We start from the raw sequence: 109,476 nt of genomic DNA, 5'->3' as shown, positions 1-109,476 counted from the left end.
TGAATTTCTCGGTGCAGGAGACTTTTGGCGACAACGTGTTCTTCTGGGCGGGCGTGCAATGGTTCGAACAGGTGCTGCAGTCGCCCCGCTTCCATGCGGCTCTTGGGCGCCAGCTCCTGTTCACAGCGATCATCCTCCTAATCGAGATCCCCTTGGGTCTCGCCATCGCGCTCGCCATGCCGCGCAAGGGGCCCTGGGTCTCGGTCTGCCTGGTGCTCATGGCCTTGCCGCTCCTCATCCCGTGGAACGTCGTCGGCGCCATGTGGAACATCTTCGCGCTGCCCGATATCGGATTCCTGGGACGCCTGATCAATGGGCTCGGCATCGAATACAACTATACGCGCCAGCCTTTCTCGGCCTGGTTCACCATGGTGCTGATGGATGTCTGGCACTGGACTTCGCTCGTCGTGCTCTTGTGCTATGCCGGCCTCGTCTCGATCCCCGATGCCTATTACCAGGCGGCGAAGGTCGACGGCGCCAGGCCCTGGGCGGTGTTCCGCTATATCCAGCTGCCGAAGCTCAAATATGTGCTGACCATCGCCATCTTGTTGCGCTTCATGGACAGCTTCATGATCTATACCGAAGCCGTCGTGCTGACGGGCGGCGGGCCGGGCAATGCCACGACCTTCCTGTCGATCGACCTGCAGAAGATCGCCCTCGGCCAGTTCGACCTGGGGCCGGCGGGAGCCATGTCGATCATCTACTTCCTGATCATCCTGTTCTTCAGCTGGCTGTTCTACACGCTGATGATGAAAGACGAGGCCCGGTGATGAAACGCGTTCCCTGGCTCATCCCGACGCTCTACATCCTCTTCCTGATGCTGCCGATCTACTGGCTGATCAACATGTCGTTCAAGACGACGAACGAGATCCTGGGCTCCTTCACTTTGTGGCCGCGGGATTTCACCTTCGACAATTACATCAAGATCTTCACTGATCCGACCTGGTACAACGGCTACATCAATTCGATCACCTATGTGGTGATCAACACGGTGCTGTCGGTCGTCGTGGCGTTGCCGGCGGCCTATGCCTTCTCGCGCTACCGCTTCCTTGGCGACAAGCATCTGTTCTTCTGGCTCCTGACCAACCGCATGGCGCCGGCCGCGGTCTTTGCGCTACCGTTCCTGCAGCTCTATTCGGCGGTGGGGCTCTTCGACACGCCGCTCGCGGTGGCGCTCGCCCATACGCTGTTCAACATCCCGCTCGCGGTGTGGATCCTCGAAGGCTTCATGTCGGGCGTGCCGAAGGAGCTCGACGAGACGGCCTATGTCGACGGCTATTCCTTCTGGGGCTTCTTCTTCAAGATCTTCGTGCCGACGATCGCCGCCGGCATCGGTGTTGCCGCCTTCTTCTGCTTCATGTTCTCCTGGGTCGAATTGCTGCTCGCCAAGACGCTCACCTCGGTCGCGGCGAAGCCCATCGCCGCGACCATGACACGCACCGCCAGCACGTCGGGCTATGAGCTGGGACTGCTGGCGGCCGCCGGCACGCTCACCATCGTGCCCGGCGCTTTCGTGATCTATTTCGTGCGCAACTACATCGCCAAGGGCTTTGCCCTTGGCCGCGTGTGACAAAGGAGGGCCCAAATGGAAGCTGCACCATTTCTCTCCTGGATGGCCTGGACCTGGCCGACCGCGGCCTTCTTCCTGTTCATCTTCCTGTGCCTTGTCGGCATGTCGGTGTGGGAATATTACGCGCCGGGCGGCGATCCGCGGCACGGCATACTGGGCCTCGACACGACGCGCGGCGACCGCCTGTTCATTTCGCTGCTGGGCAGCGCCTTCATCTTCCTGGCCTGGCTCGGCCTCGTCGGCACGCCGCTGTGGGGCCCGCTCGTCATCGCGCTTGTTTACGCTTTTGCCGTGTTCAGATGGGTTTAGCGGCTCGGGAGTGCTGCTTATGCGATGTTTTTCCTGAAGAGAATGAGAATCTCCTGCGCTGAGGTTCAATGACCGTCTTCGTCAAAGCCCAATTACCGGGCGATCACCGGGACCATGATCGGGCCGAATTTACTGCCGATACGCTCATTCATGCAGTGGGGTGTTGCCTCGGATTGGCCGGCGCGGCCGCGCTTTTGAGCATTGCTTTCAATTCTGCGACCCAAGCTGAATTGGTCTCTCTCATGATATACCTTTTCGGCTTACTCTCGATGCTTGGCCTTTCTGCAGCCTACAACATATTGTCTTGCACCAACGCGAGTTCGGCGCTCCGTTGCCTCGATCACTCTGCAATCTATCTGATGATCGCTGGAACCTATACAGCGGTCTTGGCGCAGATGAATAATGATGCTGCTCCAGTCGGGCTGCTCATCGCGATTTGGGTCACTGCGGCCGTTGGTATCGCACTCAAGTTGCTATGGCCTGGTCGTTTCGATCGATTGTCTCTGCTTCTCTATCTTCTCCTGGGTTGGTCCGGGGTGCTCGTATTCGACTTAATCGCAGCGGCTCTTCCAAGTGTAAGCCTCTGGCTCCTCGTGGCAGGCGGCATCATTTACACGATCGGTGTCATCTTTCATCGATGGGAGAGCCTGCGATTTCAGAACGCGATCTGGCATGGCTTCGTGCTCGTTGCTGCATGCTGCCACTATTGGGCTATTCTCTACAGCGTCTCGCATGGATCCATTGGAGCCTGATTGAAGAGAGATACCTTTGGCCGTGGCGATGCGTGACCATAGATGTGGGCGTGTCTGGCATCGTGCCGGAGTTCTCACCTGAACGTCAGCAAGGTTTGAAGCTGTCACATGCGCGTGTGCGGTCAGAAGCTGCTTTTCCTGCGCGCGAGCCGGGCTAGGACGACGCGTGGATGGCGCGCGCGGCGCTGGTGACGTCGCTGATGCCGGTGAGCCTTTCGGCATCGATCACGAGCCTTCGGGCAAGCGTCAGCGCCTTGGTCTCGCATTTGGCGCGCATGGCCGGCTTCTCGATGCTTTCGAGATCCTCGGTATGGGCCAGCCCCAAGATGCGGCGGATCATCTTGATGCCGGCGAAGGAGATGGTGTCGACGAACAGATTGCGCATGAAGCGCTGCTTCTCGGCGGCGAAGGCGAGCGCGCCGTCGGGCTCCTGGAAGAGTTCCGGCATATAGGCGTCGCCCGACTTGCTCTTGTCCCAGAGCTCGATGAACCGCTTGCTGAACAGCCGCCAGACCTGCTCGACCTGCATCAGGATCCAGTGGCGATAGGGGCTGCGGGCATAGACCCGGGCCTCGTGGCCGTCCTGCGCATAAAAGGCGAGCAGCAGGTTGCCGATGACCGCGCCGACATCGAAGCCCATGGGGCCGACGAAGGCGAATTCCGGATCGATGACACGCGTGTCCGTGGGCGTCAGCATGATCGAGCCGGTATGGAGGTCGCCATGGATCAGGGCCTCGGCCGAGGTCATGAATTGCAGCTTGCGCCTCTGCACCGCGGCTTTCAGTGGCTCGTCGCGGCGGAACTGTGCCGCGATCTCGTCGAGATCGGGACTGGTCCAGTGGTTGAGCTTCGCTATCCGATAAGGGTCGGTGAAGACCAGGTCCTCGGTGATCTTGCACAATTCGATATTGTCGGCGAAGGCCCAGATCCGGCGCTTGTGGTCGGACGCCGTGGTAGCCAGCGGCGAGGTGTTGAACAGGGTCTGCGCCATGAACTCGGCGATGTGGCTGGCGAAGAGCGGATATTCGATGCCGCGGATGAGGCCCTTGCGCATGATGATATGGGGCGAGAGATACTCCATCACGATCAGCGCCAGATTGCGGTCGAAATGGTAGACCTTGGGCACCAGCTTCGGCGCGTGCTTCCCCTGCTCGACGAGCGCCATATGCTCGTAATAGGAGCGCGACAAGGGTAGCGGCCAGGAATCGCCGACGAGCCGCACATAGGGGAGCGCCTGCTTGACGACGACCGCGGTTTTCGGGCTCCTGACGATAAAGACCAGGTTGAGATTGCCGTCGCCGACCTCCTCGACGGTCCAGCCCGCGGGCTCGCCGCCCAAGAGCTCTTTCACCTGCGGCAAGCTGCCAAGGAACTCCGGGAGGCTGCCATCATTGAGCGCGCGATAAGCCGACATGGCGCCTCAAGGCGACGCCTGGCGCGAGACGCGCAGGCGTTCGGCATAGATGTTGATGATCAGGGCGGCGAGCAGGATGAGGCCGCGGATCAGGATCTTCAGGAAACTGTCGATATTGATGTGGTCGAGGCCGTTATTGAGGACGCCCAGCACGAACAGGCCGATGATCGTATTGGGAATGCCGCCGCGCCCGCCGAACAGGCTGGTGCCGCCGACCACGACGGCGGCGATGGCGTCGAGCAGATAAGTGCCGAATTCATTCTGTTGGGCGCTGCCGAAATAGGCGACGCCCAGCATGCCGGCAAGCCCTGAGCAGAAGGCCGAGATCATCAGCACGGCGGCGATGATGAGCTTGACATTGACGCCCGAATATTCGGCCGCCTCACGATTGCCGCCGACCATATAGATATAGCGGCCGAAACGCGTATAGGTCAGCACCAGGTGGCCGATCAGCAGCGCCAGCGCGGCGACGATGATGAGCCAGGGTATGCCGAGGATCGAGCGCGAGCCGAGCGTCGCGATGAGCGAGGGCACGGCATAGGCGATCTGGCCCCGCACCAGCATGGCGCTGATGCCGTCGCAAATCTGCATCATGGCAAGGGTCATGATGAAGGACGGTATGCCGATCCTGGTCACGCCGAAAGCGGTGATGCCGCCGAGCGCCAGGCAGGTGAAAATCGCCAGGATGATGGCGAAGCCGCCGGCAAGCGGGATATTGGCGATGTTCACGCTCGCATCCTGAAGCGTGAAGAAGGCGACGACGATGCCGGTCGCATTGGCGACGCTGGCGACGCTCAAGTCGATCTCGGCGGTGAGGATGACGAAGGTGAGCCCCACGGCGATGATGCCGGTGATCGATACCTGCTGCAGGATGTTCTGCAGATTGCCGAAGGACAGGAAGGAGGGGCTGGCGATCGAGAAGAAGACGACCAGGAAGAGCAGCGTCAGGAAGGGCGCGATATTGCTGAGCTGGTTGCGGAACCAGTGGCTCGCGGACTGCCTTGGCGCTTTCACTTCCGACGTCGAGGTCATCAATTCTTCCTTATCCCGTCATCCTGCTTCGTCACGCGGCGGCGAGCAGGCGATCCTTGCTGATCGTCTCGTTGGCGAATTCCTGCGAGACCGTGCCTTTGCGCATCACCATGATGCGGTCGGCGAGCGACAGCACCGTCTCGGGCTCGGTCGAGATTACAACGATCCCGACCCCCTGGTCGCGCAGATTCCGCACGATCTTCACCACGTCCTCCTTGGCGCCGACATCCATGCCGCGCGTCGGCTCGCTCAGGATCAGGACCTTGGGCAGGTAAGTCAGCCATTTGGCGACGCCGACCTTCTGCTGGTTGCCGCCGGAGAGATTGCCGAGCAAGGCCTCGGTCCCCGGCGTCTTGATGCTCAGGCTGTCGATGTGCTTAGCCGCGATCGCGCGCTCGGCGTCGGGCTTGAGCCAGAGTTTCGACAGGCGCTCGAGAATGGAAATCGACATGTTCTTGTAGATCGGCTCGTGATGGAACAGCATGCTGCGCCGGCTTTCCGGCACATAGGCGATGCCGGCTTGCGCCGCCTGGGCGGTGTTCCTGAGCCTAAAGGGCTTGCCGTCGACCTTGAGCGAGCCCGTGTCGCATTTCATCTTGCCGAACAAAGCGCGCGCCAGCTCGATCTGGCCGCAGCCCATGAAGCCATAGATGCCGAGGATCTCGCCGCCTTTCACGGTGAGATTGACGTCGGCAAAGGCGCCGTCCTTGCTGAGGCCCTCCGCCTCGAGCACCGTCTTTGCGTCCTTGGGACTGGCGAGCGCGACATTGCCGAGATAGCTCGATTCGAGCTCCTCATGGCCTCGGCCGATCATGCGCTGGATGATCCAGGCCTTGTCGATCTCAGGGGTCACGGCGGCGGCCACCACCTTGCGGCCATTGCGGAAGACGGTGATCTGGTCGGCGATCGTGAGCACGTCCTCGAGGAAATGCGAGATGAAGACCAGGCTGTTGCCCTCGTCGCGCAATTTGCGCAGGGAACGGAACAGGCGCTCGATCTCGGGCGGCGACAAAGCCGAGGTCGGTTCGTCGAGGATGATGATGCTGGCGCCCGAGAACAAGACGCGCGACAGCTCGACCAGTTGCTGAACGCCAATGGGGAGCTCGCCCAGCGTGATCTTGGGGTCGAGGTCGAGACCGAGCTTCTTCAGCTGCTCGCGCGCACCCTTGGCCATGGAAGACCAGTCGACGGCGCCCATCCGGTTGACGGGCTGCACGCCCAGATAGACATTCTCAGCGACGGTCAATTGCGGCACGACGCTCAATTCCTGATGCACCATGCCGATGCCGTGCTTCAGCGCATCGCGGGCCGAATGGAAGTGGACCGGCTTGCCGTCGAGCAGCATCTCGCCCTCGAAGCCCGCATGCACCCCGGCGATGATCTTCATCAAGGTCGACTTGCCGGCGCCGTTCTCACCGACCAGCGCATGGATCTCGCCGCGGCGCAACGTGAAATCCACCCCCCGAAGTGCTTCGACACCGCCGAAGGACTTCGAGATGTGGGACATTTTCAGCCTTATATCGGCGTCGGTCATCTCCGAATCGACTTCACCCTGATTCATGCCGCTCCACGCCAAGACTGGCCCCGGATCGGGTCCGGCGCAAGCCTTGGCGAGAAAGCGTATCGCATCAGATCAGGAACTGCTCCTCCATCCAGGCCATGCCAGGGGCATTGGCCTTGGTGACGACCGGGCCGTCGGTGATGATGTGCTTCGGAATGCCTTCACCGGTCTTAGTGCCATGCACGACGGCGGCGACGCCGGCGATGATGGACCCGCCATGGATGCGGCAGGAGGGATTGCGCACCGTCGCGAACATGCGGCCGTCCTGCACCGCGGCAATGGCCGGCGGCATGGCGTCGACACCGCCGATCAATATGCCTTCGCGGCCCTTGGCCTTCATGACGTTCGCGGCGGCGAGCGCCATGTCGTCATTGTGGAAGAAGGCGGCATCGATCTGCGGATACTTGGTCAGCAAGGTTTCCCAGATGCGCGCGACCTTGGTCACGTCCCAATCGGCCGGCTGCTCGTCGAGCACTTCGATGCCGGGGAATTTTTCGACCACCGACTTGAAGCCCTTGGCGCGGCCTTGCGCGCCGGTATGGCCGAGCGCCCCTTGCGTCATGATGATCTTGCCCTTGCCGCCCAGCTGGTTGACGAGCGCCTGGGTCACCGAAGCGCCCATGAACTCGTTATCGGGCGCGAGGAAGGTGTGCACATTGATCGTATCGAGAGGTGCGATCAGCGTGTCCATGTCCATGACCGGGATGCCGGCATCGATCATCTTGTTGACCGGCGCCGTCAGCGTGCCGATACCGAAAGCCTGGATGGCGACGAAATCCCATTGCTGGGACGCCATGTTGTCGATGGCGGCGCGCTGCTTCACGGCATCGAGCTGGCCGTCGAACCAGGTCACCTCGACATTGAAGAGCTTGCCCCAGTATTCGGCCGCCTGCTTGCCCTGCGCGCACCATGTCGCCTGGAGGCCTGCATTGGAGAAGGCGGCCTTCAGCGGCTTCTCCGATTTGCCGGCTTCCTTGGCGAGAGCCGCAAGACCCGGCGAGAACAAGCCGGCGGCGCCGGCGACCGAGGCGAGCTTCAGAAGATCGCGGCGTGACTGCACTTTATTATCTGACATTGGGGTTCCTCCATTTGGCGTGTCAGGGACTATTTGTCATACTTATTGTTTTGATGATTTTATAAAGTGACTTTTCCGCTTTGCCTAGACGATACTAAGAGCGTACTTGAAAAAGCTGACGCGCTGAGCTATCTCTTCTGTAACATTCATTGTTACAAATTAGGAGAGACCGATGGCTGTGTCAGCATCGGCGCCGATTGCTGCGGGCACGCGTATCGGCCATGTGCATCTGAAGGTCGCCGATATCGACCGCGCCCTCGATTTCTATTGCGACGTGCTCGGCTTCGAGCTTGTCCAAAAATTAGGCAACCAGGCGGCCTTCATCTCGGCCGGCGGCTATCATCATCATATCGGGCTCAACACCTGGGAAAGTGCCGGCGGCCAGCCGCCACCGCCCGGCACGACGGGCCTTTACCATCTTGCCATCCTCTATCCGACCCGCGCCGACCTCGCCGATGCGCTGAAGCGCCTTATCGCCCATGGCATTCCGCTCGATGGCGCTTCCGATCACGGCGTCAGCGAGGCGCTCTATCTGCGCGATCCGGATGACAACGGCGTCGAGCTCTATTGCGATCGGCCACAGGACCAGTGGCCGCGCAACAAGGATGGATCGCTCGGCATGTTCACGCGGCGGCTCGACCTCGAAGATCTGTTGCGCCAAGCCAAATCCTGAAATCTTGAACCTGAAGAAGGGGTAGCCCATGACCAAAGTCCTCGTGCTCTATTACTCGTCCTATGGCCATATCGAGCAGATGGCCTATGCCGCCGCCGAAGGCGCCAAATCGGCGGGCGCTGAAGTCGACGTCAAGCGCGTGCCGGAGCTCGTGCCTGAGGACGTCGCCAAGAAATCGGGCTTCAAGCTCGACCAGAAGGCGCCGATCGCCACGGTGGACGAGCTTCCGAATTACGATGCAATCATCTTCGGGTCGGGCACGCGCTTCGGCAATGTCACGGCGCAATTGCGCAATTTCATGGACCAGACCGGCGGCCTGTGGGCCAAGGGCGCCTTGATCGGCAAGGTGGGATCGGTCTTCACTTCGTCCGCCACTCAGCATGGCGGGCAGGAATCGACGATCCTGACCTTCATCCCGACCCTCCTGCATCAGGGCATGATCGTCGTCGGTCTGCCCTATTCATTTGCGGGCCAGTCGGGCGTCGATGAGATCAAAGGCGGCTCGCCCTACGGCGCCTCGACCATCACGAATACGGATGGCAGCCGGCAGCCTTCACCGGTCGAGCTCGAAGGCGCTCGCTATCAGGGCCGGCGTGTCGCGGAGATCGCAAGCAAGCTCACAAGCAAAGGTTGACCTCAAGGGTCTTCCCCGTGAAACTCCCCTCTTAAAAACAGGGGAGTTTTTCATGCCGTCCTACATACTTGCCGTCGACCAGGGCACGACATCGACGCGCAGCATCCTGTTCCGTCCCGATCTTTCCGTCGCCGCCGTCGCCCAGCAGGAATTCCCGCAGCATTTCCCCTCATCGGGCTGGGTCGAGCACGAGCCCGAAGATCTGTGGCGCACCACCGTCGACACGATCAAAGGCGCACTCGCCAAGGCTTCCGCCACCGCCTCGGACATCGCCGCCATCGGCATCACCAATCAGCGCGAGACGACCCTCGTCTGGGACAAGAAGAGCGGCAAGGCCGTCCACAAGGCCATCGTCTGGCAGGACCGGCGCACCGCCGATCACTGCGCCACGCTCAAGGCGGCGGGGCATGAGGCTGTATTCGCGCGCAAGACCGGGCTTCTGCTCGATCCTTATTTCTCCGGCACCAAGATCACCTGGCTCATCGACAATGTCGACGGCGCCCGCCAGAAAGCCGAGGCGGGCGAGCTCGCTTTCGGCACGGTCGACACGTTTCTCCTCTGGCGCCTGACCCAAGGCAAGGTCCATGCGACGGATGCGACCAATGCGTCGCGCACCTTGCTCTATGATATCCATCGTGGCGACTGGGACGATGAATTGTGCCACCTGTTGCGCGTGCCCAAATCGATGCTGCCCCAAGTGCGCGACTCCTCAGGCGATTTCGGCATGACGGAGGCGGCACTCTTCGGCCGGCCCATCCCGATCATGGGCATCGCCGGCGATCAGCAGGCAGCGACGGTCGGCCAAGCCTGCTTCGCACCTGGCATGATCAAATCGACCTATGGCACGGGATGTTTCGCGGTGCTCAATACCGGGACTTCGCCCGTTCCCTCGCGCAACCGCCTCCTGACGACGATCGCCTATCAGCTCAAGGGCGAGCGGACCTATGCGCTGGAGGGGGCCATCTTCATCGCCGGTGCCGCGGTGCAATGGCTGCGCGACGGCCTCAAGATCATCGACACGGCGCAGCGCACCGGCGAGTTGGCGCAGGCCGCCGACCCCGAGCAGCAGATCTATCTCATTCCGGCCTTCGTAGGACTGGGAGCGCCCTATTGGAGACCTGAGGTGCGGGGCGCACTCTTTGGCCTGACCCGCGCCACGGGGCCCAAAGAACTGGCGCGGGCTGCGCTCGAGGCGGTCTGCTACCAGACGCGCGACCTCCTCGAAGCGATGCGCGGCGATTGGGGCGGCCAAGCGAGCACGATCCTCAGGGTCGATGGCGGCATGGTGGCATCCGATTGGACCATGCAGTGCCTCGCCGACATCCTCGATGCGCCGGTCGACCGCCCGCGGATCCTCGAGACCACGGCGGTGGGGGCCGCCTATCTCGCCGGCCTCGCGCAAGGGCTCTGTCCGGACCCGCAGGAATTCGCCAAAAGCTGGAAGCTTGAGAAGCGCTTCACGCCACAGATGCCGGCTGAGCTCAGGGAACAGAAATATGGCGGCTGGCAAGAGGCGATGCGCAAGCTTTTGAGCTAGCCCCTTGTGTTCTCCGGAATTATATAATATATACTCCTGAATAGGAGTTCGCAATGCTTAGTCAGGCCTATCCGGCAACCGGTTATGAGCCATCGCCGCTTATCGATCTTAGCGCGAAATCAGAACGCGAGCGGCTGAGCCCGTCGGCGGTACGCGCCTTCTTCAACATCATGGACCATTGGGGCGTGCGCGATGAAGATGCCCGACTGCTCCTTGGCGGCATCTCCAATGGGCCATTTTATGAAATGAAGAAGAAACCGGACCGTGTGCTCGACACCGACAGGCTGCAACGGATTTCCTATCTCGTCGGCATTTTCAAAGCGCTCAACGTGCTCTATTCGGAGAAGCTGGCTGATGCCTGGATCAAGCTTGCGAACAGCAATCGAATCTTTGGTGGTCTGACACCGCTTGCCTATATGATCAAAGGCGGCCTTCCGGCGATGCATACCGTTCGCCGCTTACTCGATGCTCGGCGAGGCGGCATGTGAGCCTGCCTAAGGTTTCTCTCCTTCGCCGGTACGACACACACCGCCTGATTCCCTCCAAGTACAGCCAGAGTGGCGACAGCGTGCTGACGCGGATCGCCGATAGTGACGCCCATCTCCGGGACATCTTCGAACTCGATCACGCGACCAACGATCGGCTTTTGGCGGAGAACGATCTCCTCCCTGGCATCGATACGCACGAGCTCGTCTTCGGTGTGCCATACTATCGGATCGTCAACGCCGCTTTCTGCCATGCGCATCCTCTCGGCAGCCGATTCAACGGTCCCGATCGCGGCGCATGGTACGCGGCGTTCGAAGTGGAGACCGCACAGGCGGAAGTCGCGTTTCACAAAGGGGTGGAACTCGCCGAGGTCGGGTGGTTTCATGAAGAAGTGACATATGACGACTATCTCGCGGACATCAGCGCCGAATTCCACGACATACGCGACGACAAGGCGTTCGCAGACTGTTTGGCGCCTGACAGCTACGTTGCCTCGCAAAGGCTTGCGCAGCAACTACTCGCGGCCGGCTCCCTCGGCGTGGTCTATCCCAGCGTTCGAAAGCCGAGCGGAAATTGTCTCGCGTGTTTCCGCCCCACGCTCGTCACAAACGCACGGAAGGACGCTACTTATGTCTTTCGGTGGGAAGGGCAGGCGGAACCAATCGTCTTTGCGAAGAGGTAAAAACGTAGCTCGCCTGTCATATGCCGTTCATGGAAACGCCGCATAGGCGACGCTGAGACGGGTGTATGAGGGAGAGAATCAGCGATGACTGCCATAGCCGCCGACAGTGACCTTTCTTCCGCGGACGCCCTCAAGGCGGCAGTACACCAGCATCGGGCCATAACGCCGAGCGGCGTCCTGGAGCGGCTTTTTACTCTGGCCTTTGGCGGCCTCGTCTATCCGCAGATCTGGGAGGACCCCGTCGTCGATCTGGCGGCGATGGAGCTCGGCAGCGACCATCGCGTGATCACCATCGCGTCGGGTGGCTGCAACGCGCTCTCCTATATGGCGGCATCGCCTGAAAGCCTCATCGCCGTCGACCTCAATCCGGCGCATATCGCGCTGACCAGGCTGAAACTCGCGGCGGCGCGGCACCTGCCGGTCTATGAGCAGTTCCGCCGCTTCTTCGCCGATGCCGACAGCCACGCCAATACGGCCGCCTACCGCGCCTGGCTCAAGCCCCATCTCGATTCCGACACGCAACGCTATTGGGACAAGAAGACGCTCAATGGCCGGCGGCGCATCGACATGTTCGCAAGGCGGTTCTATCGCCATGGCCTCCTCGGCCGCTTCATCGGCCTCGCCCATCTGGTGGCGCGCCTTTATGGCGTGCGGCCCGAGACGATCATCAACATGGCCGATCTCGCCGAGCAGCGGATCTTCTTTGACGACCACATCGCGCCGATCTTCGACAAGCGGCTGGTGCGCTTCATCACCGGGCGCAAGCTCTCGCTCTATGGCCTCGGCATCCCGCCGGCGCAATATGAGAAGCTCGCCGGTGGACGCTCCATGGCGGAAGTGCTCATCGAGCGCCTGCGCAAGCTCGCCTGCGATTTCCCGCTCAACGAGAACTACTTCGCTTGGCAGGCCTTCGCCCGGCGCTATGACACGGGCGAGACGGCAGCACTGCCGCTCTATCTGCAGCGCGAGAATTTCTCCGCGATCAAGCGCGGCGCCGAGCGGATAACGCCCTATCTCGGCTCCTTCACCCAGTGCCTCAAGGCCCATCCGGCGGCGAGCCTCGACCGCTATGTGCTGCTCGATGCGCAGGACTGGATGACGGACGACCAGCTCAGCGAATTGTGGAGCGAGATCACCCGCACCGCGAAGCCGGGGGCCCGGGTCATCTTCCGTACCGCCGGCGAAGCGACGATCCTGCCGGGCCGCGTCAGGCCTGACATTCTCGAACGCTGGACCTACGAGGCGGAGCGCTCGCGCATCCTCGGCTACATGGACCGCTCGGCGATCTATGGCGGCTTCCATCTCTACCAGCTGAAGGCGGCCGACTGAGATGGCGGGCCACGGCGATCTCATGGATCGCATCTATCGCCATCAGCGGCATGTCTATGACCTGACGCGCAAATACTACCTGCTCGGACGTGACCAGTTGATCGCCGAGCTCGACCCGCCGCAGCGGGGCTCGGTGCTCGAGATCGGCTGCGGCACCGGGCGCAATCTTCTCGCGGTGCGCCGGCGCTATCCCCAAGCGCGCCTCTACGGCCTCGATATATCGGAGGCGATGCTGCTCACGGCCAAGGCCCATTCGCAAGGGCAGCACATCGTCTATGCCAAGGCCGATGCCGCCGATTTCGATCCGCGAGCGCTGTTTGGGGAGGCCTCCTTCGACCGCATCTTCATTTCCTATGCGCTGTCGATGATCCCGTCCTGGCAGGCGGTGCTCGCTTCCGCCGTCAAGATGCTGGCCCCGGGGGGTGAGCTCCATATCGTCGATTTCGGTCAGCAGGAGCGCCTGCCGCAGGCCTTCCGTGCGGCGCTCAGGGCCTGGCTCGCCAAATTCCACGTGACCCCCAGGGCCCATTTGCGTGCGGCGATCGAGCAACTGGCGAAGGCGGAAGGTGCCACCGTCGCCTTTCTCCCGATCAAGGGGGGCTATGCCTGGCGGCTCACGCTCAAGAAGCAGATGAGCAGGGTGCCGGCCGCGGCGTGAGACCGCCCTTGTAAAGGCCGGCGAATCCTTTCTATTCTTTCCCGGCATGTGGGATTTCAGCGGCGCGATCCAGAGCTTTCTCATCGCCTTTCCGGCGCTGTTCTCGATCGTCAATCCGCTCGGCATCGCCCTCATCTACCATCAAGTCACGGCCGGCCGCAGCCGGGCCGAACGCACCGTACTCGCCTGGCGGGTCGCCGCCTATTCGCTGGGCGTCATGCTGGTTTCGCTCTGGGTCGGGGCGACGCTCATCGGCTTCTTCGGGGTCACGTTGAGCGCGCTACGAGTCGCCGGAGGCCTGGTGGTCGCGGTCAGGGCCTGGGAAATGCTGTCGGCACCCGAACAGAGCGAGGGCCGCAAGCAGGAACAGGCGGCGACAGCCAGCGGCGCCAGCGATGACGCCTTCTTTCCCTTGACCATGCCGCTCACCACCGGTCCCGGCACCATATCAGTCGCCATCGCGCTCAGCGCCAGCCGGCCCAAGAATATCAGCTGGGTCGATCTCGTCCTGTTCTTCGCCGGCATGTCGGGAGCGGCCATTGCCGTCGCCCTCACCATCGGCTTTCTCTATGCCTCGGCCGACCGCGTGGTCTCGCTTCTGGGGCAGGCGGGCTTGCGCGTGGTGACGCGCATGTCGGCTTTCCTCCTGCTCTGCATCGGGGTGCAGATCTGCCTGACCGGCGTGCAGGAGGCGTTGTTTCCGCTGTTCACCAACCGCATCATGCCGTCGAATGTCTGAGACCTGGAAGAGACCCGAATGATATTCCCCGCCACCACCGACTGGGACGACGCTTATACGAACGGCGCCCACATTGCGGGCGGCGAGGGCTACATCGCGCGCTGGGCGCAGGGGGCGCAAGGCTTTCGCGACCGGATCGGCGATCTCGGCAGCGCCAGGCTCGATCTCGCTTATGGATCTCAGCCGCGCAATCGGCTCGACCTGTTCCTGCCACGCGGCACGCCCGCCGGACTCTTCGTCTTCGTGCATGGCGGCTATTGGATGCGCTTCGACAAAAGCTCGTGGTCGCAGCTCGCCGAAGGCGCGCTCAAGCGCGACTTCGCTGTCGCCATGCCGTCCTACACCTTATGTCCGGATATCCGCATCGGCGGCATTGGGCGTGAGATCGGCACGGCCATCGGCTTTGCGGCGCAAGAGGTCGCGGGGCCGATCCACCTCGCCGGCCATTCGGCCGGAGGCCATCTCGTCTGCCGCATGATGGCCTTGTCTTCGCCGTTGCCCGAGCCGGCACGCCGGCGTGTCGCCCAAGTCGTGTCGATATCGGGCGTGCATGATCTGCGCCCGCTCATGAGCACGCAAATGAATGCGACGCTCAGGCTCGACCGCGACGAGGCGCGCGCCGAAAGCCCGGTCCTGCTCGAGCCGTCGCCGGACGTGCGCCTCATTTGCTGGGCCGGCGCCGGCGAGCGGGCCGAATTCATCCGCCAGAATGCGCTCATGGCCAATATCTGGCGCGGTCTTGGCGCGGCAACGGCCTGCGTGGTGGAGGACAACCGGCATCATTTCAATGTCATCGAGAGCTTGAGCGACCCCGATTCGCCCCTGACGAAGGCCTTATTCGAAACCTGATTGCCGCTTATCCTGAGACGGTCGAGGAGGTGCCCATGACGAGCCATCCCAAGCCGCAAGGAATCCCGCCCGATACGCCGCGGCCCATGCCGAGTCCGGAGCCGCCGCGGCCGGCGCCGATACCGGATGAGGGCCCGAAGCCGCCACCGAGCTGATGCTCAGCCTTCGCGGAACGTGTGAGCGATCTGATCCGTCAGGGGCTGCAGGAAATAGCTGAGCGGCGTGCGCTCGTGCGTTTGTATGAACGCCTCGGCGGGCATGCCGGCCTTGAGCTTGTTGGCCCCGAGCAGCTTGATCTGCGCCGGTCCAAGGCGGACGCGTACCGCGTAGAAGGGCAGCGAATCTTCCGATGTTCGCGTGAGGTCGGCCGCCACTTGAACGACTTCACCGTTGATCTCTGGCGTCGTTCGTTGATCGAAGGCAGGAAAGCGCACTTGCGCCGCCTGGCCAATATTGACCTGATCGATATCCTCCGGGCGCACCTGGGCATCGATTACGAGTTCATCGAGATCGGGAACGATCGCCATCATATCGGCACCCGGGGCGATGACGCCGCCGATCGTATGCAGGCTTAGCTGGTGCACGATGCCGGCGCGGGGCGCGCGAATCTCCATGCGCGCCAACTTGGCCCCTGAGGCGATCTGACGTTCAGTCGCCTCGGCAATTCCCGCTTCCGCCTCGCGCAGCTCGCTGAGCGTACGCGTGCGCGCATCGTCCGCGATCTGGATGACCTGCAATCTGGTCTCGCTGATACGGCCCTTGGCGGCGGCGATGCTTGCGACCAGCTCGCCCTCTTCGCCCTCGAGCCGCGCCCGTTCGCGATCGAGCGCGAAGACCCGATTCGCCTCGACCAGACCTTGCTGCAGCAGCTTCCTGAGATTTGCGAGTTCCTCCCGGACCAGCACCGTCTGTTCTTTTTTCGAAGCGTATTGCGCGGCAAGTCCCGAAATCTCCTGTTCGAGCTGGCCTATTCTCTCGGTCAGCTGCTCGATGCGTCCCGCAAGTGCGGCTTTCTGGACGCTGAACAATTTGCGCTGTCCGGCGAGAAGATCGGTGATTCGCGGATCGGTAGACCGCGAAAGCAGAGCTTCGGAAAATTGGATTTCCTCATCGTCGTCGCGTTCGGCAATGAGGCGAGCCCGCTTGGCGCTCAATTCATCCAGGCTCCCCTGCAGGATCGCCAGTTCGGCGCGCGTATCCGTCTCATCGAGCCTGACCAGAACCTGCCCGGCCTCGACCCGGTCACCTTCCTTTACCGCGATCTCGGCGATGATGCCGCCGTCGCGGTGCTGAATGCGCTTGAGATAGGTCTCGACGACCGTGACCCCTGGCGCAATGACGGCGCCCTGGATCGAGGCCAGCACCGTCCACAGGCCGATGACGCCGAGCAACAGTCCCGACCCGACGAAGCCCGCTATCTGATGGCGACGCAAGGAGCTGATGGCCGAAGAGGTCGTCATCGCGATCAGCCTCTCGCCTCGACAATGGTAAGGCCGCCCGGCCGGCCGGTCCCGTCGACGGGGCGCGCCAGCACCTTGGCGAGCACCTCGTCCTTGGGTCCAAAGGCGAATACCCGACCGTCACGCAGAACCATCAGCCTGTCGAGCGCGGCGATGGCGCTTGGCCGGTGAGCGATGACGATGACGGTGCCGCCGCGGGCGCGAACCGCAGCGATCGCTCTCACAAGGGCGACCTCGCCATCGGCATCGAGATTGGCATTGGGTTCATCGAGCACCAGGAAGCTGGGATTGCCATAGAGGGCCCGCGCCAGGCCGAGGCGCTGGCATTGACCGGCCGAGAGCCGCCTTCCGCCATGACCAATGAGGGTGTTGTAGCCGTCGGGCATCTGCAGGACGAGGTCGTGGATATCGGCCTGTTGTGCCGCAGAGACGATGGCTTCAGGCTCGGGAGCGGGAGCGAAGCGCGAAATATTCTCCGCCACGGTGCCGTCGAACAGCTCACCCTCCTGCGAGAGATAGCCGATCGACTTTCCCAGCACGTCCGGATCCCATTGATCGGGCGTGGCGCCGTCAAACCTGACGGTGCCGCGGGTCAGCGGCCAGGCACCCATGAGCGCCCGCGCCAAGGTGGATTTGCCGGCACCGGTCGGGCCGATGATGCCGAGCCCGTCGCCGCGCTCGAGCGCGAAAGACACCCCGCCGATCAAAGGCATTTCCCCGCCGGGAACATAGGCCGAGAGATTCTCCACCGTCAGCCGGCCCGTCGGCTGAGGCAGCACCATTTTCGGCTTGCGCGCCGGTGTGTCGGCCAGGAAAGCACGCAACCGATGCCACGATCGCACGAAGCCTTGGAATTGCGGCCACTGGCCGACCGCCAACTCGATGGGGGCGAGGGCCCGTGACATGATGATGCTGGCGGCGATCATGACACCCGGCGAGATTTCCCGGCGGATGGCGAGATAGGCGCCAAGGCCAAGGACGGCCGACTGGAACACCAGCCTCAGTGTGCGTGACAGGCTCGTCAGCAGACCGCTCCGGTCACTGGCCAGCATGTGACTGGCCAGTGCATCATCCTGCGCGCCGGCCCAGCGCCGGCGCAGGCGTCCGACCATGCCCAGTATGGTCGCCGCCTCGATGTTGCCGCGGCATTGATCGGCCAGCGAATGCGCCTGCATGAGCGCCTTTTGAGCTGCGAGCGCATGCTTGCGGGTGGTTCGCTCGGTGAGAATGGCGATGACCGTCAGCAAGATGGCGGCGAGAACGGCCACATAGCCGAGCAGGGCATGCATCAGGAAGATGACCGCCAGGTAGATCGGCGCCCAGGGCATGTCGAGGAACGCCAGGGGCCCGTTGCCTTGCAGGAATTGCCGGATCGTCTGGAGGTCGCCAAGCGCCTCGCTGCGTCTTCCTCCGTCGCGCAGGGCCTGCATGGCCACTGCGTCGAACACCCTCTCGCGGAGCGCCTCATCGACGATCCGCCCGACCCTGACCAGAAGGCGCGAGCGGACAAACTCCAGAAAACCGTAGAGGGTAAACAGAATGGCGGCCAACAGGGCGAGCGCCAGCAGCGTGGGAATGCTACCGCTGGTCAGAACACGGTCATAGATCTGCAGCATGAAAAGCGGCCCGGTGAGCATCAGCAAGTTGGCGAACATGCTGAACACCGCAAGCGACACGAAGCCCGACCGGCAGGTCGACAGGGCAACCGCAAGGTCAGAGTTCTGAGCCATTTATGCTGCCCGCCGAAGTCCCTAGGCCAGGATGTCGAAATCCGTTGCCGCGAGTGCGGGCAACGGCCCGGTGAAGGTGGCGATCAGACGGCTGCCGCCGGCCAGGTTGCCATTATCGTCATAATGCAATTGACCCGTCGCGAAGTTGAATATGAACCGGTCATCCGCATCGCCGGCGAGGCCGGTGCCGTTGGAAACGAACTGCGACGCATCGAGCGCGCCGGCTGCCAGACCGCCGCCGAATAGCGAAGCCGAAATCTCCAGCCTGTCGCCGACTTCAAAGTTCTGGATGACATCCCGATCGGCGAAGGCCGGCGTCAACACGAATGTGTCGGCTCCTGCCTCTCCGTTCAGCGTGTCGACGCTGGCGCCGCCAATCAGCCGGTCATCGCCGCCGCCGCCATTGAGCGTGTCGTTCCCGCCGCCGCCCCATAGCGTGTTGGCCGCGTCATTGCCGGTCAAGGTGTCACCTTTGTCCGTTCCGACGACATTCTCGAAATTCGCGATCTTGTCGCCCGCGGCGTCGCCGCCTTTGGCCGTATTCGTGGCCAGGTTCACAGTGACCGCCTTGTCCGAGCCCACATAGGAAAGCGTGTCGCCGGAACCATTGCCGCCATCCAGCCTGTCTGGGCCCTCGCCGCCAACGACCGTGTCGTTGCCATCGCCGCCATCTATCTCGTCGGATCCGTCTTCCCCGAGCAGCGTATCATTGCCGCTGTCGCCGTTGATCGTGTCATTACCCTTGCCGCCACTGATCGTGTCGTCGCCATTGAGCCCTGACAGCGTGTCTTTGCCGGCAAGGCCATTGATCGTGTCGAAGCCCTTGCCGCCGGTAAACGTATCGGCGCCTTTCGTGCCGCCAAAATCCATGGTGGCGAATCGCGCATAGTAGTCATGCGAGATGGCCTCGAAATATGCCGGATCAAGCTGGACTCCTTGCCAGCGAGCGATGATCTCGCCGGTCGTACCGTCCATCACGATGTAGTCGGGAAAAGCAGGAGTGAGCGAACCCCGGACGAAATCCATGAGGATATCGGCGTCCCCATTTGTCGTTATGACGGATGATGTGAGGTCAAATGTGTTGTACCATCGCAGCGCGGTCGTCGTGTTGGCCATTCTGCTGTTGTTGTCCTCGACCAATACTTCGAGGAAACTGAAGTCGGAACCGAGCGCGGCCGCGAGGCCTTCGAGGTTTTCGGAATAGAACCTGCAGGGTCCGCACCACTCGGTGCAGACCGACATGACCACCAACTCGTCTCCATAGCTCAGCAGCGACTGGGCATTTCCGTTCTGGTCGGTGAACACAAGATCGGGAACGAACTCGCCGACTTCATCGAATTGCCCAAGAGTTGTCGTGGCGTTGGGTGAAGGGAGGAAATGCGTGGCGAGGTCGACAGCCGGGCTCCCCGACGCGTTCAATGCGGTTTCGAGCGGAACATCAATGGTCGTGAACTCGATATTCCCCGCCATGGAAGCGCCGACGTCCAGCGACTTGATGACATCGATCGAATCGGTCCCTGGCGGGCGGTGGAAAGCAAATGCCCCCATCGGCCATCCATCGAATTCAAAGGGCGGGAGGAAAGACGCGAGAAGGACATCTCGCGCCTGGTATGCCGACGGGTCGCTATTATCGACATGGAGGACGCTGACCGACGGTGAAACGCCGGGAAGAGGTTCGGAATAACCGTCAAGGCAGATGATGCGGACATCCAATGGCCGACCCGCGGCGCCTGCAGCCGCAGCAACTTCATTGGCTTGCGCGATTTCCGCCAGCGCCAGCGAGGTCAGTTCCCCAGCCGGGGTCAATGTCTGCTTGATCACGAATACGACGGTTTCATCTGGGCCCTCGAAAAGCGAGTCGGCCGTTGACGCATTGCCCGCCGCATCCTTGAACGGCAGTCCATCGAGAGCGGTGAAGAGATCCGTCGGCACGACAGGGTAAACCTCGACGGCGCCAATATCGACCGCAGCTCCGGAAAGACGAGGCGCGCCCCGACCGTCGATCGGTAGGACCTCAGCGGAATTGCCGTCATGGTCCAGGTCATGGATATCGGCGGGGAGTGCCGCAGCACTGCCTGCATCGATCAGGACACTCCCGGGGTTCGTCGCCATGGTGAGCACCGTCCCGCCATTGTCGATTGGGAAAGCAAGGCCGACATCGCCGATATTGTTCAGATTATTCGTCGAACCGGCGCCAAGTGTGACGGCGGTGCTGAAGGCGCTGTTGGTGGCAAGCTGGACCTGGCCCCGCACGTCATTGATAGCGGCGGGCTCGAAGACGTTTGGATCCAGCAGGCCCGAGTAGTTGTTGCCGACCACCGTGTTCGTGGCGGTAATGAACCCTCCCGAGTCCTGCGATATCCCGCCGCCCTCGTCCGTATTCGTGCCGTTTGCACCGGCAAGGTTGCCAGCGATCGTGGCGCTATGCAGAATAAGATTTGTGTTGGAGGCGCTGATGCCGCCACCCTTGCCACCTGAATCATTGATGCCAATGGTTGAGTTGGTTATCGTGATGTTGCTGTCGCTGGCGTAGATGCCGCCCCCCTCTGCAGCGGCGATATTGAACATCAACAGCGAATTGGCGATCGTCACGTCAGTCTGATCGGCTGCGATACCGCCACCATTGGTCGCGGCGCCGCTGTTGCGTATGGTGGTATCCAGAATATCGAGTGTGCCGGCATCGGAAGCGAGAATGGCTCCGCCTGCACCGGAACTACTGGCGTTGGCGAGCGTCAGACTGGCGAGCGCGACATCCGTCGATGAACCGGTTATGTTGAAGATGCGATGGGCAGAGTTGCCCGAAATCGTCACGTCCGCCTTGTTGTCGCCGTTGATGTCGCCATCGATCGTCACATCGCTCGTGAGAACCAGTTCGTCGGTCAGGCTTATGGTCTTGCCGGCGAGCGCCGGTGCGAAAGTGATGGTATCCGCATCCGGATTGGCATTGGCCAGCGCGATGGCCTCTCTCAGCGACAGATCGCCGGCCGAAATATTGCCGTCATCCTCGTCGGCGAGAACGGTTACTACGAAATTTGTCATGACGGATCCTTGTGCTCTGCGGTGGGCATGCAGTGAATGCTCCCGGCGTTCGCGACAGAGTCAGTGGTCGCGGGTAGTGCGGGAATGACGTGCTTCGTTCGCGGACCTTCAGCGAAGTTCAACGCCTGAGATCGAGCGGCCGCGTTCGCTGTGGCCAGGTCCCAGATCGCGCGCATGAAGTGATGCTCTGCCATAAACGACTCCCATCTCGGCGAGGTGCCGTTCTCCCATGCAACACTGTCCGTTAGGACTGCGCTTGGTGAGCCCGATCAAGACAATGACCTAGCGTCAAAATTGCGTTAGACAAACGTTATGAGCGAGGTTGGTCAGCTATCCGGAAGACCGGCGCGCGCGAGCATCGCGATGAAGCGGCGCTGATGTGCATCATTCACATAGCGCGGCACATAGACGGGTGAGATATTGCCCAGGTTGAGCTCGGGTATTTGGGACAGGCAATAATGAATTGCCCGTGAAGCCTCTTCGCCATTGCCGGTTGCCATGGCGGCGGCGGCCCAATAGAGGGCGCCGCGCACAAAATCCGGCCTTGTGCGCACCACCTGGCGCGCGATCTCCAGGGCTTCCAGATCGTCGCCACTGGCGAATTTGGCGACGGCGATGCTGTGATACCGCCAGAATTCGGTCGAGTCCAAGGGACCCAGCCTGATCGCCTCGTTGGCCTCGTGCAAAGCCTGCTCGGTCTGTCCCTTGAGCGCATAGAGCGCGGCGAGGTCGCCATGGGCATTTGCATAATTGGGATTGAGACTGATCGATTGGCACAGTTCTGCAATGGCCTCCTCGATGCGGCCCGCGGTTGAGAGGGCGAAAGCCAGAAAGCAACGCGCGATCTCGTCGTCCGGCACCGCCTTAACGGCAGCTTTGGCAAGTGACAAAGCTCTGTCGACATGCTCTTGCCGGTTGGGCAGCGCGCCGAAGACTGCCAGGCCGACGGAAATGGTGATCGACAAGGTCCGCATCGCGCGGGGATTGTCGGGGTCGATCGCCAGGGCCTGTTCGGCCAGGCCCATGGCGGCCTGTAGCGATGACTTCGTCATCTCGTAGTATTTCGTCAGCGCCTGATTGACCAGGCGCCGTACCTCGGGACCGCCGGGCGGACTCTTGTCGCGCACTTTCCAGCTGCTGGTTTGCAATTCTATGCCGAGAGCGACCATGACCAATTGCGCGATCCGGTCCTGGAACTCAAGTCCTTCCTGCGCCCGGCCGTCGAATCGCTGTGCCCAGACGTTATGGCCGTTGCCGGTGTCGATGAGCTGGACATTGACCCTGAGATCGTCGGCGACTCTCTGGACGCTGCCATTCAACAAATACTGGACGTTATAGGTCGCCGCTATCCGGCGGACATCGAGGCTTCCCGTCTCAGTCGTGAGCGTCGGGAGCTCCGCGACGATGATATAATCACGCCGTTGCGCGAGTGCGGTCGTGATGTCCTGAACCAGGCCCCTGGCGAAATAGTCCTCGCCGCGCTTGCCAGTGAGATTCACGAAGCTGAGCACACCGACCGACGGCTTCTTCCGGCTGCCGGCCTCAGCCGAACTGGTCATCTGCCTCGGCAGGGGCGTGAAAATTTCCGGATCCGGTCCAACCAACAGGGATTGCCACAGCGTCCTTGTTTCGGGACTTACATCGACGCCGAACTCCTTCTGCAGCATGGCTCGGCAGGCCTCGAAGGTGCGGATCGCCCGGTCGCGCTGGCCGGCCAGAGCGAGCAGCTCCATTTCCAGCCGATAGGATGCCTCGCGCGTCGGCTCCATGGCGACAAGGCGCCGGGCGATGGCAAGCCCTTTTTCCATATCCACCAATCGCGCCAGCTTTTCGAGAGAGCCTATGGCGAGGTTAAGAAATTTCTCGCGCTCGCCGGCCGCCCACTCCTCGAAGACACTGCTGCCCGAGAAGAAGCCATCGAGGAACGGTCCGGTGTAAACGGAGATCGCCTCTTCAAGCTGGCTTCCTGAACGCGCCGATTGCGCCGCTTCGAGGACCGCGGCATCGCTGTCGATCGATCCGGCGTTCAGGCCAATCGTGTCCTTGTTGCTGTGCAGGATATTTGCGCCAGTGGGCGACAGATCTTGGCGGAGCACGCTCAAGGCCTGCCGCAGGCTGTTTCTCGAATGTTCGCTGTCGCTGTCGCTCCACAGAAGATCGGCCAGCTTCTCCCGCGTCGCCGTCATTCCCGGGCAGCGCGAGAGATAGGCAATGATGGCCGAACCTTTCTTCCCGGTCAGCTCAAGCGGTCTGTCCAAGGCGTCATGGATCCGGAAGCCCCCGAAAAAATACAACTTTAATTTTGGCTGGCAGCCGTCGCGCGGCATCGCGTGCTCAGATTCTTTTTTCCTAACGTAACTTTAATTCAAAACTCACGCTTGGCAAGGAGGTCGACTCCTCCGCGCAAGCGAAACTCTGACGCTGGAGGGCCTAAGATCACCCACGATTGCAGGCATTTGGGCCCTCAATCGCGTGCATTGAGGGTGAACATGCGTCTTAGCCGGGGCCGCTTGCGCCAAACAGAGAGAAGTGACACCTGATGGGAACGGATGGCAGACCATCGCTTGATCCCGTTGCGTTGCAAAAGCTGGTCGACGATCAGGGTACCCTTCTGCGCAATATCGGGAAGCTCGCCAAGATCGGCTTCTTCATCTGGGACGAAGTGGAAGACAAGCCCATCCACATCTCGGAGGAAGCGGCCCTGATCCATGGGCCGACGGTCGGCGAGTTCCTCGTTCAATTGAACAGCAATGAGAAGATCGCCGCTCGCCTGCTCGGCGACGACAGGCAACATTATCTCGATACCAAGGCGAGATGCCGTGCAATGGGTGAGCCCTATACGGTAGATTTCACGGTCCGTGCCAAGGATGGAACGCTGCGGCACGGCCGCGAGGCCGGCGAATATGCAAAGGACGCCGAGGGGCGGGTCGTGCGCAACATCGGCGCGCTGATCGACCTCACGGACCAGAAGGAAGCCGAAATTTCGCTCAAGGCGACAGAGACGGTGTTGCGCGACCAGGAGAATCGCGTTCGGGACGTTCTGGCCGAGTCCGACCGCTTGATGAAGGCCAAGGACAAGCGCGCCCAGGAACTCGCTACTCTGGTCAGCCTCAGCGAGGCGATGACAAAATCACTGACCGTGCAATCGCTCACGCGCATCGTCGGCGACAAGGTGCGCGAGATTTTCCGAGCCGAGATTACCGAAATCCTCCTCTATGACGACAAGTCGGGAATCATCACCGTCCCATATTCCCACTATCGCGACTACCAGGATGTCGAACCCTATCCCTACGGTGAGGGGCTGACATCGCATATCATCCGAACCGGCCAGCCGTTGCTTCTGGGGTCGGACGCGGAGCAGACCGCACTTGGCGGCCTTGTCTTTACCGAGGACGACACGACCGAAGCCTATCTGGGGGTGCCGCTGATCGCGAGCGAGAAGATACTGGGCGTGATCAGCGTGCAATCCTATCAGAAGAATGAGTTCAATGATCACCATCTGCGTCTGTTGCAGATACTGAGCGCCAATATCGGAGTCGCTGTCGAGAATGCCCGGCTGTTCGACGAAGCTCAGCGGCTGGTGCGGGAAACGAGAGCGCGGAACGCCGAGCTTGCCTATGTCAATGGGCTCCAGGAAGCGCTGGCTTCAGGCCTTGAAGCCCAGGAGATCTACAACGTCATGGGCGGGAAGATCCATGAGGTCTTCGACACTCACGTATTGGACATTGGCCTCCTGGACGAAGGGGACCAGCTCCTGCATTTCCCCTACACGATCGAGCGCGGTGTCCGGTTTCCCGACAACCCCATGCCCTTGGTCGGCTATCGAAAACATGTCATGGAGACAGGCCAGCCTTTGCTTCTGTCCGGCGACATGGAGGCCGCCCGACAAAAATACGGGAATCCCAAGGCACGTCAGGGCGAGCCGCCGAAATGCTGCCTCTTCGTTCCCCTGATCTTCGAAGGCAAATGCCGCGGCGTGATTTCCTTGCAGAATCTCGACCGCGAAAACGCCTTCGTCGAAACCGACATCACGCTCATGACCACCATCGTCAATGCGGCAAGCGTGGCGCTGGAAAGATCACGCCTGTTCGACGAAACGCAACGCCTGCTCAAGATCACCACCGGCGACGTAAAGAAGCTGCGCGAGCAGGAGAAGCGCCTCAGCGCGGTGCTCGCGGAATCCGACCGTCTGATGAAAGCCAAGGATAAGCGCGCCCAGGAACTCGCCATTCTGGTCGGCCTCAGCGAGGCGATGACAAAGTCGCTGAACGAACAATCGCTGACACGCATCGCCGGCGACAAGGTACGGGAGATCTTCAATCACGAAATCACTGAAATTCTCCTCTATGACGACAAGTCCGGGATGATCCATGTCCCTTATTCCTGTCACCGGGATTATCAGACCATCGAGTCGTTTCCGTTCGGCCAGGGGTTGACATCCAGAATCATCCGGTCACGCCAGCCGTTGCTTCTGGGATCCTGGGCGCAGCAGAACGAGCTTGGGACCGTAGTCTCAGCGGACGAGCGGACCGAATCCTATCTGGGCGTGCCGCTGGTCGCAAGCGAGAGGACGCTTGGCGTGATCAGTGTGCGCTCCTATCAGCCGAATGCCTTCAACGAGCACCATCTGCGCCTTCTGCAAATACTGAGCACGAGCATCGGCGTCGCTCTCGAGAATGCCAGGCTCTTCGATGAAACGCAGCGCCTGCTCAAGATCACCACCGATGACGTGGAGAAGCTGCGCGAGCTCGAGAAATCGCTCATCGCCGCGAAGGAATTCGCCGAAGCGGCGAATGCAACGAAGAGCACCTTCCTCGCAACCGTGAGCCACGAGATCCGCACGCCGATGAACGGCGTCATCGGCATGACGCATCTGCTCTCCGCCACGAAGCTCGACGCGGAGCAGGCGGAATATTGCGATACGATCGCGCGCAGCGCCCAAGGCCTTCTCTCGATCATCAACGACATTCTCGATTTTTCCAAGATCGAGGCCGGGAGGCTCGATATCGAGGCCATTCCGTTCCATCTCGACCAATGCGTCGAGGAGTCCCTCGATCTCGTCTCATCGCGGGCGGCTGAAAAGAACCTCGAGCTCATCTATTGGATGGACCCGGAACTGCCGCGTCACGTCGTCTCGGACCCGACGCGCCTGCGCCAGGTCCTGCTCAATCTCCTCAACAACGCGGTCAAGTTTACGGAAAAAGGCGAAGTCTTCCTGAAGGTGATGCGCGACAGCGCGAATAGCGATCTTATCCGTCTCACCGTCGCCGATACGGGGATAGGCATCCCCGAAGACCGCCTCGGGACGCTGTTCCGGTCCTTCAGCCAGGTCGACACCTCGACCTCGCGCCGCTATGGGGGAACCGGCCTCGGTCTCGCTATATGCAAGCGGCTTGTCGAGATGCTGGGCGGCGACATCAGCGTGCGCTCCGAGCCTGGCCGCGGGACCGAATTCGAATTCACCATCAAGGTGGATTGGGCGGATGGAAGCGGCGCCCCCCTCGATACCGAAAGCCTGAAAGGCAAACGTGTTCTCGTCGTCGACGACAACGCCACCAACCGCCGGGTCCTCGAGCTCCATGCAAAATCGTTCGGCATGGTGCCGACCCTGGTGACCGGCGGGGAGGAGGCGCTATCCGCCCTGCGAAACACCCCGCCTCCGGATGTTGTTATCCTCGACATGCAAATGCCGCATCTTCACGGGATCGATGTCGCGAAGCGCATCCACGATCTGCCGCATTGCCGGTCGCTGCCGCTCATCCTGTTCAGCTCGCTGCATATGAGCCGCGCCCAGATCATACAGATGGCGGGCGCCAAGCTCTTCGCCGATGTCCTGAACAAGCCGATCAAGCCCTCGGCCCTGCTGCATGCCATCACGGCGGCGATCCTGTCCGTGCCCAAGGTAGCGGCGCCGGCGGCCGCCAAGCCGGCCGTCGACCTCGACGGCAAGCTCGCGGAAGAATGCCCGCTCAGCATCCTCGTGGTCGACGACCATCCAACGAACCGCAAGTTCTGCTCGGCATTGCTCAAGAAGCTCGGCTATGCGCCGCAATTGGCGGCGAGCGGCCGGGAAGCCGTCGACATGACCGCTGCGGCGTCCTTCGACACGATCCTCATGGATATCGAGATGCCGGAAATGGACGGCATCGAGGCGATGAAGATCATCCGCAGCCTCCGCTCGGAAGTGGCGCAACCCTATTTCGTCGCCCTCACCGCGAATGCCATTGCCGGAGACCGGGAGGCCTATCTCAAGGCGGGCATGGATAACTATGTGAGCAAACCCATCGAGCTTTCTGAGCTCGTCGGTGCCCTGCGCACGAGCTGGCGGGCGAGCGTCGCCAGGCGGCAAAGGGGGAAAGCACCGTGAGCATCTCACTTCAGGCGCTGGAGCGCATGCGAGAAATCATCGGCGGCGACAGGGACCTCCTGGCCGAGATTCTGCAGAGCTTCATCGATGAGGCCGAGCCGCTGGCGCAGTCGGTCCTTGCCGCCGCGAGAGAGGGCAGGCTCGACACGCTGGGTCGCGCCGCCCATACGATCAAATCGAGCGCACGGGATTTCGGGGACAGCGCGCTTGCTGCACTCTGCGCCGATGTCGAGCTCAGGAGCAAGCGAGGGACGGTGGCCAATGCCGTTGCCTGTTCCGAGCAGATCGCCCAGGGCTGTATCGCGCTCAAAGAGGAACTCGTGGCCTATATCGGCACGGAATTGAACGGGGGGATGCCATGAGCAGAACGGGAAGAATACTCGTCGTCGACGATACGCGGGCCATGCGGCTCAAGCTCGCGGGTGCGGCAACCTCCCTCGGCCATCAATGCCATGCGGTGGGAAGCGGCAGCGAGGCGCTCGACCATATGCGTGGCCATCCGGTCGATGCGGTGCTCCTCGACATCGTGATGCCGGAGATGGATGGCTTCGACGTGCTCAAGGCCATGAAATCCGACCCGGCGCTCAGGGACATACCCGTCATCGTGATCTCCTCGCTCGATGACACCGAGAGCGCCGTCACGGCGATCGAGCTCGGCGCGGAAGACTTTCTCCCCAAAAACTTCGATCCGGTGATTTTCCGGGCCCGCGTCAATACGCTGCTTCAGAAGAAATATGTCCGCGACGCCGAGGTCGACTATCTGAACCAGGTCGAGAAACTGGCGCGCGCTGCCCAGATCCTGAAGGTCGGCAACTACAATCCCTCCAAGCTTGGCCTCGGCGAGATCTCCGAGCGCGATGATGCGCTGGGCGACCTGGCGCGGGTTTTCGCCGATGCCGCGCAGAAGGTCTATGAGCGCGAGCGGCGTCTCCGGCAGTCCATAAAGACCCTGCGCGGCGGCTTCGGGCTCATCGTGCTCGGACTCATCTGGGGCCTGGTCGCGCCGCTCTCGCGCATGGCCTCCGGACTCGAGGCCCATCCCTTCGGAATGGCCTTCTGGGTCAGCCTGCTGAGCGGCCTTTGCTGCATAGGCTGGTCGGTGGCCAAGGGAACCGTGCCGAAGGCGCGTGAGATACCATGGGGCTATTTCCTGGCCTATGCGCTCCTCGGCGCCGTGGTCAGCGAATCGCTCCTGTTCATCGTTGCCGGCAAGGTCGAGGCGAGCATCATTTCCATCATCATCGTGCTGGAAGGCTTCCTCGCCTTCGCTTTCGCCGCCTTCACGCGGATCGAGCAGCCGAGCCTGTCGCGGTTTGCAGGCCTGCTCCTTGGCCTCCTTGGGGTCCTGGTCATCCTCTATGACAAATTCACGGGTGCGGTGCCAGGCGGCCTGCTGTGGACGGTCATAGCGCTAGCGATCCCGGCCTGTTATGCGGCGGAAGGCATCATGCTGGCGGCAAAACGGCCGGAGCATATTCCGACCGTCACGACGGTCGGGCTCATGCAACTCACCGCTGCCGCCATTCTCCTGCCGATCGCGCTTTCGACCGGCGAGATGATCTATCCGAGCGCCATCCCCGGCGCCTTGGAGCTGACCGTCGTGCTCATCGCCGCGGCCTCGCTCTCCGCCAATGTTCTGTTCCTCTATCTCATCAACAATCTGGGCGCCGTCTTCACCGGCCAGGCTGCCTATTTCACGACCATCGCCGGCATCGGCTGGAGCATGCTGCTGCTGGGCGAGAGCCTCAACGCATGGATTTGGGCGGCATTGGCGCTGACCGCCGCCGGCCTGTTCCTGGTGGGGCCGAAACGGGAAGCTGAGCTTGAACCCCCGCCGGCAATGGCTATGACGCCCAGCATGTTGGACACCGCCGCTGGTTGAGGCATACTTCCCCAGGGGCATTAACGCGGGGGACAGTCCCATGAGAAGAGCATTCTGGGCATTCATGCTGATGGGCATGCTGCCGGCGGTGGCCGCAGCGCAGGACATCGGCGGACTTTACAACGTCAACGGCACGAATTTCGACGGCTCGCCCTATCAGGGCCAGGCCCTGATCAAGATCACCTCCAACACGACCTGCGAGATCGTCTGGAAGACCGGCTCGACGAGCTCGAACGGTTTCTGCATGCGCAATGACGATGCTTTTGCCGCGGGCTACGTGATGGGCAAGGATATCGGCCTCATCATCTACAAGGCCTCGCCCGACGGGACCCTCAAGGGACTGTGGACCATCGCCGGCAAGAACGGCGCCGGCACGGAAATCCTGACGCCGGCCAAGTAAAACAATGGCCGCTGTAGCAAGCAGCGGCCATTGCTTTTGCCCAATTCCTTGTTGTACATTCGTTCAACAAGGAATTGGGCATGTTCAACCCTCGCTATGCCAGGCTGTTCGATGAGGTGCGGATCGGGCCGAAAACGGCGCCGAACCGCTTCTATCAGACGCCGCATGCGAGCGGCATGGGCTGGCGGGCGCCCAAGGCCACTGCCGCCTTGCGTGGTATCAAGGCGGAAGGCGGCTGGGGGGTCGTTGCGACCGAATATTGCTCGATCCATCCCTCATCCGACGACTTCCCCTTCGGCTACCTGTCGCTGTGGGACGAGGACGATGTCAGGGCGCTGGCCAAGACCGCCGAGGCCATCCACGCTCATGGCAGCCTGGCCGCGGTCGAGCTCTGGCATGGCGGCTTCCATGCCAATAACCGGCTGACACGCGAGCCCTTGCTGTCGCCTTCCGGGCAGCGGGCGAAGTTCATCCAGCCGATGTCGGCAAGAGCCATGGACAAGGCCGACATCAAGGCGTTTCGCCAGTGGCAAGCTACCGCGGCCGAGCGCGCCAGGCGCGCCGGCTTCGACATCGTCTATGTCTATGCCGGGCACGATTATCTGCCCCTGCAGTTCCTCTCCCGGCGCACCAACCGGCGCATCGACGAATATGGCGGCAGCCTCGAAAATCGTACCCGGCTCATCGCCGAGATGATCGAGGACACGCGCGAGGCCGTCAAAGGCGACTGCGCCGTGGCCCTGCGCCTGGCGGTCGATGAACTGCACGGTCCCAAGGGCATCACTCATGACGGCGAGGCACGGGACATCGTCGCGAGGCTCGCCGAGCTTCCCGATCTCTGGGATGTGAATGTGGCGGGGGCGCTGGGCAATGATTCCAAGAGCGCCCGCTTCTCCGATGAGGGCTTTCAGGAAAACTATGTCGCCTTCGTCAAGAAGCTGACGACGAAGCCCGTCGTGGGTGTCGGCCGCTTCACTTCGCCCGACATGATGATGTTGCAGTTGCGCCGCGGCATCCTCGATCTCATCGGCGCGGCGAGGCCCTCGATCGCCGATCCCTTCCTGCCGCAGAAGATCAGGGAAGGACGCGAGGACGAGATCCGCGAATGCATCGGCTGCAATATCTGCCGGGCGGCCAACAACGAGTCGGTGCCGATCCGCTGCACCCAGAACCCGACCATGGGCGAGGAATGGCGGCGGGGATGGCATCCCGAAACGATCGCGGCCAAGCGCTCGGAGAAGACCGTGCTGGTCGTGGGCGGCGGGCCCGCCGGCCTCGAATGCGCGCTGGCGCTGGGCCGGCGCGGTTATCAGGTGTCGCTGGCCGAAGCGGCGCGTGACTTGGGGGGCAGGGTGCTCGCTGAATCGCGCCTGCCCGGCCTCAAGAGCTGGATCCGGGTGCGCGACTACCGCCAGCATATGATCGGCAAACTCTCGAATGTCGCCGTCTACCGAGAAAGCCCGATGACGGCCGATGACATTGTGAGCTTCGGCGCCGATCATGTCGTTCTCGCCACCGGCAGCTTCTGGCGGCGCGATGCGGTGGGTGGTGTGGTCGAGGAGCCGGTGAACCTTCCGGCAAGTGCTGCGGTCTTCACACCGGACGATATCGACCGGCTGCCCAAGGGCGCTTCCGTCACCGTCTATGACGATGACCACTATGCCGTCGGCAGCGCCTTGGCCGAGATGCTGAAAACCAAGGGCCATGACGTGACCTATGTCACGGCTCTGCCGGTTGTCTCGTCGTGGACACAATTGACGGACGAGCAGGGTTTCATCCAGGCGCGGCTGATGGCGATGGATGTGCGTCTCGTCCTGTCGCATCAGCTCACGGGCTTTGCAGGCGATGCGCCGCAATTCGCCTGCGTCTATACCGGCCGCATCCGCGCCGTACCGGGCGATGCGCTGGTGCTGGTGACGGGCAGGGTGCCTCATGACACGCTTTATCATGAGCTCTTGGGGCGGCTGCCGGCCGAAGCGATGAGCCTGATCGGCGACTGCCGGGCGCCGTCCCATATCGCCGATGCGGTCTTCTCCGGGCATCGCTTCGCGCGCGAATTCGACGAACCGAAATCATCCCTTATTCGACGGGAAAGGCCAGAGCCATGATCACGCCCGTATCGCCGCGCCGACGTGCCCGCCCGCAGCGCATACCGGGAGCGCTGCAGCAGCGGCCGTGGAAGCAGTTCACGCTGCCCTATCGCCCGATCGAGGTCTTGAGCGCCGATCAGGTTGGAGCGATCCACGATACGGCCCTTACCATTCTCGAAGAGATCGGCATGAAGGTGCTGGAGCCCAGGGCCCGCGCCCATTTTGCATCGGCCGGAGCTTCGGTCGATGAAAGTGATCTGCGTGTGCGTTTCGATCGCGCGATGATCGCCGGCCTCATCGCCAAGGCGCCCGCCGAATTCGCGCTCAAGGCGCGCAATCCGGCCAAGACGGTCAAGGTCGGTAACCGCCACGCGATCTTCTCCTCGGTCGGTGGGCCCGCTTATGTGAGCGATCTCGAAAAAGGCCGGCGCGCCGGCACCTATGCCGAGATGTGCGACTATCTCAGGCTCATCCAGTCGCTCGACATCTTGCATCAGGAGGGCGGTGGGCCCTTCGAGCCACTGGACCTTCCGGCCGAGACGCGCCATCTCGACCTCTATTATGCCGAGATCACGCTGCTCGACAAAAACTGGCAGCCGCAGGGCTTGGGCAGCGAGCGCGCCTTGGACGCGCTCGAAATGGCGGCGATCTCGCTCGGCACAACGCGCGAAGGGCTGATCGACGATCCGGTCTTCACTTGCGTGATCAACACCAATTCCCCCTTGCAGCTCGACATCCCGATGGCGGAAGGCCTCATGACCTTCGCCGAGCATGGCCAATGCGTGATCGTGACACCCTTCACGCTGGCCGGCGCCATGTCGCCGGTGACGCTCGCGGGCGCCCTCGCCCAGCAGCATGCCGAAGCGCTCGCCGGCATCGCCCTCACCCAGATCGTGCGCCCGGGGGCGCCCGTCATGTATGGCGGCTTCACTTCGAATGTCGACATGAAGTCAGGCGCGCCGGCTTTCGGCACGCCCGAATATGCGCAAGCCGCACAGGCCTCGGGCCAGCTCGCGCGCCTCATCGGCGTGCCCTTCCGCTCGAGCAACGTGACGGCCGCCAATGACGTCGATGCGCAAGCGGCTTACGAGAGCATGATGGCGCTCTGGGGCTCGATCATGGGCGGCGCCCATCTGGTGCTCCATGCCGCGGGCTGGCTCGGCGGCGGGCTCACCGCCTCCTTCGAGAAGCTGATCCTCGACGCCGATCTCCTGCAGATGATGGCGGCCTATTGCGAGCCCTTCGAGGTGACGCCTGAGACGCTGGCGCTCGATGCGGTGCGCGAAGTGGGGCCGGCCGGCCATTATTTCGGAACAGCTCATACGCTTCAGCGCTATGAAACCGCCTTCTATCAGCCGCTCATCTCCAATTGGGACAATCACGACAGCTGGGTCGAGCGTGGCCGCGAGACGGCGCCTCTCAAGGCCAATCGCATCTGGAAGCAGATGCTGAAAGAGTATGAGCAGCCGCCGATCGACCCCGCGATCGATGAGGCGCTGCGCGATTACGTCGAGCGCAGGAAGCGCGAGGCGTGAAGCAAATGCTTCCCTTCTCCCGTTGCGAAGCAATGGGAGAAGGTGGCCGAAGGCCGGATGAGGGCTCTTTCGTGCAACGCACTCCGATCTCAACGAGTATTCCTTGCGGAGACAAAGAGCCCTCACCCGCCCTTCGGGCACCCTCTCCCATCCTTCGGACGGGAGAGGGGAAAAGTTGGGGACTACCGCATCAGTGGCCCCAGTCTTGCCTCGAGCACGTCATAGACGGCGGCGCGCGCCGTGTCGCGATTGACGACGGATGAATCGAGGCACCATTCGATCCACAGGCCGTCAATGAGCGCGATCACGGTCATGGCGAGCGCCTCGCCATTGGTCTTAACCTTGCGCGCGACGGCGATCTCGCCCAGCGCATCGCCGATCGCCTTGCGATAGGCGTCATAGGATTTGCGGTGCGAGGCTTTCAGCCGCGGATTGGTGGCGACCTCGCCCCAGAGCGCCAGCCATGCCCTGAGTGATGACTTCGAGAACATGGGCGGGCGGAACATCGTCTCGATCACCTGGGCGAGCCGCTCCTCGGCTGAGCCTTCGAAGAACAGCGTCTCGCGCCCGGCGGCGATCATCGACTGGGTCATCGCTTCATAGACCTCGATCAGGAGACCGGAAATGCCGTTGAAGTGATGATTGATGAGCCCGCGCGAGACATTCGCCTCGCGCGAGATGCGGTCCACGGTGAAGGCCGCGATCCCGCCCTCGGCCAGGCAGCGGATCGCGGCATCGATGAGCATCTGCCGGCGCAGATCGGCTTCGACGCGGGCGAAGCGTGGTTTGCTCTTCTGGGCGGCAGTCGGCATATCACCTCACAGTTTCTTGAAGCCGACGGGATTGGGATAGCCGTCGGCCAGGATCTCGGGCTCGAATGTGGTCTTGTGGATCGCGACGAAGGGCTCATGGCAGACGAAGATGAAGCCGCCCGATTCCTCCATCAGATCCTCCATGCGGTTATACATGGTCTTGCGCTTCGCCTGATCGCCTTCAGACAGCGCCTTGGTGTAGAGTTCCTCGAATTCCGGGCTGTTGAAGGCGGACCAGTTCCACACGCCGATCTGGTCGGGCCGGAACCAGACCAGGTTCTCCGACGGATCGATGCCGCCGGCGAAGGGCATCAGCACCAGCTCGAGGTTCTTGTAGCCGTCGCCTTGCGTCTTGTCGCCCAAGACCCAATAGGCGCCTTCGTCATAGGGTTGGATCTCGATGGTGATGCCGGCCTGAGCCATGGTCGCCTGGATGATCTGGCAGGCGGTCATGTAGCGCGAGTCGTTCAAGGTGGCGAGATTGAGCTTGAGATCGCTGACGCCCGCCTCGGCGAGGAGCGCCTTCGCCTTTTCGTAATCGGGCTTGTCGATGATGTTCTTGGCCCGGGTGAAGGCGGTGCCGGGCTGCACCACGCCGGTCGAGCGCGGAACGAGCCCCTCATAGGTCCCGGCGATCAGCTGCTCGCCGTCGAAGGCATATTGCACCGCCTGGCGCACCTTCGGGTCCTTGAGCTTGGGATTGTCCATGTTGATGGTGAGCCAGACATAGCGCGTCGACTGCGCCTCGATGAGCTTGGTGTCGGGCAGGGGCTTCTCCTTGAGGCCCTTGGCGGACGAGGCCGAGACGCGGCAATAGTCGAAGGCCTTCGCCTCATAAGCGAGCTGGGCCGCCTGGTCGTCCTCGACGATCGAAATCTCGACCTGGCCGAAATCGGGCTTGGGTCCCGGCCAGTCGGGATTGGCCTTGAACGTCATCTTCTGCTTGGGCTCCCATTTGTCGAGCAGATAGGGGCCGCATTGCGCCGGGATCTCGGTCGTGTATTTGCCGCCTGCTTTCTCGACCGCCGCCTTGCACACGATGTGACCGCCATAATAAGGCAGCGACGTCACCCAGATCGGCTGGAACGGCTCCTTCAGCCGGATGATGCCGGTGCGCTCGTCCTTGACCTCGACCTTATCGAGCTTCTCGAACTGGTATTTCCAGGCCGATTCATTCTTCGGATCGGCGATGCGCTCGAAGGAGTATTTCACGTCCTCAGGCGTGACCGGTCCATAGCCCCCGGTCCATTTGAGGCCGGGCAGCAAAGTGAAAGTGATCGAGGTCGGATCGGTCTGCTCGATCTTCTCGGCTCCCCAGGGCGCGATCGTGTTGCCCTTGCGCATGTCGGAGAGGCGCACCAGGGTCACCAGCACGCAGCGATTGGTGATGTCTTCGAGATTGCCGATCTCGAAGGCAGGGTCGAGCCGGTTGATGTCGCTGTCGCTCCTGATGCGCAGGAGATCGCCTTCGGCGGCGAAGCTCAGGCGCTGCGGCAGAACCATGCCGGCGCTCAAGAATGCCGAGAGCTGCAGGAACCCACGGCGGTCGAAATGTCCTTTGATTTTCATTCTTACCTCCCTAGTTGAGTGGAAAATGGCAGCGCACGCTATGACTGCCCGTGACGGTGAGAGACGGCGCTTCGATGCGGCAGCGCTCTTGGGCATAGGGGCAGCGGGTGTGGAACTCGCAGCCCTTCGGCCGGTTCTGGATGCTCGGCACTTCGCCGGTGATGGCGAGCGCATGGCGCTTGCGGCGCGGATCGGGGATGGGCTCGGAGGCGATCAGCGAGGCCGTGTAGGGATGACGGGCTTTGCTGAAGACCTCGGGCGTCGGTCCTTCCTCGACGATGCGGCCCAGATACATGATGGCGATCCGGTCGGAGACGTGACGGATCATCGCGAGATTGTGGGTGACGATGACATAAGAGAGCGCGAGCTCGGCCTTGAGCCGGGTCATCAGATTGAGGATCTCGCCCTGGATGGAGACATCGAGCCCGGCGGTCGGCTCATCGGCGATGACGAGATCGGGCCGCAGCGCCAAAGCGCGGGCGACACCGGCGCGGCGCGCCTGGCCGCCCGAAAGCTCATGCGGATAGCGGCCGATGAAATCCGCAGGAAGGCCGACGAGCCTCAGAAGCTCTTCCGCCATGACGCGGCGCGAAGCCATGCCTACGCCATGGATGACGAAGGGCTCGGTGATGGCGGAGCCGATGGCGAGCCGGGGACTGAGAGACCCGACCGGATCCTGGAACATCATCGCAGTGCGGCGCCTGAGATGCGCGAAGCTCGTCACGGCTGAGCCATCGAAGCGGATCGTGCCGCGGGCAGCCGGCACCAGCCCCAGGAGCGTGCGCGCCAGTGTCGTCTTGCCCGATCCCGATTCGCCGACGAGGCCCAGCGTCTCGCCCTTGTGGAGCTTGATCGACACGTCCTCGAGAATGGCGAGCCGGCGGGAGTTGAGCCCCATGAAGCCGCCGGGGCTCCGGAAATTGACCGCCAGACCTTCCGCCTCGATGATGGGTGTCATCGCCAGGACGCCCTCGTGAAGGTCGCGCGCTCGGCATCGCTGATCACCGGCAGATAATCGGTGCGCTCAGGGATACGGGCCGGATCGCAGGCGAGGAGGGCGCGGGTATAGGGATGGCGGGGCTTGTGGAAGATGTCGTCCACCGGACCTTCCTCGACCACATCGCCCCGATACATCACATAGACGCGGTCGCAGAGCTCGGCGACGACGCCCAGATGATGGGTGACGATGAGGATGCCGCCGCCATAGTCGCGGCGCAATTCGCGGAAGAGATGGATGATCTGCGCTTCCATGGTGACGTCGAGCGCCGTCGTCGGCTCATCGGCGATGAGCAGGCTCGGATTGACGAGCAAAGCGGCGGCGATGGCGGCGCGCTGGCGCATGCCGCCCGACAATTCATGCGGATAGCTCTCGGCGCGCATGGCGGCGTCGGGAATGCCGACGCGCCCCAGCATGGCGATGGCACGCCGGTATTTCTCCTTGGCCGATCCCGCAATGCGGCTCTGGAAGTCGACCAGCTGCTCGCCAATGGTGAGCACCGGATTGAACGAGGTCATCGGGTCCTGGAACACCATGGCGATCTCATCGCCGCGCAAAGCGCTCTGGTTGCCGGCGACGCTCTTGTCCTTGAAGGCGATGTCGCCCTGGATGCGCGCGCTGGCGGGCAATAGGCCCGGAATGGCGGAAGCGAGCGTCGACTTGCCGGAGCCCGATTCACCCACGAGGCCCACGGCCTCGCCCAGCCGGATCTCGAGATTGGCTTTGCGCACCGCCTGGACATGGCCCGCATAGTCGATGGTCAGATCGCGAATGGCGAGGAGCGGCGAGGTCATGGCGATTGCCTGTGCTTGAGCTTGGGATCGAGCGCATCGCGCAGAGATTCGCCCAGGAAGGTGAAACCCAATGTCGCGATGACGAGCGGGATGCCGGCGGCGATCACCAAAGACGGATTGGCGCGGAGCGACGTGTAGCCGTCATTGAGGATGGTGCCCCAGCTCGGCGTCGGCGGCCGGACGCCGAGGCCCAGATAGCTCAATGCCGCCTCGAGAGCGACGACCGTCGGGATATCCATGCTGACCAGGATCACCAGCGGCCCCAGCACATTGGGCAAGAGATGAATGCCGATGATGCGCGCCGTGCCGGCGCCCATGGACTGCTCGGCCAGGATGAATTCGCTGCGCCGCAAGGCCAGCGTCTGGGCGCGTACCAGCCGGCCATAGATCGGAACGGAAATGACGGCGATGACGAAGATCAGCGTTCCGGTGCCGGGCCCCAGGATGACGATGACGGTCAAGGCGAAGAGAATGAGCGGGATGGCGCTCAAGGAATCGAAGAAGAAGATGAGAAGGCTGTCGAGCCAGCGCGGTCCATAGCCCGCCAGCATGCCGAGGATCAGGCCGATGAAGGCGCCGATGCCGATGGAGAAGACGGCGATGCCCATGGCGACGCGAGCGCCATAGATGATGCGCGACAACGTATCGCGGCCGAGCTGGTCGGTGCCGAGCCAATGCGCCGCCGATGGGTCCTGCAGCTTGTTGAGCACATCGATCTTGGCCGGATCGTAAGGCGAAATCACATCGGCGAAGAGCGCTGCCCCGATCACGATGATGACGAGGATGAGGCCCAAAAGGCCCAGCGGATCGCGCATCACGCGCTTCAGGATCTCATGCACCCCGGAAGGCATCTCTGATCCTCGGATCGAGCCGCGCGATCAGGAGATCGACGGCGATGGTGAGTGCGACATAAATGGCGGTCATGACCAGGACAGCGCCCATGACCACCGGATAGTTGCGCAGATTCACGGCGGCGGTGACGAGCTTGCCGATGCCGGGCCGCGAGAAGATGACCTCGACGAAGACGGCCGAGGAGATGAGCCCGCCGAGGCTGACGGCAAGCAGCGACAAAGTGGGGATGAGCGCGATGCGCAGGCCGTATTTGGTGACGATCTTCCATTCCGGCACGCCGAAGGCACGGGCCGTGCGGATATGCGGCTCGCCCATGACGTCGAGCATCGAGGCGCGGACGAGGCGGGCGAGATAGCCGACCCAGGTGAAGCCGATGGCGAAAGCAGGCAAGATGAGCGCCCGGATCTGGCTGCCGATATCGCCCGGCTCGCCATCGCCAATGGCCGGCAGCCAATTGAGCCCGACCGCAAAGATTAGCAGCGCATAGATGGCGATCACATAATAGGGGAGCGAGATGACGCTGACCGACAAGAGGCTCGTGGCGCGGTCGATCCAGGTGCCGCGCTTCAGTACCGCGAGGCAGCCGAGCGGTATCGCGAGCAGTGTGGCCCAGCCGAGGCCAACGACGCAGAGGATCAGCGTGTTGGGCAGCACTTCCCAGATCTCCGTCGCGACGGGACGGTTGGAGATGACGTCGAGCCCGAGATTGCCTGACAGCACATTGACGAAGAAATTGTAGACCTGGACCAGATAGGGCTGGTCGAGACCCATCTCGCGGGTGAGCCTGTCGATCATCTCCTGTGTCGCGCGGGGGCCAAGTGCTGCCCGTGCGGGATTGCCCGGCACGATGAAGACCGCCGCATACATGGCGAACATCACACCGATCAGGATCAGGAGACCGAGGCCGATGCGTTTGATCGTGTAAGCGAGCATGGCCGGTTCCGGTCCTTCAACAGAAATCGCGCTTGATGGCGCGGGTCGCGCCCTTGCTGTGCACGATGCGGCCCTGTTCGCGGGACTCGATCTGCCAGGTCAGATAGAAATTCTCGGCATCGGCGGTGAGCTCGGTGCGGCTCTTCGCTTCCATGTCGGAGGGCCCGCTCTTGACCGCCCAGGCATATTCGGTGACGAGCTTCGCGGTCAGGGGATCGTCGGGATGGATGATGAAGGTGTCGGCGTTCCAGGACGAGGTGACGATCGCGCGATCGTCGATCCTGTGGGTGCCATGGTCGGTCTTGAGCCTGATGGTGCGTAAACCCGTGGCGATGTCGTCCTCGACCGTCTTGGTCGAGCTGCCGGCTGAGAGTTGGGTCGCGGCGGCCGGGGTTGAGATTTCGGCCGTCTCGAAGATCACATGACTGTCCTTGTTGCTCGGCCGGCGCAACGGCAGCCTGATGGTCGACTTGCCGCTCGCAATGGTCGCAGTGGCGAGCGTCGGCTGCGGCCACAAGATGAACCAATGCTGGGTGGCGAGGCTGAGCCTGATACGGTGGCCTTTGGGAACGAGGCGGGCGAAGTCATTGAGCCGGAGCGTGACGGTGAAGGGTGTGCCGACCGGACAGTTTTCCGGAAATTCATGGCTGTCGCGATGGGTGAGATTGAGCACGCCATAGGTCATCAGCGCCGACGTGCCGTCCGGATAGACATCGCACAGGCGCACAGCGAGATTGACCTTCGGCGCATCGACCATGAGCTCGAGTGTGATCTCGGGCGCGCCGAGAAGCGTCGTGTCCTCGGCCAAGGGCTCGGTGTCGAAGCACAAGGCCTGGCCGTCCTCGCGGCGCTGATCGATGGCGAGATCGGGCGAGGTGCCGCCATAGCCGCCCCAGCGGCCGCAATCGGTGCCGGCGGTGGCGGGCGAGCGCACCGCGAGCGTCGCTCCCGTCTCGGGTGCCGGCGCCAGCGCCCGGGCGTTGAGATAGCGCGTCTGCCAGTCGATGCGCGGGCTCGGCCAGGCGTCTTCCGCGATCCAATGCCCGGCATGGCTCTTGTACCAAGGCCGCGGACGCTCCTCGCCGATCGCATAGATGCGGTATTGCGGCTCGTCCATGATCCCGGTCGCTTCGCCGGCGAGCCAGTATTTCCACCAGCGCAAGGCCTCTTGCAGATAGCCGATCTGCGGGCCCGGATCGCCGCGGCAGGGGAAGGCGTGCGTCCACGGGCCCATGATCGCCATCTTGGGTGCTACGAGGCCCTCGAGCAGGCGCGGCACGGAATTGGAATAGCTGTCCTCCCAGCCGCACACGGCCAGAACGGCGCAGCGAATCTTGGTCAAATCCTCCGAGACCGAGCCCTGCTTCCAATAGGCGTCGCGGCGCTGATGCTTCAGCCAATGCTCCGACCAGGAATGATTGGCCTCGAGGCGCTTCTCCCACATGGCGCGCCAGGCATCGCCCACGATCTGCGGATCGGGCGGCATGGCGTTCTTCACCAGCATGAAGTTCGACCACATCTCGTTCTCGGTGAGGAGGGCGCCGCCCATGTAATGCACGTCGTCGGCATAGCGGTCGTCGGTCGAGCACAGAGTGATGATCGCCTTCAGAGCAGGGGGCCCAAGCGCCGCGACCTGGAGGGAGTTGAAGCCGCCCCAGGAAATACCGGTCATGCCGACATTGCCGTTCGACCAGGGCTCGACGGCAAGGGCGGCGATGATCTCGCAAGCGTCCTCCTGCTCGCGCGGCAGATATTCATCGGCGAGGATGCCGTCCGAATCGCCCGATCCCCTTATGTCGACGCGGCAGCAGGCGATGCCGGAGCCCGCCAGGTAAGGATGCATTTCGAGGTCGCGGAACACCGTGCCGTCGCGGCGGCGATAGGGGATCATCTCGACGACCACCGGCACTGGGGCTGCGGTCTTCGGCCGCCACAAGGTCGCGGCAATGCGCGTACCGTCCTTGAGGCCGATCCAGAAGGGATCGACGACCTCCACCGCGAAGGGAAATGCGCTGCGCACGACCGTCATGACGTTTCCTTGTTGAACAATCGTACAACAAGGAATAAGACAGATTCAACGGTCTTGTGGGATTAAATTTTTCCGCCCAGGCGTGCGTCCCCCATATATTGGACGGCGAGCGTCGGCAGGCGGCCGAAGACCGGATCGAGGCGCCAGTTGACGCGACGGGGGCCGAAGCCCGCGAAGCGGCCGACGGTAAAGCCGGCCGCCGTCAGCTTGCGGTGAAGCTCGTCGGGCGTGATGAAGCGGGCCGGGTCATGCGTTCCAGGCGGCAGCAGTTTCAGGATATTTTCCCCGAAAGTGATCATCACCAGCGTGGCGAGCCCGTTGCGGTTGATCGTGTCGAAGAGGAAGAGGCCGCCCGGCTTGAGGACGCGACCGATCTCGGCGATGACGCGGTCGAGATCCTCGACATGTTCGAGCACATCCACGCACAGGACGATGTCGAAGGAGCGATCCGCGAGATTCAAGCTTTCGCCCGTTCCGACGGCGTAGGCGATGGCCAGTCCGCTCGTTTCGGCATGCTTCCAGGCGATGTCGATGGCGCCGGGCGACGGATCGATGCCGGAGACGAGCGCGCCGCGCCGGGCCAGCGCCTCCGCCATGAAGCCGCCGCCGCAGCCGAGATCGAGCACCCGCTTGCCGGTCCAGTCGCCGACGATGGGATCGAAACCGGCGAGCCGGGCCGGGACCATGTTGTGAAGCGCTCGCAGCCAGCGAACCCGCCCGCTCCACCAGTCATCGGCATAGGTGTCGTAGATCGACAGATCATTGCGCGGCACGGGACGTGAAACTCCGGGTCGTGGCCAGGGGAGCCAATAAGGCACATGCGCCTGATAGGCGCGGAACTCGGCGCCGAAGCGCTTGGCGAAGCGCGCCTCCTTGAACAAAGGTCCGATCAGGCAATAGGCGGTCAGCGTCAGGGACAAGGCAAGCTGATCGGGAGTCCAGGTCGGCACCGTCCACAAGGTCAAGGCGAAGGCGACATAGATCGGCTGGCGGATGAGGCGAAAGAGACCGGTCTTCGGCATGGGCGGAAAGCGTGGCGCCCGATTGCGCGCCACGGCCCACCAGCCGAGAAGGCCGGTCTGCAAGGCGAAACCCGCATCCACAATGGCCTTCAACAGCAGCAGCCAAGCCACGGCATAGAGGCATGACAGCACGATGAGGACCGCGCCCTCGGCACGCCACCAGATGACGCCGCTCGGCGACCAAAAAGTGAAGAGCAGGAGGACCTGGATCGAGGCGATCGTGGCATAGGTCGTTGTCGTGAGACGAGAGCCGATCCGCCGTGGCGCCAGGTGGCCGAGCCATGACAGGCCCTTCGCCGAGAGCAGGAAAGTGTGGGCGAGCGGGAACTGGATCAGCAGGAGCGCATTGGCAACGAAGCTCCAAGGCGCGGGCACGCGCCCCAGCGACTGGCTCATGCCGAAATACATGGCGGCGATCATCGCCCCCACGCCGGTGATGAAGAGCACATGGCAGGCAAGGCCATAGGCTACGGCCAGCCCGCGCAGCCTGACCGGGGTATGGGATGCCGGGGTCGTCACGACAGAAACAGCTCCGCTTCACCGCCCCGTTTACCCAAAACTACGGCACGGAATCGATCACTATTCCGGGACTCTGACCGTATATGGGCGGAATGTCACGTCCATAGCCTTGACGGAAGTCCGTTGCGGGCTGCAGCGAAGTGGAAATGCTACAAAAGATTGGCGATCCCGGTGCCGCCTTCCGTCAGTCGTCCTCCTCGTCGTTCCGGAAAGCCAGCATCACGGAACGCAGCCTTTCGAGTTCCGGATTTTCATACTCCATGCGGGTGAGACCTATGTCCTTGAGCATGTAGCCATTCAGGCGGTGAAGGCGGAGCGTGCGATGCCTTCTCTTGCGGCGCAAAGCCGGTCTCAGACAAGCACTCGAGAGCGCCCGCAGCCATCGCCAGATTGAGGGCATATTGGCGATGGCTGGGGCGTCTCTTTCCCCTTCCCGGCAACCGTCGCCGGAAGGAGGATCGCAGAGATCCGTCACAGAAAGAAATAAGGGTCGAGCACGCGGACCTCGCTGATGCGGTCGACCGGCAGGCCGTTGCGCTCCGCCACCTTGCGGATGGCTTCGGGCGTCGGCCCGTCATAGACGCAGAAGGTCTTCCGCTTGTCCTGGGTCACGTAGGAATGGATCCAGGTGACGCCTTCCTCGCCATTGCGGCTGACGACCTTGAGGGCGATTTCCGCACCCTTGTCGTTGACCGGGATGGCAAGCCCGTCGGGAAAGGTTCTCTCGATGACATAGCGCGGCATGAGTGCCTCCGTCGAAGTTGAACGAGGCGAGTCTAGAACCGCGCCCCGGGACGCACATCGGGAAGCCTCCCTATTTTGCGGCGACCATCTCCCTATTTTGCGCGATGAGGCCTTGCGCCATGGCGAGGGCGGCTGCTTCGCCGCGCGATTTGACGGCAAGCTTCGCCAAGATGGACGACACGTGATGATCGACGGTCTTGGGCGAGATATGAAGCTGCGCGCCGATCTGGCCGTTGCTCAAGCCATTGGCCAGGCAGCTCAATATGCTCATCTCGCGGGGCGTGAGACCGTGCGGATTGCGCAGCGTGGCGGCGCGGGGCCCGCGCGGTATGCTCCGGCTGCCGCTTTCGCGCATGCGCTGGCGCAGCATGATCGCCGCCGGTGCTGCGCCCAGCCGATCGAAGATCTCGAGCGCCCGCAATTGCGCCGGCTCATTGCCGTCGGCGAGTGCCCTGGCTTCCTCATAGGGACATCCCAGCTCTCGCCAGGCTTCCGCGGCAGCGCGCCAATTGCCGGCGATCTGCAAAGCGAAGGGTGCGGCGCAGTATTTGGGCACTGTCACCTTCGCGCCGGCGCGTGCGAGCCAGAAAGAAAATTCCCCGACATGCCAGGCATGGCGGTGGCGCAGCGCCAGCGCATGGCCGGCCTCGGCCTCGCGGGCGACACGCGCAAGATCACCCTCGAACCAGGCACATTCGGCACGCGCGGCGCGGACGGGCGCCAGGCGTTGGAGCGTATTGGTGCGCAAGGCGAAGTCGAGAGCTTCATCGAGAAGCCGGTTGGCGCCCGGATCGCCACGCCTGACGCGCAGGCGGCCCAAGGCCGCCAGCGCCATGATCTGGCTGACCAGCGAGAAATTCGGGCAGTTGATGACGGCGGTCGCATGATCGCCCGCCTCGCTCCAGCGGCCCTGATAGAGGTTCGTCAGGGCGAGCCAGGCCGACATGTAATTATTGGAGTGATCGAGATCGCAGTCCTCGGCATAGGCGATGCCTTCGGTCAGCACCGCCTCGGCCTCGGCCAATTGATAGCGCTCGCCATAGGACGAGCCCAGATTGAGGTAGGCGAGGCCTACGAGCTCATGCATTCCGCCGGCGCGCGCCAGGGCCAGGCAGCGATCGAAATGCGCCAGCCCATGGTCATCCCCACTCACATGCAGGGCGGCGCCGACGACCATCTCGGCGGCGGCGACGATGGCGTCATCGCCAAGATCGCCGGCGAGCGCGATGGCCTTCCGGCCCCAGCGCACCGCCGCCGCCTTGTCGCGATCGAGCATGCGCAAATGCGCCTGCATGCGATAGGCGCCGGCAAGCTCGCGCGTCGACGGCAATGTTTCCAAGACGTCGATGGCCTGGCGGCTTGCGTCTTCGGCGGCGGCGTTCTGGCCGCTGCGCACCAGCGGCCAGGCAAGTCGCGACAGGCTCGCCCCCTCTTGCCGGCGATCGCCGGCCTGGCGCCAGAGGGCTACCGCTTCGCGATAGGCTTCGATCGCCGCGGCCAAATCGTCGATGATGGCGCTTTGCTCGGCATAGGCCTCGAAGAGCGCTGCCCGTTCGGCGGGCGGGCGGTCATGGGCGAAGACAAGCGTGCGCCGATAATGCGCGGCGGCCGCACGATGGGCGCCGACGGCCGCCGCGGCGCGCGCCGCGGCCGGTCCATAATCGAGCACGGCCGCGTGATCGCCGGCCCCTTCGGCGAGTTGCGCCAATTGCGCCAGATCGCCCCGATTCCCTGAAGCCTGCAAGCCCCGGAGCGCCAGGCGGTTGAGCTCCCGCGATCGCGCCTGATCGAGATCCGCCAGGATGGCGTCGCGCACCAGCTCGTGACGGAAGGCGATCGCCTCGCCATTCGCGGTGATGAGCCCCGCTTTGCGCAAGTCGGCGACACTGTCGGCCACGGCGGTGACGACCTTTTCCAGCACTCCATGGTCGATGCGGCTGCCGAGGACGGCGATGGTTTCGAGGACATTGCGCGCGGCGGGCTTGAGCGTTGCGGCGCGTGCCATGACGCAGTCGCTGACCGTCTTGGGGATGCCGGAGCCCAAATGGGCAAGGATCTCGGCAAGGAAGAAGGGATTGCCCGAGGTCTGCCGGTGCAGCGCCTCCGGATCGAGAGGCTTGCCTTCGCTGAGGTGACGCACCGCGGCGATCGAGAGCCGCCGCAGATCGATGCGGATGGCCGATGGCGAGGTCGCGAGGTCGCCCAGCAGAATGCGCAAGGGCGGATGGCCTTCGACTTCGTCATCGCGATAGCTCAAGACGAGAAGAGCGCGTGTCTGCGCGATACGGCGGCCCAGATATTTGAGGAGATCGAGCGTCGCCTCATCCGCCCAGTGGATATCCTCGATGACCAGCACCGTCGGCTGCGCCGGATCGCGCAACGTGTCGAGCATGGTCGAGAACAAAGCCGGCCTCGGCGCGTCGCCTTCGAGCTGCGCCAGCAGCCTGCCGCCGGTCTGGCGCGCGATGTCGTAAAGCGGGCCAAGCGGCGAGGGCGTGAAAAGCGAATCGCACTGGCCGATGAGCGTGCGGTGCGACTTGCCGCAGCTCGAGAGGAAGTGGTCGATGAAGGAGGTCTTGCCGATGCCGGCCTCGCCGCCGATCAAAGCGAGGCGTCCGTGCCCGGCGACCGTCTCGGCAAGAGCGGCGGCGAGGACATCGAGGTCACGGTCGCGTTCGAGCAGGTTCATGGGCTAGCCTTGCCGCGCGGGGGACGATGCGGACCAATCTGCGCGAGACCGGCCGCGTCAACTCAAATACGGCGGAAAAACCGGGTTATTTCAGGGCCGCTGGCAGGAAGCGGAGCCTTTGCCGTCCAGGCCAAGGAAGATTGCACCGGAGGCCAATGTCACGCCTTGGCGGCGCCACCGGCACTGGCGGCAGGCGGCGTGCGCGGCCGCAAGGGGGCGAGAGCGGCATGCCGCTCATAGGTCTCCTCCGCCAGCCTTTCGACGGGGTGCTGGGGGACATCCGCGAGCAGGCCTGAGATGCGGTCGAAGGATTGCCTGAGATCGGCTTCCTTGATCGCGCCCTCCTTCAGGCCTTGCGTCATGTGGCCGATCATCTCGACGATGAGCGAGGTGTCGGCCCAATAGGCGCACATGCACAGGAGATCGGCGCCGGCATTGACGATCTTCACCGTCGTCTCCGGCTCCTTGAGCTTGTCCGAGATGGCGCGCATGCCGAGATCGTCGGTGACGATCACGCCCTTGAAGCCGAGCTCTCCCCGCAAGATGTCGTTGAGGATGACGCGCGACATGGTCGCGGGCGTCCCCGGATCGATCGCCGGCACGACGATATGCGCGGTCATGAACAGCCTGGTCTTCGCATCGGTGAACTGGCGGAAGGGTGCGAGCTCGCGCTTGCGGAAGGTTTCGGCATCGACATCGATGACGGGCAGCGAATAATGCGAATCGACGCCGGCATCGCCATGGCCCGGGAAGTGCTTGGGGCAGCCGAGCACGCCCTCGGCCTGCATCGCGTCGAGGAATTGCCGCGCCGGGGCCACGACGGCTTCGGGCGTCGTGCCGAAGGCGCGCGGACCGATGACCGGGTTGGCCGGGTTCGAATTGACATCGAGCACCGGGGCGAAATTCACATTGAAGCCGAGATTGCGCAACTCGATGCCCATGGCGCGGCCGACCGCCCCTGCCTGGCCCGGCCATTCGCGCGCATAGGCGAAATTGGTGACTGGGGCCGGCGGGCGCAGCACGCCGCCCCCCTCATGGTCGATGGTGATGAGGATCTCGTCGCGGCCGATATATTCGCGCACATCGGCGAGGAGCTTCTCATGCGAGGCGAGCCATTCGTCATAAGGCGCGCCCGACAGGAAGTTGGCGCGGAACAGCACGACACCGGCCGGCTGCAGGAGCGACAGCAGGCGCTTGTCATGGTCGCTCAAAACTGGGCTTTGCTGAAGGCCGATGAGAAAGCGATGGCCGAAAGAGGCGGGGCCGCGGCCGAGGTCGAAGATCAGGGACATGTGCCTATTCTTTTCCTTTGATGCCTGCACTATCAGATCGCGTTCTGCCAGACGGCTCCTTTGTCAGGAAAGACCAGCCGTAACGACGCACAATTCTCTCGACATCCTTGAATCCGGTACTCTCTCGATGCATTTTTTCGACATCAAATTTGCCGACTTCTTCCCAAATGCCGCCATTGGGAGTGCGGGGAAGCGCGATATCTTCAAGGGCTACGACGCTGACATCCGAGTATCGTCCATAGTCGAATTTCTCATTGAACCATCGCAGTTTAGCATTCGAATTGAATGGTATCGGACTAATATCTGATCGACCCAGCATGATCCTCCCATCCAAGTCAAATTCGCCTTGGTCAACTTTATCGGCTGCGCGCCAAACTATGCGGTGTTGATCGCGATCGAAGACTTCAATCCCATCCAATGAGTCCAATGCGATACTGGCCAATGCGTCATAAGAAATATAACCCAGTCGTCGCTCACCTCTGTATTCGAACGAAAATATGATAGCCCGCTTTTGGGGGACGTCTTCACGCTGACACAAACGAGGCGCGTGGGCCCGGAGGCGCACGCCGGGACCATCAACGTCTGCTTCTAACAATAGAACGCCATTGTCTTCGAAAGTTGATTGAAGAGTTCGTTCAGTATTGGGATGCCAACTTCTAACTCCATTTTCAAAATCGGCGATGGTGCGCTTGGCAATTTGCGATCTTGCCTCCAAATCGGCCTGGGACCAGCCGAGAAGGGCTCGCGCTGCGCGGCATTGGGATGGCAGTAGCATGTGCGATCTCGTCTTACGAAGTATGAAGCAGTTCCATACTGCATATTTAGTGCAATGTCAAATGATATATATTCTGCTGGACTGTTTACATGAAGCCTAGGGAGCAAGGTCTTCTGGGAAGGTCAGCCATTGTCGCTTTATTGGAGGGTGTTACTCTGAGCGCATGAACCGATTTGCTAATTTGGAAGCGTGGGTGACAAACTGGCTCGCTTATTGGCCAGAGGGACGGGCATTTCGAGTTATTCCCGAAATCGGGATAGCTTTCGGTACCGATAAAGGGCCGTCGCGCGACAACAATCAGGACCGAGCGGTTGTTATCAAGGTTTCGGGCCAAACTCGCGAAAGCTCCTTGTTGTGCGCCGTGGTGTGCGACGGGATGGGCGGAATGCGCGATGGCGCGGCCTGCGCCTCGATAGCAATCGGAGCATTTGTCGCAGAGATGGCCAGGGCATCTGAGATCCTCGACCAAATTTCTCTGCTGGAGGCCGCACTTCATTCCGCTAATGAAAGCGTTCACCATTTCGCTCGTGGTGGCGGTGGAACAACTCTGTCTGCCCTACTCGTAACTCCTTCCGGTAGGGGGTATTGGTTGAACGTTGGCGACAGCAGAGTCTATGGGCTGTTTAAAGATGGAAAAGATTTCGAACTCCGAAAAATCACTACGGATGACAATATGCAAGAAGCATTCGGCGGTCGTGGAACAGACCTTGTGCAGTTCGTGGGGATTGGGGCTGGCATAGTTCCCCATACGGGGCAACTTGATTCACGCGCTTCTTCTGCATTGATCACCACTGACGGGATACACTCGATCGAGCCACGATTGTTGAGCCTAGTCTACGAGAATGCGCCAAATTTTCGAAGCGGCACCGAACGATTGTTGGCTGCTGCGAACTGGGTAAGTGGAGCAGACAACGGAACCATTGTTGGGCTGTCGTTAAAGGATGCGCAAAGAAGTCTGAGGCTAAGCGAGGACGTAGGCAGTTCAGGAATGCTGGAACTCTGGAAGCCCGCAGAAAACGGACAGGTAACTGTCCCGATTTTTTGGGAAGAGCCGCGCCGTACTAGGACTTCTGCGCGCATCTCTGCCACGCCCAAAACGACACAGGCTAAGCCGAAGAGACAACGCACATCCAAACGAAAGGCCCCCGCTGAGCAGTTGGAGATCGACGTAAACTACGAGCGGAAGCCTAATAATGGCGACAATAGCTAACCGCTACGAGACGGGTGCAAACTCATCTCAGGGGGGAATGAGTGAAGTCCTTGTTTGTCGCGATCTCCATTTGGACAGAGACGTTATCGTTAAGCGTCTGCAGGGCCATACTGAACCCCAACGTTTGATCGATGAGCAAAAGGCGCTCTTGAAGCTCCGCTCCAAACACGTTGTTCAGCTGCTCGATATTGTGACCACGGACGCATTCGGAAAAGAAGAGAAGTGCCTGGTGATGGAGTACATTGACGGGGCCGACCTCTCACCGGGTTCCTTTGGTGCCGATGACAAGTACGTAGGATCACTTTGGCAAATCGGCTCTGGAATTGCCGACATTCATCAAGCGGGGATTATTCATCGGGATATAAAGCCGAACAATGTCCGAAGGGACAAAATGGGTGTTCTAAAGATTTTCGACTTTGGTCTGGCAAGAGAAGTAGGTAAGGACGATGCCACCAAAAACATTATCGGTACTATTGGATACATGGCGCCAGAGCTCTTTGGCACTAAAACAATACCGTTCTCCCCCGCAGTTGACGTATATGCATTTGGCGCTACTGCTGTCGCACTCCTTGACAAAAATCTTCCCGACGAACTGAAGCAGGGAGAGCAAGTGCCCCTCCTATATCTTCAAAAGTTGATGGCGGGTCTGCACGCCGATGTGCCTGCAATAATACACCAATGCACCAATTCCGATCCAACCAAGCGACCTCCAATGAATGCAGTTCGCGATACACTAGAGGATCAACTGCTTCGAGATCGTCATCACGCTCGTATAGTCAATGGCGCAAACATCTATGAGTTGAGCTCCGCAAATCGGAACATAAGTCTTCAATCCGCCGTGGGCTCCATCGCGATTGGCTACAATGGTCTCCAATTTCGGGTAACTTCAGTATCCGGCGAAGTCTTCGTCAACAACGAGGCCGCCAAAGTTGATCAACGCATGTATCCTGCATGCGTCATAACAATAGGAGACCGTCACAGGCCTAATCGAGCATTTCTAACCTTCGATGTGTCTCACCCAGAGGTTATGGCCTGATGGTTATCGGAAAGGTCTTTGCTGGTCGATACAAGGTGGTCAAGAAAATCGGCAGCGGAGGCATGCAGGATGTATACCTCGCTCACGACGGCATGACGGAGTATGCCGTAGCTCTCAAGACGCCACAGCCGGGTCAGGCTGGCACCCACTTTCGAAAGAGTGCCCTTGTCGCGGCGCGCGTCAACCACCATGGCGTCGCAAAGACTCTCGATTACTTTGAAGAAGGTGGTCAGCACTTCTTGATTGAAGAGTACGTTTCGGGCGGAACACTTGAACAGGCTACGCTTGATCGCATTCACTATGTGGATCCCCACCAGGCCGCCCATTTGCTGCTTCAGCTCGCAAAGGGCATTGCCGCGTCACATAAAGCAGGTGTCATTCACCGTGACCTCAAGCCGAGCAATATCTTGGTGGCAGTTGATGCAGGTATGCTGGTGGTCAAAATCACTGATTTTGGCATAGCGACACTTGCAGAGCACGTATTTGATGAGGCTGCGAAGGAGGGCGATTTGACCCGGTCTACTTCCGGCACGGTGAAAGGTGCGTTGCCTTATATGGCTCCTGAAATGATGTTCCGCAAAGCAGGAGAACATCCCGGCGAGGCGGCGGATGTGTGGTCGTTGGGGGCAATGATGTTCAGGCTGATGACTGGAAAATATCCATTTGGACAGGGCTTTCAGGTCCCAGTCAATGTTTCTTCAGGAAAGAGAGAGCCTTGGCCAGACTTCATGTTTCGAAACGAACAGTTTGCGCCACTTGCTCGGAGCGTGACGGAACTTGTTGACAAGATGCTCAGTTTTAAGCCCGCCGATCGGCCTACAGCCACAGAGGTAGTTACCGCGGCAGAAAATCTTTCTTTTTTCATTGCAGAGCGTCGTCAAGGTAAAATATCGGAAATACTTTTCAACGGAGCGCACGGCAAAATTGATACCAACAAGGGGAGAGTTTTCTATCATTCGAAAAGTTTATATGGCGACGCAAAGCTGAAGGTAGGTAATGGTCTCGAGTTTTGTGTACATCCTGGTATACCTTACCCGCGTGCGCATCCGTTGGTTCTAATGAAATAGCGAGACCGAGGCCGCCTTCGTCAGCATTGTGAGGAATAGCATGTGACGTTGAAAGTCCCGAAGGCCAGCGATTTAGGGTAGCTCTAGAATGGCGGACATATGCCGGACAGAATGGAAACCTGAAGCAAGGGCTCATTGGTAACCATCTGATTTTATTGGCGACCCCGAGAGGATTTGCACCGCTTCTGTGGGCCGTTGATTTCAGTACCATAATCAGCCTCTTTCTGTCCCACTTTTTTGCGGTGGGACTATTTCGCGTTTCGCAAGCGTTCCAATGGCCGCCGACGCCATGCGCTTCTGATCGGCCGCTCGAGTGTAAACCGACGCCTGCTCGACCGTGCTCCAGCCGAAGATCGCCATCAACTGACGCTCGCTCGCACCCCGGTCGGCCGCCCTGGTCGCGCCGACCTTGCGAAGGCCGTGGGCCGTGCACTGCGGCAGGCCAGCATCGTCGCACCACTTGCGCATTCTAGCGCCGAAGCCCTTGGCCGAGAACGGCCTGCCGTGCTGGGTGACGAGATAGGTCGTCGAGCCGCAAGGCGAGGCGGCAATAACGCTGGCGAGCTCGTCGATGATCGGCAGCATGATGACGCGCTTCGTCTTGCGCTGCTTAACCCGGTGGAAGCCGTCGTTCATCTGCGGGCCCAGCGTCACCAGATCGGAGCGGCGCACGCCGGTGTAGAGCAACAGGGCGAGGGCGAGCCGCGCCTTTGAGCCAACCGGATGGCGAGCTTCAAACTTGTCGACCTCGTCTTCAGTCCAGACGTGGAAGCCGTCGGTTTCGGTGATGATCTTCTTGATGCCGGCGGTGGGGTCTGCGGCAATGAACCTCCGCTCGACCGCGAAAGCGAATAGGCCGCGCAATGCCTTGAGGAAGTTATTCGCCGCTTCCGGTCGGTCGGCTCGGTCGTCGATCCAGCCCAGTACATGCTGCTTCGTGATCAATCGGAACGGTCGGTCATCGAGCGCTTCCGCCCATCTGTCGAGAATACGGCGTCGGACTTCTTGCGACGACTCGCCGAGCTTGTTGAGGAACCAAGTCGATTGGTAATAGGCCCGGCAGACCCACAGCGCCGAGCCTTCGGCTATCTTCGTTTTCGGCTTGACGACGGCGCGCCCGGCCATCGCCTCGTCATACGCTCGGCGGAATTCCTCCGTGCCGAATTCCTCGCGAAGCCGGATCTTCGGCGCCCCAGGCTTGCGCACGTAATAGCGCCTGTTGCCGTGCCGGTCGTCGTCGGCGACCAGATACTTGAAATCGATCTTCATGGCTTCCTCCTCTGTCACGCCTTGACCCCATCAAAGGGGTTCTTTTCCGCGACAGAAGGGAGGTCATCGAAGGCGCTGTCAAGTCCATGCCGGTCCCAGATCCTGCGAGCGCCGATCTCCTTGGGCGGCGGCATGGTGCCGATCTTCACCAGTTCATCAAACTTGGAAGGCGAAATGCCAATATATTCCGCAGCTTCTTCCCGGCTCAGGCCGCGGGGCAGCAGCGTGTGGGGCCGGTCATGCTTCGTCACTCCTGCCACCCCTGCAGCGCCACAAACGCCTCCCACATCTCCCCGATATCGCCCCGCCCCATAACCTGCTGCGCGGTTTCGAGATCGCGCGTGATCATCAGCAGTGCGGGCGCGACGTTGACGCCGGGCATCTTCATGTCGCGCAGCCTTTCATACCTCCCCTTGATCTCAGTGACGCGGGCGATCTCGCGGGAGAGGGCTTCGACGAGGTTGGTCATGGCATGAACATCCTGAGCGGAAAGAGTTCAACGGCCGTGACTGACGGCACCTTGTTCTCCTTGAGATCGCGCAAAAACTCGCGTCGTCGACCTTGCGATGGGCGATCTGCGGTATGAGAGCGAAGCACTCGACGCCGCGCTCGGTCTTGCCCTCCCAGACGCGGCATTCGACGCCGTTGAAGTTGATGATCCGCGACGTGCTTTCGAGTGATACCTTCATCCCTCACACCCGATTTCCCGCACGCTCGTCCATACGACCTGCTGACCATCCGGACACGTGAACTCCGCAAGCCGCGACTGGTCCTTTATCACCGCCATCTTGTTCACCCTGACGCTGGCATCGCCTTGCCTGTAGGTCTCATATCCGGCGAACGATGCGACCGCGACGCACGCCAATATCGCTATACCTTTCATATCTCGTCCCCATTGTTGAAGTGGGACGCAATTTCGCAACTAACGACGCGGACGCGAACTCACTGAGGCACTTCAGATCGGAACGTGAGCCGGGTTCCCTTCAACAGAGAAGCCGGCTGCATTCTTGTGGCCGCCGCCGCCGAATTGCCGGGCAATGGCGCTCACGTCGAAGTCGCCGCGAGACCGCAACGAGTATTGGAAGCGGCCCCGCTCGACCTCGAAATAGCTGGCTCCGAACTGCGTCCCGTCACGGCCGCAGATTTCGCCGGCAACCTCGCTTGCGGCGAAATAGGGGGCATTGCAGATGAAGCAGGTCGCACCGCCGATATGTGCCTTGTAGGAGCTGCGCTTCAGTTCCTCGACGCGGAGGCGGTAGTAGCGTTGGATGCTCTCGCCCTCGGCGATCAGTCCATCAGGGCCTGCAGCGACCATCCAATCCCACGTCTCGAAATCATGCGGATAGGAGCGCAGCGCGATGGTGAATTCATCACCGCTCGGCAGCGCCTTGCGCCACAGGTCACGGTCTTGCACATACTCGATGAACCCAGGCCGCTTGCCGCCGACGAAATAGTCCCAGGCCAGCGCGGCGCCGCTGCGGTTCATATCGAACAGAGCGACCATCCGGCGGCTGCGGTGCAGCGTTCCATTCACGGTCGCCTCCAGCCAAACAGCGGCCGGCGGCGGCTCGGGCAGGTCGGCCAAGTCTTCGGCCGCCGTCTTATGGTGATCGAGGATCAGGATGGAATTCGCCTTGTCGGCCATCGCCTCAAGCACCGGTCGCTTATAGCTGAAGTCGACAAAGATGATGTCGCGCGCATCATGCGGGGGCGGCTCCTGCTGGTAGACGCCAGCATAGAATTCGACCTTGTTGCCGAGGGCGTTGCGAACTGCCCAAGCTGCAGCGAACCCGTCGTCGCAGCCGCCGTGATATATGCAGAGCGGCCTCATGACTTCTTCGCCTTCTTCTCCGCGTTGATCTCGTCGTCGCGCGAGCGCCAGCCGTCGAGGAAGGCTTCGTGCCATTGCTCGGCGAGGGTGCTCGGCGCGCTCATCGGCTTGTTCTGGTCGCGATACGCGATGCCGAGGTCTCGCGCTTCCTTGAACCCGAATTCGGCCGTCTCTTGTTCCTCGGCCGGCTGATCGTCTTCCTGCTGCGTCTCAGCGGCGGGCCTGTCAGGTTCCTTGAAGTCGGCTGGCTTCGGCCGCGCCGGCGTGATGTCGATCATCGTTCCCTGTTCGGGGTCGGTATCGAACGGCACGCCCATGAGCAGCCCGGCGGCGGCGATGTTCGCGAAGGCGCGGACGGCGGTGTAACAAATCTGCTGTTCCGGGCGCAGCGGCCAGAGCGTCGAGTTGCGGGGGAAGCATTCGCGAAGCCACATCGTGAACTCGCGCGGCTCCTGCTCGCCCTTGACCTTGCCGCGGACGATGACGCCGAGACCGTTCTCTTCCTCCTCGGTCCAACCCTGAATGGGAATATCGCGGCCCTTCTCGCTCTTGGCCTTCTTCCACTTGCCGCGAATCTTTGCCCAGTCGCCGATATGCTCGAACTTGATCGGTCCCTCGAACTTGCCGGAATTCTCGAGGATGGCCTGAACCAGCTTGCCCTCGTAACCGATGCGACCGCCCGGCGTCTGGTAGGTCGATTGCGCCACCGCCAGGGGGTCGAGCTTCCACGTGATCGCCCTGGTCAGCACGGCGAAGCAGGCATAGGGCTTGCCGACAAGATGCGGCGGGGTGAAGCCGTCGGCCTTGCTCATGTCGAGCGCCATATCGCGGCAGCGCTGATAGAGCCGGTCGTCGAACATGATGGCGAGGCCCGGCGCCATGCCGTCGGTCGGCAGGCGGTAGCCCTCGGTTTGCGGGATTGCTGGGACGTCCATTGTGTTCTCCTGTTAGCGAACGGTTCCGATGGTTTCCTCGGTCATCCTGGCGCCGGGCATGACACGCTTTTCAGGCGGCTGGGTCTGCATCCACTTCCACAAGGCGGCCGAGATAGCGTCGCCGTGGATGAACGGCCACAGCGCATACTTGTCGAGCTTGTCGCGGTCGACGACCTCGCTCTTCCATTGCCGGGTGACCGTGCCGACGGCGCCGTGCTCGCTCCTGGCGCGCGCCAAGTCCGCGTCGGGCCCGGCGGCGCGGTTCTCGAACTTCGTCGCGGCCTTGTCGAGGCGAACGGCGTCGCCGAGATGCGACTGCACCTGACGGTTCGCCTGGGCGGCGGCGCGCTTCTCCTCCTCGGCCTTGCGGTCGGCGTCCTTCTGCCGCTTCTTCGCCTCGGCGGCGATGGCGCGGGCTTCCTTGACCCTGTCATCGGCGTCGGCGACCAGCGCGCGGGCATCCTTATACTGGTCGGGCAGGTCGCCCTTCATGCCGGCGATCTGCTCGGGCGTAAACGTCTCGCCCGCCTTGCGGCGCTTCGCAACGTCGGCATCGATCTCAAGCAGCTTTGCCCAAAGCGCGCCGGCCTTGGCGCGGGCGTCGGCGTGGTCGGCAGTGGCGACCTCAAGGTCGGTCGTCGCCGCCTCGCGCTGCGACTTCGCCTCGTCGGCGAGGATGCGCGCCGTCTCGGCGGCCTGGTCGGAAGCAGCCGCAGCGGCTTGCGCTTCCTGGGCCAGCCTCAAGGCCTCACGCTCGGCCGCGCGCTTCTTCTCTGCCTCTTCCTCGAGCCGCTGCTTTTCCGCAGCGGCCTTGCGGTCGGAATAGTCCTTGTGCCTGGCCGTCAGGTCGTCCTTGAGCTTGACCAGCGGATCGATGCGGGACTTGAACCAGCCCGAGATCGCCTCGACCTTCTGCTTGAAGGGCGCGCGCTCGGCGTCCATCGTGTCCTCGAGCGACTTCTTCAGGGCGCGCATCGACTTGACGAGCTCCATCACCTTGCCGTGCGTCTCGTCGTCGTCGATGGTTTCCGGCAAGGCCGCGCCGGACTCGGTCAGTTCGGCATAGCGGTCGAGCAGGGGCTTGAAGCGGTCGGCCAGGTCGTCAGCGATGGTCTGTGGACCCTGATTGTGGCCGAGGCCGATAGTCGTCGAAGTGTCCATGTCGATTTTTCCTCCTAGAAAGTAGGTGCTGGCAGTCGGTTCCAGTCGATGGGCTGTCTCGGATTCGCCGCGGCTTCGTGCGGGGCGTGCCAAGCCGCCCACCGATTCCGCGCCGTGAGGTAGTTGAAATATTCCTCCGTGATGGGCCGGCCGCAGAGATAGGACCAGGCTTCGAAGGGATCGGCGGGCTCGCCGTTGACCTCGCAGCGCAGCTCGGCGCCGAGAAGCTCGCCGTCCTCGCCGACGTCCTGCTCAAGCCAGATCCGCGCCGGCACGAACGGGCCGCCCTTGACGAGCTTGCGCTGGAAGAAGCCGGGATGCGGCTCGTCCGGGATGGCGACGCGCTCATAGGCGGGCTGGGCCAGGGCTTCGCGCCACCAAGCCAGAGCGACGTCGACGGGGATCGGGGCGCGGATCATGATTTCTCCGGTGCGAGAGTGAAGTCGCAAGACTTCCAGTCCTTGAGATCGGTCTTGACCCGAACGTCGTCGCCCCTGATGAATGCGGCGACGCGACGCTCATGATCCTTGTCGCTCTCGCCCGGTCGCTTCTCGAGTTGCGTGGTGATTGTCGGTCGCTGCTTGCTCACGGCTTCGCCTTCTTCTCAGGCTTCGGCCCCGCCGCGTCCGGCTTCTTCATCAGCGCCGAGACATCGCCGACCGGGTAGCAATACGGCTTGAATCCGTCATTGATGGCCAGTTTCGCAACCGCCCGGCATTGGTCCTGCGTCGGATATTCGCCGACCGAGAAGCCCGCCTGAACGCCGGGGCCGGCGGTCCCGCCAACGGCGAGTAGGATTAGAACCCATTTCATGGGGAGACTCCAGTGTTGATAGCTGCGTCAGTCCAATAGATATCAGGCAGCGCCGGAATCGGCAGGCAGACGTACTCCTCCGGCCAACTTGGCTTTTCGCACTCCGCTTTTGTTTTGAAGGCGCCGCCATAGACGGAGCCGCTGGCGCTGCTGTGTTTTCCCATGCCGCCGCTGACGGATATGGAAACTCGAAGCCAATTCACGCCTTCAATTTCCTCAGCGAGGACGGGCGTCGCGATGAGGGCCAGGGCGAGGATGAGGGCGAGGCGGGTCATCTCGAAAACTGCGCTCGCGGAGTTTTGGACATGAGGTCGTAGCCGAAGTTGCCGCCTTCATGCGTCTTGTATTGCCGCGCGGCCCTCCACACCCGCGCGACCCGATATCCGCGCTCCTGAATCCACCAAAGCGGTGCGGCGAACCACTCGCCTCTGTCCTCGAAGACGCCATAAGGCTGATGTTCTTTGCGGCGGCCGATGATTGCCGTCTCGACGTGATCGCAGATGCGGTCGAAGGACGTGCGGGTGTGGGTGTAGTCTCTCATCTGTTCACCACGCCGTTCGGGAAGTCGGGCGGCTGGACGAGGTCGGCGGCGGTCGTCTTGCCGGTCATCTGATCGAGTAGAGCGTCGGTCGGATGGCGCTTGACGAGCTCGAGGCCGAGGTCTGCAGCCATTTCTTGGAGCGCCGTCAGGACGACATGCGGCGAGCCGGTCAGGTCGAGTTCCTTGTAAGCGAGGCACATGATGACCAGGTCGCGTGTGCTCTGGAGCGTCAGTTTAAGGCCCTCAAGCTCGCTGATGGTGAGAGTGTCTTTAGGCATCGACAACCTCCCTCTTCGGCGCCTTGTCGAGCATGGCGGTGAAGATGCTGATGTCGGTGCGGACGACGGGGCGGAAGAACACAATCGCGTACTTGGCAGGGAATTCCGCCAAGCTGATGTGGTCGCATTTGATCAGGCCGTTCGTGTGCGGGTAAATTCCGGTCACCGTGGCGACATCACCCTTCTTCGGATGGCCCTCTGCGACCGTGTTCCATTTGTCTTTGATGCAGACCACTTCCATGCCCACACGAAACGTCATGCGCTCCTCCGCGAGTCGAATGCGACGGCGTCGCTGAAAACCTGCGCGCCGGCTCGCACGGCGCTTCCGGCATCAGCCCCGGATGGCTTCGAGAGATGGGTAACAATCAGTTGAGGGTCCGTAGCTACTTCATGGTTTCCTCCTTGGTTCGGCACTCCGGAAAATTCCCGCGCTGGCGGGAAAAGGATGTCGCAGGCGGCGAGCAGGCGGGCGGCGCGGACGGTGAGCGGGGCGCGGGGGGTCATGCGGCCACCGTCTGGCGAGCGGCAGCGTCAAGGCTGGCAGTTTTCGGAGCTGCATCGGCCATGATTGCCGAGACGCAGGCCTTCATCTTCGCGACGGAGACCGCGTTGCCGATCTGCTTGATCTTCTCAGTCTTGGTGCCGGCGAACTCATAAGCAGCTTCGTCGCTGTTGAAGCCCATGGCTGCCGCGAGCTCATGCGGCTCGAGCATGCGGAAGAGGATGTCGTAGCCTTCGGTCGCCTCGACCAGGTTGATATGACCCTGCGCGCAAGGCGTCGGGGCTGGCTGCTCGATGTCATGGACGCGGGGCGCCTGACCCTCGCGCTCGCCGAATTGCGCGGTGATGAAGGCCAACTCGCCGCCCTTTGCGGTGGTGATAACCGGCAAGGGCGTTTCAACGTCGCGAGCGCCATTGCCGCCCTGGGTATGAGTGACGGGAACGATCATGCCAAAGCGGTTCTTGCCGGTCGGGGACGGAAGAGGCTCTTCAGCGGTGTTGCAGGTCTCCCCCGATCCGGACCCGTAATAGGGCGAGATCAGCACATGTGAGTGCTTCGCCACTTGTGCCGGCGTCGGCTCCTGGGTCGAACGTGGCGCGCCGCCGGCGTGGCGCGAAAGCACGAAAGGCTCCACAAGCGCGTGCGCCACGCCCTCGCCATGGAACGCTCCCATGGGCTGCTCGATGCTATGAGAGCGGCGGCTGTCTGCCGTCTTGTCGCCCTCCTCGTTGCCGTGGGCGACGGTGACAATCATAGGCTCAAGCAGCATCGGGCGCGCGCAGCCTGGATCCTCGGAGCCAGCCCCGCCAGTGGTCGCGGTTGGCAGCGGCTCCTTTGTAGATCGAGGCGCACCAGTGCTGCCTACCGCCATAACGAAGGGCTCGACGACATAGCCGGCACCGCGATTGGTGCTGGTTGGCGTCGGATCATCCACCGATCGCGCACGCCGCGAAGCCTCGCCGCCTTCCGCACCATTGCGGCCAAGGATGAAGGGCCGGGCCAAAGCTATATGATTTCCCTCCGCGGCTATCGCCGGCAGCGGGCCATCGAGGCTCTTGCCGTCCATGTGGTTGCGGAGAATGACAAGGAACGGCTCCGGCCACTGGAATTTCACGGCGCCGGCATAAATGCGCGCCAGCGTCTTCGGGGCGAGTGGCTTCTTGCGATTGAAGATGGATCGGCCCTTGATGTCCCAGTCGATTATCTCGCGCGCCGGCTTCCAGTGCTTCATGCCGGGGAAGAGCTCGAGCTTGCCGTCCTCGCGCTTGCGGTGCGTCGGCACCGGCCAGGACACCGTCCGATTGTCGCTTCGGGCCATCAGGATGAAGCGCTGCCGGGTAGTAGCGTCGCCGAAGTCGGCAGCGTTCAGTTTCCGCCACTCTGGGACAAAGCCCAGCCGACGGATCGTATCGATCCAGGCGTTGAAGTATTCGCCCTTCCGGCTCTTGATCGGCTTGCCAGTCCGTGGATCGACCGGGCCCCAGCCGATGAATTCCCAGACGTTCTCGATGATCATGCGCTTGACGCGCAATTCGGTCAGCCATGTGATGATGTGCCAGGGGTCAGATCGCTGCTGGTCGCTGGTCGGCTTGCCGCCACGCGCAACGCTGTGATGCGTGCATGTCGGCGAGGCCATCAGGAGGTCGAGATAGCCCTCTGGCACGATGATGTGGGGGCGGACCGATGCGATGTCCTGGCAATAGTGGCGCGCCTCGGGGTGGTTCTTCTTGTGCGTCTCGATCGCCACGCCCCAGTGATTGACGCAAACCAGTTCCATTTTCAGGCCGAGTTCGGCGAGCGCACGTGCGCATCCAGTCGATGACCCGCCAGCGCCGCAGAGAAGATCGGCGACAAGTATCTTGCGGCTCCGGTCCCCAGCCACGGCTACGCCTCCCGACTTGCGAGGGCCCGCACCAACTCCCCCCGCCGCGCCCGGTCCTCGCGCGTCCAGCGGCCGTCTTGGTGGTCGAGAAGGTCGAGCGCGACCTCGGCGGGGGAGCGGGCGTTGAAGGCCGCGATGTAGGCCGCGTTCGTGAAGTGCCGGGCTTGCTGTTCGGAGATGCGGATCATGGCGTCCCTCTTGATTGGACGACATTGCCAAATAGGCAAATTCTTGTCAATACGCGACTTGCCGATTAGGCAAATATTGTCTATCTGGCAAGTTCCGTTTTCGGCAGATTGGCTCGCGATCTCCGATGGTTAGCGAGCATTCAAAATAGTGTGGTTTTCCAGCCACACTCGCCGAAAATCCGCCACAGAGTCGCCAGGGTTACTTGACCCTCGGGCGTGTCGGGCAGAGAGTTCACCCAGCGCGTAGACTCGCGCAAAGCCTTCCACAGCCGGTTTGAGTAGGGGAACGGGGGGCCACGATTAAACACTCCAGAAGTGGGAGAAACATAAAATGAGAACGATGAAGTGGGCACTCCTGGGCAGCGCGGCGATCGCCGTGACGGCCACGGCGGCTCGAGCGGACGACCTGGCTGACTTGAAGGCGCAGATCGAAGCGCTGCAAACCCGGGTGTCGCAGCTCGAGGCTCAGCCGCAGGCATCGGCGCCGTCTGGCTACAGCCTGTTGTCGATCCGTGACGGCCAGGGAACGTTCGAGGGCGTTCTTCCTGAGCGTTATGGCGATCGCGTACGTGACGACCAGGGCTTCACGCTCTCGGTCGTGCCGACGGCTGACGCGGCTCCGGTCGCGGAAGTGTCGGTCAGCGGCGAAATCCGCACCGCCTTGATTTATACCGATATCGACGACACTCACAGCGACGACACGCTCGATGTGGCCAATCGTGGCCGTATCTTCATCAAGGGCAAGGTCGACACGGCAGTCGGCGAAGTCGGCGGCTACTTCCGTCTCGAAGCTTCGGGCGGCGGTAACTTCAACGACTACTCCGAATCCGTGAATATGAACAAGGCCTATGGCTGGTGGAAGTTCGCTCCGGAATGGGAGCTGATGGCCGGCTATAACGACAACACCGGCGCTCTCCAGACCTCTTATGACTGGCTGGTGAGCTCGCTCCCGATCCGCACGGTCGGTCCGTCGAACGTCAACAACGAGCAGTTCCGCCTCACCTTCACGAGCGGCCCGTTGGCCTTCGCGATCTCCGTCGAAGACCCGGACAATATCACGACTGTGCAGACTGGCACGGCTGTTGTGACGACCGTCACCGGCCCGGGCACGTTCGTGGTACTGACGACATCGACATCGGAGATAGACAAGTCGGATATCCCGAATCTCCAGGCCTATTTGATGTACTCGTCTGACGCCTTCACGGCTCAGATCGTCGGCCTCCTTCAGGACGACGAATTCGGGTCGACCGATTGGGCAATCGGCGGCGGCGCCACGGTCGGCATCGCTGACAGCTTCACCTTCCTCGCGGCTGCGGTGGTTGGCGAAGGCACGTCGTCCTACGCGAACAACGTCTCTCCGGTCACCACGGATGACGAGTTCTGGGGCGGCAGCATCGGCGTGATCGCCAATGTGTCCGAGGATACAAGGCTGGAACTGGGCATCGGCTACGAAGACTACGATGTCGGCGGCGAAGCGCTCGGCTTCAACGGCGGCATCTTCTGGGATCCGGTCAGCCAGGTCACGCTGGGCTTCGGCGCTACCTATGTCGAGTTCAACGATTTCGTGAACGCTCCCGGCAGCACCGCCGGGATCGAAGACGATGGCGACAGCCTGCAGGTGTGGTTCGGCACCTTCTTGCGGTTCCCATAAAGCGGAAAGGATTGAGCTAGGGTTAGGTTGTTCCCACTTCTTGGCCCTAACCTCGATCCCCTACGGGAGGCCCCGGTGACTGAATCGCCGGGGCCTTTCCCGTTTCAGGGGCGGCGGTCGGTGGAAAGCATCCCCCAGGTCAGCACAAGGCCGATCACGGCAACGGACTTGTCCTGCAAATGGTCCATTCCAGGCAACACGACAATCGGCTTGTGCCGCGGGTTCGATGACCGGGGCTGAAGCTCCCAGCGATCGGCATAGACGCGGAGCTGCTTGACGGTGCGCTCCCGCAAAGCGCCCTGGTCCTTGGTGCGCTCGACGACGACGATATCACCGTCTTTCAGCGGGCCGTAATACTCGAAAAACTGCTCGGCATCGACGACCTCGGCCCACATGCCGTCGAGCATCTTCTCGAGGTCCATCGAATCACCGGCGACCTTGAAGGCCATGTGGCGGGCCATGGGGTATTTCGGACTGCGAAGGAACGGGATCTTGTGCGGCTGCCGCTGGTCGAGCTCGTCGACCTCGCGGAACGCGCCGGCTTCTACAATACCTGCGTAATCCAATAGATCACCACCTTCCTCCCTGGTCGGCTCTGTCATTTCGGCCGCTATTTGCTCGGAGGGTATGTGATCGTCCTGCACAAGTATGTCAGCAGGCTTGGCACCAAGGGCGGCGGAAATCCTGCCCAAGGTCTTCAAGTTGAGGTTCCGCTCTTCGCCTCTTTCCAGGCGGGAGAGGTAGGGCGTCGACAATCCAGTCCGCTCGGAAAGTTGTTCGAGCGTCATCTTCTTACCGTCGACAATTCGGGATTTTCTCAATTCCCGTATGCGGTTAGGAAACTCCATACCGTCGTATTGCCAGATTGGCAAAATAACGCCACCGCCTATTTGGCAAATTCCGCTTGACGAAAACTTGCCTATTTGGCAAAGATCGTCGGCATGAACCCGCTTGAGCGCTATTTCGCCACCTCCGACGACACGCCGTCCCGGCTTGCCGAGCGCATCGACAGGGCGCCGAGCACAATAACCAGGCTGGTAAAGGGCCAGCGCCGGCCGTCCTTCGATCTCGCCGAGGACATCGAACGGGGTACCGGGAGGAAGGTGCTCGCCGCCAAGCTGATGGCCGCCTTCGCGGGGATCTCATGACCTCAGTGGCCGCCTCGAGCCAGCTTCTTTCGGAGCCTGGACATCAGCAGGCGGCCCGCCTCGTCGGTCATGGCGTGTCGCGCAATGATGCGCCGTTCCTTGGTCTGACCGCCTATGTAGGGAAGTTCCACCCAGCCAATCAGCCGAACCGTTCCGCCTATGATCTCGATGTCCCATCCCGAGACCAGGAGACACGGAATCGGCGTCGGTTCCGTCAAAACGCCATGCTCCATACCGTCATCGCCCTCGCTCATGACGAGGCTTCCCAATGACGGAAACCAATCTTGTCCCATCTGCCGCCCCTTATTCCATTTCGAAGAAGCCCACCCCAGGCCAAATTAAACATTATGTTAAGTTTTCTTCGAATGTGAAGGTGCGGCATCAAGTATCCTTTCACTTGTCAGTGATTAAAAACTGTACAATCAGGCAATTTGTTTCAAAGTTGCACAGTATTGCAACTGGTTCCATTGCGGGACTTCATTCTTCCATTGGCGGTTGCGGTCGGTTGTTCTCATCTGACCATTCTGGCCGGCGCTCGCAGCAACGAGCGGCCGGCCAATCTCTCAGTGGCGAGGGCGGCGCACGATGCCGGCCCTCGCCTGCGTCGCCTCGGGGCGTGGGAGTGCCCTTCGGCTGCGCGGGGGAAAGGGTAGCGACCGCCGCGTCACGCAAGCGGCCGCTCTTCGCTTCGGGGTGGGGGAAGTCCCGTTGCGGCATCTCAGTTTCGGTGGGGGCCACCGATGAGGGGCGGGCTCCAATCGCGGTCTACGCCCGCCCCTCCATGAATTCCTCTGTCTTTCATCGCTCCTGTTCTTCCGTAGCTGTGTGCATCTCCGTCGCTGGAGAGCAACATAGTCGGGAGCCATTCTGTGGTGGAAGAAAAACGTTCCGTTTGTTCGGCTAGAGTTCCAACGGGGGAACAGTCAGTGAGTAGTACGGCTGCGTTGAGAGTCCAGGACAAGCTCGGCTTAATTGCCGGTCCCGGCAAGCTGCAACAGAAAATCACAGAAGCGAGAAGGCGCCTTGCACGCATCAACAACAATCGGTGGCGGTCTCCGCTGGCGCCTGGTCGGATCAAGCGCTTTCTCTACGGCGAGCAAAAGCCGGAGTTTGAGGAAGTCGATGACATCAGAGAGGCCTATCAGCAATTCTGCGACGAAAAAGTCAGGCTCGCAAAGCGCGTCCTCGCCAACATCGAATACGCGCAGCGGACGGATCCCGAAATGTATGGCCCGCAAATTGAACAGCTTATCGCTGTTCTTGATCAGTTGCGCCCATTTCTGCACGGTCGCCTCTAACTGGCTGCTCGGCGTTCGCCCCGATGATGGGGGCGAGCGATGATCGGCGCCGACATCATCTTCCTCAGCGCCATCGGGCTCGCCATTGCTGTCGGGCTGGCGCATCGCTGGCTCAATCATCTGCGGGCAGAGCGAGAGCGCAGGCAGCGGCTCGACGCGCTCACCGGTCGGAAGGACTAGGTCATGGCGGGGAAGGTCGCTCAAGAAATCAGGGCGCTGTCATCGGTCGACAAGAGCGGCCGTCTGATCTGGCGCGCGCCGCAGCTCCTGACGTGGATACAAGCGATTCCGGGCGTCTGGTTTCTGCTGGACATGCGGCCTGATGCCATCCTTCGGGACATGGAGTAGGGCGCGATGGCGGGGACGGAGCAAGCGCTGCGGGTCCGGATCGACGAGCTCGAAGAGCAAGTCCACATCCTCAAGGGCGCCATCGCCGATCTTGATCTGTGCCTCCCCACAGAGTGGGGGCTGACGGCGTTTCGGACCAACTTTATCCGCGCGCTCGCCAAGCGCGAGGTCGTGACCTTCGCGGCGCTCGACGCGCTGCTCTATAGCGACAGCCCTGAGGCGCGATGCCGGGACACGATCAAGGTCCACGCCCATCATGTCCGCAAGAAGCTCGAGCCATTTGGCATCGAGATCACCGCCGTTTGGGGCGTCGGTTACTCGCTCGACGCAGCGACCCGAGCCCGGCTCACGCAACAGCAACCCACCGCCGCGACTGCGGCTTAAACTGAAGGAGAGAAGCCATGCCGAAGGGCGCCAAGATAGACGACGACATCGGGGGAAATCGCGTCCTCGACGACGAGACCTCGGACAAGATGAACGGGCCGGGCATCAACGGCAAAAAGCTGATGAAGTTCATCAAGCGGTACGAGAACGTGCAGAGCGAGATCGACGACATCATGTCGAACGCGCAGGAAGCCTGCACGCCGCACCGTGAAGACCAAGCCGAGATCGTGAAGGAAGCGGCCGAGGCCGGGTTCTCGAAGAAGGAATTCAAGACGATCCTGCGCAAGCGCCGTCTGGAACAGAAGCTCGAGCAGGTGGCCGACAGCCTCGACGCCGACCAGCGCGAGACTTACGAGCAGTTCCTGCACGCGCTCGGCGCGCTCGATGGCACACCGCTCGGCCAAGCCGCCGCCGGCAAGCATCCCGAAGCGGCAGGCGCGGCGCTGAACTGATGATCATCGCGGCGTTCGACCAAGCTGTTCGGCGCATCGGGTGGGCCTGGGGTGAACCTGGGTCCGTTCCGGTGCGCGGGCTGCAGGAACTTCCCGATTATGGCGACAACACCCAGCGGCTTGGTCGCTACGTCCGCGAATGGGCGAAGAACTTCCTCAAAGGGATCGGCGCCGAGCGCGCCTATGTGGAGAACATCTTCGTCCGCAAGCACGGCTTCAACATGCCGGTCTTCATGAAGCAGGCGCGCGTGCTGCTGACCCTGGAAGACGCCGCTGAACTCGCCGGGCTCGATGCCGACCTCGGCTTCTGGATCGTCGACATATCGGACTGGCGCCGCGAGGAATACGCCGGCAGCAGGCCGACGAAGGGGCAGGGCAGCGAAAGCGAGGCGTGGAAATCTATGGCCTTAGCTGAATGCCTGCGCCGGAATTGGCTGGTCGAGGACCACAACATCGCCGAGGCCTGCCTGATCTGGGATTACGGCTGCAAACACGCCGACAAGATTTACAAGGTCCGCGCCGGCGTGACGAAGCGCCGGCAGCAGAGCGCCGCCGATGAAGCGCGGAGGGCGGCGCAATGATGGACGTCCGATATTCCGAGTTTCTGAACCGCAAGGTCCATGAAGGGGCTGACAGCGGGTTTGTCCCCACCTTCATCCCGCCACAGCTTTTCGACTTCCAGCAAGCGATGGTCCATTACGCCGTCCGCAAGGGCAGGGCCGCGCTCTTCGAGGACTGCGGCCTAGGCAAGACAGTCCAGTTCCTGACCTGGGCGCAGAATGTCATCGAGCACACCAACCGCCCGGTCCTCGTCCTCACTCCATTGGCTGTTGCAGGTCAGACCATCAGGGAAGCCGAGAAGTTCGGTATTGAGGCTCACCGCTCATCCGACGGCAGCTTGCCCGGCAAGCTTGTGGTGACCAACTATGAGCGTCTTGAGCGTTTCAACCCGGCCGACTTTGCTGGCGTCGTCTGCGATGAAAGCTCAATCCTCAAATCATTCGACGGCGCGCGCAAGGCCGAGATAACCGACTTTATGCGCAAGGTGCCGTATCGGCTCCTGGCGACAGCCACGGCGGCGCCGAATGACTATGTAGAGCTAGGCACGTCCTCCGAGGCCTTGGGCTATCTCGGCCAGATGGACATGCTCAATCGTTTCTTCAAGAATGACCAGAACAACAGCGCGACCCGTCGCCACTATGGCGAGGCTCCGAAGTGGCGCTTCAAGGGCCATGCTGAATTGCCGTTCTGGCGGTGGGTCTGTTCATGGGCCCGGGCCATGCGGAATCCGTCCGATCTCGGCTTTGATGACGCGGCCTTCAAACTTCCCGCGCTGGTTGAAAACTCTCATCTGGTGAATGCCGAGACGCTGCCGGATGGATATCTGATCCCGATGGCGGCCACCACGTTGCCGCAACAGCGCGAAGAGAAAAAGAGAACGATCCGTGAGCGATGTGAGCGCGCGGCGCAACTGGTTGCGCATGACAGGCCAGCGATCGCTTGGTGCCAATTCGATCAGGAGGCGGACTTGCTGGAGAAAATCATCCCCGGCGCCGCCCAGGTTTCTGGCTCTCAAAGCTCCGAAGTCAAAGAGCGCAACTTCTTGGCCTTCATTGACGGCAGCGTCCGAGTGCTGGTTACCAAGCCGAAAATCGGCGCGCTCGGCCTCAACTTCCAGCATTGCGCGCATGTCGTCTATTTTCCCTCGCATTCATTCGAGCAGTATTACCAGGCGGTGCGCCGCTGTTGGCGCTTCGGCCAGAAACAGCCGGTAACGGTCGATGTTGTCATGACCGAAGGCGAACGCAAGATCATGGAGAACCTGCGCCGCAAGGCTGATCAGGCCGATGTCATGTTCGCAAATCTCATCGCAGAAATGAACAACGCGATGGCAGTTTCTTCGAGAAAGCAATTCGACAAGACAATGGAGCTTCCAGAATGGGCGGCGTGATCGACCAGAAAGTCACGAAGGATTACGCGGTCTATAATGGCGACTGCATCGAGGTCATGCAGGGCCTGCCAGCCGAGAGCGTTCATCTGTCAGTCTATTCGCCACCGTTCGGAGGCCTCTACCACTATTCGAGCGACGAGCGCGACCTGTCGAACTGCAGGGACTATGACCAGTTTTTCGAGCACTACGAATATGTGGTTCGCGAGGTTGCCAGGGTCACTTTGCCGGGCCGTTGCTCTGCGGTCCATTGCATGGACGTTCCCGTCGGCAACGCCCTTTTCGATGCCTATATCGACTTCCCTGGCGACATCATCAGGCTGCACCAGAAGCAGGGCTTCAACTTCATCGCGCGACATGCGATCTGGAAAGAGCCGCTCGGCGTCAGACGGCGCACGATGCAGAAGAACCTTGCGCATATGACGGCGGTCGAGGACAGCATTCAATGCGGCGTTGCCAGCGCTGATTATCTCATCGTGTTCAAGAAAATCGGCGGCAATCCAATCCCAGTCGCCAATCCCATCGGCTTCCTCGAATATGCCGGCGACGACAGCAAGATGCCAGCCGATATTCGCGGCCTTCGCGGCTTCGAGGGCGATCAGAAGCAAAACCGCTTCTCCCATTGGATTTGGCGGCGCTATGCGTCCTCGATCTGGGATGACATCCGCTTAGGCCGCGTCCTGCCGTATGTCGCGTCGAAGGACGAGGACGACGAGAAGCACGTTCACCCGCTGCAACTCGACGTCATAGATCGCATCTTGCAGATGCGCAGCAACCCCGGCGAAACAGTGCTGACCCCGTTCATGGGCGTTGGTTCGGAGGTTTATTCCGCCGTCAACAAGGGTCGCAAGGGCATCGGAGCGGAGCTCAAGCCGAGCTACTTCAAACAGGCACTGCGCAATTTGGAGCAGGCTCAATTCGGCTCATTGGACGAGAAGCGAGTTGACGGCCTCTTTGATGTGCTGGAGGCAGCGGAATGACCTTCGGCAAGCTCGGCACCACATTCCGCGGCGAGACAAAGGCCGACATGGAGCGGCATGTCAACGAGATCGAGCCGCGGCTGATGGCGGCCCTGTCGCTAAAGACGGAGGGGGAGCGCTACCAAGCGCTCGACGCGCTGCACGCCAGCGCGAGCCATAACCAGCGGATGGTGCTGGTCGAGATCATGATGAGAGTCATGGCAGCGGGGTCTGGCCCCGAAAATACGTCAGTCAGTGAGAGGGAGTGATGGATAGGTCTAAGAAAACGCCGGAGGCTGTCGCATACGCCAAGCTGCTGCATAAGCAGGGACTATGCTTCAAGGTGGTTGGGGAGCGGCTTGGCATTGCGGCCAAGACGGCCCGCGCATGGATTGACGATGAGTTCGGCGAGTCTGTCCGTCAGCAAAACAGGGCGTATAACCGCAAGCAACGCGACCATTTCGTTCCCAAGAGCGCGCTCTGGAGCGAACCCGAAGTGAACGACCGCGCTCGTCCGACGCTCGTCCACATCAGAGGCATCGAGCCGTCCGAACGTTATTCGACGATCGAGACTAAGCTGAGGAACCGGCGCGACCGTCCGCACGGCGCAATCAAAAGGCCGCGTGAAATGTTCGTGTCAAACCGAGAGGCAAGGCTCGTCCACTTGGGGCGGGGGAAAGTGATGATGGAATGAACAATGAAGCATTCGACCGCGTGTTCGACGCCCAAGCGCGGCACTTCCGAGACAATTACATTTTTGCCATGGCGAGCAGGGCAAATCGGTGTGAAAGCCCAATCGAGCAACTATTCCTGTTCGCGCTCATGGCGTTCTGGGTTTCAGAATATTTCCAGTTTCCAAAGGTCGACGAGGCGCCTGGCGGCGAGTCGCTGACCGTAAAATGCCAGCATCAGATCGACGGCTACCGAGTCGACTTCGCTCTCGAGAGCGGAGAATGTCCGGGCATTAAGCTGGTTGTCGAGTGCGACGGGCACGAATTCCATGAGCGCACGAAAGAGCAGGCGGCGCGCGATCGCAGCCGAGATCGGCGCCTTCAGTCCAAAGGCTACATTGTCCTTCGTTTTACGGGCTCTGAGCTTTACCGGGACGCCTGGAAATGCGCCTCCGAGGTCCAGGCGCAAATCTACTCCGCACATCACAATCGATCGAAAGGGGCGGCCTGATGGCTCGCATTCGCAGCATTCACCCCGGTCTCTTCACCGACGCCGACTTCGTCAAGATGAGCGACGCTGCTCAGATATTCTATGTCGGCCTGTTGACCGAGGCGGACGATTTCGGCGCCTTCAAGTGGGAGCCGGTCGAACTCAAGATGCGAATCCGTGGCGCATCGCTCCAGCCGGTCGAACCGCTGCTGGACGAACTCGTCCAGGCTCAGCGTGTGGTCAGATACCAACATGATGGCCGTTACTACGGTCTCATTCGGAACTTCACCAAGTATCAGAGCCCCAAATCTCCGAAGTCCCGTTACTTCATCCCGCCTGATTACCGGAAATTCGCCGGGTCAAGTGACGCGAATGCGGAAGAAAGCGGCGATGAAGCCGACATGTTTCCGACAAATGGAGAAAAGTCTCCGCAGAGGGAGGGGAGAGGAGTGGGAGAGGATGATGGAGGGGAAAGGGAAACGGGGGAAGAGGGCGCGCGCGCGCCGCCCAAGCCCAACGGGAAATCGAAAGTTGCTTCGCGACTGCCCGACGACTTCGCTCCCTCGGAGGAGGACGTTCGATCGGCTTACGCCGACGGATTGAGCGACGACGAGGCCCGGCGAGAGTTCGAAAAATTCAAGGATTACTGGCGTTCTAAGCCCGGCAAAGACGGCACGAAGCTGGACTGGTCGGCGACATTTCGCAACTGGATGAGGAGGGCCGCCGATGGCAAACGCGAGCGCGCAGGACGTGTTTCAGGCGGCCAAGGCGCGGCCGCAAGGCACTGAGAACCGGCTAAAGCCCTGGGCCAACGTGACCGGCGAGGCCTTTTGGTCGATGGGCAAGGCGTTCATGTTGGCAGCTGGTGGCGGCTTCGTCATCATCCGCGACCTGGCTTGGGCGACGCACGAATTTCCGCACACGCCTCGGGAATGGGGCGCCTGGATGGCCTATTTCAGGGCCAAGGGGATCCGCACCGTGACGTTCGAGCAGAAGGGCAAGGGCACCGTTCCGGCGCAATGGCCACACCTGTTCGACGCGAATTGGCAGGAGAAGTTCGACCAGCATTCAGCCGATCGCTACATGGCCGAGCTCGCCCGCGAGACCCGCAATGCCTCTGGCGCCCTGGATGCGGCCGCACGAAAGACCTTCGTCACGAACAAGATGGGCTATGACCCGGCCAAGCGCCGCGGCCAGTTCAGGGCTGACGACGAGGTCGAGCGAGAGCCTACCCTCATCGACAAGGATGCGCTCATGGCCTCCTACGACAAGGACATGGCCGAACTCATGGCTCGACGGGCGGCCAAGCAAAAATGACCCCTCCCACCCTTGCCGAAGCTCTCCACCGCCTCGCCGGCCGCCTCCAAGCAAGCTGGCGCCTCACCCGGCAGACCGAGGAATTCCACCTCGAGCAGGACCAGATCCGGCACGACCTTGAGGCGCTGGCGAGGAAGGCGGAAGGGGCGGCACTTTCACGTGAAACAATCAGCGAGCGGAGGATTTGATGGATGTGGCCGTCGACCATGGCGTGTGCAATTGCCCTGATTGCGCCGCGCCGGCTACGACGCCCCGTTGGCGCTGGTTCGCCCTCAAGGTCGCCCCTGGCCGAGAATTCGTCGCTGAACGCATTTTGCGCGATGACGGGTTCGACGTGTTCGTTCCGCTGAAGCATATCCCAGCCAAAACGAAGGACAAGCGCGCCATCGCTCTCGCTAGACCGAGGATGAATGGATATGTCTTCATCGGCTTTGACCGGTTCGATATTCCATGGCTTGATGTCCGGCGCTTTCGGATGATCCTCGGCGTCATCAGCGATGGCGGTCAGCCCTACGCCCTGCCCGAGCCGGTGGTTAGGGATTTGGTCATGCGTTCTTCTCGCCCGATCAAGATGATGAATCACCCATTCGGCCGACGAAGGAAGCGCAAGCGCCCAAATGCCACTCTCACCAGCGGGCCATATCAGGGACGGCATATCCGCTTCGTCGATATCGGGCTGGAACTTGAGCTTTACGAACTTGTGGAACCACATCTTGTCAAATCGGCCGTTTCGTAATACAAGCTGTGCCCGGATGACCTCTGTCCGGTTGAGCCATCTGGTTCCCGAGAGGCCCGGCTTCCCAAAGCAGAGCAGGGCGGTTCATGGCCAAAGTTTTACTCACAAGCTTCAACCTTCTGCCAAATTGGGCAAAGCTGATCTTCTGGTTAGAGGTTGCCGCAATCTCCGGCTATTACGCATTCAACGGCCTTGTGCAATAATCGCGCTTGACTGGCGGAGGCACATCAAGCTGTGCCCGGGCGCTGCCCAGAGGGGTGGACCCCATGTTGCACATCGCCATAAAGCGCGATGTTGAAAGTAGGGCTTTAGCCTCCGCCAGTCATGCCCCTCTCAGAGCAGCAGCGCAGCCGCTACCGTGACGCCACCGAGCCATGGCGTAAATGGTACAAGACCAAACGATGGGCCGAGCTCAGGCTGCAGGTCTTCGTCCGTGACCTGTTCACCTGCAAGCGGAAAGAATGCGGCAGGATAGAGGGTAATACCTCGCTGCTCGTTGCCCACCATAAGCGCCCACATAGGGGTGATGAGACGCTGTTCTGGGATCCTGAGAACATCACCACCGTGTGCAAGGACTGCCACGATGGTCCTATCCAGGCGCAAGAGCGCAAAGAGCACATCACCGGCAATTGGTACTAGGGGGGCGGTCAAATCTCTGGGACCGCCCAAACGCCGGACCCGCGGGGCCCGCATTTGCACAAAATTTTTGGCGGGCTTGAAATTCTCGTTAGTTTTCAAGGGCCAACCAAGAAATCATGGCACGCGCAGGCAGGCCGTCGTTTAAACCGACGGCAAAACAACGCCGTTCTGTCGAGCAGATGGCCTCGGTCGGCGAGAAGCACGACGTCATCGCGAAGGCGGTCGGCGTCAGCGACGAGACGCTCCGCAAGTATTTCGGCGACGAGCTCCGGGTCGGCCCGGCGAAGCGCCGGCAGGAAGTGCTGGAGATCCTGTATTCGGCCGCGCGCAAGGGCAATGTCTCGGCGGCGAAGCGCATCGAGGAGATGACCCGCCTGGCCGGCGCCGCGGCTGCGATCGAGGACCGCGACGAGCCGGCACCGGTGCCGATCGGCAAGAAAGCCGCCACCAAGGCCGCGGCTGAAGGCGTCACCGGCAAATACGCCCCGCCGGCCGCGCCGAAGCTCGTCGTGAACAACGAATGACGCCGGCCTGGTCGACGGCGTGCCCGGACTGGGAGCGCCGCATAGTCGAGCGGCGCCCGCTGATTCCCTTCGACCCGCTGTTTCCTGACGAGGCGGAAGCGGCGCTCAAGGTCTTCAAGGGCCTGCGGATCGTCGACCTTCCAGGCCAGCCGACATTCGGCGAGGCCTGCGAGCAGTGGGTTTTCGACTTCGTCGCCGCGATCTTCGGCGCCTATGACGAGGCCAGCGCGAAGCGGCTGATCGAGGAATTCTTCCTGCTGATCAGCAAGAAGAACGGCAAGTCGACCATCGCCGCCGGCATCATGGTCACAGCCCTGATCCGGAACTGGCGGAAATCAGCCGAGCTGCTGATCCTGGCGCCGACGAAGGAGGTCGCCGACAACAGCTTCGGGCCCGCGGCCGACATGGTGCGGCATGACGGCGACCTGGCCGTGCTGCTGCATGTGCAGGACAATTTCCGGACTATCACCCATAGGCTGACAGGGGCGAAGCTGAAGGTGGTCGCCGCGGACACCGATACGGTCGGCGGCAAGAAAGCGGGCTTCGTCCTCATCGACGAACTCTGGCTGTTCGGCAAGAAGGCGACGGCGAGCGCCATGTTACAGGAGGCGACGGGCGGCTTGGTCTCGAGGCCGGAGGGCTTCGTGATCTACTTGTCGACGCAATCCGACGAACCGCCGGCGGGCGTGTTCAAGGAGCGGCTGGAGTACTTCCGCGACGTCCGCGACGCCAAGATCGAGGATCCGCGCAGCCTGCCGGTGATCTACGAGTATCCGACTAAGATGATCGAGGACGAGGCCTATCTCGACGGGGCCACGTTCTACGTCACGAACCCGAATCTAGGCCGGTCGGTCCATCGCGAATGGATCGAGCGCAAGCTGCTCCGGGTCCAGATGGGCGACGCCGAGGACGGCGAAGAGACCGAGACGCTGCAGACGTTCCTGTCGAAGCACATGAACGTCGAGATCGGCATGAGGCTCCGGCGCGACCGCTGGCCCGGCGCCGATTACTGGGCGGCGGCAGTCGACACAACGCTCACCCTCGAGACGCTCATCGAGCGCAGCGAGGTTGCGATCTCCGGGCTCGACGGCGGCAGTCTCGACGACCTTCTGGGCTTCGCGGCGCTCGGCCGGGAGAAGAAAACCCGCCGCTGGCTGCTCTGGATCAAGGCCTGGGCGCACCCGATCGTGCTGCAGCGCCGCAAGGAGATCGCCGAGCGTCTGCGCGACTTCCAGCGGGACGGCGACCTGGTGTTCTGCAAGACGTCGACCCAGCACGTCGAAGAGGCGGTCGCGCTCTGCGTGAAGCTTCGCGACGCCGGCCTGCTGCCGGAAAAAGGCGGGATCGGCATCGACAAGCTGGGCTTGCCCGGCCTCGTCGACGAGCTCGTCGCGGCGGGGTTCAAGCGAGCCGAGGACGGCGGGACGCTGACCGAGGTCTCGCAGGGCGGCTATCTGAACCCGGCGATTGTCGGGCTCGGCTGGAAGCTCAGCGACCGGACGCTGCTCCACGCCGACCAGCCGCTCATGACCTGGTGCGTCGGAAACGCGAAGATCGAACTGAAGGGAAGTGCGCGCGCCGTGACAAAGCAGGTTTCAGGGACCGCGAAGATCGACCCGCTCGTCGCGGCCTTCAATGCGGCGATGCTGATGTCGAAGAATCCGGTGGCTCGCGGCCAGTCTTTTTGGGAAACGGCGGCCTAAACGATGGGGTTTTTCAGCCGATTCCGGCTTGCATGGAAGGAAGCGGGCAAGGTTTCGTCGTCGCTCGACCTCTGGCGCGAGATTTACGGCGGTCGCAGCGCGCGAGCCGGCGTCACGGTCAACTGGCATACGGCGCTCGACGTCTCGACGGTGCTGGCATGCTGCAAGGTCATCGCCGAGGGCGTGGCGCAGGTGCCGCTGCGGCTTTTTCAGGAAAAGGGTGACGACAAGCAGCCGGCGGTCGATCATCCGCTCTTTCCTCTTCTGTTTCGGCGCCCAAACAGGTGGCAAACGTCGTTTGAGTTCCGCGAAACCATCATTTTCCACACACTTTTGACCGGAAATGCCTTCGTTTTTGTCGGAAAAGTGGGCCGAAATCGCGAGATTCGTGAGCTTTTGCCGATCGAACCGGGCCGCGTGACGGTCGAAAGAGACAAGGAAACCGGCGTTCTTCGGTACAAAATTCGCTCCGAAACGATGAATTCGGAGCAGATTTTCCCAGCCGAAGCCATTTGGCACATCAGAGGACCGTCCTGGAATACCTGGCTGGGCCTAGATGCGGTTAAAATGGCCCGCGATGCCATCGGATTGTCGAAGGCGATCGAGAATACCCAGGCCGATTTCGAGAAAGGCGGCGCGAAAGTCTCGGGCCTCCTGTCGATGTCGAACACCATCGGCGAGGATCGCTTCAAGTTCCTCGCTGCCTGGCTCGACAAGCATACCGAGGGCGGGGATCGGCAGGGCAAACCGCTGATCCTCGACAATGGGGCCGATTTCAAGACGATGTCGATGAGCGGTGTCGATGCTCAGCGCCTCGAGACGAGAAAACACCAGGTCGAAGAGTACGCGCGCACTGTCCGCGTGATGCCGATCATGATCGGGCAGGCTGACAAGGCCGCGACCTACGCTTCAGCGGAGCAGATGTTCATTGCGCACGTCGTTCATTGCCTCTCGCCCTGGTATGAGCGCCTGCAGCAATCGGCCGAGGTCAATCTTTTGACCGAGGATGAGTGGCGCCGAGAGGGGTATTTCATCCGCTTCGACCCGAACGCGCTGATGCGCGGGGCGGCAAAAGACCAGGGTGACTACTTCGCGAAGGCCTTGGGCAGCGGCGGCGGGCCGGCCTGGATGACCCAGAACGAGGTCCGGGCGAAGATCGACCTGCCGAAGCACACTTCGGGTGATGAATTGTTCGGGCCGTCGGCATTGATGGCCCAGCCAGAAGAGGAACCGACGGAAAATGAACCGGCTTGAGCTGAAAGCCGCCAGCGTGCGCGGCCTGTTCGACTATCCGTGCGAGATCAAGCTCGCCGCGGACGACACGGCCGGCGTGATCGAGGGTTATGGCTCGGTCTTCAACCTGCTCGACCGCGGCGGCGACATCATCCTGCCTGGCGCCTTCAAGAAGACGCTCGCCGACTGGCGCAAGCGCAAAGAAAATCCGCCGATGCTGTGGCAGCATGACAGTTACGAGGTCATCGGCCACTGGACCGAGCTTTCTGAGGACTCGAAGGGCCTCAAGGTCAAGGGTGAGCTCTTCATCGAAGATGTTCCCCAGGCGAAAGTCGCTCATGCGCTCATGCGCAAGGGCCAGGTCAAGGGGCTGTCGATCGGCTACATCACGAAAGAGGTCGAGATCGACCGGCAGACCGGCGCGCGCAAGCTGAAAACGGTCGAGCTTTGGGAAATCTCGCCGGTCACCTTCCCGATGATGCCGGAAGCCCGGCTCTCGGCCGTCAAATCCGAATTCGACGCTCCCGCCTGGGAGCAGGCCTTCCGCGATGGCGGGCTGTCGAACCGCGAAGCGAAGCTCGCGACGAGCATCGCCCGCAAAACCTGGCTCCAGCGCGACGTTGGGGAGTCCGAGCCGCCGCACCGTGATGGTGCGCGAGATGTGCTCATGGCACTGCGCAAGCTGTCAGAGACAGTGCGCGCGTAGCGAGGAACCAGCAATGAAGCATTTCAAAACGGCCGCCCTCATGGGTTCGGCCCTGCCGCTGCATGTCGTCCTGGAGAAAAAGGACGCAGATGCGGCTGAACTCGTGAAGGAAGTCAATAAGGCGATCGATAAGATCGGCAAGGACTTCGAAGAGTTCAAATCGGCGAACGATGCCCGCCTCAAGGAACTCGGCAAGAAGGGCGCGGCGGACACCCTGCTCGAGGAAAAGGTCACCAAGATCGGCGACGCCCTCGACAAATTCGTTGAGTCAAAGGCGGCGCTCGAAAAGCGCATCGATGCGGAGAAGAAGGAGCGCGAGGAACTCGAGCTTCGTCTCTCGCGGCCTGGCGCAGGCACCGAGGCCGACCAGAAGGCGGCCGAAAACCTGAAGTCGTTCAACCTGACCCTCGGCGGCGTCGCCGCGGAGCGGAAACGCGGCTTCACCGACCTCGACCAGAAGGCCTACGATGCCTATCGCGAGGGCTTCCGGCTCTGGATGAAGGGCGGCGCCGATGCCGACGGCTTCGACAAGAAGACCATGTCGGTCGGTTCCGATCCGGATGGCGGCTATTTCGTCACGCCGGACATCAGCGGCCGCATCGTGACCAAGGAGTTCGAGACCTCGCCCATTCGCGGCATCGCGTCGATCCAGCTGATCGGCACCGATGCGCTCGAAGGCATCGAGGACACCGGCGAAGCTGGCGCCGGTTACGCCGGTGAGCAGGCCCAGGGCTCGGACACCACGACTCCGCAGATCGGCAAATGGCGCATCCCGGTGTACTGGATCGACACTGAGCCGAAGGCCACGCAGCAGCTTCTCGACGACGCCAATGTCGACATCGAAGGCTGGCTCGCCAACAAGGTCGGCGACAAACTCGGCCGCTTCGAGAATGCCGAGTTCTGCACCGGCGCATCGAAGATCCGCGGCGTCACCAGCTACACGACCGCCCTCGACTCAGGCTCGGGCGTGACCTGGGGCACGATCGGGCACGTGATGTCGGGCGCCAGTGCCGATTTTGCCGCCTCGAACCCGGCCGACAAGCTCTTCGATCTCATCGGCATGGTGAAGCAGGGCTATCTCGGGAATTCGCGCTGGCTGACCCGCCGGTCGGTCATCACCAAGATCCGCAAGTTCAAGGAGGCCACCACGAACGGCTACCTCTGGCAGCCCGGCCTGCAGAACGGCGTCCCTGAGATGCTGCTCGGATACCCGATCACTCGCGCGGAAGACATGCCGGCGCTCGCCGCCGACAGCCTCTCGCTCGGCTTCGGTGACTGGCGCGCGGCCTATCAGATCGTCGATCGCACCGGCATCCGGGTGTTGCGCGACCCCTATACGTCTAAGCCCTTCGTGAAGTTCTACACCACGAAGCGCACCGGCGGCGGCGTCGTGAACTTCGAGGCCATCAAGTTCCTCAAGTTCAACACCTAGCGCGCAATGCCGGCGGCTTCGGTCGCCGGCTTCACCCCTCTTTTCCCCTTTCACAAGGAATTTTCCAATGCGTGACATGCACGACAACATCAAGGTGCTCCGCGCGATCGAGCCGAAAGCGATCGGCACGTCGGGCGCCGCCAACGGCTCTCTTTCGCCGATTCTCGACCGCCGCGGCTATGACGCCGCCGAATTCGTGATCCTTCACGGCACGGCCGGCGCCACTGGCGACACGACCACGCCGGTCGTTCTCGAAAGCGACACGGCGGTGTCCGCCGACTTTACCTCGGTCGCGAATGCCGACCTCCTCGGCACCGAAGCCGGCGCCGGCCTTCCGGTCGAAGCCACCGCCCGCACGTCGGGCGTCGGCAAGAACATCGCGACCAAGCTCGGGTATATCGGCCGAAAGCGCTATCTGCGCCTTCGCCTCTATGGCCTGGGCCATGCGACCGGCATCGTCGCCGCGGCTCTTGTGCTGAGCAAGCCCGAGCGGGCCCCGATCACGTCGCAGGTCGGCTAATGGAACAAAGCGCGCCGGCCCATGTCGCCATTCTGGCTTATGGGCCTTCCATCAAGGACTATGTCGGCCTGATGCGGCAGCTCGGCGGCCGGCGCGCTTATTGCGATGAGGTTTGGGCGATCAACGGCTTCGGCGACCTCTTCAATGTCGACAGGATCTTCCACATGGACGACCTGCGCATTCAAGAGGCCCGGGCACCAAACAATCAGCACATCGCGAACATGATCGCCTGGCTTCGGACCCATCCGGGGCCGATCTACACGAGCCGGCTGCATCCGGATTATCCGGGCCTCGTCGAATTCCCGCTCGAGGCGGTGCTCAATCGCCGCGAGATGGACAACGGCGGGTCGCCCTATTTCAACAGCACGACTGCCTATGCCATCGCCTTCGCGATCCATATCGGGGTCAAGCGAATATCGCTCTTCGGCATCGACTTTACGCTGCCGAACGCCCATTCCGGCGAGCGCGGCCGTGCCTGTTGCGAGTTCTGGCTCGGCGTGGCTTCGGCCCGGGGCGTCGAGATCACGGTGCCGGAAAGCTCGTCGCTGCTCGACGCCTGCGCGCCCGACGCCGAACGCATGTATGGGTATGACTGCGTGGATGTCAGGCTGAGCGACCGCGAAGACGGTGGCGTTGCCGTGACCTTCACCGAGCGGGAGGCGATCCCGACTGCCGAAGAGATCGAGCGCCGCTATGACCACCGGCATCATCCGAACCCGCTGATGAAGAACCACGTTTTCACACCAAAATGATGCTGAAGCCCGTCCTAGTCACGCCGCCAGCGGCCGACAAGCCGCTGGTGAGCCTTGCCGATGCGAAAAAGCATCTGCGCGTCGACCACGTCGACGATGACGGCTATATCGAAGGCGTCATCGCCGCGGCGACGGCCTGGCTCGACGGTTATTCGGGCGTCCTCGGGCGCGCTCTGATCGATCAGACCTGGCGCCTCAACATGGACTGCTGGCCGGCATGTCGAATCCGGTTACCGCTTGCGCCGGTCTCGGCGATCACGTCGATCAAGTACTACGACGGCGCCGACGCCCAGCAGACGCTTTCCGCTACAAATTATTCACTGGTCGAGGATGCCCTGTCGCCGGCTGCACAATGGGCCTTCAACGCCTCATTGCCGGCGCTGCACGAGCGGCCTGATGCGATCGAGGTCCTGTTCGTCGCCGGCTATGGCGCGACCGCCTCAGACGTGCCGCGCGCCATCCGCCATGCGGCGCTGATGCTGATCGCGCATCTCTATGAGAACCGTGAAACCGTTCTTGTCGGCACGAACGCGCAGACCCTGCCGTTTGCCGTCGACGCTCTGATCGCGCCCTTCCGGCGCGTGGGTCTCTAAGCCTCAACCCGAAAGGAAACTGCCATGCGCTTGTTCAATAGACTGGCGATCCTCGGCGCATTTGCCGCGGCGCTGCTCGTTCCCGTCCTCGGCATCCTGCCGCCCGCGCCTTCGGGCGAGGCGGCGACGCTGCGGGCGACGGTCTATGCCGGCATCCGCGCGCTGTACAAGGGCTCGACCGAAGTCGGCACGCCGGAAATCAGCCTGCCGCTCGCCGATCCGCAGGAATTCACGTCCGGCACCGGCAACTTCCAGTCGGACCTGCTCTTCCAGGACGAGCGCACCGTTACCGCGTCTTCGTCCGAGGATCTCGACCTTGCCGGCGTGCTTGCCGACACCTTCGGCACGACGCTGACCTTCGTCGAGGTCACCGCGATCTATGTCGAGGCTTCGTGCAGCAACACCAATGACGTCGTGGTCGGCGCGGCGACCGCTCCGGTGGCCCTGGGCTTTGGCGGCACGACGCCCACCTGGGCGATCCAGCCCTGCGGGCGCTTCATGGTCTCGGCGCCAAAGGCCGGCTGGACGGTCGGCGCGGGCTCGACCGACGACCTCAAGATCGCGAACAGCTCTTCGGGATCGTCCGTCACCTACAAGATCGTCATCTTCGGCCGCAGCGCCTGAGCACCGATGGCGCGCGCCGGCACGCTGAACAAGCGAGTCACCTTCCAGCACGAGCTCCGCACCCCCGACGGCGGCGGCGGCTTTGCGAGGGAATGGTCCGAGATCGCGACCGTCTGGGGCGGCTTCAGCCCTGAGCGCGGCAGCGAGCGCCTCGAGGCCGGCCGGCTGGAGGGCAGCTTGTTCGGGGTTTTGCGCGTGCGCTCGTCGCCGACGACACGGACCGTGAAGGTCGCGGACCGGGTCAAGATCGACGGGGTCGACCATCAGATTCGCTCGATCTCGAATCCGGACCAGCGCAACCGGATGCTCGACATCCTGGTCGAACGGGGAGTTGCGACGTGAAAGGGTTGCCGCACAACCATCACCTTGGAGTTCGGACTGCGATGGTGGGTGAAGCCATATATCGTCGGTATCGTCGCGCTTGTCCGGTATGTATTTTGCCGTTCTTTCCGCTCGATGACGACGATATAGCAGCGCTCGCCGACCGTCAGGCGGCGTTCGTCGCAAGACATGGTGTGTGGTTCAAATGGCGGTGAAGATCCGCAACAAGGACCGGCTGTTGCACAAGCTCGGCATCCTTGGTCCAGAACTGAGGGCGTCGATCGAGGCGGCGAACCTCGAGTCCGCGAACGAGATGGTGGCCCTTGCGAAGGAGTTCGTGCCGGTCCACACCGGCAAGCTACGCGACAGCATTGTTGTAACGGGTCCGGGCGAGCAGACGCCGGCCTATTCGCAGGGCGGCGGCGACTTGGTCCCTGAAGGCGCCTATGCGGTCTCGGCCGGGAACAGCGCGACGCGATACGCCCATCTGGTCGAGTTCGGAACCAAGTCGCACACCAATGCGGGCCTGTTCGAGGGGTCCGATAACCCCGGCACAAGAGCGCGGCCGTTTTTCTGGCCCGCGTATCGCTTCATCCGAAAGAAAATGCGCTCGCGCTTGGGAATCGCGCTCAACAGGGGCATCAAGAGTGCGCTCGGAACCGGCAAAGCCTCGCGCAGCGTCGGCCGCGGGCTCGCCAAAGCGACGCGCAAGTTCGCTAAAAAAGCGGGGGGACGGCGTTCCGGCGCGCGGGGGCGCAACGCAAAAGGCCGGTTCACAAAGGCAACGTAGGAAATGGCCGGCTCGCATCTGTTCGAAGGCTGGAAGGCGGTTCACGAAGCCCTGATCGCGGCGAACATCTGCGACGGCCGCGTTCTGGACGATCCGCCTGACGACACGCTTTTCCCGCACATCGAGAAGGGCGACCCCGCCATCATCAATGATTGGGCGACCGGGGAGCGCGCGTCCACCGAACTCGCCGCAACCCTGCACGTATGGTCCCGTTATGCCGGGACGAAGGAGTGCCTCGACATCTATGAGCAGATTCGCGAGGCGCTCGACGGCAAGCGGCTTAGCGCGGGCGCGGGCGGGCAAGTCATTTGCTATGTGCAGGGCGGGCCGATCCAACGTGACGGCGACGGCATCACCCGCCACGGCATAGTTCGCGTCATCCTCAATCATCAGGAATAGGAGAGTTCCATGTCTCAACAGACTGGCCGTCTGCTGCTCATCAAGCGTGGCGATGGCGGCGGCCCCGAGCAGTTCACGACGGCTTGCGGCTTCCTCGCCCGCACCTTCGCGATCAACAACAACATGGTCGACACGACCACGCCGGATTGCGTGACGCCGTCGAACAAGGTCAAGGAATCGCTCGTTTACGGCATCCAGTCGCTCCAGTTCTCGGGCGGCGGCAAGTTCGACAATGATGCCGTCGGCAAGGCTATTGCGGCGGCGGCCTTCAACCAGACCAGCGGCAACTATCAAGTCGTCGTTCCCGGATGGGGCACCTTCGAAGGCGCCTTCCTGGTCGAGAACTTTTCATTCTCGGGCGAGGCCGAAGGCAACATGGATTTCGAGGCGACGTTCCGCCTGACCGGCGCCGCGACCTTCACGGCTGAATAACCATGCAGGTAAACGAAGTGACCGGCGAAGTCACCTTCAAGCTCGCCGGCAAGACCTATCGCCTGCACGCCGGCATGAAGCGGCTGGCCGAGTATCAGGCCAAGCTCGCCGTGCCAGGCCTGCAAATGACCCAGCTGCTGCTGACCCAGAGCGACCCGCGGGCGATTTATTTCGGGCTGAAATGCCTCTGCTCGAGTGGCAACGGCGCCGACTTCGACGACATGCTGCTGGCGCCGCATCTCCCCGCGGCGGCGGCGGCGATTTCAGCCGCAATCCAGGCGGGCCTGCCCGAGCCCGAGAAGGGCGACGACGCGGGAAAAGGCGGGGCGACCGAGGCTCAGAGCTAGGGAAGATTCCCTTCGACAGGCTCAAGGCCATTGCGATCGGCGCGTTCGGCTGGTCGACCCGAGAATTCGAGCGCGCAACCTTCCGCGACATCCATCTGGGCTGGGAGTCTTACTGCCGGGTCAATGGCCTGACGGTAAAACGGCCCAGCATCACGCGCGAGGAGCTCGACGAGCTCAAGGCGCGCTATCCCGACAAGAAAAGGTGAACCTTGGCCGAGCTTGAAAGACTGACCGTCCTCCTCGAGGCGCAGACCAAGCAGTTCGAGAACGCGATGAAGCGGGTCGACAAGCTGACCCGCGACGTCTCGACGAAGACCGTCCGCAATCTCAACAACATCGACAAGGGGCTGAACAACCTTTCGAAGAATGCCGCCAACTTCGCGAAGGGCTTCGCCGTCGGCGCCGTGACGGCGGCGATCGGCGGGATCTCGGCGATGGTGACGCAGGCGATCAGCGGCGCCGCGGCGATCGGCGATCTCTCCGACAAGCTCGGCACCACGACCGAGCAGCTCCAGGGCCTGCAATATGGCGCCGTCCAGGCGAATATGGACTTCGAGACGCTGAGCAGCTCGCTGATGCGGTTTTCGAAGGCCCTCGGCGAGGCGGCAAACGGCCAGGGCGATCTGCTCAAGACACTGCGGGCCAATGGCGCCGAACTCAAGGGCTCGTATTTCGAGAACCTGGTGCAGTTCGCCGACCTGGTGAAGAACGCCAGGAATGAGCAGGACCAGATGCTGCTCATCACGCAGGCGTTCGGGCGAGGCGGGACCGATATGCTCGAGTTCCTCAGAGACGGTTCGGCGGGCCTTCGTCAATTCCTCGAAACGTCCAAGGAGGTAGGGGCTAACCTTGATGAAAACCTGATCCGCAAGGCGCAGGAGATCGACGACCGCTGGGCCGAGCTGATGCTGAGCATGAGCCAGCGCTTCAGGAACATGGTGCTGACGAATATCAGGGCCTTCGACGATCTGAAGAAGGGCCTAAACGACCCGAACGCGAAGTCGGTCTTTCGGATGGGCATCGAAGCGCTGGGCGGCGGCTCTCTCTTCGAGGATGCCGTTCCAAAAGCAAAGCGCCGAACGCAGCGAGTCGGCGGGTTTCTTGCACAGCCCATTCAACCGCCGACCATACCGTTCAACCCGGAGAAAGCCGCGGCTGAAAAGCGCGCGCGCGAAGAGGCCGCGCGCGAGGCCGAGCGCCAGGCCAAGGCCATTCAGGACGTCATCGACGAACTGAAGCTCGAAATTGAACAGATCGGCCAGAGCGAGGAAGCGCAAGAACTCAGCAATCGACTGCGTGCGGCTGGTGTGACCTTGATTAGCGCCGAGGGTCAGAAGATCGCCGCCCTTGTTGCCAAGAAGTACGAAGAGATACTGCTGCAGGACGAATACAATGAAGGCGTCGATAAAATCCTGGAGAGGCAGGAAGAGTTACAGAATTCACTTAGAGATATGGCTGATCTCGGCGTCGACGCCTTCGAATCCTGGGCAATCGAGGGCGAAAAACTGTCCGACGTCCTTGCCGACGTGTCGAAGATGCTCGCCAAGGCCGCTATCCAGGCGGCGCTTTTCGGCGAGGGGCCGCTTGCCGGCCTGGCGGGGACCAAAGAGGGCGGCGGCCTGTTCGGCAGCCTGTTTAAGCAGGCCGGCGGCGGGACGCTCCACACCGGCCGTCCGACGCTCGTCGGCGAGCGTGGGCCCGAGCTCATCGTTCCGAGGGGCGCCGGTTACGTCGTGCCGAATTCCGGGCTGCGCGGCGGGGGCGGAGAGGGTCCGATCAATATCAAATTCGTCGACAATGCCGGCGTCTCGGTCACGCCCAAGCGAGGGCAGGGCGACCGCCGCGAGCTCGAATTCATAATCGACCAGCGCATCGACCGCCGCGTGGCCGATCCCTATACGCCCACCAACTTGGCTCTCGGCGCCCGCGGCGCGCGCAACCCGGTCAAGAGGATGTAATGACCGCAGTGCTCCCGGCGAACCTGACGATCGGCTTCCTCGAGGGCTCTTGGCGTGAGCAGCGCGACCGGCATGTCGACGAGGACATCACCGAGTCGGGCAAGCCGATCACGTCCAAGAAGCCTGGGTCAGCCATGACACCGACCGAGGGCCGGCTCGTCGTTGCCAAGGAACTGTACGAAGCCTGGAACGCCTTCCATGACGTGACATGCGCGGAGGGGAGCTTGCCGTTCGAGGCGCCGCATTCCCGCACCGGCATCTTGAAAGTCTACCATTGGCGCGCGCCGCCCGATTGGGGCGACAGCGAGGGCCATCTTTCGCTGAACCTTTTTCTGGCCCGCGAGTAACCCATGCCCGCCACCACCGCCGGCCGGCGCGCCGTCATCACGCTCCACAACCAGAACGGCCTCATCCACCTGTTCAGCCTGTCGCATTCGAGCTTCACGACGAAGCGGCTGGCGCTGTCGACGCAAGACGTCACGCATGACGGCAATACCTACACGGCGTTCAATTTCGAGATCGAATCCCCCACCGACGGCCACGGCATCCCGACGGGCCGGATGCGCATCTCCAACGTCACCCGCGAGGTCTGGGATCTGCTCAAGACAGTCGAAGAAGACAACCCCCAGGTCGACCTGCGCCAGGTGCTCGAGGACGACACCGAGACCATTCAGGATCAATGGCAGCTGCTCGACGTGATGCGCATCACCGGGACATCGCTGGCGCTCGAGGGTGAGTTCAGCCACGAGCTCTACGCCAATTTCCCGTATCCGGTGCAGCGCGTCATCGGCTCGAAGTTCTACTGGATGAACTTTTTCTGATGGAATGGACCGCTGCCTATGTCGGGCTGCCTTATCTCAGGCTCGGCCGGGATCGTTCCGGGGTCGATTGCTGGGGCTTGGCGCGCTTGCCGGTAGTCGAGATCAAAGGCTTGCCGATTCCGCTCTGGGACACGGTCGGTCCGGAGGATGGGGCGGCGCTGGGCGAGGTCGTCGAGACCGGCCGACACGACGGCTCCTGGCTGTCGATCGACCCGAACGCCGCCCGCGAATTCGACTTCGTCAGGATGCGCGCCCCGGTCGAGATCGGTGGCCGCACCGTGTGGCGTCCCGTCCATATCGGGCTCGTCGGGCCTCGCCGTCAGGTTCTGCACATCCAGCGCAACGAGACATCGCAGCTTCAGCCGATCGAGGCGCTGCGCAACCGCATCACCGAATTCTGCCGTCATAGGGGACTGCAATAATGGGCCAGTTTTCTTCGATCCTTCAGCGGTCGGGCTTCGCGACTGTCTACATGCCGGCATCTACGCCGCTGAGCGCGCTGACCTCGCGCAATTCCCCGACCGACCAGGAGCTGACATCCGGCACCGGCAATTCGCAGTGCGATCTCGAATATAGGGCGCAGCGCACGCTTTCGGCTTCGGCGAATGAAGACCTCGACCTCGCTGGCTCTCTTGCCGATGTCTTCGGCGCCACGCTGACCTTCGTCAAGGTCCGCGGCATCTGGATCAAGGCCGCCGCCGGCAACACGAACAGCGTCGTCATCAAGCCGGCCTCGTCGAACGGCTTCACCGGCCCCTTCGGTGCCGCAACCCACACCATCACGCTGCCGCCGAGCGGGGTCTTCCTCGTCACCGCGCCGGTCGGCGGCTGGACAGTCACCGCCGGCACCGTCGACAAGATCAACATCGCCAATTCGGCGGGCTCTACATCAGTCACCTACGACATCCACGTGATCGGCGCTTCCGCCTGATGAACCAACTCGTCTCCTTCCGCCCCGAGATCGGGCGGGCGCCGGTCCTGCTGCGCGACTATCCGGAGGGCACCTCGCTCGCCGACATGGCGCGCGACATGGCGCCGAAGCTGCCGCTGGAAATGTGGACGCATGGTGTCGCCCGCGTCGGCGGCAACGTCGTCCGGCCAGAACATTGGCATCTGGTCCGTCCGCGCAAGGGCGTCAGTGTCGCCTTCGGCGTCCTGCCCGGCGATGAAGACTTCACCCCGATCGCTCAAATCGGGATCATCACGGCGCAGATCTTCGCCAACCTGATTCCCGGCATCGGGCCGCTCGTCAGCGCCGCGATCGGCATCGGCGGCAACCTCCTGCTCGCCGAACTGGCGCCGAAGCCCAAGACCCCTGGCAGTAGCGGCGCCGGCAGCACGAAGCAGCTCGGCTCGTCGGGCTTCTCGTCGAACGTGCTCCAGCCCTATGAGCAGGTGCCGTGCGTCAAGGGCCGCAAGCGCGTCGCGGCACCGTTTCTGATGCCGCCCTATGTCGAGATAGAGGGCGAGGACGCCTATGCGAAGATTTGCGTCGGTCTTGCCGGGCGTCACGACATCAGCGGCATCCTGGTCAACGGCAGCAGCCCGGATGCCGGCCTTGTCGATGGCGGGCCGTTTATCCGGAGCGGACTGCCGAGCGACGGGCCCCTGGTGCTCAACGACAAGGTGGTCTGGCAGGAGCAGGGCGGCCGGCTGTCCGAGTTCAACCTGCAGCAGAATGTCAGCGCCGACGAGCGCATCGAGCTTGTGCACCAGTCGTCGACAGGGCTCGACTTCCCGATCCATTCAAAATTTCGCCTGGGCAAGATCCTCCCCGACCGCATCGTCATCGACCTGCTGTTCGATAGCGGCCTCGCGCAGAGCAAGGCGGACGCGAAAGCGGGCGTCGCCTTCCAGCTTCTGTTCGCGCCGCGGGGCGCTGAATATGCCGGCGCGGTCGTTGGGGCGACATACCTGCCGGAAGTGCATTTCGTCGCGAATTTCCGCGGGCCAGTTCGCACCAAGGTCGCCATCGAATTCGCCGCCGACCCGGGCGGCCTGTCGGCTCCGGGTTCCGGCACGGCATGGCGCGCCGCTTTCGCGAACACGACGGCGCAGAGCGGCGGCGGCTATTCGGCTCACACCTATTATGGCACCGGCAATTCCGCGAGCCATGTCGGGGTCAGCGATCCGAACATCCTCACGATCTATGTCGATCCGGCCTCGATCGACATCGATGTCACGGATGAGCTGTGGATCAGGCGCGGCGTCGGGTATCTGCCGGCCGAGATGAACTTCACCAACAACACCTATGATTTCCGCAACACCGGCGTATTCGTGAACGCGCGCTGGTGGGTGGCGTTCAGGACGGGGCCGTCCGATCCGTGGGAGTGCCTCGAAGACCAAGCGCTGATGTGGTCGACCTGCACGCTGGAATATGTCAGCCGCATCTGGGATGCCGAGCCGTTCGACCCCGAGGGCCTCACGACGGTCGAGATGCGGCTGCGCAACGTCCAGCTCGACAACATCACGTTCATCGCCGACGGCTATGTCCGATACAAATGGGACCGGACGCTGCAGCAGTGGACGGCCGAGCCGCATGTCAGCGAGAACCCGGCCGAGATCGCGTATGACATCCTGCGCAATGACGATGCAATCCTGAATGCCCGGCCGCTGTCCACGAGCCTGCTCGACGACGACGCGCATGGTGCCTGGGCCGAGTTCTGCGCCGACAACGATAAGCGCTGCAACGCCATCATCGAGGGCGGTTCGGTCGAGGATGCGCTGTCGCTCTGCTATCAGGCCGGTCATGCCAAGCTGGTCCGCTCGCGCAAATGGGCGCCTTGGATCGAGAAGGACCGCTCCAACGAAGCGCCGATCAAGATATATGGCCCGCGCGATTTCTGGAACTGGACGGTCGAGAAGACGTTCGACCGGAAACCCCACGCGCTGCGCGTGACCTATGACGACGGCCTCGACGACTGGATCACGCAGCCGGAACGCCTCGTCTATGCCAACGGCAAGGACGTCACGAACGCCACGATATTCGAAGAAGTCCGCTATCCTAGCATCGATACCGATTACAACATCGACGCCCGCGCCCGCCTTGACCTCGCCATCATGCGCAAGCGCTCAGCGTCTTATAGCTTCGAGACCCGCAACCGCTGGCTGGCGACGCCGCGCGGCTCGCTGATCGGCGTCAATCACCCGATGCTCAATGCCGGGCATGTCACCGCCGGCATCCGTAAGGTGCATTACAACGGCGACGGCGACATCGTCGGCGTCATCCTCGACGGCGAGGTCGACATGATCGCCGGCACGACCGGCATCGCGCTGTCCGGCCTCAATGCCGAAGTCTTCGTCGCGCAGTCGGTCACGCCCGGCCGGACCCGCGAGGTCATGTTCACGACGCCGGTCGCCAATGACGCCGGGATCGACGAGGGCGCGCTGTTCGCCGCTGGGCCGGCTGGGCTGGTCTATAGCCGGTTCTATGTCGACGACATCAAGCCGGGCCCGCGCTTTTCGGCAAAGCTGATCCTGGTCGACGAGGCGCCGGAAATTCACGGCTCCGTCGGCGACATCCATCTGGTCCCGGATATCCACACCGTTCCGGACATTCACGACATCATCTGACCCCTGGGAAATCTGACATGCTTAAACGCTGCCTCTTGGCGGCGCTCGCCTGGTTCTGGCTGAGCGTCGGCGCCCATGCCGCTTGCGACCTCACCGTCGACACGGCGAGTCCGACCGATGTTCTGAGCGGCCCGCAGCTCATCATCAATATCGATGAAGAACTGGCCTGCCTCGACGCGGCGATTTCAGCCGGCGGCCTGGTCGCGGCTGATCTCGATACCTCGGCCGAGATCGCGGCGATCGTCGGCGACGAAACCGGCTCGGGTGCCTTGGTGTTCGGCACGTCGCCGACGCTCGTCACTCCGGCGCTTGGAACCCCGTCGTCAGCGACCCTGACCAACGCCACGGGCCTGCCGATCTCGACCGGTGTGTCGGGCCTCGGCACCGGCGTTGCCACATGGCTGGCGACGCCGTCGAGCGCGAACCTTGCCTCCGCGATCACGAATGAGACGGGCTCGGGCGCGCTCGTATTTGGCACTTCGCCGGCCTTGACGACGCCGAATCTGGGCACGCCGTCGGCCGCGACGCTGACGAACGCGACCGGCCTGCCAATTTCGACCGGCGTTTCCGGGCTGGGCTCCGGCGTGGCGACCTGGCTGGCGACGCCGTCCTCGGCGAACCTCGCATCGGCCGTGACGGGCGAGACCGGGACGGGCGCCCTCGTCTTCGGCACCGATCCGGACATTTCGATCTCGGCCACGACCGAAGGTAATATCGAAACCGCAATCGACACGCTCGCCAACCTGACGAGCATTCAGGGCCGCACGGTCACGCTGACCGACGACGGCTTCGACGTGCTCGCCGGCTGGGACGACAGCGACGGCGCCTATGAAAGCCTGGCGCTCGCCGAGATCGGCACCGAAGCCTCCCCGGCTGCCGGCGACTTCGTCCTGATCTACGGCGCCGAAGGCGACCTGCGGAAAGTCGATTGGGACGATCTGCCGGCAGGCGCGGGTGTTTCCGACGGCGACAAGGGCGACATTACCGTCAGTTCCAGCGGCACGGTTTGGGACATCGACGCCGACACGATCACCACGACGGAGCTCGCCGACAATGCGGTGGCGAACGCCAATGTCGCGGACAACGCCATTGCCCAGGCCGAAGTCGCCGACGACGCCATCGGCATCAATGAACTGGACCTGATCGACGGTGACACGCCGGACAATGGCGACTGCCTCACCTACGATACGGGTGCCGGCGGCAGCATCGAGGCCATTCCCTGCCCGGGTGCCGGCGGCGGCATCAGCAACGTCTCGGAAGACACGGACCCCGAGCTCGGCGGCAACCTCGGCGGCGGCACGGACTTCACCATCGGCGAGGCCGCCGACCCGACCGGGAGCCACTTCCTCGCCGCGACGAGCACGATCGATTGGGGCAATGGTGACGTCGTCATCACCCATAGCGCCAATGACCTGGCCTTCACCGGGGTCACCGGCGATTACAGCTTCGACGACACGGTCGGGGTGACCGGCAGCGTGACGGCATCGGTCGATGTCACGGCGACGGCGGGCGACGTGACGTCGGGCGACGACGTGATCGTCGGCGACGACTTGGCCTTCGCGACCGGCGCCGTCGTTACCTGGGACGCGACAGACTGCCTCCTGACGCACAGCGCCAATCTCCTGAGCCTGACCGGCTCCTGCGACCTCCGGACGGACGTCGCCGGCACGAACTCGGCATCGGTCGTCACGGTAGGCGGCACCCAGACCCTCACCGGCAAGTCGATCGCGGCGACCCAGATCACGGCCGGCGCGCTCAATATCGGCAACAATGCCGCGACGGTCGGCACGGTCGAGCTCGCCAACGGCACGGCGAACACCCTGTCGGGGTCGGGCGGCGTCCTGTCGATCGAGGGCGTGGCTGTGGTTTCCGCTTCGACCTCCGCAGGCGGCGATCTCACGGGCACATATCCAAGCCCGACAATCGCGGCGAATTCGGTCGCGCTCACGACGGACACGACCGGCAACTATGCGGCGGGCGACGCGGAAGCGGGCGCGGCGCTGACCGGCGATAGCGCGACGTCGTTCTTCTCGACCGGCTCGATCGAAGACGCCCGGATGACGCTGAAGACGGAGAGCTTCTGCATCGCGCTTTCCGATGAAACCACGGACCTGACCACTGGCACCGCCAAAGCCACATGGCGAATGCCCTATGCCTTCACCGTCACGGCGGTTCGGGCATCGGTCAATGACGCAGCCGCCGGCACGCTCATCACCGTCGACATCAATGAGGCCGGCACGACGATCATTTCGACGAAGCTCACGATCGATATTGGCGAACTGACGTCGACAACGGCGGCAACGCCGGCGGTGATCAGCGACTCGGCCTTGGCCGACGACGCGGCGATGAGCGCCGATATCGACGGCGTCGGCACGACTGCGAAGGGCCTGAAAATCTGTCTGATAGGGCATCAGTAATGCGCAGGTTCTTCGCCTCCCTCATCGCGCTTTCCGTCCTGACGGTTCAGGTCGCTGCCGGCGGCTTTCTGATCGATCCGTATCGTTTTGCGGTCGCCAGCGTCACGCCGCTCACGATCTCCGATGCGGGCAACGGCACAAGTACGGCCGACGCGGCGACCCAAGCGACGGGAGCGACCGTCACGGCATCGACCGGCGACTGGCTCGTCGCGGTTGTTGCGGCCGACAATGACGGCAGCGGCGGCGATGCGTCTCTGACCTCCGTCAGCGACACTCAGAGCAACACCTGGACGCAACGTGCGCTCATCAACCGTGATCCGGGCGTCGCCGGCAACGGTGCGACGCTCGGGATATTCACCGCTCCGGTCACGAATGCGCTTTCGAGCGGAACTGTCACGGCGAATTTTTCGCCAAACACAGCCGCCAAGGCCATCCAGGTCTACCGAGTCCAGCCGGGCGCCGGTCAGCAGGTATTGTTCGTCGCCGCCGACGCAACCGGAACCCAAGACGGAAACACGACCCATGCCGCTGCGACCGTCTCGGTCACCGAGGGTGACACCATCTTCGGAGCCGCGGCGATCGAGACCAACACCGCTGTTACCGGTGACAGCGATACGACCAACGGCAATTGGTCGGCCGTCATCACAAGGCTTGCCAACACCGGCTCCGATGCCACGTCGATGACGTCTTCGTCGCAATACAAGACGGTCAATGCGACCGGCAATCAGAGCTGGGCGGTCACGACGGCGGCGAGCAAGGACAGCGCCCGCAGCTATCTGATCCTGCGGCCGTCGCTATGAAGCGCGGCCTCTCCATCTTCCTCGCCGCTGGCCTGGCGATGACCGTGCTGCAGGCGTCCACCGTCCTCGCCCTTCAAGGGCAGTGGCTCCCTGACCTGACCTGCCCAATGGTGATCGACGCCTTCGAGCGCCTCGATGCGGCGGGCCGCTGGTACCACGATGCGAAGAGCCTGTTCACCGAAGCCTTCCGCTGCGATCCGCAATGGTGGGCCAAGTTCACGGTGCAGGCGATCGGCACGCTGGTGATTACGAACATCGCGACGCTGGCTTGGGTGATTTCATTGAAGTGGGGGCGGCATCGAAATGCAGATGGAGGATAAGGATATGACGATCCCGAAGCCCGTCTTTCAAGCCACCATCAATCTGGGGCAGGCGCTCAACAGCGGGCTGTTGCTCGCCATCCTGGGCGGCCTTGTCTATCTCATCCAGTGGAAGGGCGATGTTGACGACGCCATCATCGTCGCGAAGTCGAACTCGACCGATCTGACCCTGGTGCAGAATAACGACAAGCTCCAAGACGAGCGGATCGCCAATATCAATGGGAGCCTGCGGACGATCACAGAGACGCTCGGCCGAACCGGCGAGGCCATTGCCGACATCAAGGCGCTGGTCGCGGTGATCGAAGAGCGCACCAAGAAGGACACGGCAAATTGATGGACCCGCTTCGCAAGGCGTTCGGCTGGACGGCTGCCGCATTGATTCTGTTTCTCGTCATCGTTTGGGCCACTAAGCCACTGCGGGCGCATGACTGGTACAGCTCGACGACCGACCCCGTCAGTCAAAGCAAATGCTGTGGGGGTAATGACTGCGCCCCTGTCGACCCCGCATGGGTCTCCGAAACCGAATATGGCTATCTCCTGCAGATGACGGTCGAGCAGGCGCGCACGGTCAATCCGAAGGCCGTCGCGCCCGTCTATGCCCTGATCCCATGGGCGCGCGTCCAGGCGCCGCCGACCGCCGATCACCTGTTCTATGCCTGCATCTGGGAGCGGAACCGCAAGCCTGAGGATGGCAGCGGCGTGATCTGCTTCTTCGCAACCCCGACAATGTAGAGGCCCGCATGATCTCCCCCGCACTCAAAGCCCTGCTTGCCGCCATTCGCTCGAAGGAAGCGCCGAAAGGCTACGGCCAGATCTACGGCGGCGCCAAGCTGCCCAAGGGCACGCCGACCGATGTCTCGATCATGCCCCTGAACAGCGTCCTGGCGCTCCAGCGGAAGATGCTCGACAACGGCTCGCGCTCGACGGCCTGCGGCGGCTACCAGTTCATCAGGGCGACGCTGCTTGCCACCATCAAGGAAATGGGCCTGACCGGCAAGGAAGTCTGGACCCCGGACCTTCAGGACCGGATGGCCGTGCATTTGCTGGAGAAGCGCCGCCTCAGCGCATACATGGCCGGCGCGATCACCGCCGAGGCCTTCGCCAATAACCTGGCGATGGAATGGGCTTCGCTGCCTGTCGTGACGGCGATCAGGGGGCACAAGGGATTCATTCTCGAGCCCGGCATGAGCTACTACGAGGGCGACGGGCTGAATGCCGCGCTTCACGACGCAAGGACGTTCCTGACGCTCGTCAAGGCCCTTCACGTTGAAGCGCCGGCGGAGCCCGTCAGCCCGCCGACCAAGCCCGTCGAGCCTGTGCGGCCTGCCATAGGGGACGCCGCCCCGCCGGTGCCCGCCCCTGCGCCTCGCAAGGGCTTTATGGCATGGCTGAAAGGTTTGTTTTCATGGCTGAGGTAACCCTGCCGGCGCCGATCAAGGCGACCCATCTTCCGAACGATGCGGACTTCTACGGTGAGTATGGGTGCGGCAAGGTGCCGGGCTCATTCCGCTATGACGGCAAAATCTTCCGGTTCTGCTGTCCGTGCGGATGCGGCAGCGTCGGGCCCTTGCGAGCCGGTATCGGGCACAAGCCGAGTGAAAGCCCATCGTGGCAGTTCAACGGCAATTACGAAGCGCCGACGCTTTATCCGTCCGTTCATGATGTCGGGCACTGGCATGGCTGGCTGCGCGACGGCTTATGGGTGCAGGCATGATCGGCGCCGCGGCGGTCTTCTTCTTCGGCGGGCTCGCCCTCGTCTGGGGTGGCCGGTCCATCCTGATCAACTCGCGTGATGCCATGATCGGCGCTTGTGGCGCGCTGATCATGCTCGCTGGCGTCGTCTGCGTCCTCGCGGCGCCGTTCCTGCTGTTCTCATGATCGCCGCCATCACCTTCGCCCTCATCGCGATGGCCGTCGGCGCCGTCCTCATGCTCGCCGGCTACCTGCACCATTGCCGCTACCGCAAATCGCAGTTGGCGCTCGGGATGTTCTGCCTCGGGGCTTTCCTGGCCGTCGGGGTGCCGCAAGCGGTGCTGTTTTTCTTCATCACCTGAAACCCGCGGCGCGTCGGGGTCACGCGCCTTCACAGAAGGAACTTCGATATGAACTGGAATGCCATCAAAACCTACATTCTTGGGAGCGGCGTCCTCGTGCTGGTCGTGCCCTACATCATCAATTGGCTCATGACCCTCCTGGGCTGCACCGGCGACAACCCGGCGACGCCTGACGTGGTCGAGGTTGCGGCCTGCACTGGCGGCGGCGTGGTTTCAATTCCGCTGGCGCTGCAAGCGCTGGCCGGAAGCCTTATGGCAGCGGCGCTCCTCGCGATTAAGGCGTTTGCCGGTACCGGCACGGTCAAGCAAAACTTGTTCAACCCTGATGTGCCTGTCGTGGCGACGAAGGCCGAAGCAAAGCCTGGCGTCGTCACCGAGGCCCAGGTAGCGGAGCCGGGCCCACTGAAATGATACCAGGGCTCAGCTGGCTGGCCGGGAAGGCGCTCGACGCGCTCGGCAACTTCCTGGCGCGCGTCTTCAAGGACTGGAGGCGCGACCAGAAGCTCGAACAGTTGGGCGAAGAGCGCCAGGCCGCCAAGGAGCGCGACGAGCTCGACCGCCAAGTCGCCATCACGGAGGAAGAGGATGAAACGGCTCGCACTGATTCTGATGATGCTTTGCGCGATGAGCTTAAGCGCCCACTCTGAGCGCAGGATCATCTGCATCATTTGCATTGGAGTGGACGACGGCCCGCCTGTCGTCGGGGCTGGATCCTGGTGCAAGAAGTGGACGAAGAAGCGCCGCGCCGCTTTGAGCTTCACCGATGCCCAGATCGACATGATGCCGCGGTCTCAGCAGGAGTCGATCAAGTCGATCAAGCGCGACATTCGTAGAGAGTGCCTTAAGTAAATTCAACCAAAGGAGAAAGTTCAAATGCACTACAGAAATGGCCGCGAGGCCAAGAACGGCGACAAGATCGTAAAGCTGGAAGGCGGGAAGATTGTTGCATTCGGGGTGCTGCACAGCGCTGTGCCCGGCAATGATTACTGCAACGGGACGATTGCGGTCGTTCAGTCTGCGACCGACTATGCCTGCATGGTCGATTGTCTTCATGTCGATGATGTCGCCGACGTGCTCGGATCGGCCGGCTTGGATAAGCGGCCCGAAGGGAAGTAGTTTCTGCCAGACCCCTGGTAGAAGCCCCGGAGCCTCGTCAGCGGAAACGCTGGCGGGGCTCTTTTTGTTTTGGCAGACTGCCGGCAGCATGGACCACGACCTCTACAAGCCCCTGTTCAATATCCGCCTGGAAGATCTGGACCCTGCCCGCCATCATCTTCTCCTGGACTGCGCCTGCGGACACACTGAGGATGCTGATATTCGAGCATGGCTCGCCAAGGAAAAGCCGAACTATCCCATAGCTTGGATCGGGAAATGGGCGCCTTGCCCTGAGTGCGGCAGACAGGACCGATTTTATCGGGTGACGATGCGGGAGGGCGTCAGGAAGAGGACGCTGAAGGAGGTCGATCCGAATCGCTAGCGCCTCACCTTTCCCATTCGATCCTTCACAATCACCCTCGCCTCCACCACACACCTGTTCCCCGGCGATCCGTATATCGCATTGGCGAGGATCTCGGTATTAAGGCATCCTCGATCGAGAGCCTGCAAGACGAGTTCCGGCCCGGTGAGTTCCAGCGTGACGCCTCTCGATGTTCCAAGTCTCTCGTCATAGACCATGAGCTGTTCTGTATGTTTCGCCATGCCCGCCAGTTTGGCATGGGGGAGGGCTGGAGGCTAGTCAGTAACCTTTCCGATAATAGGCGGCGTGTTCAGTAGGATGGTGATCCCTCCAGGAAAAGCATCGGTACTTGAAGGGCAGGAGATCGCATCGCCGCCACGGCACCATGCCATGTACTCGCCAATAGTCATCGTGCGATGCTTGCGGCGCATTTCTTCGCGCCACTTCCAAAATTGTTCAAACGTCTCTTCGCTCATCTTCTCATTCCTTTGTCAGATGTCAGGGGCGGGGGCTAGGTGGGGTCAACAGGGCGTCGAGTTCGTCCTGCGCCTGATCGCGGCGGTCCATAAGATTCTTGCAGGCCATCGCCCATCCTCGGTGTGGCTTCATCAATCCGTCAGTCACGACGCTGATCGCTGCATCGACGGCTTTATCGGCGCGGTCAAGTTTCTCGCGCGCTGCCTCGATTTGTTCAATGGTGGCCGCCATCTATTCACTCCCCCTTATAAGCGGCGCGGGCGCGGCGAAGGTCGCCTACGGTGAGCTTGGTTTGATAGTTGGGATTTTGCCAAAGCTCGACGTTATCATAGGTTCGGACAACGCCGGGAATATCGTTCCAGTGCTCGGCTTCCTTCGCAAACGGCTCCAGAGCCTCCTGCGCTGCTGAGAGGGCAGCGGCGGCTTGTTCGATTGAAGCGATAAGGGCCTTGGCTTCCTCAAAGTCGAGCGCAATGTCGTCACCCCGATATGCGGCGTTGGCGAGCCTCGTCTCCAGCTTCGGCAAAACCTCGTCGTTCAGTCTCTCCACCATCTCCGGCAACTTGTGCGGGGAGGGTGGGGCGGATTCGGCGGTCGCCACAAGCACGGCCATAGCGTAGGCCCGCCATCGGTCTCGAACGGGTTCCGGCATTTCATCCCAGGTCATGCCGTCCGAGCCAGAGAAGCCCCCACGGCACAGAAAAGCAGCTTTTGCCCCTTGCTCAACTTTCGCCTTCAGTTCGTCGTCCGTCATGTTACTCCTCCTGGCGGGATAGGGCGGCGAGCATGGCGATGAGAACAGCGCGAGGAAGGCTTCCGCCTTTGTGCCGGCCAGTCTCCCAGCCACGCTCCGAATGGTTGAGTGGCAATTCTGCCTGAGCTACGCCATAAAGATTTGTCAGATTGAACTCGGCTCCCGGCAGCATCTTCTCAACGAGGGAGATGGCGGCGTCCAGGCGGAGCGTGTAGTGCGGACAGGCGCTGAAACCGTAATTCCAGCAAGCTAAATCGCGGTTCGTTAAGCCGTTCTTCGCAGCCTCGGCTGCTTTCTCGACATAAAGCGCCTGACACCGCTCATACTGCTCGCGATCCGCAATGTATAGAAGCGCTGCATCAAGTTTGCGGTCTTCGCCGTCTCCAGACTCCAGCCTCCCAATCAGTTCCTCCGTCATGCTTCCTATTCCTTCCCGTTGGTGGCGGGGGAGCGACGAGCGGCGCGTTCCTCTGGGCTGTCGATCGTCATGGTGTAGCCGCAGTGGCGAGGCCAGCCGTTGCGAAGGGCGTCAGCCGCATCAATGCTGGTCGTGTGGCCGCATTTCGTGCACCAGAGGATGCCTCGCTTGAGCTGCGGGACCTCATCCACGATGGTCTTGTGGAGGTCGCGCGCCGCCACGAACCTCATCTGTATCACGTCAATCGTGTCCATCATCTCCCTCCGTCAGTCGTTAGGATGGGGGTGGGGCGATACTCCCAATGTGGGCCCGCTTCGGAAAAGAACTTGGCGCGGCGTTCGTATGGCGGACGCTCAAGCCAGTACATGACGTTGTCGAAGCCCTGTGGGGAAAGTGGCCCAAGGGACTGGGTGCCATTCGTGCGGGTCTTGAAGGAGCATTCGCATCAGGCGGCCTCTTTGACGCAGTCTTTGCACATGGGTTGGAATAGTTCGCCTTGGCCGTCCAGCTTGCGCGGGAAGGGATCGCCCCACCCGAAACCGTGAAGGCGCAGGGCCTCACGCTCAAGCTCTGAAAGCCATTTGCCCCAATGCGGGTAGAGGACGGCGGCTTCCGTCCGCCTTGCGGGCCCCATTCAAGAGCATCACGCGGACGCCACGCTTCCGCTTGCGAAAGTGCTTGGAGATCGCCGCCCGGAAGGGGTCGGCCTTGAGGATGCGATAGGCAAAGCCGTGGGCGTCGATGCCTTTGCCGAAGAAGCCCTTGCGCATGACATAGGCCTCGTAAGCCGTGCCGGCGTCCGCCTCGATGAATTCGCCCATAGCCCCATAGGTGTCCCGAACGAACTGGCTCGTCTCAGGAATGCCGCAGCGGGTATTGCCGTGGATCACGGCGTCAATCTTAACGCCGAGTTCTCTTGCCACCTGATGGGACGCGGCGCTGTCCTTGCCGCCAGAGACCATCGAGACAATGTGCGTCGGGTTGAAGGTCTCTACCGCCTCCCGAAGAATCTTCCGGCTGGAGTCGAGAAGGCCGCAAGTGTCACAGGGGCAGCTCATCCTTTTCTCCCGTCACTCGTTACGCGGGGTGGGGGTGGGAGGGGCGGTGGGACTATGGCCGTAAAAAGCCCTGTAAATCCGTGGGGCAATTTAGTCCCACAGGCGCTAAAAGAGCCCGATTTTGCTTGATTTTTGGCGACCCCGAGAGGATTCGAACCTCCGACCCTCAGATTAGGAATCTGATGCTCTATCCTGCTGAGCTACGGGGTCGCATCGGGGCCGCTTATATAGGGTTCGCGGGCAGGAAGGAACCCCGGATCAGGCGCAAAAAAGCGGCCCGGCGAACCGGGCCCAAGTTTCTCCTGAAACGGCGGTTTTCCCGCCGTGCATCGGCATCCGGAAATCGGGGGTGTTTTCCGGACCCCGATCAGCCTACATCTTCGGCAGCAGCACCTTGTCGATCACATGGATGACGCCGTTCGACTGGTCGACATCGGCGATGGTGACCGTGGCGACCGCGCCGTTCTCATCGGCGATCATCACCTTGCCGCCGTCATACATGGCGGTGAAGGTGCAGCCGCCGACCGTCTTGACCGGATGCTTGCCCTTGTCGTCGTCGACCATCTTCATGATCGCCTTCGAGAAGGCTTCCGCGCCCACCACGTGGCAGGTCAAGATCTTCACGAGCTGGTCCTTGTTCTCGGGCTTGAGCAGGGTCTCGACCGTGCCGGCGGGCAAAGCCGCGAAGGCCTCGTTGGTCGGGGCGAAGACGGTGAAGGGGCCGGCCCCCTGCAAGGTCTCGACCAGGCCCGCCGCCTTCACCGCGGCGACCAATGTCGTGTGGTCCTTGGAGTTGACGGCATTCTCGACGATGTTCTTTTCCGGGAACATCTCGCCGCCGCCAACCATGGGATTGGCCGCGAAGGCGAAACCGGCAGCGCCCATCGCCAAAGCAGCGGCGGTGGCAATCAGGGTCTTGTGAAGCTTGGTCATGCTCGTTCCTCTCTGGTTTATCCAAATGGATACGCCCTTCGATACGAAGCCTCAGGGTCAGGAGACGCCCTCTGCCGCGTCACAATGAATTGAGCGATTTCCGTGCAACCAAAAGCGGTCCCCGCGAGTAAGGGGGCGGTCGCGCGCACGGATACAGGGAAAATTCAGGGAAATTTCGCGAAAGCGCCCCATCCGGGACGCTCCGGCACGGGTGAGCCCAACCCTACTCTTCCGGCTCCGTCGTGAAGAACAGCGGATAGCCCTTGCTCTTGCCGAGCTCGGTCGCCTCTTTCGCTTTCGTGTCGGCGACGTCCTTGGTGAACACCGCGATGACGCAGGCGCCCTTCTGATGCGCGGTCATCATCACGCTGTAGGCGCGCGCCTGGTTCATGCGGAACACGGTCTTCAGCACCACGACGACGAATTCGCGCGGCGTGAAATCGTCGTTGAGCAGGATCACCTTCCAAAGTTTTGGGCGCTCGACCTTCGCTTTGACTTTGGTGCGCGGCGTGACGGTGGTTTGCTGGCTCATGATCGCCTGCCGGGTTTTGGCGGATGGCCGCCTCGAGGGCGGCCATGGATTCTAGCGCGTATCCCGGCGAAGTGGAATTCCTCCGACGCAAGACAAAAAGCCCGGCCTGAGCCGGGCTTTGTGCATCGGTGATGCGGTCGTCTTATGCGGCTTCTTCCGCCGGAACGCTGTCATCGGCCTTGGTGTTGCGATGGGCGTTCTTGGCGAGGAAGGCTTCGATCTCCTTGATCGCCATGTCGTCGTCGATCTTCTTCACCGCGGCGATCTCGCGCGCCATGCGCTCCAGCGCCTGCTCGAAGAGCTGGCGTTCGGAATAGGACTGCTCGGGCTGGCGCTCGGAGCGGTAGAGGTCGCGCACGACCTCGGCCACTGCGATCAGGTCGCCGGAATTGATCTTCGCTTCATATTCCTGGGCACGCCTGGACCACATGGTGCGCTTGATGCGGGCGCGGCCCTTCAGCACCTTCATCGCATGATCGATGAGGGGCTTGTCGGCGAGCTTGCGCATGCCCTTCTGCTCCGACTTGGAGGTCGGCACCTTGAGGCGCAGCTTCTCCTTCTCGAAGTCGACGATATAGAGCTCGAGCTTGATGCCGGCGATCTCCTGCTCCTCGATCTGCACCACGCGGCCAACGCCATGAGCCGGATAGACGATCAGCTCATTGACCTTGAACAGAAGCTTCTTGGCCGCGGGCGTCGCGACGACCGGCTTGTCGGCCATATTGGTGATCTGGGGCGGAGCCGCCGGACGGGCCGCTACCGGGGCCGGATGCGGCTGGGCCGGCTTCGCCGCATGAGCGGGCTTGGCCGCCTGCGCATGAGCCTGGGGCTTCGGCGCGTGGACGGGCTTCGGCGGATGGACCGGATGGGCCTTCGCCTCGGGCTTGTGAACGGGCTTCGCCGCTGCCTTGGCCGGGGCCGGACGGGCAATCGACTTCAGCTTCTTGGCAGGGGCAACAGTCTTGGCCTTCACGGCCGGCTTTTTCTTGGCTGTGGTTTTCACGATCTTCTTCTTCTGAGCGGGTTTATGGGTTTTTGCTTTCGCCTTGGTCTTCGATTTGGTCATGGCTTTCCTTCGCCTCGCAACCTATCGATGGCGCAAGCTAAAGCCTGCGCCTCAGGCAAACGGCCGATCTTCTGATCTCGCCCAGGGCGTCCAGCGGATGGGGATCTCGAGCCCCTTTCCAGCGGTAGACAGGCACTTTAGGCGAAAAAAATCCGAGCTTTGGGGGCCCGGGATCGTTTCCGTAAGTCTTTTCTACATCATGAGGGAATATAGCACGGCTTTAATGAAAATTAAAGTCCGGCCAGTCCGTGTACGGTATAATTTTGCGTAACAAACGATATTTGCTGGGGAAAAGGTTAATGCTCCCTGGCTCGGACGCCATCTCCTGTAGCGAAACTCGAACCGCCCTTATTGGTTAACTTTTTGTTTGCACACGATCTTTTCGGATCGCACTCGATCCCTAATCGCCTTCGCCGGGCTCGGGTGAGAAATATTTCTCAAGCTTGCCCTCGACCCCGTCGAATTCCTTGGCATCGGGCGGCGCATCCCGCTTGATCGTGATATTCGGCCATTTCGGCGCATATTCGGTATTGAGCTCAAGCCACTTTTCGAGCCCAGGCTCGGTGTCGGGCTTGATCGCCTCGGCCGGGCATTCGGGCTCGCACACGCCGCAGTCGATACATTCGTCCGGATGGATGACGAGCATATTCTCGCCCTCGTAGAAGCAGTCCACCGGGCAAACTTCCACGCAATCCATGTACTTGCACTTAATGCAGTTTTCCGTGACGATATAAGTCATTCGCACAATCCGTTCTTTATTCCGAACGCTCTATAGCAAGGCTTTAGCGCTTGTGCAGCAGCTTTTCCGACGCAGCCGGCGTCGTTTCGGAAGCAGATATGTCCTCGAAGAGGGTCTGAGCCTCGCTGGCGGGCCCCCGTCTCGTGCCGACGCCCAAGATCCTGACGACCCGCACCCGACCATGGACGGCCAAGGTCAGGATATCACCGGGACCCACATCATGGCTGGGCTTCACCACCCTCGACTTGTTCACCCGAACCTGTCCCTGCGACACTATGGCTTGGGCCAGGGTCCGGGTCTTCACCATTCGGGTGAACCACAGCCATTTATCTATGCGCTGACGCGTCTCGGTCACGTCTTTTTGGCGAGCTGGGCCTTGAGCGCCCCCAGAACGGCAAAAGGCGAATCAGGATCGATCGGCTTTTCCGGCCGACGCTCGGGCCGCGGCCGCTGCGGCTTGGCCGCCTTGGGCGGCGGTGCGCCTGAGCCTTCCGGCTGAGGCTTCCGGTCCGTCCGCTCCTTGCGCTTATGCCGATGCTGCTGGGGCCGCGCATCCGGTTTCGGCCGCTCGCGGCGGAAGGGCCCCGTATCCTTGGGCCACCAGACATCGATCTCGACTTCTTCCATGGCGGGTTCCACGGCCGCCTGGGCGTCAGGCGTCTCGGGAACCGTAATCGGCTCGGTCCCTTCCGCCGGCATTTCGGCCGGAGCTTCGGGAGCCGGTTCCGCGGCCTCGATCTCGGTTGCCTCCGCCGCCACAACGGTCTCGACCGTTGCTTCGGGCTCGGGCTCAGAGAGCGGAGGCGTTTCCAGGGTTGGAGCTTCGGCCGGTTCTGCGGCAATCGTCGCGCTCTCCGCCGGCTCGGCGGCTTCAGCGGTGGCGCCTTCCGCTGCCGCGGCTTGCGCTTCCGGGACAGTCGCCGTGGCTGATGCCGGCCGCTTCACCTTGCGCTTCTGCATGCGGAAATCGAGGCTCCGCAGAATGGCCTCGAACTCCTCGCCGGAACAACCGACGAGCGACATCATATCGGGGACGATGGCGAACCCGCCGCCCTCGACCGACCCTTGCGGTCGCGGCTCCTCGGGGAAACGCGCACGCCAGAATACCCGGTCGCGGATCATGTCGGCGAGGCGCTCGAGCATGTCGATGCGCACCACCCGCGGCCCACAAATGCGATAGCCGCACACCCCATAGAAGCCGCGCGGCGTCGAGCGGTCGAAGAGCGCGGAGGTCAGGCCCTGACCCGGCGACTCAGGCAGGGTCTCGACATCGAACTTGCCGTCCTTGCTCTTCTCCAAGCCCCAGAGCAGCAGGCGCAATTGCGTCGCGGCGGGCTTGAGCAGCAGCGGCACGAAGATATTGAAGGCGCCGAAGCGCACGCCGAATTTGCGCAAGGCGGCGCGCTCTTCCTGGGAAAGGCTCTTGATCTCCTGCGCCACCTGGTCGCGCGGCAGGACGCCCAAAGTCTCGACCAGGCGGAACGCGATGCCGCGGCTCGTTCCGGCAAGGCCTTCGCCTTCCTCGAGCTTGGTCAACGGCTCGACGATATTGGCAATGTGCCGGCTCAGGAACTTCTCGAGCCTCGCCTGCACCGCTTCGCGGTCAGACCCCGAGAGCTGATTGTCGGCGATGATCACGATGCGCGGCTTGAGCAGCGACGGCCCCGCTTCGAGCTTGGCGATCGGCGCATTCTGCCAGACGATCTGGCCCTGCCGGGTCAATGAGAGATCGGGATCGGGACAGGCGGCGACCGTCTGGGCGCGCGCCGCGATCTCGCTGGCCACGGCCTTGAGGGAGGCGGCCTTCACCGTCTTGGTGGCGCCATCGCCACCATCGGGAATAAAATGAAATCCTTTGATGCGCCCTACGTATTCGCCTTCCACATGAAGGGCGCCATCTTCCTCGACCGTCGACATCAACTCTTCCTTTTGGGCCAACCTACGCATGAGCACGCTCGTGCGGCGGTCGATAAAACGCTGTGTGAGCCTTTCATGCAAGGCATCTGATAGTTTGTCCTCAATTTCGCGGGTGCGCGACTGCCAGAAGAGCGGCGCTTCCAGCCAGTCTGTCCGGTTTGCCACAAAAGTCCAGGTGCGCACATGGGCGATGCGGTTCGACAAGGTGTCGATGTCCCCATCGGAGCGGTCGCAGTGGCTCAATTGGCGGGCGAACCAGTCCTCGGGTATGCGGCGATCGTCCCTGGACAGGAACTCGAAGATGCGCCCGATGAGGCTCGCATGCTCGCTCGAGCTGATATTGCGGTAGTCGGGGATCTGGCAGACATCCCAGAGCAGCGACACCTGCGCACGACCGGATGCGAGGCCCAAGATCGCCTCATCGCGCGAGAGCGTGTCGAGGGCCACGACATCGGGACCGGCCTGGGCGCGCGTCAGGCCCCCTATGCGCGGGAAATGCCCGAGGCTGCGCTTCAAATCCTCGATCGAGCGGAAATCGAGATCGCGATTGCGCCACTGCAGCACATGCACATTGTCGAATTTGTGGGTCTCGAGCCGTTCCACCGTGTCGGCATCGAAGGGTTCGGCATCGCCCGTCGTGCCGAAGGTGCCGTCATTGAGATAACGCCCGGCGCGGCCGGCGATCTGGCCGAGCTCGCCGGGATTGAGGTTGCGATAATGGAAGCCGTCGAATTTGCGCGTCGCGGCGAAGGCGACATGATCGACATCCATGTTGAGACCCATGCCGATCGCATCGGTCGCCACGAGATAATCGACATCGCCCGACTGGAACAGAGCCACTTGCGCATTGCGGGTGCGTGGCGACAGCGCCCCCAGCACGACGGCCGCACCGCCTCTCTGGCGGCGGATGAGCTCGGCCACCGCATAGACGGTCTCGGCCGAGAAGGCGACGACGGCCGAACGCCGCGGCAGGCGCGACAGCTTCTTGGTCCCGGCATAGGCGAGCTTGGAGAAGCGCGGACGCGCGATGAAGGTGGTGCCCGGCACCAGTTGCTCGATGATGGGGCGCATGGTGGCGGCGCCCAGGAGCATGGTCTCCTCGCGGCCCCGCCGGTTGAGCAGCCGGTCGGTGAAGATGTGGCCACGCTCGAAATCGGCGCAGAGCTGGATCTCGTCGATGGCGAGGAAATTCACATCGATGTCGGAGGGCATGGCCTCGACGGTCGCCACCCAGAAGCGCGGGGTGGCGGGGATGATCTTCTCCTCACCGGTGACGAGGGCCACCGCGTGATCGCCCACCCTGAGGCGCACGCGGTCATAGATCTCGCGCGCCAGGAGGCGCAAAGGCAGGCCGATCATGCCGGTGCCATGGGCCAGCATGCGCTCGACGGCGAGATGGGTCTTGCCGGTGTTGGTGGGGCCGAGGACGGCTGTTACGCTACGGGAGGCGGGCATTTTATGAATCTTCACTTGAGGGCCGGGACGGTCCCGGTCAAGGGCCAAGGCGCGTGATCAGGAAAAGTGGATGCCGGTTTTCCGTCCGATCACGCGCCAAATAAAAGATTCCGATCACGATCGCTTCAGGTTGGTTCAACCTGAAGCGATCGTGATCTAGGCAGACGAAATTGCCATCCCTTTAACGCTCGGATTCAAAGGCGAACAAACCCTGTCCGAATCGCTGACCAGGGCCCGATTCAGGCTTTGTTCCGTAGGCTGAGCATTTATTTCGTTGGGTCAGGATTTTGTGGGAGCCGGATGGAGCTTCGCGGAGGATAGGCAGATCGATGGGAAAAAGTTAATCCCGGCGGCGCCTCGAGACCTCATGGTTTATGAATTGTCACCCGGAAGCGCTTAAAATGCGGCTCGGCGTTAAGGAAGCGTTCTCCTTCCGGAACAGAGCGTGTCCGAATCGCTGATCTCTCGATTTTCCTTATTTGTTCCAAGATGTTAGCACAATATCTTGTGACCTCGAGGAGACCGGCCACAAGGCCGGACGCCGCTGTTAACCCGGCATCATCGATTTTCCGGCATCGGCGTTTACTTTCTGCGTCAAAATGGGAAGACAACCATTGGTGACATTATGTCTGGGTGGCCGGGTCAAGCCCGGCCACAGGCTTGACCTTCAAGGGCCTTTGCCCTTATACGAGCCGCCTCTTTCCAGGATTTTTGAGTTGGAGCAGTGAAATGGCTCGTCGTTGCGAGTTAACGGGCAAAGGCGCCCAGGTTGGCCACAAGGTCAGCCATGCCAATAACAAGACGAAGACGCGGTTCCTGCCGAACCTGTGCAGCGTCAACCTGATCAGCGATGCCATGGGGCAGGGCTACAATTTCCGCGTCAGCGCCATCGCGCTGAAGTCGGTCGAGCATGCCGGCGGCCTCGATGCCTTCCTCACCAAGGCGCGTGACGAGAGCCTCTCGCTCAAGGCCCGTCGCCTGAAGAAGAGCGTCGAGAAGCGCATCGCCGCCCAGAAGGCCGCCTGATCAGTCGATCAGCAATGGATTGTGCAAAGCCGCTCCTTAACGGGCGGCTTTTGCTTTATCGTCGATGGTCATGACAAAAGGCCATCCGAAACGCCATTCGCCGAAAGCGACGCGCGACGGCGAGCCGGTCATCCATCCGAGCGCGCAACTGCGCAATGCCAGCCTCGGGCGCTTCACATCGCTCGCCGAGCGCGTCTCGTTCAAGGATGCGACGCTCGGCGACTACTCCTATGTCGAGCGCCATGCCGAGGTCATCTATGCCGAGATCGGTAAATTCTGCGCCATCGCGTCGGATGTGCGCATCAATGCGCTCAACCACCCGATGGACAGGGTGAGCCAGCACAAGATCACCTATCGGCCGAATGAATATTTTCTCGGCAAGAAGCTCGACGCGCGCTTCCGCGCGGAGCGCATGCTGAAGAAGGTGACGATCGGCCACGATGTGTGGATCGGCCATGGCGCCATCATCCTGCCCGGGGTCACGGTCGGCCATGGCGCGGTGATCGCCGCGGGCGCCGTCGTCAGCAAGGACGTCGCCCCTTACGACATCGTCGCCGGCGTGCCGGCGCGGGCCTTGCGCAAGCGCTTTGCACCGCCGATCTGCGATCGGATCGCGGCGCTCGCCTGGTGGGACTGGCCGCATGACAAGCTCGCCGATACGGTGGACGACATGGCGGCACTCTCGGCGGAAGCCTTCGTCGAAAAATATTCCCGATAATTCATTTGGTTTTGGCCCCCATGGATTCTCGTCCCTTGACAGGCAACTATTTGGTTGCATATTGAGGAAGATGAGCATGGACGCAGTCTTCAAGGCGCTGGCCGATCCGACACGCCGGCAGCTTCTGGACAGGCTGCGCGCGAGGAACGGGCAGACGCTGTCGGCGCTCGGCGCGCAAATGGATATGACGCGCCAGGCGGTGAGCAAGCATCTGGCGATCCTCGAGGAGGCCAACCTGGTCGTGACGCTGCGCCGCGGCCGCGAGAAGGAGCACTATCTCAACCCGACGCCGATCTTCGAGATCGCCGATCGCTGGATCGACAAATTCGAGCGCGGAAGATTGCGCGCGCTCGCCGACCTCAAGCGAGAACTGGAAGGAAAAAGTGATGAGTAAGCCCAGCTATGTCTATGTGATCCATATCAAGACCACCGCGGAGAAGCTCTGGCAGGCGCTGATCGATCCCGACTTCAACCGGCAATACTGGTTCGGGGCGCATCAGGAGTCCGACTGGAAGAAGGGCTCCCCCTGGAAGATCCTCTTCGCCGACGGCCGCCTCGCCGATTCGGGCGAGATCGTCGACATCGATCCCTTGAAGCGCTTGGTCATCAAATGGCGCCACGAAATCTCGCCCGATCTCAAGGCCGAGGGCTATACGCGCTGCACGATCGAGATCGAGCCGCAGGGCGATGTGATGAAGCTTTCCATCACGCATGAGGCCGAGACGGAAGGCCCGAGCAAATTCATCAGCGCCGTGTCGGAAGGCTGGCCGCCCATCCTGTCGAGCCTCAAGAGCCTCCTCGAGACCGGCAAGGCCTTGCCGGGCACCGACAGGCTGCCGGAGTAGCGAACCACCCTCGCCCCCAACGGGGGAGAGGACCTCCCACCAACAAGTCAAGGTCTTGCGGGGCGGTAACCCCGCGAGAAGAGAGGACGAGAAGGTTCCGTGATTGTCGATTGTAGCGCCGTGCTCGCACTGTCCAGGACGCTTCGCGCCAGCTTCGCCGGTGCCGCCTTTGGCGGCAT

The 109,476-nt window shown here is 62.1% G+C and carries 126 protein-coding genes and 1 tRNA gene (1 of these 127 only partly in view); 76 read left to right on the top strand and 51 right to left on the bottom strand.

The genetic code is table 11. From position 1 onward, the window contains the following. From DS839_RS13855 to trhA, 4 genes are all read left to right on the top strand, one after another. A protein-coding gene (locus DS839_RS13855; protein WP_119270941.1) for a carbohydrate ABC transporter permease crosses the window boundary here: on the top strand, positions 1-770 show its 3' portion. 94 nt of this gene lie to the left of the window's left edge; only the last 770 of its 864 coding nucleotides appear in the window; its start codon lies beyond the left edge, outside the window; its stop codon occupies positions 768-770. Further along, positions 770-1,570: a carbohydrate ABC transporter permease gene (locus DS839_RS13850; protein ID WP_119270940.1), complete on the top strand. Its 801-nt coding sequence runs from the start codon at positions 770-772 to the stop codon at positions 1,568-1,570. Before DS839_RS13855 ends, DS839_RS13850 begins: the two co-directional genes overlap by 1 nt. A 15-nt stretch (positions 1,571-1,585) precedes the next feature. Continuing rightward, on the top strand, positions 1,586-1,879 hold the full coding sequence (locus tag DS839_RS13845; RefSeq protein WP_119270939.1) for a DUF2160 domain-containing protein: 294 nt from the start codon (positions 1,586-1,588) through the stop codon (positions 1,877-1,879). 68 nt (positions 1,880-1,947) lie between these two features. After that, positions 1,948-2,631: a PAQR family membrane homeostasis protein TrhA gene (gene trhA, locus DS839_RS13840; RefSeq protein WP_119270938.1), complete on the top strand. Its 684-nt coding sequence runs from the start codon at positions 1,948-1,950 to the stop codon at positions 2,629-2,631. 154 nt (positions 2,632-2,785) lie between these two features. Here trhA and mtnK read toward each other — a convergent pair whose 3' ends face one another. From mtnK to DS839_RS13820, 4 genes are all read right to left on the bottom strand, one after another. Next, positions 2,786-4,045 (bottom strand): S-methyl-5-thioribose kinase, encoded by a 1,260-nt coding sequence (gene mtnK, locus DS839_RS13835; RefSeq protein ID WP_119270937.1) that lies wholly within the window; start codon positions 4,043-4,045, stop codon positions 2,786-2,788. A gap of 6 nt (positions 4,046-4,051) precedes the next feature. Continuing rightward, positions 4,052-5,077, bottom strand: a complete 1,026-nt coding sequence (locus tag DS839_RS13830) for an ABC transporter permease (RefSeq protein ID WP_119270936.1) — start codon at positions 5,075-5,077, stop codon at positions 4,052-4,054. 31 nt (positions 5,078-5,108) lie between these two features. Next, a complete protein-coding gene (locus tag DS839_RS13825) occupies positions 5,109-6,638 on the bottom strand; it encodes a sugar ABC transporter ATP-binding protein (RefSeq protein ID WP_438816520.1) in 1,530 nt (509 codons plus the stop codon). 67 nt (positions 6,639-6,705) lie between these two features. After that, on the bottom strand, positions 6,706-7,713 hold the full coding sequence (locus DS839_RS13820; protein WP_119270935.1) for a sugar ABC transporter substrate-binding protein: 1,008 nt from the start codon (positions 7,711-7,713) through the stop codon (positions 6,706-6,708). A 172-nt stretch (positions 7,714-7,885) separates the two neighbouring features. On the opposite strand from DS839_RS13820, the gene DS839_RS13815 reads away from it, so the two are divergent. From DS839_RS13815 to DS839_RS13775, 9 genes are all read left to right on the top strand, one after another. After that, positions 7,886-8,386, top strand: a complete 501-nt coding sequence (locus DS839_RS13815) for a VOC family protein (protein ID WP_119270934.1) — start codon at positions 7,886-7,888, stop codon at positions 8,384-8,386. A gap of 28 nt (positions 8,387-8,414) precedes the next feature. Then, on the top strand, positions 8,415-9,020 hold the full coding sequence (wrbA, locus tag DS839_RS13810; protein ID WP_119270933.1) for an NAD(P)H:quinone oxidoreductase: 606 nt from the start codon (positions 8,415-8,417) through the stop codon (positions 9,018-9,020). 52 nt (positions 9,021-9,072) lie between these two features. Beyond that, positions 9,073-10,557, top strand: coding sequence for a glycerol kinase GlpK (gene glpK, locus DS839_RS13805; RefSeq protein WP_119270932.1), 1,485 nt, complete (start codon positions 9,073-9,075; stop codon positions 10,555-10,557). Positions 10,558-10,610: 53 nt separating this feature from the next. Then, positions 10,611-11,045: an antitoxin Xre-like helix-turn-helix domain-containing protein gene (locus tag DS839_RS13800; protein WP_119270931.1), complete on the top strand. Its 435-nt coding sequence runs from the start codon at positions 10,611-10,613 to the stop codon at positions 11,043-11,045. Next, positions 11,042-11,725, top strand: coding sequence for an RES family NAD+ phosphorylase (locus tag DS839_RS13795; RefSeq protein ID WP_119270930.1), 684 nt, complete (start codon positions 11,042-11,044; stop codon positions 11,723-11,725). The genes DS839_RS13800 and DS839_RS13795 overlap by 4 nt, the downstream gene beginning before the upstream one ends. A gap of 84 nt (positions 11,726-11,809) precedes the next feature. Further along, positions 11,810-13,054: a BtaA family protein gene (locus DS839_RS13790; RefSeq protein WP_119270929.1), complete on the top strand. Its 1,245-nt coding sequence runs from the start codon at positions 11,810-11,812 to the stop codon at positions 13,052-13,054. A 1-nt stretch (position 13,055) separates the two neighbouring features. Continuing rightward, positions 13,056-13,712 carry a class I SAM-dependent methyltransferase gene (locus tag DS839_RS13785; RefSeq protein ID WP_119270928.1) on the top strand — a complete coding sequence of 219 codons (657 nt, stop codon included), beginning with the start codon at positions 13,056-13,058 and terminating at the stop codon, positions 13,710-13,712. 46 nt (positions 13,713-13,758) lie between these two features. Beyond that, positions 13,759-14,451 carry a MarC family protein gene (locus DS839_RS13780; protein WP_119270927.1) on the top strand — a complete coding sequence of 231 codons (693 nt, stop codon included), beginning with the start codon at positions 13,759-13,761 and terminating at the stop codon, positions 14,449-14,451. 18 nt (positions 14,452-14,469) lie between these two features. Then, positions 14,470-15,300, top strand: a complete 831-nt coding sequence (locus tag DS839_RS13775; protein ID WP_119270926.1) for a hormone-sensitive lipase — start codon at positions 14,470-14,472, stop codon at positions 15,298-15,300. A gap of 158 nt (positions 15,301-15,458) precedes the next feature. Here DS839_RS13775 and DS839_RS13770 read toward each other — a convergent pair whose 3' ends face one another. The 4 genes from DS839_RS13770 to DS839_RS13750 all read right to left on the bottom strand — a co-directional run bounded on the left by DS839_RS13770 (position 15,459) and on the right by DS839_RS13750 (position 23,787). Then, complete coding sequence (locus DS839_RS13770; protein WP_119270925.1) at positions 15,459-16,760, bottom strand: HlyD family type I secretion periplasmic adaptor subunit; 1,302 nt, start codon at positions 16,758-16,760, stop codon at positions 15,459-15,461. A 5-nt stretch (positions 16,761-16,765) separates the two neighbouring features. Beyond that, a complete protein-coding gene (locus DS839_RS13765) occupies positions 16,766-18,490 on the bottom strand; it encodes a type I secretion system permease/ATPase (protein ID WP_119270924.1) in 1,725 nt (574 codons plus the stop codon). Positions 18,491-18,511: 21 nt separating this feature from the next. Next, complete coding sequence (locus DS839_RS13760) at positions 18,512-21,529, bottom strand: choice-of-anchor Q domain-containing protein (RefSeq protein ID WP_119270923.1); 3,018 nt, start codon at positions 21,527-21,529, stop codon at positions 18,512-18,514. Positions 21,530-21,855: 326 nt separating this feature from the next. Further along, positions 21,856-23,787, bottom strand: a complete 1,932-nt coding sequence (locus tag DS839_RS13750) for a BTAD domain-containing putative transcriptional regulator (protein ID WP_368911618.1) — start codon at positions 23,785-23,787, stop codon at positions 21,856-21,858. Positions 23,788-24,068: 281 nt separating this feature from the next. Between DS839_RS13750 and DS839_RS13745 the strand changes: the two genes are divergently transcribed. From DS839_RS13745 to DS839_RS13720, 6 genes are all read left to right on the top strand, one after another. Further along, complete coding sequence (locus DS839_RS13745; RefSeq protein WP_119270920.1) at positions 24,069-27,896, top strand: GAF domain-containing protein; 3,828 nt, start codon at positions 24,069-24,071, stop codon at positions 27,894-27,896. Beyond that, the gene (locus DS839_RS13740; protein WP_119270919.1) at positions 27,893-28,258 is read left to right on the top strand and encodes an Hpt domain-containing protein; all 366 of its coding nucleotides are present in this window, start codon (positions 27,893-27,895) and stop codon (positions 28,256-28,258) included. The genes DS839_RS13745 and DS839_RS13740 overlap by 4 nt, the downstream gene beginning before the upstream one ends. Continuing rightward, positions 28,255-29,778 (top strand): response regulator, encoded by a 1,524-nt coding sequence (locus tag DS839_RS13735; protein WP_119270918.1) that lies wholly within the window; start codon positions 28,255-28,257, stop codon positions 29,776-29,778. The genes DS839_RS13740 and DS839_RS13735 overlap by 4 nt, the downstream gene beginning before the upstream one ends. 40 nt (positions 29,779-29,818) lie before the next feature. After that, complete coding sequence (locus tag DS839_RS13730; protein ID WP_119270917.1) at positions 29,819-30,178, top strand: hypothetical protein; 360 nt, start codon at positions 29,819-29,821, stop codon at positions 30,176-30,178. A gap of 80 nt (positions 30,179-30,258) precedes the next feature. Further along, on the top strand, positions 30,259-32,286 hold the full coding sequence (locus DS839_RS13725; RefSeq protein ID WP_119270916.1) for an oxidoreductase: 2,028 nt from the start codon (positions 30,259-30,261) through the stop codon (positions 32,284-32,286). Continuing rightward, positions 32,283-33,803 carry a trimethylamine methyltransferase family protein gene (locus DS839_RS13720; protein WP_119270915.1) on the top strand — a complete coding sequence of 507 codons (1,521 nt, stop codon included), beginning with the start codon at positions 32,283-32,285 and terminating at the stop codon, positions 33,801-33,803. The genes DS839_RS13725 and DS839_RS13720 overlap by 4 nt, the downstream gene beginning before the upstream one ends. A gap of 182 nt (positions 33,804-33,985) precedes the next feature. Here DS839_RS13720 and DS839_RS13715 read toward each other — a convergent pair whose 3' ends face one another. From DS839_RS13715 to DS839_RS13655, 12 genes are all read right to left on the bottom strand, one after another. After that, positions 33,986-34,615, bottom strand: coding sequence for a TetR family transcriptional regulator C-terminal domain-containing protein (locus tag DS839_RS13715; protein ID WP_119270914.1), 630 nt, complete (start codon positions 34,613-34,615; stop codon positions 33,986-33,988). Between the two features lie 6 nt (positions 34,616-34,621). Beyond that, positions 34,622-36,184, bottom strand: a complete 1,563-nt coding sequence (locus DS839_RS13710) for an ABC transporter substrate-binding protein (protein ID WP_119270913.1) — start codon at positions 36,182-36,184, stop codon at positions 34,622-34,624. Between the two features lie 10 nt (positions 36,185-36,194). After that, complete coding sequence (locus DS839_RS13705; RefSeq protein ID WP_119270912.1) at positions 36,195-37,142, bottom strand: oligopeptide/dipeptide ABC transporter ATP-binding protein; 948 nt, start codon at positions 37,140-37,142, stop codon at positions 36,195-36,197. Then, positions 37,139-37,975, bottom strand: a complete 837-nt coding sequence (locus DS839_RS13700; protein ID WP_119270911.1) for an ABC transporter ATP-binding protein — start codon at positions 37,973-37,975, stop codon at positions 37,139-37,141. The genes DS839_RS13705 and DS839_RS13700 overlap by 4 nt, the downstream gene beginning before the upstream one ends. Further along, positions 37,972-38,826: an ABC transporter permease gene (locus tag DS839_RS13695; RefSeq protein ID WP_119270910.1), complete on the bottom strand. Its 855-nt coding sequence runs from the start codon at positions 38,824-38,826 to the stop codon at positions 37,972-37,974. Before DS839_RS13695 ends, DS839_RS13700 begins: the two co-directional genes overlap by 4 nt. After that, on the bottom strand, positions 38,807-39,760 hold the full coding sequence (locus DS839_RS13690; RefSeq protein WP_119270909.1) for an ABC transporter permease: 954 nt from the start codon (positions 39,758-39,760) through the stop codon (positions 38,807-38,809). Before DS839_RS13690 ends, DS839_RS13695 begins: the two co-directional genes overlap by 20 nt. A gap of 16 nt (positions 39,761-39,776) precedes the next feature. Next, positions 39,777-41,789 carry a CocE/NonD family hydrolase gene (locus tag DS839_RS13685; protein WP_119270908.1) on the bottom strand — a complete coding sequence of 671 codons (2,013 nt, stop codon included), beginning with the start codon at positions 41,787-41,789 and terminating at the stop codon, positions 39,777-39,779. Positions 41,790-41,851: 62 nt separating this feature from the next. Further along, on the bottom strand, positions 41,852-43,330 hold the full coding sequence (ubiG, locus tag DS839_RS36925) for a bifunctional 2-polyprenyl-6-hydroxyphenol methylase/3-demethylubiquinol 3-O-methyltransferase UbiG (protein ID WP_368911614.1): 1,479 nt from the start codon (positions 43,328-43,330) through the stop codon (positions 41,852-41,854). A 471-nt stretch (positions 43,331-43,801) separates the two neighbouring features. Beyond that, positions 43,802-44,074, bottom strand: a complete 273-nt coding sequence (locus tag DS839_RS13670; RefSeq protein WP_119270907.1) for a DUF4242 domain-containing protein — start codon at positions 44,072-44,074, stop codon at positions 43,802-43,804. Between the two features lie 70 nt (positions 44,075-44,144). Next, positions 44,145-46,763: a helix-turn-helix transcriptional regulator gene (locus DS839_RS13665; RefSeq protein ID WP_119270906.1), complete on the bottom strand. Its 2,619-nt coding sequence runs from the start codon at positions 46,761-46,763 to the stop codon at positions 44,145-44,147. A 158-nt stretch (positions 46,764-46,921) separates the two neighbouring features. After that, positions 46,922-48,055, bottom strand: a complete 1,134-nt coding sequence (locus tag DS839_RS13660; protein ID WP_119270905.1) for a glycoside hydrolase family 3 protein — start codon at positions 48,053-48,055, stop codon at positions 46,922-46,924. A 4-nt stretch (positions 48,056-48,059) separates the two neighbouring features. After that, positions 48,060-48,830 carry a helix-turn-helix domain-containing protein gene (locus DS839_RS13655; RefSeq protein ID WP_119270904.1) on the bottom strand — a complete coding sequence of 257 codons (771 nt, stop codon included), beginning with the start codon at positions 48,828-48,830 and terminating at the stop codon, positions 48,060-48,062. A 193-nt stretch (positions 48,831-49,023) separates the two neighbouring features. On the opposite strand from DS839_RS13655, the gene DS839_RS13650 reads away from it, so the two are divergent. Genes DS839_RS13650 through DS839_RS13640 form a run of 3 tightly spaced genes read left to right on the top strand, consistent with a single transcriptional unit; the run spans position 49,024 to position 52,143 of the window. Beyond that, the gene (locus DS839_RS13650; protein ID WP_162918511.1) at positions 49,024-50,040 is read left to right on the top strand and encodes a PP2C family protein-serine/threonine phosphatase; all 1,017 of its coding nucleotides are present in this window, start codon (positions 49,024-49,026) and stop codon (positions 50,038-50,040) included. Positions 50,041-50,077: 37 nt separating this feature from the next. Then, complete coding sequence (locus tag DS839_RS13645; protein WP_162918510.1) at positions 50,078-51,076, top strand: serine/threonine protein kinase; 999 nt, start codon at positions 50,078-50,080, stop codon at positions 51,074-51,076. Continuing rightward, positions 51,076-52,143 carry a serine/threonine-protein kinase gene (locus DS839_RS13640; protein ID WP_119270901.1) on the top strand — a complete coding sequence of 356 codons (1,068 nt, stop codon included), beginning with the start codon at positions 51,076-51,078 and terminating at the stop codon, positions 52,141-52,143. The genes DS839_RS13645 and DS839_RS13640 overlap by 1 nt, the downstream gene beginning before the upstream one ends. A gap of 213 nt (positions 52,144-52,356) precedes the next feature. Here DS839_RS13640 and DS839_RS13635 read toward each other — a convergent pair whose 3' ends face one another. The 15 genes from DS839_RS13635 to DS839_RS36920 form a co-directional block, all read right to left on the bottom strand. Next, entirely contained in the window at positions 52,357-53,412 is a 1,056-nt protein-coding gene (locus tag DS839_RS13635; RefSeq protein ID WP_119270900.1) for a tyrosine-type recombinase/integrase, read from the bottom strand. Between the two features lie 14 nt (positions 53,413-53,426). Then, positions 53,427-53,663 carry a helix-turn-helix transcriptional regulator gene (locus DS839_RS13630; RefSeq protein WP_119270899.1) on the bottom strand — a complete coding sequence of 79 codons (237 nt, stop codon included), beginning with the start codon at positions 53,661-53,663 and terminating at the stop codon, positions 53,427-53,429. Beyond that, positions 53,660-53,881 carry a hypothetical protein gene (locus tag DS839_RS13625; RefSeq protein WP_119270898.1) on the bottom strand — a complete coding sequence of 74 codons (222 nt, stop codon included), beginning with the start codon at positions 53,879-53,881 and terminating at the stop codon, positions 53,660-53,662. The genes DS839_RS13630 and DS839_RS13625 overlap by 4 nt, the downstream gene beginning before the upstream one ends. Positions 53,882-54,367: 486 nt before the next feature. After that, the gene (locus DS839_RS13615; RefSeq protein WP_368911611.1) at positions 54,368-55,318 is read right to left on the bottom strand and encodes a DHHA1 domain-containing protein; all 951 of its coding nucleotides are present in this window, start codon (positions 55,316-55,318) and stop codon (positions 54,368-54,370) included. Next, on the bottom strand, positions 55,240-56,178 hold the full coding sequence (locus tag DS839_RS13610; protein WP_119270895.1) for a recombinase RecT: 939 nt from the start codon (positions 56,176-56,178) through the stop codon (positions 55,240-55,242). The genes DS839_RS13615 and DS839_RS13610 overlap by 79 nt, the downstream gene beginning before the upstream one ends. 12 nt (positions 56,179-56,190) lie before the next feature. Next, positions 56,191-57,339: a hypothetical protein gene (locus DS839_RS13605; protein ID WP_119270894.1), complete on the bottom strand. Its 1,149-nt coding sequence runs from the start codon at positions 57,337-57,339 to the stop codon at positions 56,191-56,193. Positions 57,340-57,353: 14 nt separating this feature from the next. Next, positions 57,354-57,758, bottom strand: coding sequence for a hypothetical protein (locus tag DS839_RS13600; RefSeq protein ID WP_119270893.1), 405 nt, complete (start codon positions 57,756-57,758; stop codon positions 57,354-57,356). Continuing rightward, a complete protein-coding gene (locus DS839_RS36445; RefSeq protein WP_162918509.1) occupies positions 57,755-57,928 on the bottom strand; it encodes a hypothetical protein in 174 nt (57 codons plus the stop codon). Before DS839_RS36445 ends, DS839_RS13600 begins: the two co-directional genes overlap by 4 nt. Beyond that, positions 57,925-58,152, bottom strand: coding sequence for a hypothetical protein (locus DS839_RS13595; protein WP_119270892.1), 228 nt, complete (start codon positions 58,150-58,152; stop codon positions 57,925-57,927). The genes DS839_RS36445 and DS839_RS13595 overlap by 4 nt, the downstream gene beginning before the upstream one ends. After that, on the bottom strand, positions 58,149-58,427 hold the full coding sequence (locus tag DS839_RS13590; protein ID WP_119270891.1) for a hypothetical protein: 279 nt from the start codon (positions 58,425-58,427) through the stop codon (positions 58,149-58,151). Before DS839_RS13590 ends, DS839_RS13595 begins: the two co-directional genes overlap by 4 nt. Then, entirely contained in the window at positions 58,424-58,693 is a 270-nt protein-coding gene (locus tag DS839_RS13585; protein WP_119270890.1) for a hypothetical protein, read from the bottom strand. Before DS839_RS13585 ends, DS839_RS13590 begins: the two co-directional genes overlap by 4 nt. After that, positions 58,690-58,971, bottom strand: a complete 282-nt coding sequence (locus tag DS839_RS13580; RefSeq protein ID WP_119270889.1) for a hypothetical protein — start codon at positions 58,969-58,971, stop codon at positions 58,690-58,692. The genes DS839_RS13585 and DS839_RS13580 overlap by 4 nt, the downstream gene beginning before the upstream one ends. After that, on the bottom strand, positions 58,964-59,230 hold the full coding sequence (locus tag DS839_RS13575; protein ID WP_162918508.1) for a hypothetical protein: 267 nt from the start codon (positions 59,228-59,230) through the stop codon (positions 58,964-58,966). The genes DS839_RS13580 and DS839_RS13575 overlap by 8 nt, the downstream gene beginning before the upstream one ends. 241 nt (positions 59,231-59,471) lie before the next feature. Then, positions 59,472-61,355, bottom strand: coding sequence for a DNA cytosine methyltransferase (locus DS839_RS13570; RefSeq protein ID WP_368911610.1), 1,884 nt, complete (start codon positions 61,353-61,355; stop codon positions 59,472-59,474). 2 nt (positions 61,356-61,357) lie between these two features. Then, positions 61,358-61,543 carry a hypothetical protein gene (locus DS839_RS36920; RefSeq protein ID WP_368911609.1) on the bottom strand — a complete coding sequence of 62 codons (186 nt, stop codon included), beginning with the start codon at positions 61,541-61,543 and terminating at the stop codon, positions 61,358-61,360. A 331-nt stretch (positions 61,544-61,874) separates the two neighbouring features. On the opposite strand from DS839_RS36920, the gene DS839_RS13565 reads away from it, so the two are divergent. Further along, positions 61,875-63,194, top strand: coding sequence for a hypothetical protein (locus tag DS839_RS13565; protein ID WP_162918507.1), 1,320 nt, complete (start codon positions 61,875-61,877; stop codon positions 63,192-63,194). Positions 63,195-63,298: 104 nt separating this feature from the next. Here DS839_RS13565 and DS839_RS13560 read toward each other — a convergent pair whose 3' ends face one another. Next, complete coding sequence (locus tag DS839_RS13560) at positions 63,299-64,042, bottom strand: helix-turn-helix domain-containing protein (protein WP_119270885.1); 744 nt, start codon at positions 64,040-64,042, stop codon at positions 63,299-63,301. Between the two features lie 93 nt (positions 64,043-64,135). On the opposite strand from DS839_RS13560, the gene DS839_RS13555 reads away from it, so the two are divergent. Next, entirely contained in the window at positions 64,136-64,342 is a 207-nt protein-coding gene (locus DS839_RS13555) for a helix-turn-helix domain-containing protein (protein ID WP_162918506.1), read from the top strand. Positions 64,343-64,344: 2 nt separating this feature from the next. Here the strand turns inward: DS839_RS13555 and DS839_RS13550 are convergent, their stop codons facing one another. After that, complete coding sequence (locus DS839_RS13550; protein WP_119270883.1) at positions 64,345-64,596, bottom strand: hypothetical protein; 252 nt, start codon at positions 64,594-64,596, stop codon at positions 64,345-64,347. Positions 64,597-65,268: 672 nt separating this feature from the next. On the opposite strand from DS839_RS13550, the gene DS839_RS13545 reads away from it, so the two are divergent. The 47 genes from DS839_RS13545 to DS839_RS13330 all read left to right on the top strand — a co-directional run bounded on the left by DS839_RS13545 (position 65,269) and on the right by DS839_RS13330 (position 96,550). Next, a complete protein-coding gene (locus DS839_RS13545; protein WP_119270882.1) occupies positions 65,269-65,640 on the top strand; it encodes a hypothetical protein in 372 nt (123 codons plus the stop codon). Positions 65,641-65,679: 39 nt separating this feature from the next. Then, positions 65,680-65,820, top strand: a complete 141-nt coding sequence (locus DS839_RS36440) for a hypothetical protein (RefSeq protein WP_162918505.1) — start codon at positions 65,680-65,682, stop codon at positions 65,818-65,820. Positions 65,821-65,823: 3 nt separating this feature from the next. After that, a complete protein-coding gene (locus tag DS839_RS36435; protein WP_162918504.1) occupies positions 65,824-65,988 on the top strand; it encodes a hypothetical protein in 165 nt (54 codons plus the stop codon). A 6-nt stretch (positions 65,989-65,994) separates the two neighbouring features. Continuing rightward, positions 65,995-66,372, top strand: a complete 378-nt coding sequence (locus DS839_RS13540; RefSeq protein ID WP_119270881.1) for a winged helix-turn-helix domain-containing protein — start codon at positions 65,995-65,997, stop codon at positions 66,370-66,372. A gap of 17 nt (positions 66,373-66,389) precedes the next feature. Next, positions 66,390-66,824 carry a hypothetical protein gene (locus tag DS839_RS13535; protein WP_119270880.1) on the top strand — a complete coding sequence of 145 codons (435 nt, stop codon included), beginning with the start codon at positions 66,390-66,392 and terminating at the stop codon, positions 66,822-66,824. Then, positions 66,824-67,405: a hypothetical protein gene (locus DS839_RS13530; RefSeq protein WP_119270879.1), complete on the top strand. Its 582-nt coding sequence runs from the start codon at positions 66,824-66,826 to the stop codon at positions 67,403-67,405. The genes DS839_RS13535 and DS839_RS13530 overlap by 1 nt, the downstream gene beginning before the upstream one ends. Continuing rightward, complete coding sequence (locus DS839_RS13525) at positions 67,402-68,775, top strand: helicase-related protein (protein WP_119270878.1); 1,374 nt, start codon at positions 67,402-67,404, stop codon at positions 68,773-68,775. Before DS839_RS13530 ends, DS839_RS13525 begins: the two co-directional genes overlap by 4 nt. Then, positions 68,763-69,752, top strand: a complete 990-nt coding sequence (locus tag DS839_RS13520) for a DNA-methyltransferase (RefSeq protein WP_119270877.1) — start codon at positions 68,763-68,765, stop codon at positions 69,750-69,752. The genes DS839_RS13525 and DS839_RS13520 overlap by 13 nt, the downstream gene beginning before the upstream one ends. After that, positions 69,749-70,000, top strand: coding sequence for a hypothetical protein (locus DS839_RS13515; protein ID WP_119270876.1), 252 nt, complete (start codon positions 69,749-69,751; stop codon positions 69,998-70,000). The genes DS839_RS13520 and DS839_RS13515 overlap by 4 nt, the downstream gene beginning before the upstream one ends. Further along, on the top strand, positions 70,000-70,425 hold the full coding sequence (locus DS839_RS13510; protein ID WP_119270875.1) for a hypothetical protein: 426 nt from the start codon (positions 70,000-70,002) through the stop codon (positions 70,423-70,425). Before DS839_RS13515 ends, DS839_RS13510 begins: the two co-directional genes overlap by 1 nt. Continuing rightward, on the top strand, positions 70,422-70,913 hold the full coding sequence (locus DS839_RS13505; RefSeq protein ID WP_119270874.1) for an endonuclease domain-containing protein: 492 nt from the start codon (positions 70,422-70,424) through the stop codon (positions 70,911-70,913). Before DS839_RS13510 ends, DS839_RS13505 begins: the two co-directional genes overlap by 4 nt. Then, the gene (locus DS839_RS13500) at positions 70,913-71,680 is read left to right on the top strand and encodes a hypothetical protein (protein WP_119270873.1); all 768 of its coding nucleotides are present in this window, start codon (positions 70,913-70,915) and stop codon (positions 71,678-71,680) included. The genes DS839_RS13505 and DS839_RS13500 overlap by 1 nt, the downstream gene beginning before the upstream one ends. Continuing rightward, entirely contained in the window at positions 71,619-72,209 is a 591-nt protein-coding gene (locus tag DS839_RS13495; protein ID WP_162918503.1) for a hypothetical protein, read from the top strand. Before DS839_RS13500 ends, DS839_RS13495 begins: the two co-directional genes overlap by 62 nt. Beyond that, the gene (locus tag DS839_RS13490; RefSeq protein WP_119270871.1) at positions 72,206-72,397 is read left to right on the top strand and encodes a hypothetical protein; all 192 of its coding nucleotides are present in this window, start codon (positions 72,206-72,208) and stop codon (positions 72,395-72,397) included. The genes DS839_RS13495 and DS839_RS13490 overlap by 4 nt, the downstream gene beginning before the upstream one ends. After that, the gene (locus DS839_RS13485) at positions 72,397-72,945 is read left to right on the top strand and encodes a transcription termination/antitermination NusG family protein (protein WP_119270870.1); all 549 of its coding nucleotides are present in this window, start codon (positions 72,397-72,399) and stop codon (positions 72,943-72,945) included. The genes DS839_RS13490 and DS839_RS13485 overlap by 1 nt, the downstream gene beginning before the upstream one ends. A gap of 324 nt (positions 72,946-73,269) precedes the next feature. Continuing rightward, positions 73,270-73,584, top strand: a complete 315-nt coding sequence (locus DS839_RS13480; RefSeq protein WP_119270869.1) for an HNH endonuclease signature motif containing protein — start codon at positions 73,270-73,272, stop codon at positions 73,582-73,584. Positions 73,585-73,700: 116 nt separating this feature from the next. Next, positions 73,701-74,108: a hypothetical protein gene (locus tag DS839_RS13475; protein ID WP_162918502.1), complete on the top strand. Its 408-nt coding sequence runs from the start codon at positions 73,701-73,703 to the stop codon at positions 74,106-74,108. Beyond that, on the top strand, positions 74,105-75,811 hold the full coding sequence (locus DS839_RS13470; RefSeq protein WP_119270867.1) for a terminase large subunit: 1,707 nt from the start codon (positions 74,105-74,107) through the stop codon (positions 75,809-75,811). The genes DS839_RS13475 and DS839_RS13470 overlap by 4 nt, the downstream gene beginning before the upstream one ends. A 3-nt stretch (positions 75,812-75,814) precedes the next feature. Beyond that, positions 75,815-77,065: a phage portal protein gene (locus DS839_RS13465; protein ID WP_119270866.1), complete on the top strand. Its 1,251-nt coding sequence runs from the start codon at positions 75,815-75,817 to the stop codon at positions 77,063-77,065. Further along, on the top strand, positions 77,052-77,750 hold the full coding sequence (locus DS839_RS13460; protein WP_119270865.1) for an HK97 family phage prohead protease: 699 nt from the start codon (positions 77,052-77,054) through the stop codon (positions 77,748-77,750). The genes DS839_RS13465 and DS839_RS13460 overlap by 14 nt, the downstream gene beginning before the upstream one ends. Before the next feature lie 13 nt (positions 77,751-77,763). Further along, entirely contained in the window at positions 77,764-79,182 is a 1,419-nt protein-coding gene (locus tag DS839_RS13455) for a phage major capsid protein (RefSeq protein WP_162918501.1), read from the top strand. Between the two features lie 67 nt (positions 79,183-79,249). Next, entirely contained in the window at positions 79,250-79,702 is a 453-nt protein-coding gene (locus DS839_RS13450; protein ID WP_119270863.1) for a hypothetical protein, read from the top strand. After that, positions 79,702-80,454 (top strand): hypothetical protein, encoded by a 753-nt coding sequence (locus DS839_RS13445; RefSeq protein ID WP_119270862.1) that lies wholly within the window; start codon positions 79,702-79,704, stop codon positions 80,452-80,454. The genes DS839_RS13450 and DS839_RS13445 overlap by 1 nt, the downstream gene beginning before the upstream one ends. Beyond that, the gene (locus DS839_RS13440) at positions 80,451-81,047 is read left to right on the top strand and encodes a head-tail connector protein (RefSeq protein ID WP_368911603.1); all 597 of its coding nucleotides are present in this window, start codon (positions 80,451-80,453) and stop codon (positions 81,045-81,047) included. The genes DS839_RS13445 and DS839_RS13440 overlap by 4 nt, the downstream gene beginning before the upstream one ends. A gap of 24 nt (positions 81,048-81,071) precedes the next feature. Beyond that, the gene (locus DS839_RS13435; protein WP_119270861.1) at positions 81,072-81,671 is read left to right on the top strand and encodes a hypothetical protein; all 600 of its coding nucleotides are present in this window, start codon (positions 81,072-81,074) and stop codon (positions 81,669-81,671) included. A gap of 6 nt (positions 81,672-81,677) precedes the next feature. Further along, a complete protein-coding gene (locus DS839_RS13430; RefSeq protein WP_119270860.1) occupies positions 81,678-82,013 on the top strand; it encodes a phage head closure protein in 336 nt (111 codons plus the stop codon). Between the two features lie 184 nt (positions 82,014-82,197). Beyond that, a complete protein-coding gene (locus DS839_RS13425; protein WP_119270859.1) occupies positions 82,198-82,782 on the top strand; it encodes an HK97-gp10 family putative phage morphogenesis protein in 585 nt (194 codons plus the stop codon). A 3-nt stretch (positions 82,783-82,785) separates the two neighbouring features. Next, entirely contained in the window at positions 82,786-83,181 is a 396-nt protein-coding gene (locus DS839_RS13420; RefSeq protein ID WP_119270858.1) for a DUF3168 domain-containing protein, read from the top strand. Between the two features lie 9 nt (positions 83,182-83,190). Continuing rightward, positions 83,191-83,613, top strand: a complete 423-nt coding sequence (locus DS839_RS13415) for a phage tail tube protein (protein ID WP_119270857.1) — start codon at positions 83,191-83,193, stop codon at positions 83,611-83,613. A 2-nt stretch (positions 83,614-83,615) separates the two neighbouring features. Then, positions 83,616-83,960: a hypothetical protein gene (locus DS839_RS13410; protein ID WP_119270856.1), complete on the top strand. Its 345-nt coding sequence runs from the start codon at positions 83,616-83,618 to the stop codon at positions 83,958-83,960. A 272-nt stretch (positions 83,961-84,232) separates the two neighbouring features. Then, a complete protein-coding gene (locus DS839_RS13405) occupies positions 84,233-85,918 on the top strand; it encodes a phage tail tape measure protein (protein WP_162918500.1) in 1,686 nt (561 codons plus the stop codon). Then, positions 85,918-86,265 (top strand): hypothetical protein, encoded by a 348-nt coding sequence (locus tag DS839_RS13400; RefSeq protein ID WP_119270854.1) that lies wholly within the window; start codon positions 85,918-85,920, stop codon positions 86,263-86,265. Before DS839_RS13405 ends, DS839_RS13400 begins: the two co-directional genes overlap by 1 nt. Before the next feature lie 3 nt (positions 86,266-86,268). Further along, a complete protein-coding gene (locus DS839_RS13395) occupies positions 86,269-86,739 on the top strand; it encodes a hypothetical protein (RefSeq protein WP_119270853.1) in 471 nt (156 codons plus the stop codon). Next, positions 86,739-87,161, top strand: a complete 423-nt coding sequence (locus tag DS839_RS13390) for a hypothetical protein (RefSeq protein WP_119270852.1) — start codon at positions 86,739-86,741, stop codon at positions 87,159-87,161. Before DS839_RS13395 ends, DS839_RS13390 begins: the two co-directional genes overlap by 1 nt. Continuing rightward, positions 87,161-87,670 carry a hypothetical protein gene (locus tag DS839_RS13385; protein ID WP_119270851.1) on the top strand — a complete coding sequence of 170 codons (510 nt, stop codon included), beginning with the start codon at positions 87,161-87,163 and terminating at the stop codon, positions 87,668-87,670. Before DS839_RS13390 ends, DS839_RS13385 begins: the two co-directional genes overlap by 1 nt. Continuing rightward, positions 87,670-90,312 carry a phage tail protein gene (locus DS839_RS13380; RefSeq protein ID WP_119270850.1) on the top strand — a complete coding sequence of 881 codons (2,643 nt, stop codon included), beginning with the start codon at positions 87,670-87,672 and terminating at the stop codon, positions 90,310-90,312. The genes DS839_RS13385 and DS839_RS13380 overlap by 1 nt, the downstream gene beginning before the upstream one ends. Positions 90,313-90,329: 17 nt before the next feature. Beyond that, a complete protein-coding gene (locus DS839_RS13375; RefSeq protein ID WP_119270849.1) occupies positions 90,330-92,729 on the top strand; it encodes a beta strand repeat-containing protein in 2,400 nt (799 codons plus the stop codon). Then, the gene (locus tag DS839_RS13370) at positions 92,729-93,529 is read left to right on the top strand and encodes a hypothetical protein (RefSeq protein ID WP_119270848.1); all 801 of its coding nucleotides are present in this window, start codon (positions 92,729-92,731) and stop codon (positions 93,527-93,529) included. The genes DS839_RS13375 and DS839_RS13370 overlap by 1 nt, the downstream gene beginning before the upstream one ends. After that, positions 93,526-93,849 (top strand): hypothetical protein, encoded by a 324-nt coding sequence (locus DS839_RS13365; protein ID WP_119270847.1) that lies wholly within the window; start codon positions 93,526-93,528, stop codon positions 93,847-93,849. The genes DS839_RS13370 and DS839_RS13365 overlap by 4 nt, the downstream gene beginning before the upstream one ends. A gap of 4 nt (positions 93,850-93,853) precedes the next feature. After that, entirely contained in the window at positions 93,854-94,183 is a 330-nt protein-coding gene (locus DS839_RS13360; RefSeq protein WP_119270846.1) for a hypothetical protein, read from the top strand. Continuing rightward, positions 94,183-94,581: a hypothetical protein gene (locus DS839_RS13355; protein ID WP_119270845.1), complete on the top strand. Its 399-nt coding sequence runs from the start codon at positions 94,183-94,185 to the stop codon at positions 94,579-94,581. Before DS839_RS13360 ends, DS839_RS13355 begins: the two co-directional genes overlap by 1 nt. An 8-nt stretch (positions 94,582-94,589) precedes the next feature. Further along, positions 94,590-95,267, top strand: coding sequence for a lysozyme family protein (locus tag DS839_RS13350; RefSeq protein ID WP_119270844.1), 678 nt, complete (start codon positions 94,590-94,592; stop codon positions 95,265-95,267). Then, positions 95,255-95,563, top strand: a complete 309-nt coding sequence (locus DS839_RS13345) for a ubiquitination-like system serine protease family protein (RefSeq protein ID WP_119270843.1) — start codon at positions 95,255-95,257, stop codon at positions 95,561-95,563. Before DS839_RS13350 ends, DS839_RS13345 begins: the two co-directional genes overlap by 13 nt. After that, on the top strand, positions 95,548-95,727 hold the full coding sequence (locus tag DS839_RS36430) for a hypothetical protein (protein WP_162918499.1): 180 nt from the start codon (positions 95,548-95,550) through the stop codon (positions 95,725-95,727). The genes DS839_RS13345 and DS839_RS36430 overlap by 16 nt, the downstream gene beginning before the upstream one ends. Further along, entirely contained in the window at positions 95,724-95,903 is a 180-nt protein-coding gene (locus DS839_RS13340) for a hypothetical protein (RefSeq protein ID WP_119270842.1), read from the top strand. The genes DS839_RS36430 and DS839_RS13340 overlap by 4 nt, the downstream gene beginning before the upstream one ends. A 48-nt stretch (positions 95,904-95,951) precedes the next feature. Beyond that, on the top strand, positions 95,952-96,314 hold the full coding sequence (locus tag DS839_RS13335) for a hypothetical protein (RefSeq protein ID WP_119270841.1): 363 nt from the start codon (positions 95,952-95,954) through the stop codon (positions 96,312-96,314). Continuing rightward, positions 96,311-96,550 carry a hypothetical protein gene (locus DS839_RS13330; RefSeq protein ID WP_119270840.1) on the top strand — a complete coding sequence of 80 codons (240 nt, stop codon included), beginning with the start codon at positions 96,311-96,313 and terminating at the stop codon, positions 96,548-96,550. Before DS839_RS13335 ends, DS839_RS13330 begins: the two co-directional genes overlap by 4 nt. Here the strand turns inward: DS839_RS13330 and DS839_RS36425 are convergent. Beyond that, positions 96,534-97,109, bottom strand: coding sequence for a hypothetical protein (locus DS839_RS36425; RefSeq protein WP_162918498.1), 576 nt, complete (start codon positions 97,107-97,109; stop codon positions 96,534-96,536). The genes DS839_RS13330 and DS839_RS36425 overlap by 17 nt on opposite strands. Between DS839_RS36425 and DS839_RS13315 the strand changes: the two genes are divergently transcribed. Further along, positions 97,108-97,380, top strand: a complete 273-nt coding sequence (locus DS839_RS13315) for a hypothetical protein (RefSeq protein WP_162918497.1) — start codon at positions 97,108-97,110, stop codon at positions 97,378-97,380. The two genes, DS839_RS36425 and DS839_RS13315, sit on opposite strands and share 2 nt — an antisense overlap. Before the next feature lie 254 nt (positions 97,381-97,634). Here DS839_RS13315 and DS839_RS36420 read toward each other — a convergent pair whose 3' ends face one another. The 13 genes from DS839_RS36420 to DS839_RS13250 form a co-directional block, all read right to left on the bottom strand. Further along, positions 97,635-97,835, bottom strand: coding sequence for a hypothetical protein (locus DS839_RS36420; RefSeq protein WP_162918496.1), 201 nt, complete (start codon positions 97,833-97,835; stop codon positions 97,635-97,637). 22 nt (positions 97,836-97,857) lie between these two features. Further along, on the bottom strand, positions 97,858-98,067 hold the full coding sequence (locus DS839_RS13305; RefSeq protein ID WP_119270835.1) for a hypothetical protein: 210 nt from the start codon (positions 98,065-98,067) through the stop codon (positions 97,858-97,860). A gap of 4 nt (positions 98,068-98,071) precedes the next feature. Next, complete coding sequence (locus tag DS839_RS13300) at positions 98,072-98,590, bottom strand: hypothetical protein (RefSeq protein WP_119270834.1); 519 nt, start codon at positions 98,588-98,590, stop codon at positions 98,072-98,074. Position 98,591: 1 nt separating this feature from the next. Further along, complete coding sequence (locus tag DS839_RS13295; protein WP_119270833.1) at positions 98,592-99,008, bottom strand: hypothetical protein; 417 nt, start codon at positions 99,006-99,008, stop codon at positions 98,592-98,594. A gap of 5 nt (positions 99,009-99,013) precedes the next feature. Then, a complete protein-coding gene (locus DS839_RS13290) occupies positions 99,014-99,262 on the bottom strand; it encodes a hypothetical protein (protein ID WP_368911598.1) in 249 nt (82 codons plus the stop codon). Between the two features lie 309 nt (positions 99,263-99,571). Beyond that, positions 99,572-99,970: a phosphoadenosine phosphosulfate reductase domain-containing protein gene (locus tag DS839_RS13285; protein ID WP_162918495.1), complete on the bottom strand. Its 399-nt coding sequence runs from the start codon at positions 99,968-99,970 to the stop codon at positions 99,572-99,574. Positions 99,971-100,199: 229 nt separating this feature from the next. Further along, positions 100,200-100,276, bottom strand: a tRNA-Arg gene (locus DS839_RS13280). Positions 100,277-100,438: 162 nt separating this feature from the next. Continuing rightward, complete coding sequence (locus DS839_RS13275; protein ID WP_119270831.1) at positions 100,439-100,999, bottom strand: fasciclin domain-containing protein; 561 nt, start codon at positions 100,997-100,999, stop codon at positions 100,439-100,441. A gap of 223 nt (positions 101,000-101,222) precedes the next feature. Beyond that, the gene (gene clpS, locus DS839_RS13270; protein ID WP_119270830.1) at positions 101,223-101,531 is read right to left on the bottom strand and encodes an ATP-dependent Clp protease adapter ClpS; all 309 of its coding nucleotides are present in this window, start codon (positions 101,529-101,531) and stop codon (positions 101,223-101,225) included. Between the two features lie 142 nt (positions 101,532-101,673). Then, complete coding sequence (locus DS839_RS13265) at positions 101,674-102,597, bottom strand: CarD family transcriptional regulator (RefSeq protein WP_119270829.1); 924 nt, start codon at positions 102,595-102,597, stop codon at positions 101,674-101,676. Positions 102,598-102,997: 400 nt separating this feature from the next. Next, positions 102,998-103,336, bottom strand: coding sequence for a ferredoxin FdxA (fdxA, locus tag DS839_RS13260; protein WP_119270828.1), 339 nt, complete (start codon positions 103,334-103,336; stop codon positions 102,998-103,000). Between the two features lie 43 nt (positions 103,337-103,379). Then, positions 103,380-103,691 carry an RNA-binding S4 domain-containing protein gene (locus tag DS839_RS13255; protein WP_119270827.1) on the bottom strand — a complete coding sequence of 104 codons (312 nt, stop codon included), beginning with the start codon at positions 103,689-103,691 and terminating at the stop codon, positions 103,380-103,382. After that, positions 103,688-106,708 carry a helicase-related protein gene (locus DS839_RS13250; RefSeq protein ID WP_119270826.1) on the bottom strand — a complete coding sequence of 1,007 codons (3,021 nt, stop codon included), beginning with the start codon at positions 106,706-106,708 and terminating at the stop codon, positions 103,688-103,690. Before DS839_RS13250 ends, DS839_RS13255 begins: the two co-directional genes overlap by 4 nt. A 729-nt stretch (positions 106,709-107,437) precedes the next feature. On the opposite strand from DS839_RS13250, the gene rpmB reads away from it, so the two are divergent. From rpmB to DS839_RS13230, 4 genes are all read left to right on the top strand, one after another. Next, on the top strand, positions 107,438-107,734 hold the full coding sequence (gene rpmB, locus DS839_RS13245; protein ID WP_119270825.1) for a 50S ribosomal protein L28: 297 nt from the start codon (positions 107,438-107,440) through the stop codon (positions 107,732-107,734). A gap of 70 nt (positions 107,735-107,804) precedes the next feature. After that, entirely contained in the window at positions 107,805-108,452 is a 648-nt protein-coding gene (locus DS839_RS13240) for a DapH/DapD/GlmU-related protein (RefSeq protein ID WP_119271214.1), read from the top strand. A gap of 76 nt (positions 108,453-108,528) precedes the next feature. Beyond that, positions 108,529-108,846 (top strand): ArsR/SmtB family transcription factor, encoded by a 318-nt coding sequence (locus DS839_RS13235; protein ID WP_162918494.1) that lies wholly within the window; start codon positions 108,529-108,531, stop codon positions 108,844-108,846. Beyond that, positions 108,839-109,297 carry an SRPBCC family protein gene (locus DS839_RS13230; RefSeq protein WP_119270823.1) on the top strand — a complete coding sequence of 153 codons (459 nt, stop codon included), beginning with the start codon at positions 108,839-108,841 and terminating at the stop codon, positions 109,295-109,297. The genes DS839_RS13235 and DS839_RS13230 overlap by 8 nt, the downstream gene beginning before the upstream one ends. Positions 109,298-109,476: the final 179 nt, after the last annotated feature.

The organism is Taklimakanibacter deserti, from assembly GCA_003574785.1.
The sequence above is the reverse complement of the archived record's forward strand: the minus strand, read 5'-3'. Positions and strand labels throughout refer to the sequence as shown.

Coding starts and splice junctions, on each gene's coding strand:
- DS839_RS13850 (WP_119270940.1), top strand. CDS start 770: ATGAAACGCGTTCCCTGGCTCATCCCGACGCTCTACATCCTCTTCCTG.
- DS839_RS13845 (WP_119270939.1), top strand. CDS start 1,586: ATGGAAGCTGCACCATTTCTCTCCTGGATGGCCTGGACCTGGCCGACC.
- trhA (WP_119270938.1), top strand. CDS start 1,948: ATGACCGTCTTCGTCAAAGCCCAATTACCGGGCGATCACCGGGACCAT.
- mtnK (WP_119270937.1), bottom strand. CDS start 4,045: ATGTCGGCTTATCGCGCGCTCAATGATGGCAGCCTCCCGGAGTTCCTT.
- DS839_RS13830 (WP_119270936.1), bottom strand. CDS start 5,077: ATGACCTCGACGTCGGAAGTGAAAGCGCCAAGGCAGTCCGCGAGCCAC.
- DS839_RS13825 (WP_438816520.1), bottom strand. CDS start 6,638: ATGAATCAGGGTGAAGTCGATTCGGAGATGACCGACGCCGATATAAGG.
- DS839_RS13820 (WP_119270935.1), bottom strand. CDS start 7,713: ATGTCAGATAATAAAGTGCAGTCACGCCGCGATCTTCTGAAGCTCGCC.
- DS839_RS13815 (WP_119270934.1), top strand. CDS start 7,886: ATGGCTGTGTCAGCATCGGCGCCGATTGCTGCGGGCACGCGTATCGGC.
- wrbA (WP_119270933.1), top strand. CDS start 8,415: ATGACCAAAGTCCTCGTGCTCTATTACTCGTCCTATGGCCATATCGAG.
- glpK (WP_119270932.1), top strand. CDS start 9,073: ATGCCGTCCTACATACTTGCCGTCGACCAGGGCACGACATCGACGCGC.
- DS839_RS13800 (WP_119270931.1), top strand. CDS start 10,611: ATGCTTAGTCAGGCCTATCCGGCAACCGGTTATGAGCCATCGCCGCTT.
- DS839_RS13790 (WP_119270929.1), top strand. CDS start 11,810: ATGACTGCCATAGCCGCCGACAGTGACCTTTCTTCCGCGGACGCCCTC.
- DS839_RS13785 (WP_119270928.1), top strand. CDS start 13,056: ATGGCGGGCCACGGCGATCTCATGGATCGCATCTATCGCCATCAGCGG.
- DS839_RS13780 (WP_119270927.1), top strand. CDS start 13,759: ATGTGGGATTTCAGCGGCGCGATCCAGAGCTTTCTCATCGCCTTTCCG.
- DS839_RS13775 (WP_119270926.1), top strand. CDS start 14,470: ATGATATTCCCCGCCACCACCGACTGGGACGACGCTTATACGAACGGC.
- DS839_RS13770 (WP_119270925.1), bottom strand. CDS start 16,760: ATGACGACCTCTTCGGCCATCAGCTCCTTGCGTCGCCATCAGATAGCG.
- DS839_RS13765 (WP_119270924.1), bottom strand. CDS start 18,490: ATGGCTCAGAACTCTGACCTTGCGGTTGCCCTGTCGACCTGCCGGTCG.
- DS839_RS13760 (WP_119270923.1), bottom strand. CDS start 21,529: ATGACAAATTTCGTAGTAACCGTTCTCGCCGACGAGGATGACGGCAAT.
- DS839_RS13745 (WP_119270920.1), top strand. CDS start 24,069: ATGGGAACGGATGGCAGACCATCGCTTGATCCCGTTGCGTTGCAAAAG.
- DS839_RS13735 (WP_119270918.1), top strand. CDS start 28,255: ATGAGCAGAACGGGAAGAATACTCGTCGTCGACGATACGCGGGCCATG.
- DS839_RS13730 (WP_119270917.1), top strand. CDS start 29,819: ATGAGAAGAGCATTCTGGGCATTCATGCTGATGGGCATGCTGCCGGCG.
- DS839_RS13725 (WP_119270916.1), top strand. CDS start 30,259: ATGTTCAACCCTCGCTATGCCAGGCTGTTCGATGAGGTGCGGATCGGG.
- DS839_RS13720 (WP_119270915.1), top strand. CDS start 32,283: ATGATCACGCCCGTATCGCCGCGCCGACGTGCCCGCCCGCAGCGCATA.
- DS839_RS13715 (WP_119270914.1), bottom strand. CDS start 34,615: ATGCCGACTGCCGCCCAGAAGAGCAAACCACGCTTCGCCCGCGTCGAA.
- DS839_RS13710 (WP_119270913.1), bottom strand. CDS start 36,184: ATGAAAATCAAAGGACATTTCGACCGCCGTGGGTTCCTGCAGCTCTCG.
- DS839_RS13705 (WP_119270912.1), bottom strand. CDS start 37,142: ATGACACCCATCATCGAGGCGGAAGGTCTGGCGGTCAATTTCCGGAGC.
- DS839_RS13700 (WP_119270911.1), bottom strand. CDS start 37,975: ATGACCTCGCCGCTCCTCGCCATTCGCGATCTGACCATCGACTATGCG.
- DS839_RS13695 (WP_119270910.1), bottom strand. CDS start 38,826: ATGCCTTCCGGGGTGCATGAGATCCTGAAGCGCGTGATGCGCGATCCG.
- DS839_RS13690 (WP_119270909.1), bottom strand. CDS start 39,760: ATGCTCGCTTACACGATCAAACGCATCGGCCTCGGTCTCCTGATCCTG.
- DS839_RS13685 (WP_119270908.1), bottom strand. CDS start 41,789: ATGACGGTCGTGCGCAGCGCATTTCCCTTCGCGGTGGAGGTCGTCGAT.
- DS839_RS13670 (WP_119270907.1), bottom strand. CDS start 44,074: ATGCCGCGCTATGTCATCGAGAGAACCTTTCCCGACGGGCTTGCCATC.
- DS839_RS13665 (WP_119270906.1), bottom strand. CDS start 46,763: ATGAACCTGCTCGAACGCGACCGTGACCTCGATGTCCTCGCCGCCGCT.
- DS839_RS13660 (WP_119270905.1), bottom strand. CDS start 48,055: ATGTCCCTGATCTTCGACCTCGGCCGCGGCCCCGCCTCTTTCGGCCAT.
- DS839_RS13655 (WP_119270904.1), bottom strand. CDS start 48,830: ATGCTACTGCCATCCCAATGCCGCGCAGCGCGAGCCCTTCTCGGCTGG.
- DS839_RS13645 (WP_162918510.1), top strand. CDS start 50,078: ATGAGTGAAGTCCTTGTTTGTCGCGATCTCCATTTGGACAGAGACGTT.
- DS839_RS13640 (WP_119270901.1), top strand. CDS start 51,076: ATGGTTATCGGAAAGGTCTTTGCTGGTCGATACAAGGTGGTCAAGAAA.
- DS839_RS13635 (WP_119270900.1), bottom strand. CDS start 53,412: ATGAAGATCGATTTCAAGTATCTGGTCGCCGACGACGACCGGCACGGC.
- DS839_RS13625 (WP_119270898.1), bottom strand. CDS start 53,881: ATGACCAACCTCGTCGAAGCCCTCTCCCGCGAGATCGCCCGCGTCACT.
- DS839_RS13615 (WP_368911611.1), bottom strand. CDS start 55,318: ATGGCACGAAGCCTTCCTCGACGGCTGGCGCTCGCGCGACGACGAGAT.
- DS839_RS13610 (WP_119270895.1), bottom strand. CDS start 56,178: ATGGACGTCCCAGCAATCCCGCAAACCGAGGGCTACCGCCTGCCGACC.
- DS839_RS13605 (WP_119270894.1), bottom strand. CDS start 57,339: ATGGACACTTCGACGACTATCGGCCTCGGCCACAATCAGGGTCCACAG.
- DS839_RS13600 (WP_119270893.1), bottom strand. CDS start 57,758: ATGATCCGCGCCCCGATCCCCGTCGACGTCGCTCTGGCTTGGTGGCGC.
- DS839_RS13595 (WP_119270892.1), bottom strand. CDS start 58,152: ATGAAATGGGTTCTAATCCTACTCGCCGTTGGCGGGACCGCCGGCCCC.
- DS839_RS13590 (WP_119270891.1), bottom strand. CDS start 58,427: ATGACCCGCCTCGCCCTCATCCTCGCCCTGGCCCTCATCGCGACGCCC.
- DS839_RS13585 (WP_119270890.1), bottom strand. CDS start 58,693: ATGAGAGACTACACCCACACCCGCACGTCCTTCGACCGCATCTGCGAT.
- DS839_RS13580 (WP_119270889.1), bottom strand. CDS start 58,971: ATGCCTAAAGACACTCTCACCATCAGCGAGCTTGAGGGCCTTAAACTG.
- DS839_RS13575 (WP_162918508.1), bottom strand. CDS start 59,230: ATGACGTTTCGTGTGGGCATGGAAGTGGTCTGCATCAAAGACAAATGG.
- DS839_RS36920 (WP_368911609.1), bottom strand. CDS start 61,543: ATGATCCGCATCTCCGAACAGCAAGCCCGGCACTTCACGAACGCGGCC.
- DS839_RS13565 (WP_162918507.1), top strand. CDS start 61,875: ATGAGAACGATGAAGTGGGCACTCCTGGGCAGCGCGGCGATCGCCGTG.
- DS839_RS13560 (WP_119270885.1), bottom strand. CDS start 64,042: ATGGAGTTTCCTAACCGCATACGGGAATTGAGAAAATCCCGAATTGTC.
- DS839_RS13555 (WP_162918506.1), top strand. CDS start 64,136: ATGAACCCGCTTGAGCGCTATTTCGCCACCTCCGACGACACGCCGTCC.
- DS839_RS13550 (WP_119270883.1), bottom strand. CDS start 64,596: ATGAGCGAGGGCGATGACGGTATGGAGCATGGCGTTTTGACGGAACCG.
- DS839_RS36440 (WP_162918505.1), top strand. CDS start 65,680: ATGATCGGCGCCGACATCATCTTCCTCAGCGCCATCGGGCTCGCCATT.
- DS839_RS36435 (WP_162918504.1), top strand. CDS start 65,824: ATGGCGGGGAAGGTCGCTCAAGAAATCAGGGCGCTGTCATCGGTCGAC.
- DS839_RS13540 (WP_119270881.1), top strand. CDS start 65,995: ATGGCGGGGACGGAGCAAGCGCTGCGGGTCCGGATCGACGAGCTCGAA.
- DS839_RS13535 (WP_119270880.1), top strand. CDS start 66,390: ATGCCGAAGGGCGCCAAGATAGACGACGACATCGGGGGAAATCGCGTC.
- DS839_RS13530 (WP_119270879.1), top strand. CDS start 66,824: ATGATCATCGCGGCGTTCGACCAAGCTGTTCGGCGCATCGGGTGGGCC.
- DS839_RS13525 (WP_119270878.1), top strand. CDS start 67,402: ATGATGGACGTCCGATATTCCGAGTTTCTGAACCGCAAGGTCCATGAA.
- DS839_RS13520 (WP_119270877.1), top strand. CDS start 68,763: ATGGGCGGCGTGATCGACCAGAAAGTCACGAAGGATTACGCGGTCTAT.
- DS839_RS13515 (WP_119270876.1), top strand. CDS start 69,749: ATGACCTTCGGCAAGCTCGGCACCACATTCCGCGGCGAGACAAAGGCC.
- DS839_RS13510 (WP_119270875.1), top strand. CDS start 70,000: ATGGATAGGTCTAAGAAAACGCCGGAGGCTGTCGCATACGCCAAGCTG.
- DS839_RS13505 (WP_119270874.1), top strand. CDS start 70,422: ATGAACAATGAAGCATTCGACCGCGTGTTCGACGCCCAAGCGCGGCAC.
- DS839_RS13500 (WP_119270873.1), top strand. CDS start 70,913: ATGGCTCGCATTCGCAGCATTCACCCCGGTCTCTTCACCGACGCCGAC.
- DS839_RS13495 (WP_162918503.1), top strand. CDS start 71,619: ATGGCAAACGCGAGCGCGCAGGACGTGTTTCAGGCGGCCAAGGCGCGG.
- DS839_RS13490 (WP_119270871.1), top strand. CDS start 72,206: ATGACCCCTCCCACCCTTGCCGAAGCTCTCCACCGCCTCGCCGGCCGC.
- DS839_RS13485 (WP_119270870.1), top strand. CDS start 72,397: ATGGATGTGGCCGTCGACCATGGCGTGTGCAATTGCCCTGATTGCGCC.
- DS839_RS13480 (WP_119270869.1), top strand. CDS start 73,270: ATGCCCCTCTCAGAGCAGCAGCGCAGCCGCTACCGTGACGCCACCGAG.
- DS839_RS13475 (WP_162918502.1), top strand. CDS start 73,701: ATGGCACGCGCAGGCAGGCCGTCGTTTAAACCGACGGCAAAACAACGC.
- DS839_RS13470 (WP_119270867.1), top strand. CDS start 74,105: ATGACGCCGGCCTGGTCGACGGCGTGCCCGGACTGGGAGCGCCGCATA.
- DS839_RS13465 (WP_119270866.1), top strand. CDS start 75,815: ATGGGGTTTTTCAGCCGATTCCGGCTTGCATGGAAGGAAGCGGGCAAG.
- DS839_RS13460 (WP_119270865.1), top strand. CDS start 77,052: ATGAACCGGCTTGAGCTGAAAGCCGCCAGCGTGCGCGGCCTGTTCGAC.
- DS839_RS13455 (WP_162918501.1), top strand. CDS start 77,764: ATGAAGCATTTCAAAACGGCCGCCCTCATGGGTTCGGCCCTGCCGCTG.
- DS839_RS13450 (WP_119270863.1), top strand. CDS start 79,250: ATGCGTGACATGCACGACAACATCAAGGTGCTCCGCGCGATCGAGCCG.
- DS839_RS13445 (WP_119270862.1), top strand. CDS start 79,702: ATGGAACAAAGCGCGCCGGCCCATGTCGCCATTCTGGCTTATGGGCCT.
- DS839_RS13440 (WP_368911603.1), top strand. CDS start 80,451: ATGATGCTGAAGCCCGTCCTAGTCACGCCGCCAGCGGCCGACAAGCCG.
- DS839_RS13435 (WP_119270861.1), top strand. CDS start 81,072: ATGCGCTTGTTCAATAGACTGGCGATCCTCGGCGCATTTGCCGCGGCG.
- DS839_RS13430 (WP_119270860.1), top strand. CDS start 81,678: ATGGCGCGCGCCGGCACGCTGAACAAGCGAGTCACCTTCCAGCACGAG.
- DS839_RS13425 (WP_119270859.1), top strand. CDS start 82,198: ATGGCGGTGAAGATCCGCAACAAGGACCGGCTGTTGCACAAGCTCGGC.
- DS839_RS13420 (WP_119270858.1), top strand. CDS start 82,786: ATGGCCGGCTCGCATCTGTTCGAAGGCTGGAAGGCGGTTCACGAAGCC.
- DS839_RS13415 (WP_119270857.1), top strand. CDS start 83,191: ATGTCTCAACAGACTGGCCGTCTGCTGCTCATCAAGCGTGGCGATGGC.
- DS839_RS13410 (WP_119270856.1), top strand. CDS start 83,616: ATGCAGGTAAACGAAGTGACCGGCGAAGTCACCTTCAAGCTCGCCGGC.
- DS839_RS13405 (WP_162918500.1), top strand. CDS start 84,233: ATGAAGCGGGTCGACAAGCTGACCCGCGACGTCTCGACGAAGACCGTC.
- DS839_RS13400 (WP_119270854.1), top strand. CDS start 85,918: ATGACCGCAGTGCTCCCGGCGAACCTGACGATCGGCTTCCTCGAGGGC.
- DS839_RS13395 (WP_119270853.1), top strand. CDS start 86,269: ATGCCCGCCACCACCGCCGGCCGGCGCGCCGTCATCACGCTCCACAAC.
- DS839_RS13390 (WP_119270852.1), top strand. CDS start 86,739: ATGGAATGGACCGCTGCCTATGTCGGGCTGCCTTATCTCAGGCTCGGC.
- DS839_RS13385 (WP_119270851.1), top strand. CDS start 87,161: ATGGGCCAGTTTTCTTCGATCCTTCAGCGGTCGGGCTTCGCGACTGTC.
- DS839_RS13380 (WP_119270850.1), top strand. CDS start 87,670: ATGAACCAACTCGTCTCCTTCCGCCCCGAGATCGGGCGGGCGCCGGTC.
- DS839_RS13375 (WP_119270849.1), top strand. CDS start 90,330: ATGCTTAAACGCTGCCTCTTGGCGGCGCTCGCCTGGTTCTGGCTGAGC.
- DS839_RS13370 (WP_119270848.1), top strand. CDS start 92,729: ATGCGCAGGTTCTTCGCCTCCCTCATCGCGCTTTCCGTCCTGACGGTT.
- DS839_RS13365 (WP_119270847.1), top strand. CDS start 93,526: ATGAAGCGCGGCCTCTCCATCTTCCTCGCCGCTGGCCTGGCGATGACC.
- DS839_RS13360 (WP_119270846.1), top strand. CDS start 93,854: ATGACGATCCCGAAGCCCGTCTTTCAAGCCACCATCAATCTGGGGCAG.
- DS839_RS13355 (WP_119270845.1), top strand. CDS start 94,183: ATGGACCCGCTTCGCAAGGCGTTCGGCTGGACGGCTGCCGCATTGATT.
- DS839_RS13350 (WP_119270844.1), top strand. CDS start 94,590: ATGATCTCCCCCGCACTCAAAGCCCTGCTTGCCGCCATTCGCTCGAAG.
- DS839_RS13345 (WP_119270843.1), top strand. CDS start 95,255: ATGGCTGAGGTAACCCTGCCGGCGCCGATCAAGGCGACCCATCTTCCG.
- DS839_RS36430 (WP_162918499.1), top strand. CDS start 95,548: ATGGGTGCAGGCATGATCGGCGCCGCGGCGGTCTTCTTCTTCGGCGGG.
- DS839_RS13340 (WP_119270842.1), top strand. CDS start 95,724: ATGATCGCCGCCATCACCTTCGCCCTCATCGCGATGGCCGTCGGCGCC.
- DS839_RS13335 (WP_119270841.1), top strand. CDS start 95,952: ATGAACTGGAATGCCATCAAAACCTACATTCTTGGGAGCGGCGTCCTC.
- DS839_RS13330 (WP_119270840.1), top strand. CDS start 96,311: ATGATACCAGGGCTCAGCTGGCTGGCCGGGAAGGCGCTCGACGCGCTC.
- DS839_RS13315 (WP_162918497.1), top strand. CDS start 97,108: ATGGACCACGACCTCTACAAGCCCCTGTTCAATATCCGCCTGGAAGAT.
- DS839_RS36425 (WP_162918498.1), bottom strand. CDS start 97,109: ATGCTGCCGGCAGTCTGCCAAAACAAAAAGAGCCCCGCCAGCGTTTCC.
- DS839_RS36420 (WP_162918496.1), bottom strand. CDS start 97,835: ATGAGCGAAGAGACGTTTGAACAATTTTGGAAGTGGCGCGAAGAAATG.
- DS839_RS13305 (WP_119270835.1), bottom strand. CDS start 98,067: ATGGCGGCCACCATTGAACAAATCGAGGCAGCGCGCGAGAAACTTGAC.
- DS839_RS13300 (WP_119270834.1), bottom strand. CDS start 98,590: ATGACGGACGACGAACTGAAGGCGAAAGTTGAGCAAGGGGCAAAAGCT.
- DS839_RS13295 (WP_119270833.1), bottom strand. CDS start 99,008: ATGACGGAGGAACTGATTGGGAGGCTGGAGTCTGGAGACGGCGAAGAC.
- DS839_RS13290 (WP_368911598.1), bottom strand. CDS start 99,262: ATGGACACGATTGACGTGATACAGATGAGGTTCGTGGCGGCGCGCGAC.
- DS839_RS13285 (WP_162918495.1), bottom strand. CDS start 99,970: ATGGTCTCTGGCGGCAAGGACAGCGCCGCGTCCCATCAGGTGGCAAGA.
- DS839_RS13275 (WP_119270831.1), bottom strand. CDS start 100,999: ATGACCAAGCTTCACAAGACCCTGATTGCCACCGCCGCTGCTTTGGCG.
- clpS (WP_119270830.1), bottom strand. CDS start 101,531: ATGAGCCAGCAAACCACCGTCACGCCGCGCACCAAAGTCAAAGCGAAG.
- DS839_RS13265 (WP_119270829.1), bottom strand. CDS start 102,597: ATGACCAAATCGAAGACCAAGGCGAAAGCAAAAACCCATAAACCCGCT.
- fdxA (WP_119270828.1), bottom strand. CDS start 103,336: ATGACTTATATCGTCACGGAAAACTGCATTAAGTGCAAGTACATGGAT.
- DS839_RS13250 (WP_119270826.1), bottom strand. CDS start 106,708: ATGCCCGCCTCCCGTAGCGTAACAGCCGTCCTCGGCCCCACCAACACC.
- rpmB (WP_119270825.1), top strand. CDS start 107,438: ATGGCTCGTCGTTGCGAGTTAACGGGCAAAGGCGCCCAGGTTGGCCAC.
- DS839_RS13240 (WP_119271214.1), top strand. CDS start 107,805: ATGACAAAAGGCCATCCGAAACGCCATTCGCCGAAAGCGACGCGCGAC.
- DS839_RS13235 (WP_162918494.1), top strand. CDS start 108,529: ATGGACGCAGTCTTCAAGGCGCTGGCCGATCCGACACGCCGGCAGCTT.
- DS839_RS13230 (WP_119270823.1), top strand. CDS start 108,839: ATGAGTAAGCCCAGCTATGTCTATGTGATCCATATCAAGACCACCGCG.